This window comes from Belliella baltica DSM 15883 (genome assembly GCF_000265405.1).
GTDB classification, from domain to species: domain Bacteria; phylum Bacteroidota; class Bacteroidia; order Cytophagales; family Cyclobacteriaceae; genus Belliella; species Belliella baltica.
Genome location: NC_018010.1, coordinates 3,451,453 through 3,566,795, shown reverse-complemented (window position 1 = coordinate 3,566,795; position 115,343 = coordinate 3,451,453). Strand labels below are relative to the sequence as shown.

The 115,343-nt window shown below is 38.4% G+C and carries 91 protein-coding genes and 2 tRNA genes (1 of these 93 running past the window's edge); 61 read left to right on the top strand and 32 right to left on the bottom strand.

Going from position 1 to position 115,343, the window contains the following annotated elements; translation table 11 throughout:
• Window positions 1-78: 78 nt before the first annotated feature.
• From BELBA_RS16130 to BELBA_RS16110, 5 genes are all read right to left on the bottom strand, one after another.
• A complete protein-coding gene (locus BELBA_RS16130; protein ID WP_014773744.1) occupies window positions 79-849 on the bottom strand; it encodes a hypothetical protein in 771 nt (256 codons plus the stop codon).
• Window positions 850-974: 125 nt separating this feature from the next.
• Entirely contained in the window at window positions 975-2,210 is a 1,236-nt protein-coding gene (locus tag BELBA_RS16125; protein WP_014773743.1) for a site-specific integrase, read from the bottom strand.
• A gap of 311 nt (window positions 2,211-2,521) precedes the next feature.
• Window positions 2,522-2,595 (bottom strand) — tRNA-Pro (locus BELBA_RS16120).
• A gap of 265 nt (window positions 2,596-2,860) precedes the next feature.
• Entirely contained in the window at window positions 2,861-4,027 is a 1,167-nt protein-coding gene (locus tag BELBA_RS16115) for a sialidase family protein (RefSeq protein WP_014773742.1), read from the bottom strand.
• A 193-nt stretch (window positions 4,028-4,220) separates the two neighbouring features.
• A complete protein-coding gene (locus BELBA_RS16110; RefSeq protein WP_014773741.1) occupies window positions 4,221-8,216 on the bottom strand; it encodes a hybrid sensor histidine kinase/response regulator transcription factor in 3,996 nt (1,331 codons plus the stop codon).
• Between the two features lie 263 nt (window positions 8,217-8,479).
• On the opposite strand from BELBA_RS16110, the gene BELBA_RS16105 reads away from it, so the two are divergent.
• The 12 genes from BELBA_RS16105 (at window position 8,480) to BELBA_RS20525 (ending at window position 26,054) form a co-directional block, all read left to right on the top strand.
• Window positions 8,480-11,563: a SusC/RagA family TonB-linked outer membrane protein gene (locus tag BELBA_RS16105; protein ID WP_211208397.1), complete on the top strand. Its 3,084-nt coding sequence runs from the start codon at window positions 8,480-8,482 to the stop codon at window positions 11,561-11,563.
• An 18-nt stretch (window positions 11,564-11,581) separates the two neighbouring features.
• Window positions 11,582-13,111 carry a RagB/SusD family nutrient uptake outer membrane protein gene (locus BELBA_RS16100; RefSeq protein WP_014773739.1) on the top strand — a complete coding sequence of 510 codons (1,530 nt, stop codon included), beginning with the start codon at window positions 11,582-11,584 and terminating at the stop codon, window positions 13,109-13,111.
• 177 nt (window positions 13,112-13,288) lie between these two features.
• Window positions 13,289-14,314 carry a glycoside hydrolase family 43 protein gene (locus BELBA_RS16095; RefSeq protein WP_014773738.1) on the top strand — a complete coding sequence of 342 codons (1,026 nt, stop codon included), beginning with the start codon at window positions 13,289-13,291 and terminating at the stop codon, window positions 14,312-14,314.
• Window positions 14,315-14,384: 70 nt separating this feature from the next.
• Window positions 14,385-15,542, top strand: a complete 1,158-nt coding sequence (locus BELBA_RS16090; RefSeq protein ID WP_014773737.1) for a cellulase family glycosylhydrolase — start codon at window positions 14,385-14,387, stop codon at window positions 15,540-15,542.
• An 18-nt stretch (window positions 15,543-15,560) separates the two neighbouring features.
• The gene (locus BELBA_RS16085; protein WP_014773736.1) at window positions 15,561-18,410 is read left to right on the top strand and encodes a glycoside hydrolase family 43 protein; all 2,850 of its coding nucleotides are present in this window, start codon (window positions 15,561-15,563) and stop codon (window positions 18,408-18,410) included.
• Between the two features lie 57 nt (window positions 18,411-18,467).
• Window positions 18,468-20,333, top strand: coding sequence for a glycoside hydrolase family 2 protein (locus BELBA_RS16080; RefSeq protein ID WP_014773735.1), 1,866 nt, complete (start codon window positions 18,468-18,470; stop codon window positions 20,331-20,333).
• Between the two features lie 178 nt (window positions 20,334-20,511).
• Entirely contained in the window at window positions 20,512-21,519 is a 1,008-nt protein-coding gene (locus BELBA_RS16075; protein ID WP_014773734.1) for a glycoside hydrolase family 43 protein, read from the top strand.
• A 218-nt stretch (window positions 21,520-21,737) separates the two neighbouring features.
• Window positions 21,738-23,294: an IS21 family transposase gene (gene istA, locus BELBA_RS16070; RefSeq protein ID WP_014773733.1), complete on the top strand. Its 1,557-nt coding sequence runs from the start codon at window positions 21,738-21,740 to the stop codon at window positions 23,292-23,294.
• A 15-nt stretch (window positions 23,295-23,309) separates the two neighbouring features.
• Window positions 23,310-24,053: an IS21-like element helper ATPase IstB gene (gene istB / locus BELBA_RS16065; RefSeq protein WP_014770947.1), complete on the top strand. Its 744-nt coding sequence runs from the start codon at window positions 23,310-23,312 to the stop codon at window positions 24,051-24,053.
• 334 nt (window positions 24,054-24,387) lie between these two features.
• Window positions 24,388-25,287 (top strand): nitrilase-related carbon-nitrogen hydrolase, encoded by a 900-nt coding sequence (locus BELBA_RS16060; protein ID WP_157466109.1) that lies wholly within the window; start codon window positions 24,388-24,390, stop codon window positions 25,285-25,287.
• A 15-nt stretch (window positions 25,288-25,302) separates the two neighbouring features.
• Window positions 25,303-25,767: a hypothetical protein gene (locus BELBA_RS20000; protein WP_211208396.1), complete on the top strand. Its 465-nt coding sequence runs from the start codon at window positions 25,303-25,305 to the stop codon at window positions 25,765-25,767.
• Complete coding sequence (locus tag BELBA_RS20525) at window positions 25,767-26,054, top strand: CPBP family glutamic-type intramembrane protease (protein WP_211208395.1); 288 nt, start codon at window positions 25,767-25,769, stop codon at window positions 26,052-26,054. The genes BELBA_RS20000 and BELBA_RS20525 overlap by 1 nt, the downstream gene beginning before the upstream one ends.
• Window positions 26,055-26,341: 287 nt before the next feature.
• Here the strand turns inward: BELBA_RS20525 and BELBA_RS16050 are convergent, their stop codons facing one another.
• A complete protein-coding gene (locus BELBA_RS16050; RefSeq protein ID WP_014773731.1) occupies window positions 26,342-27,559 on the bottom strand; it encodes a site-specific integrase in 1,218 nt (405 codons plus the stop codon).
• Window positions 27,560-27,929: 370 nt separating this feature from the next.
• A tRNA-Ser gene (locus BELBA_RS16045) sits at window positions 27,930-28,018 on the bottom strand.
• A gap of 686 nt (window positions 28,019-28,704) precedes the next feature.
• Here BELBA_RS16045 and BELBA_RS16040 point away from each other — a divergent pair.
• The 8 genes from BELBA_RS16040 (at window position 28,705) to fahA (ending at window position 33,190) form a co-directional block, all read left to right on the top strand.
• Entirely contained in the window at window positions 28,705-28,983 is a 279-nt protein-coding gene (locus tag BELBA_RS16040) for a hypothetical protein (protein WP_014773730.1), read from the top strand.
• Window positions 28,984-29,089: 106 nt separating this feature from the next.
• Window positions 29,090-29,611, top strand: a complete 522-nt coding sequence (locus BELBA_RS16035) for a DUF7935 family protein (RefSeq protein ID WP_014773729.1) — start codon at window positions 29,090-29,092, stop codon at window positions 29,609-29,611.
• Window positions 29,612-29,619: 8 nt separating this feature from the next.
• Window positions 29,620-30,051, top strand: coding sequence for a YkvA family protein (locus BELBA_RS16030; RefSeq protein WP_014773728.1), 432 nt, complete (start codon window positions 29,620-29,622; stop codon window positions 30,049-30,051).
• Window positions 30,052-30,069: 18 nt separating this feature from the next.
• Window positions 30,070-30,786, top strand: coding sequence for a Rossmann-fold NAD(P)-binding domain-containing protein (locus BELBA_RS16025; RefSeq protein ID WP_014773727.1), 717 nt, complete (start codon window positions 30,070-30,072; stop codon window positions 30,784-30,786).
• A 3-nt stretch (window positions 30,787-30,789) separates the two neighbouring features.
• Window positions 30,790-31,242, top strand: a complete 453-nt coding sequence (gene dtd, locus BELBA_RS16020) for a D-aminoacyl-tRNA deacylase (protein ID WP_014773726.1) — start codon at window positions 30,790-30,792, stop codon at window positions 31,240-31,242.
• An 18-nt stretch (window positions 31,243-31,260) separates the two neighbouring features.
• Window positions 31,261-31,608: a nucleotide pyrophosphohydrolase gene (locus BELBA_RS16015; RefSeq protein WP_014773725.1), complete on the top strand. Its 348-nt coding sequence runs from the start codon at window positions 31,261-31,263 to the stop codon at window positions 31,606-31,608.
• 30 nt (window positions 31,609-31,638) lie between these two features.
• Window positions 31,639-31,779 (top strand): DUF2256 domain-containing protein, encoded by a 141-nt coding sequence (locus tag BELBA_RS19405; protein WP_014773724.1) that lies wholly within the window; start codon window positions 31,639-31,641, stop codon window positions 31,777-31,779.
• Window positions 31,780-31,942: 163 nt separating this feature from the next.
• Window positions 31,943-33,190: a fumarylacetoacetase gene (fahA, locus tag BELBA_RS16010; protein ID WP_014773723.1), complete on the top strand. Its 1,248-nt coding sequence runs from the start codon at window positions 31,943-31,945 to the stop codon at window positions 33,188-33,190.
• Between the two features lie 214 nt (window positions 33,191-33,404).
• On the opposite strand, the gene BELBA_RS16005 is transcribed toward fahA, so the two are convergent.
• The 4 genes from BELBA_RS16005 to BELBA_RS15990 form a co-directional block, all read right to left on the bottom strand.
• A complete protein-coding gene (locus BELBA_RS16005; RefSeq protein WP_014771756.1) occupies window positions 33,405-34,952 on the bottom strand; it encodes an IS1182 family transposase in 1,548 nt (515 codons plus the stop codon).
• Between the two features lie 104 nt (window positions 34,953-35,056).
• Complete coding sequence (locus tag BELBA_RS16000; protein ID WP_014773722.1) at window positions 35,057-35,446, bottom strand: DUF302 domain-containing protein; 390 nt, start codon at window positions 35,444-35,446, stop codon at window positions 35,057-35,059.
• 79 nt (window positions 35,447-35,525) lie between these two features.
• Window positions 35,526-36,848 carry a DEAD/DEAH box helicase gene (locus BELBA_RS15995; protein WP_014773721.1) on the bottom strand — a complete coding sequence of 441 codons (1,323 nt, stop codon included), beginning with the start codon at window positions 36,846-36,848 and terminating at the stop codon, window positions 35,526-35,528.
• Between the two features lie 27 nt (window positions 36,849-36,875).
• Window positions 36,876-37,229: a septal ring lytic transglycosylase RlpA family protein gene (locus BELBA_RS15990; protein WP_014773720.1), complete on the bottom strand. Its 354-nt coding sequence runs from the start codon at window positions 37,227-37,229 to the stop codon at window positions 36,876-36,878.
• 201 nt (window positions 37,230-37,430) lie between these two features.
• Between BELBA_RS15990 and BELBA_RS15985 the strand changes: the two genes are divergently transcribed.
• The 12 genes from BELBA_RS15985 (at window position 37,431) to BELBA_RS15930 (ending at window position 52,655) form a co-directional block, all read left to right on the top strand.
• On the top strand, window positions 37,431-38,843 hold the full coding sequence (locus BELBA_RS15985; protein WP_014773719.1) for an arylsulfatase: 1,413 nt from the start codon (window positions 37,431-37,433) through the stop codon (window positions 38,841-38,843).
• 235 nt (window positions 38,844-39,078) lie between these two features.
• Window positions 39,079-40,068, top strand: coding sequence for a formylglycine-generating enzyme family protein (locus BELBA_RS15980; RefSeq protein ID WP_014773718.1), 990 nt, complete (start codon window positions 39,079-39,081; stop codon window positions 40,066-40,068).
• A gap of 30 nt (window positions 40,069-40,098) precedes the next feature.
• Complete coding sequence (locus BELBA_RS15975; RefSeq protein WP_014773717.1) at window positions 40,099-41,403, top strand: Gfo/Idh/MocA family protein; 1,305 nt, start codon at window positions 40,099-40,101, stop codon at window positions 41,401-41,403.
• A 3-nt stretch (window positions 41,404-41,406) separates the two neighbouring features.
• Window positions 41,407-42,315, top strand: a complete 909-nt coding sequence (locus BELBA_RS15970) for a hydroxypyruvate isomerase family protein (protein ID WP_014773716.1) — start codon at window positions 41,407-41,409, stop codon at window positions 42,313-42,315.
• Window positions 42,316-42,329: 14 nt separating this feature from the next.
• Window positions 42,330-44,237 carry a beta-N-acetylhexosaminidase gene (locus BELBA_RS15965; RefSeq protein WP_014773715.1) on the top strand — a complete coding sequence of 636 codons (1,908 nt, stop codon included), beginning with the start codon at window positions 42,330-42,332 and terminating at the stop codon, window positions 44,235-44,237.
• 382 nt (window positions 44,238-44,619) lie between these two features.
• Window positions 44,620-46,398: a sodium:solute symporter family protein gene (locus BELBA_RS15960; RefSeq protein WP_014773714.1), complete on the top strand. Its 1,779-nt coding sequence runs from the start codon at window positions 44,620-44,622 to the stop codon at window positions 46,396-46,398.
• A gap of 4 nt (window positions 46,399-46,402) precedes the next feature.
• Entirely contained in the window at window positions 46,403-47,578 is a 1,176-nt protein-coding gene (locus tag BELBA_RS15955) for an SIS domain-containing protein (RefSeq protein WP_014773713.1), read from the top strand.
• Window positions 47,578-48,486, top strand: coding sequence for a 1-phosphofructokinase family hexose kinase (locus BELBA_RS15950; RefSeq protein WP_014773712.1), 909 nt, complete (start codon window positions 47,578-47,580; stop codon window positions 48,484-48,486). Before BELBA_RS15955 ends, BELBA_RS15950 begins: the two co-directional genes overlap by 1 nt.
• The gene (locus tag BELBA_RS15945) at window positions 48,476-49,420 is read left to right on the top strand and encodes a carbohydrate kinase family protein (RefSeq protein WP_014773711.1); all 945 of its coding nucleotides are present in this window, start codon (window positions 48,476-48,478) and stop codon (window positions 49,418-49,420) included. Before BELBA_RS15950 ends, BELBA_RS15945 begins: the two co-directional genes overlap by 11 nt.
• Window positions 49,421-49,427: 7 nt before the next feature.
• Window positions 49,428-50,252 carry a class II fructose-bisphosphate aldolase gene (locus tag BELBA_RS15940; protein WP_014773710.1) on the top strand — a complete coding sequence of 275 codons (825 nt, stop codon included), beginning with the start codon at window positions 49,428-49,430 and terminating at the stop codon, window positions 50,250-50,252.
• Between the two features lies 1 nt (window position 50,253).
• Window positions 50,254-51,228: an amidohydrolase family protein gene (locus BELBA_RS15935; protein ID WP_014773709.1), complete on the top strand. Its 975-nt coding sequence runs from the start codon at window positions 50,254-50,256 to the stop codon at window positions 51,226-51,228.
• Window positions 51,229-51,245: 17 nt separating this feature from the next.
• Window positions 51,246-52,655, top strand: a complete 1,410-nt coding sequence (locus BELBA_RS15930; protein WP_014773708.1) for a Gfo/Idh/MocA family protein — start codon at window positions 51,246-51,248, stop codon at window positions 52,653-52,655.
• A gap of 361 nt (window positions 52,656-53,016) precedes the next feature.
• Here the strand turns inward: BELBA_RS15930 and BELBA_RS15925 are convergent, their stop codons facing one another.
• From BELBA_RS15925 to BELBA_RS15895, 7 genes are all read right to left on the bottom strand, one after another.
• Window positions 53,017-54,771 (bottom strand): DUF3472 domain-containing protein, encoded by a 1,755-nt coding sequence (locus BELBA_RS15925; RefSeq protein ID WP_169315110.1) that lies wholly within the window; start codon window positions 54,769-54,771, stop codon window positions 53,017-53,019.
• 216 nt (window positions 54,772-54,987) lie between these two features.
• Window positions 54,988-56,625 (bottom strand): RagB/SusD family nutrient uptake outer membrane protein, encoded by a 1,638-nt coding sequence (locus BELBA_RS15920; RefSeq protein WP_014773706.1) that lies wholly within the window; start codon window positions 56,623-56,625, stop codon window positions 54,988-54,990.
• Window positions 56,626-56,638: 13 nt separating this feature from the next.
• Entirely contained in the window at window positions 56,639-59,563 is a 2,925-nt protein-coding gene (locus BELBA_RS15915; RefSeq protein WP_014773705.1) for a SusC/RagA family TonB-linked outer membrane protein, read from the bottom strand.
• Between the two features lie 573 nt (window positions 59,564-60,136).
• Window positions 60,137-60,985: an ROK family protein gene (locus BELBA_RS15910; protein ID WP_014773703.1), complete on the bottom strand. Its 849-nt coding sequence runs from the start codon at window positions 60,983-60,985 to the stop codon at window positions 60,137-60,139.
• Between the two features lie 82 nt (window positions 60,986-61,067).
• Entirely contained in the window at window positions 61,068-63,395 is a 2,328-nt protein-coding gene (locus tag BELBA_RS15905) for a PIG-L family deacetylase (RefSeq protein ID WP_014773702.1), read from the bottom strand.
• A 55-nt stretch (window positions 63,396-63,450) separates the two neighbouring features.
• The gene (locus BELBA_RS15900) at window positions 63,451-64,215 is read right to left on the bottom strand and encodes a creatininase family protein (protein ID WP_014773701.1); all 765 of its coding nucleotides are present in this window, start codon (window positions 64,213-64,215) and stop codon (window positions 63,451-63,453) included.
• 29 nt (window positions 64,216-64,244) lie between these two features.
• Window positions 64,245-68,486, bottom strand: a complete 4,242-nt coding sequence (locus BELBA_RS15895) for a hybrid sensor histidine kinase/response regulator transcription factor (RefSeq protein ID WP_245531087.1) — start codon at window positions 68,484-68,486, stop codon at window positions 64,245-64,247.
• Window positions 68,487-68,756: 270 nt separating this feature from the next.
• On the opposite strand from BELBA_RS15895, the gene BELBA_RS15890 reads away from it, so the two are divergent.
• The 16 genes from BELBA_RS15890 (at window position 68,757) to BELBA_RS15810 (ending at window position 93,863) form a co-directional block, all read left to right on the top strand.
• Window positions 68,757-71,933, top strand: coding sequence for a SusC/RagA family TonB-linked outer membrane protein (locus BELBA_RS15890; protein ID WP_014773698.1), 3,177 nt, complete (start codon window positions 68,757-68,759; stop codon window positions 71,931-71,933).
• A gap of 21 nt (window positions 71,934-71,954) precedes the next feature.
• Window positions 71,955-73,451 (top strand): RagB/SusD family nutrient uptake outer membrane protein, encoded by a 1,497-nt coding sequence (locus BELBA_RS15885; RefSeq protein ID WP_014773697.1) that lies wholly within the window; start codon window positions 71,955-71,957, stop codon window positions 73,449-73,451.
• A 230-nt stretch (window positions 73,452-73,681) separates the two neighbouring features.
• The gene (locus BELBA_RS15880) at window positions 73,682-74,608 is read left to right on the top strand and encodes a dihydrodipicolinate synthase family protein (RefSeq protein WP_014773696.1); all 927 of its coding nucleotides are present in this window, start codon (window positions 73,682-73,684) and stop codon (window positions 74,606-74,608) included.
• 11 nt (window positions 74,609-74,619) lie between these two features.
• Window positions 74,620-77,331 carry a sodium:solute symporter family protein gene (locus tag BELBA_RS15875; protein WP_014773695.1) on the top strand — a complete coding sequence of 904 codons (2,712 nt, stop codon included), beginning with the start codon at window positions 74,620-74,622 and terminating at the stop codon, window positions 77,329-77,331.
• Window positions 77,332-77,376: 45 nt separating this feature from the next.
• Window positions 77,377-78,915 carry a sialidase family protein gene (locus tag BELBA_RS15870; protein ID WP_014773694.1) on the top strand — a complete coding sequence of 513 codons (1,539 nt, stop codon included), beginning with the start codon at window positions 77,377-77,379 and terminating at the stop codon, window positions 78,913-78,915.
• Window positions 78,916-79,223: 308 nt separating this feature from the next.
• A complete protein-coding gene (locus BELBA_RS15865; protein WP_014773691.1) occupies window positions 79,224-80,189 on the top strand; it encodes a helix-turn-helix domain-containing protein in 966 nt (321 codons plus the stop codon).
• A 195-nt stretch (window positions 80,190-80,384) separates the two neighbouring features.
• Window positions 80,385-80,648: a hypothetical protein gene (locus BELBA_RS19755; protein ID WP_014773690.1), complete on the top strand. Its 264-nt coding sequence runs from the start codon at window positions 80,385-80,387 to the stop codon at window positions 80,646-80,648.
• Entirely contained in the window at window positions 80,588-81,808 is a 1,221-nt protein-coding gene (locus BELBA_RS15855; RefSeq protein WP_083833714.1) for a 6-bladed beta-propeller, read from the top strand. The genes BELBA_RS19755 and BELBA_RS15855 overlap by 61 nt, the downstream gene beginning before the upstream one ends.
• A gap of 172 nt (window positions 81,809-81,980) precedes the next feature.
• Window positions 81,981-82,673 (top strand): acylneuraminate cytidylyltransferase family protein, encoded by a 693-nt coding sequence (locus BELBA_RS15845; RefSeq protein ID WP_014773688.1) that lies wholly within the window; start codon window positions 81,981-81,983, stop codon window positions 82,671-82,673.
• Window positions 82,674-82,731: 58 nt separating this feature from the next.
• Complete coding sequence (locus BELBA_RS15840; RefSeq protein WP_014773687.1) at window positions 82,732-84,165, top strand: hypothetical protein; 1,434 nt, start codon at window positions 82,732-82,734, stop codon at window positions 84,163-84,165.
• Between the two features lie 61 nt (window positions 84,166-84,226).
• Window positions 84,227-85,381, top strand: a complete 1,155-nt coding sequence (locus tag BELBA_RS15835) for a n-acyl-d-glucosamine 2-epimerase (RefSeq protein ID WP_014773686.1) — start codon at window positions 84,227-84,229, stop codon at window positions 85,379-85,381.
• A 157-nt stretch (window positions 85,382-85,538) separates the two neighbouring features.
• Window positions 85,539-86,648, top strand: coding sequence for an SGNH/GDSL hydrolase family protein (locus tag BELBA_RS15830; protein ID WP_014773685.1), 1,110 nt, complete (start codon window positions 85,539-85,541; stop codon window positions 86,646-86,648).
• Window positions 86,645-88,726 (top strand): GDSL-type esterase/lipase family protein, encoded by a 2,082-nt coding sequence (locus tag BELBA_RS15825; protein WP_014773684.1) that lies wholly within the window; start codon window positions 86,645-86,647, stop codon window positions 88,724-88,726. Before BELBA_RS15830 ends, BELBA_RS15825 begins: the two co-directional genes overlap by 4 nt.
• Window positions 88,727-88,729: 3 nt before the next feature.
• Window positions 88,730-90,262 (top strand): alpha-L-fucosidase, encoded by a 1,533-nt coding sequence (locus BELBA_RS15820; RefSeq protein WP_211208394.1) that lies wholly within the window; start codon window positions 88,730-88,732, stop codon window positions 90,260-90,262.
• A complete protein-coding gene (locus BELBA_RS15815) occupies window positions 90,249-91,817 on the top strand; it encodes a sulfatase family protein (protein ID WP_014773682.1) in 1,569 nt (522 codons plus the stop codon). The genes BELBA_RS15820 and BELBA_RS15815 overlap by 14 nt, the downstream gene beginning before the upstream one ends.
• 33 nt (window positions 91,818-91,850) lie before the next feature.
• Window positions 91,851-93,863: a family 20 glycosylhydrolase gene (locus BELBA_RS15810; protein WP_014773681.1), complete on the top strand. Its 2,013-nt coding sequence runs from the start codon at window positions 91,851-91,853 to the stop codon at window positions 93,861-93,863.
• A gap of 222 nt (window positions 93,864-94,085) precedes the next feature.
• On the opposite strand, the gene BELBA_RS15805 is transcribed toward BELBA_RS15810, so the two are convergent.
• From BELBA_RS15805 to BELBA_RS15790, 4 genes are all read right to left on the bottom strand, one after another.
• A complete protein-coding gene (locus BELBA_RS15805; protein ID WP_014773680.1) occupies window positions 94,086-94,478 on the bottom strand; it encodes a GreA/GreB family elongation factor in 393 nt (130 codons plus the stop codon).
• A 334-nt stretch (window positions 94,479-94,812) separates the two neighbouring features.
• Window positions 94,813-95,421, bottom strand: coding sequence for a MarR family winged helix-turn-helix transcriptional regulator (locus tag BELBA_RS15800; protein ID WP_041779414.1), 609 nt, complete (start codon window positions 95,419-95,421; stop codon window positions 94,813-94,815).
• On the bottom strand, window positions 95,418-95,681 hold the full coding sequence (locus BELBA_RS15795) for a DUF2024 family protein (RefSeq protein WP_014773678.1): 264 nt from the start codon (window positions 95,679-95,681) through the stop codon (window positions 95,418-95,420). Before BELBA_RS15795 ends, BELBA_RS15800 begins: the two co-directional genes overlap by 4 nt.
• Before the next feature lie 10 nt (window positions 95,682-95,691).
• Entirely contained in the window at window positions 95,692-96,273 is a 582-nt protein-coding gene (locus BELBA_RS15790; RefSeq protein ID WP_014773677.1) for a protoglobin domain-containing protein, read from the bottom strand.
• Between the two features lie 150 nt (window positions 96,274-96,423).
• On the opposite strand from BELBA_RS15790, the gene BELBA_RS15785 reads away from it, so the two are divergent.
• The 8 genes from BELBA_RS15785 to BELBA_RS15750 are packed head-to-tail and all read left to right on the top strand — an operon-like array spanning window position 96,424 to window position 101,558.
• Complete coding sequence (locus tag BELBA_RS15785) at window positions 96,424-96,858, top strand: RrF2 family transcriptional regulator (RefSeq protein ID WP_014773676.1); 435 nt, start codon at window positions 96,424-96,426, stop codon at window positions 96,856-96,858.
• Window positions 96,859-96,901: 43 nt separating this feature from the next.
• Window positions 96,902-98,728 (top strand): cbb3-type cytochrome c oxidase subunit I, encoded by a 1,827-nt coding sequence (locus tag BELBA_RS15780; protein WP_014773675.1) that lies wholly within the window; start codon window positions 96,902-96,904, stop codon window positions 98,726-98,728.
• Between the two features lie 11 nt (window positions 98,729-98,739).
• Window positions 98,740-99,738, top strand: a complete 999-nt coding sequence (locus BELBA_RS15775; RefSeq protein WP_014773674.1) for a cbb3-type cytochrome c oxidase subunit II — start codon at window positions 98,740-98,742, stop codon at window positions 99,736-99,738.
• Between the two features lie 3 nt (window positions 99,739-99,741).
• Window positions 99,742-99,975, top strand: a complete 234-nt coding sequence (locus BELBA_RS15770; RefSeq protein ID WP_014773673.1) for a hexameric tyrosine-coordinated heme protein — start codon at window positions 99,742-99,744, stop codon at window positions 99,973-99,975.
• 37 nt (window positions 99,976-100,012) lie between these two features.
• Complete coding sequence (locus BELBA_RS15765; protein ID WP_014773672.1) at window positions 100,013-100,255, top strand: hypothetical protein; 243 nt, start codon at window positions 100,013-100,015, stop codon at window positions 100,253-100,255.
• Window position 100,256: 1 nt separating this feature from the next.
• Window positions 100,257-100,679, top strand: coding sequence for a hypothetical protein (locus tag BELBA_RS15760; protein WP_010609125.1), 423 nt, complete (start codon window positions 100,257-100,259; stop codon window positions 100,677-100,679).
• A gap of 2 nt (window positions 100,680-100,681) precedes the next feature.
• On the top strand, window positions 100,682-101,071 hold the full coding sequence (locus BELBA_RS15755) for a group III truncated hemoglobin (protein ID WP_014773671.1): 390 nt from the start codon (window positions 100,682-100,684) through the stop codon (window positions 101,069-101,071).
• Window positions 101,072-101,084: 13 nt separating this feature from the next.
• On the top strand, window positions 101,085-101,558 hold the full coding sequence (locus tag BELBA_RS15750; protein WP_014773670.1) for a hemerythrin domain-containing protein: 474 nt from the start codon (window positions 101,085-101,087) through the stop codon (window positions 101,556-101,558).
• 176 nt (window positions 101,559-101,734) lie between these two features.
• Here the strand turns inward: BELBA_RS15750 and BELBA_RS15745 are convergent, their stop codons facing one another.
• From BELBA_RS15745 to BELBA_RS15735, 3 genes are all read right to left on the bottom strand, one after another.
• Window positions 101,735-102,127, bottom strand: coding sequence for a GreA/GreB family elongation factor (locus BELBA_RS15745; protein ID WP_014773669.1), 393 nt, complete (start codon window positions 102,125-102,127; stop codon window positions 101,735-101,737).
• 675 nt (window positions 102,128-102,802) lie between these two features.
• Window positions 102,803-103,117, bottom strand: a complete 315-nt coding sequence (locus BELBA_RS15740) for a hypothetical protein (RefSeq protein ID WP_014773668.1) — start codon at window positions 103,115-103,117, stop codon at window positions 102,803-102,805.
• A gap of 4 nt (window positions 103,118-103,121) precedes the next feature.
• Window positions 103,122-103,757, bottom strand: coding sequence for an HPP family protein (locus tag BELBA_RS15735; protein WP_041779412.1), 636 nt, complete (start codon window positions 103,755-103,757; stop codon window positions 103,122-103,124).
• Between the two features lie 155 nt (window positions 103,758-103,912).
• Here BELBA_RS15735 and BELBA_RS15730 point away from each other — a divergent pair, with 155 nt between their 5' ends.
• From BELBA_RS15730 to BELBA_RS15710, 5 genes are all read left to right on the top strand, one after another.
• The gene (locus tag BELBA_RS15730; protein WP_014773666.1) at window positions 103,913-104,497 is read left to right on the top strand and encodes a Crp/Fnr family transcriptional regulator; all 585 of its coding nucleotides are present in this window, start codon (window positions 103,913-103,915) and stop codon (window positions 104,495-104,497) included.
• Between the two features lie 100 nt (window positions 104,498-104,597).
• Window positions 104,598-105,524 (top strand): DsbA family protein, encoded by a 927-nt coding sequence (locus BELBA_RS15725; RefSeq protein ID WP_014773665.1) that lies wholly within the window; start codon window positions 104,598-104,600, stop codon window positions 105,522-105,524.
• 73 nt (window positions 105,525-105,597) lie between these two features.
• Window positions 105,598-106,422: a 4,5-DOPA-extradiol-dioxygenase gene (gene ygiD / locus BELBA_RS15720; protein WP_041779411.1), complete on the top strand. Its 825-nt coding sequence runs from the start codon at window positions 105,598-105,600 to the stop codon at window positions 106,420-106,422.
• A 289-nt stretch (window positions 106,423-106,711) separates the two neighbouring features.
• Window positions 106,712-107,473, top strand: coding sequence for a transcriptional repressor AgaR (gene agaR / locus BELBA_RS15715; protein WP_041779722.1), 762 nt, complete (start codon window positions 106,712-106,714; stop codon window positions 107,471-107,473).
• Between the two features lie 41 nt (window positions 107,474-107,514).
• Entirely contained in the window at window positions 107,515-108,234 is a 720-nt protein-coding gene (locus tag BELBA_RS15710) for an SDR family oxidoreductase (RefSeq protein WP_014773662.1), read from the top strand.
• Window positions 108,235-108,500: 266 nt separating this feature from the next.
• Here BELBA_RS15710 and BELBA_RS15705 read toward each other — a convergent pair whose 3' ends face one another.
• The 7 genes from BELBA_RS15705 to BELBA_RS15675 all read right to left on the bottom strand — a co-directional run.
• The gene (locus BELBA_RS15705) at window positions 108,501-109,307 is read right to left on the bottom strand and encodes a queuosine precursor transporter (RefSeq protein WP_014773661.1); all 807 of its coding nucleotides are present in this window, start codon (window positions 109,305-109,307) and stop codon (window positions 108,501-108,503) included.
• 26 nt (window positions 109,308-109,333) lie between these two features.
• On the bottom strand, window positions 109,334-110,254 hold the full coding sequence (locus tag BELBA_RS15700; RefSeq protein WP_014773660.1) for a ribonuclease Z: 921 nt from the start codon (window positions 110,252-110,254) through the stop codon (window positions 109,334-109,336).
• A 2-nt stretch (window positions 110,255-110,256) separates the two neighbouring features.
• Entirely contained in the window at window positions 110,257-110,640 is a 384-nt protein-coding gene (locus BELBA_RS15695) for an STAS domain-containing protein (protein WP_014773659.1), read from the bottom strand.
• A gap of 218 nt (window positions 110,641-110,858) precedes the next feature.
• The gene (locus tag BELBA_RS15690) at window positions 110,859-111,815 is read right to left on the bottom strand and encodes a phosphoribosylaminoimidazolesuccinocarboxamide synthase (protein ID WP_014773658.1); all 957 of its coding nucleotides are present in this window, start codon (window positions 111,813-111,815) and stop codon (window positions 110,859-110,861) included.
• 57 nt (window positions 111,816-111,872) lie between these two features.
• Complete coding sequence (locus tag BELBA_RS15685; protein ID WP_014773657.1) at window positions 111,873-113,000, bottom strand: toxin-antitoxin system YwqK family antitoxin; 1,128 nt, start codon at window positions 112,998-113,000, stop codon at window positions 111,873-111,875.
• Between the two features lie 137 nt (window positions 113,001-113,137).
• Window positions 113,138-114,316, bottom strand: coding sequence for an acetyl-CoA C-acyltransferase (locus BELBA_RS15680; RefSeq protein WP_014773656.1), 1,179 nt, complete (start codon window positions 114,314-114,316; stop codon window positions 113,138-113,140).
• A 241-nt stretch (window positions 114,317-114,557) separates the two neighbouring features.
• Window positions 114,558-115,343, bottom strand: partial view of a hypothetical protein gene (locus tag BELBA_RS15675; RefSeq protein WP_041779410.1) — the 3' portion only. It continues 69 nt past the right edge of the window; the window shows 786 of its 855 coding nt (coding positions 70-855); its start codon lies off the right edge, out of view; its stop codon occupies window positions 114,558-114,560.

Here is a 115,343-nt window from a genome sequence, read left to right as displayed (position 1 = left end):
TTTGACATGCTTCTGTATTGGCTTACAGAAGATTAAGAAATCGGTTAGGTTTAGGTTGATTTTTTAAGTATATCGGTATCACCGCCTTTTTTTCGCAGGAACAATATCGAAAAGCTTATTTTTTGACGGGATTTCGGCGTATTTTTCTTTCAGATCTTTTAGGTCTGCGGGAAAATACCGCCGTATGGTATCTATACTGATAGGTTGCTTATCTTCTCGGAAATATCGGCATATCATCTTTACCCATACTATACCGAATTGGGCGAAAGCGAGTTCACGCCCGTCTTTCAGTTCCTGTTTCCTTAGTTTTACAAAAAGGTCAACTACCGTTAAAACGTAACTCTCGGGGATATTGATAAATCCCTCCGTTTCGAGTTTTTGAGCTTCTTTAAGTTCTTGGGTGAGTTGTTCCACGACCCCCTTTAATTCTTTAATCTCGCTTTCCTTTTCCGCTATAATTTCGTCTTTCGTCTTGGTGGTGTTCCATTGGTCTATCAAAACGAGATAATCAAGGAATGCCCTTAGCATTTTTTTCTGTTGTACGATGCTCTTGTGCTTTGACTTGGATTCCCGTTTATCGTCCGCTATGAGCTTGTTAAGTTCATCGCTCGCAATATCGTTCACGTGTCTGAAAAATTCGATTTCGGTCGCTTCTTCATTCTCCTGCAAAAAGAATTGCAGATGGTGGTCATAATATGCGCCAAATTCATCCTGTGTGCGCTCGTAAAGCCTTTTTAGAAAATGCAGGTCATAATGTCCTTTCCACCAAAAGAAAGGCATACCGATATCAAACGGATTCTGTGCTTTCCCAAATCGGGGGCGAATCTTAAAATATGCTCTCTCTTTCATAATCCTATCTGTTTTACCGTGACCAACATTCCTACCTTACCGGTATCAATGGAAAGAGGTAGCACCTTTGTACTACCTCTAACAAATATACTGAATTTGAACTGTTTAGGGGAATGGCGGTCTTTTTAGCTTCCCGATGCCATGCGCTCCTGCAACCTGCCCATGTCCTCGCTCAACTTGCTTTCCACTACTTTGGCATAAATCTGTGTGGTTCGGATGCTCGTGTGTCCGAGCATCTTGCTCACCGATTCAATGGGTACGCCGTTGCTCAATGTGACCGTAGTGGCAAACGTGTGCCGTGCGATATGGAACGTAAGGTCTTTGTTTATTTCGCATATCTCCGCTATTTCCTTTAGGTAGCCGTTCATCCGTTGGTTGGAGATGACAGGGAATACCGTTCCGTTACTGACCGCTCTTGGGTCATCGCTATATTTTTCCATCAGTTCCCTTGCCTTTGGCAATAGGGGGATACGGACACTCGTGTCGGTCTTTGCCCTGCTTGTAAATATCCAGAGGTTACCATCGATGCCTGTAATGATGTTATCGGGCGTAAGTTCGGCAAGGTCAATATAGGCAAGCCCCGTGTAGCAACTGAAAACGAACATATCCAATACCTGTTGCAAACGCTCAACCCTAAACCGTTTCTTTTCGAGCTTGGCAAGTTCCTGCTTTGTTAGGCTTTCACGTTCCACTTTGTCAAAATGTTTCCTAAACTTCGCAAATGGGTCTTTTGCAAGCCAATCCATCGTGACCGCCATGTTTACCATCTTGCGGAGACGCTCGATGTGCTTCATGATACCGTTGTTGTTCAACGGTCGGTGGTGGTCTTTCGGTTTATAGGTACGCAGGTAATGTTCAAAATCGGAGATAAACGTATAGCTTAGTTCCGAAAGTGCCATATCTGTACGGCGGTACTTTTCTTTCAGAAAGCATTTGATATAGCTTTGCGTGGTATAATAGTTCTTCATCGTACCGTGTGCAAGTTTGCTCCCCTGCTCATTATTATGGTACTCCATCAGACCGCCGAGCGTTGGCTCTGATTTTGAAGCCCCCGTTACACGTTCACGGATGACCGTACCATCTACCGTATTTCCCGATAATACCAATTCTTGGTAGGCATCAATGATTTTTGCCTTGAAGCGGTCAAGGAAGCGGTTAAGTTCTGCCGTCTCTTGACGGCTTCCCTTTGCCAAGCCCTTTTTTGCATCCCATCCCGAAACGGCTACGGAACGTTTGATGGATATTTCCGTGCGTTTTCCGTTCACCGTTACCCTTGCATAGATGGGAGTCGTTCCCTGCGCTGTTGTTTTCTGTTTCTTGAGGTAAAAGACAACCCCGAATGTGCAATTTTGTGCTTTCATATCAACTTACTTTAATGGTTGCATATCCGTGTTCTGGCACTATTTGCTCGGATTTGATATAAAAAGGGGTCACCAATCGGTAAAATCCTTGTATCAAACAGCTACAAAAAGCATCAAAACAAACAACTACAACAAACTGATTTTTAGATATTGAACCATTTCTGGTGACCCAAAATTAGGAATAGAAAATGGGTAACCGAATAGGTCACCTTTTCTTTGGTTTTACTTGAACAATTTGGGGTAATAAAAAATAAATAACCCCTCTAATCATACAATTAGAGGGGTTTTGACCGCCTTTGTAGGCTTCTCGGTCGGGGTGGCAGGATTCGAACCTACGACCTCCTCGTCCCAAACGAGGCGCGATACCGGGCTACGCTACACCCCGATTTTGGTACCAGTGCAGAGAGTGGGGGATTCGAACCCTGTCCACAACTGTCTATTTTCCAATTAATTACATTATTGTATTTTTGCCTACGCCACGATTGACGCTTTGGGTCTGAACCTGCTTTTCAAATTCTAGAGTAAATTTAAGGTATTTGATGATAATTTAAAATTAAGTTAAGAATTATTAACCCATTTTAACCACCAATCAGCAATTTAATCATATAGATTTTAATTTGGCTATCGATTTTTTTATCAGAAATACCCTTTCAATTTCTCTCAATTTTCCCTTTTATCATCCAGATCTCGACTTGGTTTGATTGAAAATTTGTAGTAGAAAGAGCTGCAACTTCGTCATTGCCTAAATCGGTTATCGAATTCCATTTTGCTTCTTTGGAGAAAGGAACGTTAAACGGCCTAGTTGGATTTAAGAAATTTGAAGGGGTTTCACTGATGACTACTTCCATTGTGGATAATTCCCAATTATTGGATCTGTTTTCTGTTGTTTGGTACGAAAGGATAAATAATCCTGTTTGGGTTCTGATCAAATATGGAGCACCTGCATACACACTGTTTGGCAATTGGTCAGCTAATGCATTATACCGATTAAGTGAATTACCATTCACTGGAAACTGCCAATTATCTTGGAGAGAATTTTTAATTATATAGGGTTTAAATTGACCACTTATATTGTCTTCAATCGAGACATAAATATTTTCTCCGTCATGTACGGGAACAGGCATCCCATCCCGATGTCCTTCCCGATAGCTGGCCCTAAGGAAATCTTCTGTCCAAGTGTGTCCGTTGTCTTTAGAGGTTATAATTGAAATTTCTTGGTCATTGTTATTGGGAAATGGAGTTTCATTTGCAAAATAGATTTGAATATCACCATTGGGCAAAGCCAAAAATGCAGGTTCCCAACATCCGTTGTCAAACCTGTTACCTCCTTTATATACAATGTCATCATTTGTCCAATTTACACCATTGTCAAGGCTCCTTTTGATTGCGATAGAAAACGGATAAATGCCATCGGCTGTAGGGCGTAAATTTGTTGCCAATAAAATATCACCATTTTCCAGTTGAATTATTTCTGGATTTGTGGCCCTGACCAAGACGGAATTCCCATTTTCCGGATGATTGAATAAAAAACTTCGAAAAGCCACACCTAAATCTTCCCATTGGATTCCGTCAGTACTTCTTTTAACTTTAATGTCCCCATTGAAATTTTCATATACCAGGAGCAGGGATTTATCCTTCAAAACCCTCATTCTGGGATAATATCCTTCTGAGGAAATTCTTCTAAGGGAAGTTTGGTCCCAAATGATTCTTAATCCTTTTTCTTTTTCTTCCTCTTGGAATGGGTCACTTGTTTCAGACTGACAGGAAATAGAAAATATCAGGAATAAGAATGGTAAAAAAAGGATTGAATTTTTCATGGAATTTCGGAGTTTATTTACAGTTCGATTGGATTATATGTCCCGTGAAAATTCCGGGAATAATTAGACCAAACTTAACCTAATAGCCTAAAACTAATTATTCGAATTTTATCGAAATTGTTTCAATTCGTATCATTCAAAAAAATATTGACTGATGTACTTAAATTAATTATAATGGTGCGATAGGTAATGGTTACGAATTGACTCGGGTATGGGGCTGTTTTCTTGAATTTAGATACTCAGTAGGGGTTGAGCCAAATTGTTTTTGGAAATTCCTGCTGAAACTGTTCTGGGAATTATACCCGACCAAAGTTGCTATTTCATAGATTTTTAAATTACCCTCAGACAATAACTCTGCTGCTTTTTTCAACCTTGCCAAGTTAATCAGTTCATTGGGAGTAAGGTCAGAAACTGCTTTGATTTTCCTGTAAAGGGTAGGCCGGCTCATGTTCATTTTGTCGGCAAGGTAATCTACATTGAGTTCGGGATCAGCGATTTTATTGATGATAATTTCATTTAATGTTTCAAGAAATTCCTCATCAGCTTTGGAATATGCAATTGTTTTGATGTGAGCCAATGGAGAACTGGCATAAAATTCTTTGATCTTGGTTTTGTTCAAAAGCAGGTTTGCAATCTGAACTCTTAAATGATCAGGAGAAAATGGTTTTTCCATATAGGCATCTGCTCCGGATTCCAGTCCTTCTATCCTTGATTGGAGGGTTGATTTTGCTGTCAGCAGAATTATGGGGATGTGGCTGTAATCAATATTTGATTTAAGAAATCTGCAGAGACTTATTCCATCCATTGCAGGCATGGTTATATCACTCACTACAAGTTGGATGGAAGACGATTTCAATATACTGAGGGCTGATTCTCCATCCAAAGCTTTGTAGATTTGGTAATCATTTGAGAGCTCCTCAGCTATAAAATCCAATAATTCCCGATTGTCTTCAACCAGAAGTATGGCCGGTTTTCCGGTCTCCATTAGCTCAGGGATATGTATTTCTACTTCCTCATTATCCAATGGTGAAGCTTCTTCCAGAAGCTCAAATTTCCGGTCTTGGTTCAAGGGCATTTTTACCATAAATACGTTCAGGTTTTCTTCTGGTTTTTCCAATGTAAGAATGCCCGAATGGAGTTCTACCAAACTTTTTGCCAAAGGCAATCCTATACCTGTTCCCGAAACATTCTCAGTCTGGGTCGCCCTGTAAAATGGTGTGAAGATTTTTTCCCTGTCCCCTTCCTCAATCAGGTGTCCGTCATTTTTGACGGTGATGCAAAAGCTTCCGTTTTCCGGATTGCTTTCCAAATGGATTTCAACACGGTCCTCCGAAAATTTCAGGGCATTATTGAATAGATTGCTGAGGACTTTTGTAAATGCTTCGTGGTCTATATAGGCAAACAAAGGTACTTCGGGCAATACTATTTTGACAAATAATTTTTTCTGTTCCGCAATGGGGCCAAACCTGAAATATGTACCCTTGACCAATTCCACCAGATTGACTTTTACAAAACTGAGGCTGAAATCTTTGTTTTCGGTTTTGCGGAAGTCCATCAATTGGTTGACCAAATCCAAGAGTCTGGAAGTGTTTTTTTCCATGACCAGTAAATAGTCCTTCATTTGAGGGACTCCAGGTGCCATATCTATTACTTTTTCCAAGGGACCTTTAATCAGAGTCAGTGGGGTTCTGATTTCATGTGCTATATTGGTGAAAAACTTGATTTTTGCATTATAAATTTCCTTTTCTTTCTCCCTTTCAAGCATGTTGATTTTTTCCCTGTTCTTCTTCTCAGAACTTTTATGGTAAGAATACACTAAATAGCAAGTGAGTGAAAGTCCCAGCAAAAAGTAAAATATGTAAGCCCATACCGTTGCCCAGAATGGAGGAGAAATGATGATTTCCAGCTTTCTGGTATCCTCATTCCAGATACCGCTACTGTTTGAGGCTTTTACCAAAAATGTGTAATTCCCAGGACGTAGTTTGGTGAAAAACACCTTCCTGTTGGTTTTGATATAGGTCCAGTCCTTGTCAAATCCATCCAATTTAAATGCATATTCGGCAATTTCCGGAGCTGTATAACTCAATGCAGCAAAGTCGATGCTGAAAGAAGACTCATCATGCCTGAGTTTTATTTTGTCCATGAATGAAATTGAGTTGTACAGGGGAGAATTCTTTACACCTATTGGCATTTCTTCATTGTGGACTTGAAAACCTGTCAAAAATACAGGAGGGACATAATTGTTTTGGATGAACTCGGCATGATCAAAACTAACAAGACCTTTGACGGAACCAAAATACATTTTGCCGTTTTCGTCCATAAATGATGAACTGTAATTTAATTGGTCACTGAGTAAGCCATGGTCTTTGGTAAATATTTCGGTTTCCATTGTTTCAGGATCAAATCGAACAAGGCCTTTGGAGGTGCTTACCCATAATTTATGATTACTGTCCTCTTCAACTCTATAGATCACATTACTGGGAAAACCATGTTCCATTGAAAATCTTACGACAGATTTATTTTTGGAATCCAACTTGTTAAGTCCATCAGAAGTAGATATCCATAGGTTTTTTTTACTGTCTTCAAAAATCCCGTTGATGGCATCACTGCTAATGTTCGGTTGGTGGTCAGAATCTTTTTTGTAAAAACCCTTACTGTCAGTGATTGGGTCATAAAAATAGAGCCCATCTCTGTAACTGCCCGCCCAAAAAATACCATTACTGTCTTCCTTTAAGCAGGTGTAATGAAGGTTTTCCGGAAAGGAACTCAGGATAGCGAAATTGTCCATGTCCGCTATGTATTCCAGTATTCCTGAATTGGTTGCAAGGTAAATTTTGCGGTCACTGCTTTGGTGCAGGGCATAGATGAAATCGTGCTTCAATGATCCGGGCTTATTGTCGGCAGTGTATTTCCTGATTACTTTTCCGGATTTTACATCCAAAACATTCAGTCCATGAAAAAATGTACCGACCCACAACTCGTCTCCTACCAGCATCAATCCATGTATGTTGTAATGTGAAAGTTTTCCGTTTTCCCCGGTAAAAGGGTAATTGATAAATTCATTCCGGACCGGATCATATTTGTTCAGCCCGGCATCTTCTGTTCCGATCCAAAGGTTGCCATAACGGTCTTTCCGAATTTCCCTGACAGCATTTCCACTGATTGAATTCTCACCGGTCTTTGGAAAAAATCTTTTGAAGGGCGTATACTGCTTTGGGAAGTAATTGACCCCACCAAAATAGCTGCCTGCCCAAACTCCGCCTTCATTGTCCTTGAGCAATGCATAAAGGGCATTGTCAGAAAGAGAAAATGGATCATTGTTGTTTTTGCGGAGATTTTTTATGGATTCTTTTTCCAGGTCAAGTATGTATAACCCTGACTCGGTTGCTGCCCAAAATTCTGTGTCCGAAACCTTGATAAAATCCCTGACAAAAAGGCCCGAGTTGTCACCGCTCTGCGAAATGTAATCTTTATACTCACCATTGATGGGATTGAATACCTTGATTCCCTGGCTTTGTGTTCCGATTAGAATCTTGGTTATATCACCATAGTACAGTTTTTCAATTGCTTTATTGCTTACTTGTTCTGAGTTTGCGAAGACATCTACTCCCACAAAGCTGTCAGTTTCGGGGTCATATCTATTGATCAATCCATTGGTAGAAGCAGCCCAGATGTTTCCGGTTTTGTCCATGCACAGTGACATGGCCTCAAAATGTGATTTTGGATCATAAGCTTTGATTTTGTTGCTTACTTTTTCTTTTCTGTGTAAAGTAAACCCAGCAATAAACCATAAATTTCCATTGATATCTTCTTTGATCTCCCTGATATAGCTGTTGGTACTGACAGGGACAATTTCAAAATTTTCTTTTCTTTTATCATATATGTACAAACCCCTATCTGTACCTACCCAAATATAATCTTTACCCACATACAGGGAAATAATAAAATTACTTCCCAGGCTGTTGGGGTCATTTTCAGTGTACCTGAATGTCTTGAACTGATAACCGTCAAACCTGTTGAGACCATCCTTGGTGCCAAACCACATAAAGCCTTCTTTGTCCTGGACAATAGAAGTGACCGTGTTGTGTGACAGTCCCTGTTCGACCTGGTAGTGTTTAAAATAATAAGGATCGCCCAGTGCCAGTTTCCAGCCAATGGTTACAAGAAGCAAGGTAAGGTAAAAGCGCATTTTGGGTCTTGTTGTTTCGGCTACCAAATTACAAAGTAAATCCTAACAAATCGACCCACCCACATTGAGATTGTCTCACAATTTGCCCTAAATGAGGATTGTTGAGGGAAATTGAGAAGGATTGAAGGTAAAATGATAAAAGTTGAAAGTTCAAAAAGAGGCTTATACACTAAGTTTGATTTGCTGTATTTGGGTAGGGAGGATTGATCTTAATAGATTCTCCAAAACCAAATCCGCAATTAACAACCCTAAATAATCATATTATGAAAAGAAGCATTACAATGTTATTTGTAAGGAGGAAAGCTGTCCTTGCAATTGGTTTTCTTTACTTTTCTTCATTGGGTATCGCCCGGGCTTCAAATACAGTCCATGTCCACACACCTTTGAACCTAGAACCCAAAAGTCTAATTGAAGCAGTGTTTGACCTGACTTTAAGAGGCAAGGTAATAGATGAGGAAGGTGTCGGGATTCCTGGTGCTACTGTACTCCTAAAAGGCAGCAGTATTGGAGTCGCCACAGATATTGATGGCAATTACAGTTTGACGGTTCCTGATGGAAACGAAAGTGGAACCATCGTTTTTTCATTTATTGGCTATACTACAAAAGAAATTCCAATCCAAAACAGAACAGAGATCAACATCACCTTGGAAATGGATACCAAATCCATGGAAGAGGTGGTTGTCATAGGTTATGGTACACAGCAGAAAAAAGACCTGACTGGTGCCGTGGCAGTGGTCAACAGAGATGAATTGCAAAAACGACAGGCCACCACCGTGGGTGAAGCACTTCAAGGACTAGCAACAGGCGTAAACGTAAGGGGGGGAGGCCGCCCGGGATCTGAAGCCAATGTGGTCATTAGGGGATTGAACAATTTCAGCAATGCCAGCCCACTGTATGTAATAGATGGTATGATTACCACTGCCAACAGGGATTTTAATCCCAATGATATTGAGTCGATTCAGATTTTGAAAGATGCATCCGCAGCTGCCATATATGGCTCCCGGGCGGCCAATGGTGTGATCATCATCACGACCAAAAGAGGCAAGGATGGCCCCATGAATGTAGAGCTTTCATCAAGCAACAGTATCCAGATGCTTCCAAGATTTGACCTGGCAGAAACAGATGAATTTATCCGGCTCAACAATATGGCCTATGACAATGCCGGACTTCCAAGGCAGAACCTGGATCCGACCATCAATACGGATTGGCAGGATGCGGCATTCCTGAATGGAAGTATGAATGACTTCAATGCCACGATTTCGGGAGGAGGTCAAAGTGGCAGCTACCTGATTTCAGGTAATTACTTCGGCAACAAAGGCGCTGTGATAGGGACTGGATTTGACCGGTATAGCTTAAGAGTAAATACCCAGGGAAATAAAGGGATTTTTAGCATTGGTCAGAATTTGGCCATCAGTCATTCCTCTACGGATGAAATCGCTGGCAATCCGATAGCGGATGTGACCAGAATGCTTCCGACTATTCCAGTTTACGATGAAAACAATCCCGGAGGTTTTGGATATGGAAGTCCTGCCAGGGGCAATACATTTGGATCCAACCCTGTGGCCACTGCCAACCTTCAGGATAGGCAAAACCGTAATTTGAGGATCAGGGGCAATCTTTGGTCTGAAGTCAAAATCCATCCTTCATTGACTTATAGGCTAAACCTTGGATTGGATACAAGCCATGATAATTTCAGGTTTTTGAGAAAAGAAGGAAACTGGACTCAAAACCAGCCCTATGATCCGGCCATATATGAAGAAAACAGAGCTGAATACTTTGATGGACTGGTGGAGAACACACTGGCCTTTGACAGGACTTTTGGCAATCATACCTTCAAAGCTCTTGCAGGACATACTTACCAGCATATTCAGTATTCGCAGATTTGGGGCAACAAGAGAAATATACCAAGAAACTCCTTGGGTGATTATTACACTGTATTGGATCAAGGTGATACTCCTGCATTGGGTGGATTTAGACAAGAGGCTGCACTGCTTTCCTACTTGGGAAGAATCGAATACAGCTATGCTGACAAATACCTCATCAATGCCGTCATCCGTAGAGATGGTACTTCCAGACTATCCAGAGACAATAGGTGGGGGACTTTTCCATCGATATCGGGTGCGTGGAGGATCAGTGAAGAAGGATTTTATTCCTCCGAAATTGTGGAGGATCTGAAAATCAGGGCAAGTTATGGAAAGCTGGGTAGCAGCAATATAGGATATTGGGACTATTTGAACCTTGTAAATATCTTTCCTACCATAGCCATGGGAATGGATCAGAATATTATTCCCGGTGCCACCCAGGTCAGATTGGCAAACCAAAACCTGAGATGGGAAATCCTGACACAACAGAATTATGGTGTAGATGCAGGATTCTTCAGAAATAAACTGACCGTATCGGCTGAGTATTTTATCTCAGTGACTGAGGATGTATTGACAAATATGCCGATTCCAAGGACTACCGGAAATGATGGAGTGGATCCATTTGTAAACGCAGCATCTTTGAGAAACAAGGGCTTTGAATTTACAGCCACATTTAGGGAAGCAGCCAAGCCGCTCAACTACTATGTGACAGCAAATTTGACAACACTCAACAATGAGGTTTTGTCTTTGGGATATGGCAGAAACGACATTTACTCGGGCAATACCGTCACTGAAATCGGTCAGCCGATCGGGATGTGGTTTGTATTGGAAACGGATGGGATTTTTCAGAGTGCCGAAGAAGTTCAAAACCATACCAACTCACAGGGACAGGTCATCCAACCCAATGCCCAGCCCGGGGATATCAGGTTCAAAGACAACAATGATGACGGACAGATTACCAATGAAGACAAAGCAGTAGTGGGGAGTCCTTGGCCCAATTATGAGTTGGGTCTGAACATGGGAGCTTCTTACAAGGGTTTTGATTTCAGCATGCAATGGTTCGGATCTTTTGGAGCGACAGTTTATAATGGTTACAGAAGTTTGGTAGACCGGTTTGACGACAATAGTAATTACAGAAGGGGGGTGCAGCCATGGACCCCTGAAAATCCCACCAATGATTTCCCAAGGGTAATTGCAGCATCCACACTCAATTCAAGAGGAGATACAGACCGATGGTTGGAGGATGGTAGCTTTTTCAGACTGAAGCTGATCCGACTGGGATATAATGTTCCCGTTTCAATTGTTGAGAAAATTGGATTTTCGAATGCCCAGGTTTCCATTTCAGGACAAAATCTTATCACCTTCACTAGGTACACCGGATTGGATCCGGAATTTCAAAACAACAATATTTTCCAGAGGGGAGTTGACAATTACGCTTTTCCAAACCTGAAAATGTACACTGTTGGCCTACAATTAGGATTTTAATTTAATACCCAGAATATCATGAAAAAGATCATATATAAAATTCTCATTCTTGTTGTTACTTTCCAATTTGTTTCGTGTAACGATGACTTATTGGATATTCCAAACCCCAATACATTGACCCAAGCTGAATTTTGGCAAACAGAGGAGGATGCCAGATTGGGGGTCAATGCCATTTATGCCATGTTTTATAAGCCGGGGTTGTGGTCCAGGTGGATATATTTCAGACTTGACCTGACATCTGATGAAGGCTTTAGCTCTAGTCCATGGTTGGAATTGGGAGATTGGACAAGGTTCCAATACATCAATTTCAATTTCTGGGAGGGAAATGTCCAAACCTGGCGGGATACCTATAAAGCCATATGGAGATGTAATCAAGTTTTGGCCAATCTTCCAAATATAGAATTTCAAAATCAACAGGAAAAAAACCGCCTTTTGGCAGAGGCACATTTTATGAGGGCCTTGCATTATTATTATGCGGCATTGTTATGGGAAAATATCCCCATTGTTCTTGATCCTTCCCAGCCTGAGGACTTGCCAGAACAAAAACCGCTTCAGGAAGTGTGGATGCAGATTGAGGATGATTTGAACATTGCCATGCAATCTTTACCAGTATCCTTTGATGCATCCAATATCGGAAGACCTACAAAGGGTGCTGTCAAGGCATTTCAGGCTAGGGCATTTATGCAGCAACAAAAATGGCAACAAGCAAAGGAGGCTTTGGATTATTTCTTTGTTGGCGAAGGGGCTGGAAAATATTCTTTAGTTGATAATTATCAGGATAATTTTACGCACTTAAATGAAAACAACTCCGAATCTGTTTTTGAAATTCAATTTTCAGATGTAAACAGAGGTGGGGATGGCGAAGGACCAAATGCGACTATGAGCACCAATAGACCTCAGTTTTTTGCGCCTAATGGAATTGGTTGGTCAGATGGAGAGGCTAGACCATGGATTGTAGATGCATTTAAAAGTGAGTTGACAATTGACGGGGAGCTGGATATTAGGCTTAGGCATACACTTTTTTATCCAAATCTTGAAGCAGACTTTGGAGACAAAGTCTATGGAAGGGATTGGCAATGGGGTGAAAGGGTTTATTTCAGAAAATATGCAAGGGATTATTATAGGGAGAATGAAGACTATTTTGCCCAGAACAATTTTAGGATGGTGAGATACGCAGATATCTTACTGTTGTATGCAGAAGTGTTAAATGAACTGGGACAAACTTCAAATGCTTATCAATATGTAAACCAAGTAAGGGCTAGAGTAAAAATGAGACCTTTGGAAACCGCTTACCCTGAAATCGGGAATGATCCCCAACTTTTCCTTGACAGGCTCAAAATGGAAAGAGCATTGGAATTGTTCAGTGAATCTGTTAGATGGGCAGACCTAAAGCGTTGGGGAGATTTAAGTGATCCCCAGAAATTGGCCTTGGTGGCTGCGAGGGATCCGGACTTTAACAATTTTGTGATTGGTAGAAGTATAAGACTGCCTATTCCCCAACAGGAAGTTGAAAACAATCCCAACCTAAATCAAAACCCACAATATTGATTTTCCAAAAAAAGGGGACGAGAAGATCGGTCTACTTGTCCCCCTTTTTCACATTATTTCACTTGATGCATTCTTTCAAAGAAATTCTAAATTCTTAAATCTTGGAATTTTTGTATTGGGTTTGAAAGGGTGTAGGTCAATAATAGGTTTAAAATTAACACACTTACCAAATTTATTATGAAAGTATTGAAAATAGCCCAATCAGGTTTCTACTTACTTGGGATCCTTTTTATGGTTACAGGATGTTTTTCATCCAACTCCAAAAATGAAATTGCAGATAGAGATGAATTGGTGCCTTCCCAACAACAATTATTTTATGCTGACCCTACAATTTTTTTTCATCAGGGGATTTATTACTTGTATGGTACGGTAGAAAATAAGCCTAACAAGGGTTTTGAAGTGTATACATCGTATGACCTGGTGAATTGGGATGGACCATCTGGAGCCAATGATGGATTTGCCTTGAGAAGAGAAGATGTTTTTGGAAACAAAGGTTTCTGGGCTCCACAGGTGTTTGAACACAATGGAAAATTCCATATGGCCTATACTGCCAATGAGAATATTGCTATTGCGACTTCTTCCAGTCCCTTGGGTCCTTTTGTGCAAGAAAACAAAGTAGCCATAGAGGCACCTGTGAAACAAATTGACCCATTTGTGTTTTTTGACGATGACGGCAAGGTTTATATGTATTTTGTAAGACTCACCGATGGAAACAGACTGTTTGTAGCAGAAATGAAACCGGATTTAAGTGGTATTCTGGAACATACTGCCAAAGAATGTATTTCAGCTGAGGAGGAATGGGAAAATACCCAGCAAGTTAATTGGCCAGTAGCTGAAGGGCCAACTATCATCAAGCACAATGGTCTTTACTATTTCATTTATTCCACGAATGACTTTAGAAACCCGGATTATGCAGTAGGTTATGCAGTTAGTGACAATCCGATTGGGCCATGGGAAAAAGTCCCCCAGAACCCTATTTTGAATAGAATGCATGTGGGGGAAAATGGCACAGGTCATGGAGATTTGTTTAAAGATGGGAACGGTGATTGGCATTATGTATTGCATACGCATTATTCTTCCACAACCCCCAATCCGAGAAAGACAGCGATTATCAAAGTAGCATTTAAAGAAAGCGAACAAATGAACACTTATGATGAAATAGTTTTTGATTACAAGTCTTTTCGTTTTCTCTTTGAGGATTAACCAATAGTAGTATTTAAAAATTTAACCAGGGTCCAAAAAGTTGAGTAGAGGCCCTAAATTACAAATTGATATGAAAAAATTTAATTTCATTTTATTCATTATAATAGGTCTAATTGCTTTTATTTCCTGCGATCTAAAAAGCAAACAGGAACATGTAAAGGAACCGTCATCTTCAAGCCTTTGGACCAAAGAACAAGCAAACTCATGGTATTTAAAGCAGGGTTGGCTTGTTGGAAGCAATTACAACCCAGCCTCTGCAATCAACCAACTGGAAATGTGGCAGGCTGACGATTTTGATGGGGAAAGCATAGAAAAAGAATTGGGATGGGCCAGGGAATTGGGAATGAATACAATGCGGGTTTATCTTCATGACCTGCTATGGGAACAGGATTCTACAGGGTTATTGGAAAGGATGGACACATTTCTCGACATTGCCTCCTCCCATGATATCCGACCTTTGTTTGTATTTTTTGATTCTTGTTGGGATCCTTTTCCCAGTACTGGAAAACAAAGAGACCCACGACCCCATGTGCACAATTCAGGTTGGGTTCAGAGTCCTGGATATTATGCACTGGAAGACAAATCACAATATCCCCGATTGGAAAAGTATGTGAAAGGAGTTGTAAAGAGATTTGCAAAGGATGAAAGAATTCTAGGTTGGGACATTTGGAACGAGCCTGACAACGATACCGGGAATTCATACAGAGCTGTGGATTTACCTCAAAAAGAAAAATATGTGCTTCCACTTTTGGATAAAGCTTTTGGTTGGGCAAGATCACAAAACCCAATCCAACCACTCACATCCGGGTTATGGGTAGGGGATTGGTCTTCCCATGAAAGCCTCACCGACCTTCAAAGGCTTCAGGTGGAACAATCTGATATAATAACTTTCCATAATTATGATGATCCGCTGGAATTTGAAAAAAGAATAAAGTGGTTGCTTCGATACGAAAGGCCTCTCCTATGTACAGAATACATGGCACGGCCTAACGGAAGCACATTTGAGGGATTTTTGAAAATAGCCAAAAAATACAATATCGGTATGTACAATTGGGGGTTTGTGGATGGAAAAACCCAGACCAAATATCCTTGGGACAGTTGGGTAAAGGAATATACCGATGAACCTGAGCTCTGGTTTCATGAAATATTAAGAGAGGATGGCAGTCCTTACAAACAAGAAGAGGTAGAACTTATCAAAAAAATGACAGCCTCTGAAAGCGCATTGTAAGACTTTAAAATCCAAAATATGAAAGATTTGAAAAATGTATTTTTGATAAAAAAGTATAATGTGCTATTGGTATTTATTTTGTTGGGCTTATGTAAAAATACTTTTGGATTTCAAGATGACAAAATACCTAATCCGGTTCTTCCCGGGGTAGCAGATGCGGGTGTTATCAGGTTCAATGGTGAATATTACATTGGGGGTGTTTTTACCAACGGAGGGGTTTATCGCTCTTCGGACCTGGTGAATTGGAAAGGTCCGACCCATGTTTTTTCTATGGACAATGCATGGACATTTGGACCAGCTTCAGCAGACCGAGAGATCCATGCCAATGATTTCAATTATGTCAATGGTGTTTTTCACCTTTATTGGTCTGTCAATTATTGGGGCAAGGATCAGCATGCAGTCCATGTTGGCCATGCCACTTCTAAGAATATTTTAGGACCCTATGTAGAACCGGTAAAAGATAGTTGGTTTGAAAACAGGATAGATCCCGCGCTTTTTATTGATGATGACGGGGTCCCATATTTCTATTTAGTAAAATTCACAGATGGAAACACCATATGGGGAAGAAAGATGTCAGATCCATGGACTTTTGATGGAGAGCCTGTCTATATGTTTTCTTCTCTTCAAAATACGTGGGAGACTATGGACAACAGAGTGGCTGAAGGTCCTTGGGTACTGAAATACAGGGATAACTACTATATGGTCTATAATACCAACCATACTGCCACTAGGTGGGGCAATTATATGTTTGGAGTATCCCAGGCCAATGGACCATTGGGATTTCACCATGGAAACAAATATCCCCATCCTGTAATGACTTCCAATCAGTTTGATATCGAGGATAAGTATGTGGACTTGCTCAGATATAATAGTAATACCTCAAATGATTTCAAATTTACAGAAAACAAACCTGCCCAAGGATGGCAGAACAATGGAAGCGTTTCTCAAAATTGGAAGGTTGGAAAATTGGGTTTAGGTTCGGAGAGGACCATAAATTCATCAACCAGAAATACCAGAACATCTTGGGATTCGGGTGAAGTTTGGGTACATAAAGATTTCGAGCACAAAACAGTTCAAGGTAATCTGGCACTTCGTATCCATCATGATGGGGAGACTACAGTATTTCTGAACGGCAGGGAAATTTACAGTCAAGAGCAGCCGGACTTTATCATAGTGAATTTAGATTCCCGCGCTATGGGATCACTGGTGGAGGGTCAAAATCTTTTGGCAGTCCATAGCAAAAAAGGGGCTCGTTCGGGTTTTCTAGACTTTTCTTTATTTGCAATGCAGGAAGATAGGGCGGATGATATTTTGTTTTCACCGGGACAGCCAAATGTACTGAAAGGGCCAAACGGCTTTGAATGGTGGATGATTTACATGGCCAATAAAAATAGAGAAAGAAGAGGGCAGTATATCACCAGGATAAACTTCTTCGACAAAAAACTCAATATCCAACCCATAAGTAGCTCAAATACCCCAGGGCATCATCCACTTCCTTCGCAACCAACTTTTCAGGATTTGTTTGACTATAATGAGGTTTCCATATTTCATAACAATTGGGCCACAGTTGGAGGAAAATGGGATCTTGAGGGCGAAGCCATTCGTCAGTCCACTGTTACTGATGCTTCTGCTTGGATAAAGAGCAAAAAAGCCAAGAATTATTTTTTTGAAGCCAATGTGAAAATAAATGACATTGCAGCAAGTGAAGCGGGTATTTATCCATGGTATAGGGATGAGAAAAATTGGGTTAAATTTTCTTTGAGACCGAAACAAAAACTTTTGGCTTTAGAAGCCATGATGGATGGAAGGTCGGTTTTGGAAACAGTTCCAGTGGCTAAAGACTTCGACTTTCAGGCATACAACAAACTATCTGTTTATAAGAATGACCATGAAGTTCAATTCTTGGTTAACGATCTCCCCACCCAAATGAAGTATAACCATAACGGTTTAGGCCTTGAGGGGATTCCCGGAATCTTTACCTCGGGTGCTCAAGTCACCTTTGATGGGGTGGTTTATACAATAGGTTGGGATGAATATGACCATCAAATCAAAGGTTGGGTTTCTGAGTCCCTTTCCTCAAACAAGACTTTGGAATGGAAAGTGGATGAAAATGGTATTTCCTCTCCATATGACAAGGGAAATCATGTGGTTGTTAAAGGAGATGCTTTGGAAGCTTATGAACTCAGTGCACAGATGACTTTTGTCGAAGGACACGGGAAGGCTGGAATTATGCCTGTCTATATCAATGATAAAAATTACTTGAAAGCTGGAATTGACCCTAAATCACAAAGTATTGAAATTGAAGGTCTAGTTGATGGGGCCGTAATACAGTCCATAAAAATCCCCCTTGAAAAAGAGCAAAGTTATTTTGTTGACATGAGTTATTCAGATTTTATGGAAAAACAATTCAATTTTGACCATGCTACAATGATTGATGCCATTAGGGTCAATAAGCTTCCTGTAGATCAAGATGAGGCTCCGATCGAAGATATTTTAGACAGGGTTAATATTTCCTATAAAAAAGGAAATGATTGGATTCTATTGGATGCTTATCAAAAAGTGGATTCAGATCATCCTGGTTTTTCCAAAATTTCATTTACACCTGTAATGGCTGAGGGCCTAAGAATGGTCAATAAAGTTCCTGAAGACCAAAATCGGTATATATATAAAATCTGGGTAAATGAACTGTACCGAAAATCCCACCATCTCAAAGCTGAAAAGCAAATGGATAAAATTCACTTTTGGGTGGATGGGAATGAGGTAATGCAAATGCCAATTAAATACCCATCCTCAAAAGTTGGATTGTATTCCGAAAATAGTAGAGTGATTTTTAATGGAATCACGGTCTTTGACAAAGAAAAACAATGATATGGCATAATAATCAACACATTTGATAGAATTTATTAACAGTAAACCTAAAACCTTATGAAATCAACATTTAAACTCTTATTCGGACTTCTTTTGTCGTTTTTGATCTTTGTAGAAGCCTGGTCTCAAGAAGATTTCCCTACGCCTGTGATCACCAGTCCTTGGGCAAGCCAGGTGGATAAATCTGCTCCCCACCCTGAATACCCTAGGCCCCATATGAAACGGGACAGTTGGGTAAACCTCAACGGACAGTGGGACTATGCCATCCTTAGCAGGGGAAATTCTGTACCTGAAGCTTTTCAGGGAAAGATAACGGTCCCTTTTCCTGTCGAATCTGCCCTTTCGGGAGTTGGCAAAAAGGTGGGCAGGAATAATGAGCTGTGGTATTCTAGGGCATTTGACCTGAAATCCAACCAGCGGAAGGGTAAGGTATTCCTTCACTTTGGAGCAGTAGACTGGGAAGCGGAGGTGTTTGTGAACGGCAAGTCTGTGGGTGTACATCAGGGCGGTTATGACCCGTTTTATTTTGATATAAGCAGCGCCCTGAACAGAGGGAACAGCCAGGAGATCAAAGTACGAGTCTGGGATCCTTCAGATGATGGATCACAGCCCCGTGGAAAGCAGGTTAATAACCCCAAAGGCATTTGGTACACACCTGTTACGGGAATATGGCAGACGGTATGGTTGGAGACCGTGCCGGAATCGCATATAATAAAGGTCAAAAATTCATCGGATTTTGCGAACGGATCTATAAAAGTAAATGCGGAAGTATCAGGGGATGGGAAGGCTGATGGTATCAGGGTGATTGCTTTTGCCAAAGGTGAGAAAGTTGCGGAGCGGTCAGGGACGCTTGGCAGTGAGGTGGAACTCAGTATCCCTGACCCAAAGCATTGGTCATCTGGTTCCCCTTTTTTATATGAACTGGAGATTAGTCTGCTGTCTGGCAACCGTGTGCTGGACAAAGTGGAGAGCTATGCCGCTATCAGGGAGATCAGCATGGGCTATGACAGTGAAGGAATAAGCAGGATGTTGCTGAACGGGGAGTTTTTGTTTCAGTATGGCCCACTTGATCAAGGGTGGTGGCCTGACGGACTTTATACGGCCCCTAATGAGGAGGCATTGGTCTTTGATATAATAAAGACACAGGAGATGGGCTTCAATATGATCAGAAAGCATGTGAAGGTAGAACCTGCAAGGTGGTACTACCACTGTGACAGGCTCGGGCTGCTGGTTTGGCAGGACATGCCCAACGGAGACCACGGCAATCAATGGGAGCAGCGACCTGGTATTATTGGAAAAGGAACTGACAGGGAGAGGACTGCGGAGTCCGAGTCCATTTACAAAAAGGAATGGAAGGCCATCATAGATGCCAACTACAATTTTCCCTCGATCGTAGTCTGGGTTCCGTTCAACGAGGCCTGGGGACAATTTAAAACAAAAGAAATAACGGAATGGACTAAGGCATATGATCCAAGCAGACTTGTGAACTCGGCGAGTGGCGGAAACTTTGAAATGGATGGTTCAAGGATCACAGGAGACATTCTGGATCTACATAACTATCCAGCGGCAGTGATGCCTGACCCTGGGCTCTATGGCAGGGACAACATCATTGTACTGGGTGAATTCGGGGGGCTCGGCCTGCCAATAGAGGGGCATACATGGCAGGAAAAGGACAACTGGGGCTACCAGAGTTTCAAGGACAAAGAGGCACTTGCCAAGCGGTATGAGGAGCTTGTTGTGTCGATGGATGCCCTGATCAAGGCTGGGCTGTCGGCTGCGGTTTACACCCAGACCACTGATGTGGAGGTGGAGACTAATGGCCTGATGACCTATGATCGGAGGATCGTGAAATTCAATGAGGATTGGCTGAAAAACCTTCACCAAAAGCTGTATGATATTAAAATTAATCTGAAGAAAAGATGAGGAATATTTTTTTTCAAAGACGGTCCTTCAGGGTTTCTTAAATATTGGATCTACCAAACCTAAATTATAGATAAAACATCAGTAGTTGAATAAACTGAACTTTCTCGGAGTTTAATTTAGGAATTAATTGATTAGTGAAAAAGGTATGGTTGGTTCCTAAACAACAAAAAACAATGCCATGCAAATAATTATTAAAATCATGTTAAAAAGTTTAAGCTGCACAATTTTTTTGTTAGCGTGCAATTCTAAACATCAAGAAGTTACTAAGGAGAAGGAATACATCAATCCTGTGCTTAACATAAATTTTGCAGACCCGGCAGTTCTAAAGGCTCCTGACGGGTATTATTATGTTTATGGAACCAATTCCGAAATTGAAGGAAATGTGGTTAACATACAAGTGGCGAGGTCTCCTGATCTAATGGTTTGGGAACATGTTGGAGATGCACTTCCTGATCAAACTTTATGGGCAGACAAGCATTTCTGGGCTCCGCACGTGTTCTTTGATGAAGAAACCAAAACATACTTCATGTATTTTTCAGGCGAATCAAATGAAGTTGCTAACAGTAAATGTTTAGGGGTTGCAACCTCAAATTCACCTGTTGGTCCATTTATTGATAAAGGTGAACCCCTTATCTGTGGAAAAAGCTTTGAACATATTGACCCAATGGCTTTTGATGATCCTGAATCCGGAAAACGGCTATTATACTGGGGTTCAGCACATCTCCCATTATATGTGCAGGAATTGTCTGATGATAGGTTGGGTTTTAGGAAAGGAAGTTCGCCATTGAAAGTTTTGGATATTAACCCTGACAAAAACGATCCAAATAATTATGAAAAATTAATTGAAGGTCCATGGATTACTAAAGAAGGAGAATTCTATTATCTATTTTATTCTGGAGATAATTGTTGTGGTAATAGTGCACATTATGCTGTTGGGGTAAGTCGGTCAAAGAATGCAATGGGACCATTTACCAAAATGGGTGAAGAGCGAGGGGATGGTGTAAATACCATCCTCACAGAAAATCAAAAATGGTTAGCTCCTGGGCATAACTCTATTATTAAAGATGAAGATGGTCAATATTGGATCCTTTATCACGCTATTGAGAGAGAAAAACCAAATGAAGGGAGAAAAATGCTGATTGATAGAGTAGAATTTAAAGACGGTTGGCCTGTGATTTTAAATTGATCTTTCACAAAATGAAATCAATTTAAAAATGAGATGGCATATTACTGCAAAAAATGATGAAGTTGACCCCCTTCTGACGATTTAAATTGACCCCCAGCTGGTGATTCAAATTGACCCCCGGCTGGTGATGGAAACTGACCCCCGTCAAAAGTTATTTTTCTGGAATGGAATAAGAGGCTTTTAAGACCTGTTAGGAGTGCAAACAATTTAGCATTCCCATGGCCAATCGCACTCTTACCATGAACAAGATCAAACAAATTTTACGAGGCCATTTTGAAGGCCATGGCTCCAAGCAGCTCAGCAAATTGACGGGAGTCTCCCGCAATACTGTCAAGTCCTATCTTAAAAGATTTCAGCAAACAGGCCTTTCCTTTGAAGAGCTTAATCAGCTTTCGGAAGAAGGTCTGGCTGAATTGATTTTAGGCCCACCGGCCCCTGTGCAGCAAAGTGACAGGCTAGAAGTATTACTTCCTTTACTGCCTGGGATCGTTAAGAAGTTGCGAATAAAAGGCATGACACGTCAGCGTCTCTGGGAAGAATACCGACAGAAGCATCCTGACGGTTTTCAGTCTAGCCAATTCCGTAAACATATCCGGCAATATGTGGGTAAGCAGGGGCTAACGATGCATTTTGAGCACCTAGCCGGAGATAAAGTATTCATCGACTATGCGGGCAAAAAGCTCTATGTCACTGATCCCGATACAGGGGAGCATTTTCCTGTAGAGGTCTTTGTGGCTACTCTGGGCTGTAGTCAATACACTTATGTGGAAGCCACTTACACCCAGAAGAAACCCGACTTCATCGGAAGCTGCACAAGGATGCTGGAGTTCTTCGGCGGGGTTCCAAGGGTAATCGTGCCTGACAACCTCCGGTCTGCAGTTACCAAAGGCAGCAAATACTCTCCAGTCCTGAACGAGACCTTTGAAACCTTTGCTGAGCATTACAACACCACTATCATTCCGGCAAGACCGCGTCAGCCAAGAGAAAAGTCTCTGGTCGAAGGTGCTGTAAGACTGGTATATCAGCGGATTTATGTAGCTCTTCAGGGAAAGGTGTTTTTATCCTTAGAAAGCCTTAATGAAGCACTTGTTCCTTTGGTATCCAACTACAATGACTATGCACTCAGAGGTGAGGAAAGTCGTAAGGAGCAGTTTGATACACTTGAACGAAGCAGTCTTCTGGCACTTCCCGAACTCCCTTATCAGATGATGACAGTCAAGGTATGCACAGTGATGAAAAACACCCATATCTGTCTGGGAGAAGATAAACATTATTATAGCGTACCCCATCAGTATATGGGGAAGAAAGTCAAAGTCCTTTTCAATGATGACCGGGTAGAGATCTTTTACAAGTATCATCCTATAGCCAAACACAAACGCGATAAAAGGAAGCATAAGTACACGACACTAAGGGATCATCTGGCCGGAAACCAGAAGTATGTATCCGATTGGAGTTATGAATTCTTTGTAAGTGAAGGCAATAAGATCAGCAAGGAGGTAGGGAAATTCCTATCCAGCCTGATGGAATCTATTCCCCATCCGGAGCAAGGTTATAGATCCTGCTCCGGAATCCTTCATCTTGCCCGTAAAGTGGGTTCACAGCGGATCACCGGAGCCTGCAAAAGAGCGTCAGAGTATGGTGTTTACACCTATCCTATGATTGAACAGATCCTTTCCAAAAATTTAGACGCAATCAGTTTTTCCGATGAACAGCTGGATGAGTCTTCCCAGATGCCCAAACACCACAACATCCGTGGCAACAGATACTTCAGTTAACAAACACCAATTCCAATGATACAAGAAACAATTGAAAAAATGAGAAAAATGAAGCTTTACGGCATGTCACGAAGCTTCAGTCATGCCACAGAATCCGGCTCTCTGTCATCCCTTACACCGGATGAACTGATTAGTCTGCTCGTGGAAAACGAATGGGATGACCGTCAAAACCGCAGGATGGATCGAAGCCTTCGTGGTGCACGTTTCCGATACAAAGCCACTGTCGAGGAACTGGATTTTCGTCCCGGGCGTGAACTGGACAAAAATCAACTATTGAGACTCGCAGACGGAGCATACATCCACAAAGGAGAAAACATTCTGATGACAGGAAGTACAGGCACAGGTAAGAGTTATCTTGCCTGTGCCTTGGGCAATCAGGCTTGTAGCAAGGGACACAAAGTCCTTTATGCGAATACGACTAAGTTGCTTACCCAACTGAAAATGGCTAAGGCTGATGGATCTTCTATCAAAGAGATGCTCAAACTCGAAAAACTTGATGTGTTGATACTCGATGACTTTGGGATACAACCCCTGGATGTTCAGAGCAGAATGTTGCTGATGGAGATTATAGAGGACCGACATGGTAAAAAGTCCACCATCATCACTTCGCAGTTACCGGTCAGTGCATGGTATGAAATAATCGGAGATCAAACTCTTGCAGATGCTATTTTGGACAGAATTGTGCACGATGCTCACCGGATAGAACTAAAGGGAGAATCCCTGAGAAGAAAACGTAATATTAATCCCGAAAAACAATAACTTTAACGCGATGTAAGTCCACTATTCCTGACCAAAAAAACTACTTAACTCCGGGGGGTCACTTTGCAGCGCTGATAGGGGGTCACTTTGACCGCTATATGCAGAATATGCCTATCATCAATATAATCAATAAGGCTCTTGGGGGCATTTTGCATACACCCAACAATCACAACATATTTTACTTCAATCTATCTCTGTTTTTGGGATGGGTTATATTACCTTTTTAATTGCCTGGTTTGCCTCTGTTAGCAATTGGGTTTATGAGCAAAGAAATGAAGGGAGAAATGTAAAAAAGGGAGTTCTCATTTATGGCCTTGTTTTGGGTTTGACATTAATGTATGGTGCTTATCGTGTGCAATTTCAAGATCCCAATTCTGAAACGATTCGGATAGCTTCTATTTCCGCATTGGATAGTCTTAAAGTTGGGATTGACCTTCACGGAATAAATAATAAAGAAACTGAAAATGACGCTATAATTGAAGCTAGAAGAAATACATCGAAATTAAATCAATATTTATTTGACAGAAGTATCAAAGAAGCAGAAGCTGGAGCAAAAATAGTTTTTTGGGCAGAAGGCAATGGCGTAATATTAAAAGATGACGAAAGTGAATTATATGATCAAGCCAGTGAAATAGCTTCTACCCAAAATATATATTTAGGCTTGGGTATAGCGGTAATAGACCCTACAAATAGCAGATTTCTTGAAAATAAATTTGTTTTATTTGACCGGAATGGTAAAAAGGTTATGGATTATTGGAAGGGTATTTCAGTACCTGGTGCCGAAGCTCCAATTAGCAATAATAAAACTACCGGAATCCAAAAAATAGAAACAGACTATGGTACCATTGCAGGAGCAATATGCTTTGATTTAGATTTTCCAAATTATTTAAAAGAGGCTAAAGGTTCAGACATTCTGTTGGCACCAAGTAATGATTATATAGAAATTGATCAATTACATACCAATATGGCTAAGTTTAGAGCCATAGAACAAGGGTTCAATATGGTTAGACAAGCTAGCTTAGGCCATTCTATAGGTACAGATTATACAGGAAAGGTGATTAGTGAAATGAATCATTTTACGGATACCAGTAAAGTACTGATCACGCAACTTCCGACAAAAGGGTCGAAGACAATATATTCTATCATTGGAGATAGTTTCATTGTATTTTGTATGCTCTTGCTTGTTATGATTGTTGTAGTTCTTAGAGGAAAAAAAACAGATAGGAAAAGCTAGTTGCCATTCGAAAGCATGGAGAATGATTTAAAACCCTTTTGGAATAAGATTTTGAGTTTTAACTGGAAATTTGGGCTTTTTTTAATTACTCTAATTTGTATTCCTCGTTTTATTTTAGTTCTGCACGGCAATGAAATATCCAATATGCATTTTGTAGGAATACTGATGCTTACTATGGCATTTACACCGTTCGTTTTTTTAAGCAAGAATGGCAGAAGAAAAATTGGAATTAAAAAGCCTACAAATAATAGCTGGCTAATTATTGCATTAATTATAGGTATAGTCTTTAGCATTTTACTATACTTCCTGGGTGATGTACTTTACGGTAACTCTCACAAAAATTGGTATAGCTATATTGGAAGATCTTATAATATTCCTCAAGAAATTGACGAGCAAAGTAAGCTTATCATGTTTACTATTTCATCTATGATTGGAATGACATTTAGCCCCATTGGAGAGGAACTTTTTTTAGAGGGATAGTGAATTCGAGTTTTGCAAATTCCATAGGAAATATCAAAGCATCTTTAATTGATAGTTCGGCATTTGCACTTGTTCATATTTCACATTTTGGACTGGTTATCCACAATCAACATTGGGAATTCCTCTTTGTACCAACTCTGATATGGGTGCTGAGTATGTTTACAATAAGTATTTTATTTTATGTTTGCAGAAAAAGTTCGGGCTCAATTTTAGGAGCAATTATTTTTCATTCAGCTTTCAATTTAGGAATGACTTATTGTATCTTTTTTCTAATTGGTGGAAATTAAAACTGTCACTTACACAGTGGAAATGCCCCCTTTGGGTGCAGTTTAGCATTGAACCTATGTGTTGTTTGCAAATATACCTTTTTATCCAAAGGAATTTTCAATTCCATTATATATAGTAAATAACACTAGATTTATTTTAGAATTGATTAAATTCAATTCTAATTACTTTATTGGATGACTGGGATAGGAGGGATGTATATATTTACAAACTCATAGCAGCCTCCGATGACAAATTCTACTTCTAAACGGATCTGACCCCCGATCAAAATTTCAATTTTGATCGGGGGTCAACCCTTTAATACAATCCTAAGTTTTTCCATATCCTTACTGATCTTGATATCGAGGATTTTTGCATAGTGCTGAGTCTGTTTGAGTGATTTGTGGCCGAGCATTTTTGAGACAGTTTCTATGGGTACACCGTTCCCCAAAGTAACCGTGGTCGCAAATGTGTGTCTTGCGATATGGAAGGTCAGGGGTTTATTGATTCCACAGACATCTGCGATTTCTTTCAGATAGGAATTCATTTTCTGGTTGCTCAAAACCGGTAATAAATATCCTTTGTTCTCACAATATGGATGGTTCTTATATTTTTGGATAATTGACATTGCCTGAGGAAGTAAAGGAAGTCTAGTTGGGGTTTCTGTTTTTTGCCTTTGGGTAAATATCCATTGTTCACCATCTATACCCAATTTGATCTGTTCTTTCTTTAGGTTTTTGACATCTATATAGGCAAGACCTGTATAGCAGCAAAAAAGAAATATATCTCTTACCTGTGATAATCTTTCTATACTAAATTCTTTTTTTCGGATACTGTTCAATTCTTCATTGCTTAATACCTCCCTGACAACTTCCTTTTTCACCATTTTGTATCCAAGAAAAGGATCCCTGATCAGCCATCCTTTTTTGACACAGGAGAGAACAATCTTTTTGAAATTTGAAAGATATTTCACAGTCGTATTGTGGCTGCAGTTCCTGACAGTTTTCAACCAGAATTCATAGTCAGAAATAAATTCATAATTGAGTTGGTGGATTTCAATGTCATCTTTTTGGAATTTCCATTGAATGAATGACCTGGTATGGTCCAAAGATGTCCTGTACCGCTGAAGGGTCCCCGCAGCAAAGCCTTTTCCTACGAGAGCTTCTAGCTGTTCATTGTGTGCCTGAAAGACCTCCAATATTTGTTTCCGATCCTCAGTTTTCCCAAGTAATACATTTTTGATGTTTTCTGCAGTCACATCTTTGTTGTTCTCCATCAGGACTATCTTGGCCTGTAGGATTTTCATTTGAAAAGAATCCAGAAAGGCATTTAGTTGCCTTACATCTTCTTTGTTTCCCATTGCCCTTCCCTGTCCTTGATTCCACTTGTGAGCTTCACAGACTCTTTTGGTGGAGATTTCCCTTGAATCACCGTCTACGGTCACCCTAGCGTAGATATATTTCTCCGATTTCTTACTGTTTTTGGTTGTTTTTAGAAAAAACATAAGACCAAAGCTTTTGTCCAGCATAATGTTGTTTTTTATTGGTTAAATAAATGTCGAAAAACAGGCTAACCAATACAAGATGTTCAGCTATTGAACATCTTGTTTTTCAGTAGTTTAAACCACCTAAAAAGCGTCTTTTTTTTGAAACCAAAGAACGCCACGAATGACGCTTTTGAATTTTGGGTATTTTTGAAAAATTTGGTGGTTTTAGCACCAAAAACAAAAAGCCCACAGTTTGTGGACTGTAGGCTTTTCATCAATAAAATGAATTAAAATTGGTTGAAAATGTGCTTAAATTCGCATTAAATCCACTTTTTCAATTTTTTGACTTATTTTGATCTAATCTGGAAAATGTTTGATTCTTCAAATTTGAACGTTTTTTAAGTCATTTTCGCAGAGAGTGGGGGATTCGAACCCCCGGTACGGAATTACCCGTACGACAGTTTAGCAAACTGCTGGTTTAAGCCACTCACCCAACTCTCTCTATCTTTTTTCTGTCCGTAAGACAGTTTTTTCTCTAAGGCGAATGATTTAAGTCACTCATCCAACTTGCTTCAATTACTTATTTTAGTAGAACCAATCGGTAGAATCAAATAGTCAAATAACTATTTTAGAATTCATGTGATTTCTTTATTAAAGCGATGCAAATATAAAGGAATATTATCCACATTAGCAAAGGAGGAACATGATAAAATATGCTAGAAAAATGAGATTATTTTGGACAAATGAGTAATTGACTGTTTATCAAGAACAAATTTTTAAAAATAATTTTCAAATCTTGATTTTTGTGATGAAAAGTCCTTAGATGAAGATGATTTACAAATATTTCTATTTGATTTTAAAAATTGAAATAATTGATAGGTAAAAAACAACAGAAATAGTACTTATCTTGGATAAAATATTTTTTTAAATCTCTGGTTTTTAATTTGTTGTTTCTATATTTGATTTCTGATGAAATTAAAAAACGCAATAAAAATACTTTCATTATTAGCAAAAAATACCCTGAACAGGGTATTTTTTAAAATACTTAAGTTGTCTAATTTTGAAAATTAAGGTTAGGGTGCATCATCAAAGTAAGGATCTAATAGAGTATTGCTCAGATGGTGATAATTTGAATTGGAATCGTAAGAACAGAAATTCGAAAATTTGATTGAAACAATTTTACAATTATGGTAATTACATCACTACACGGTATTTTTTCTATCGTGATCAATGAAAAGAATCAAGATCAGCTTTTGGTTCGAGCCAAGAAAAAGGACGAACTTATGAGGATTTTTGATGAAAAGAGAATAAGCAAATGCAGTGTTGATGGCTTTGAGTTTTGTGTAAAAATGTGTAAGCAAGAATTTGCACATACATTGATTATGATGATCAAGGAGATTGACTATTCTGATTTTGATAAGCTCTTGGCAGAAATAAATATTTCTACTGATAGAGCTTTTGCATAAGAAGATTTTAGATTTATAATTTTGAGACCATGGATGTATTCATGGTCTTTTTTTGTTTTAAATCTCTAATAAATTCAGATATTCACATTTAAATCAAAATAAATTTATGGATTTCGTAGCTGATCTTTTAAAAATTGTGTTGCCAGCAGGTTTGGTGATTTATGGAATGTATATCACCGTAGTTTCATTTCTAAGTAAAGAACGAGAAAAATTATTGATCGACCTTAAAACACAAAATACACAAATAATTCTCCCAATAAGACTCCAAGCAAGTGAGAGAATTTGTTTGTTATTGGAGCGAATTACTCCAAATAATCTTGTTAGAAGAGTTAATCAAGCTGAGTTTTCAGCGAGAGATTTGCATTCTCAATTGCTAATGGAAGTTAGAGAAGAATTTAATCATAACCTTTCTCAGCAAGTTTATTTCTCTGATGAAACTTGGGAAAGTGTCAAACGTGCAGTGGAAAGTGTCGTGACTTTAATCAATTCCTCTTTTCAAGACATGAATGATGAAGCTAGAGGAATAGATTTAGCAAAACGAATCTTTCAGCGTTCTTTGGATCAAAAGAATGATGGCATTCAAATTGCCCTAACACAAGTTAAATCTGAAATTCGTATTTACTTTTAGAAAACATTATGATTCCTTTCAAAGAAAAGTCAGTAAACTTCTACGAAAAAGCCAAGCAATTATATTTAGAAAAGGCAAAAGTGATCGCTGGTGAAGACAGTAAGTTGAAAGAACTCCTTGAAAAGGCATCTTCTAGAGTGAAATCGCTGAGGGACAATCGCAAATTGAATAAAGCAATTGAGCCAATTAAAATTTTCAAACGGATGATCTCAGCACATCGGTCAGGTAGCTACAAACTTTCTTCAAAAACGCTAGGTCTCTTGGTTCTTGGAATATTATACTTTGTAATTCCAATGGATATTATTCCAGATTTTATGCCTTTTTTGGGATTCACAGATGATATTTCCGTTTTAATAGCAATCTTCAATCTTCTTAAAAATGAGGTAGAAGATTTTTTGTCTTGGGAAAAATCACAAATCAAAACGAGTGAAAATAAGTAACTCAAAATATTAAGATTTATGAAAAAAATAGCAATACTTTCTGGTACTTCAGGATTGATAGGAATGCAGTTGTTACATCAGCTGCTGAAAAATACTTCTTATGATTTGATTATTTCACTTGGAAGGAGAACCTTGGCTTTGAAGCATGAAAAACTAATTCAATTGAAAGTTGATTTTGAAGATTTGAGTAATTTAGACTGGGAAGAACAATTACGAATGGCAGATTTGGGTGGGATATACTTTCCAATCGTACAAGCTATCAAAGAATCAAAAGCTGAAATTCATGCATTTTCATCCATAGGTACTACAATAAAATCAGCTGGATCTAAAGAGATGTTTTTTCAAGTTGATCATGATTTTGTTGTTGAGTTTGCAAAATGGAGTAAATCTTTAGGTGCTTCTAGAATGCTTTATGTAAGTGCGCTTGGTGCTGATCCTCAATCTTCCATATATTACAATAAAGTAAAAGGTGAAACTGAAGAAGATTTAAAAGTGCTTTCATTTGGTTATTTAGGTCTTTTTCAGCCATCCTTACTCTTGGGTTCCCGGTCTGAATTTCGATTAGGTGAAGAAATAGCAAAAGTTTTCATGAAACCTTTGAGCTGGCTAAAAATATTACCAAAGTATCGTCCAATTCATGATTTTCAAGTTGCCAAAACTATGATTTTTCATGCAAATGAACCTAAGCAGGTAAAAGTAGAAGTGATTACATCCAAAGAAATGCAGGATTTTTAGCATATGATTATAGTTATTCAAAGAGTTTCGGAAGCTACTGTCGAAATAGATAATATTATCAAAGGAAAAATTAAAAAGGGTCTTTTGATTTTATTAGGTATTGAAGATGCAGATAATCAAGAGGATATTGATTGGTTGACCAAAAAGGTGATTAACTTAAGAATATTTCCAGATGAAAATGCTGTGATGAATAAAAGTCTTCTTGATGTAGATGGTGACATTCTTTTGATTTCACAATTTACGCTTCATGCAAGTACAAGGAAAGGAAACCGGCCATCTTACATAAAAGCAGCAAAACCTGACATCGCTATTCCAATGTATGAGAAATTCATTCAAACTTTAGAGAAAGAACTTGGGAAAACCATTCAAACTGGTAAGTTTGGAGCAGATATGAAGGTGGCATTAGTCAATGATGGACCAGTCACAATCACGATAGATAGTAAAAATAGAGTTTAAAAAAAAATCCTGTACAAAATGAAAATTGAAAGAGAAGAAATAAGCCTCTCTCAAGCTCAAAAAGATGTCGATCATTGGATCAAAACTATAGGCGTAAGGTACTTTAGTGAGTTGACCAATATGACCATATTGATGGAAGAAGTGGGTGAGTTGGCTAGGATAATGTCTAGAAAATATGGCGAGCAATCTTTCAAAGAATCTGATAAAGGAAAAGACTTGGGTGATGAGATGGCAGATGTTCTTTGGGTTTTGATTTGCCTTGCCAATCAAACTGGAGTTGATTTGACGGAAGCTTTGCAAAAGAACTTTCAGAAAAAGAATATAAGGGATAAAGACAGGCATAAAAATAATGATAAACTCAAGTAAACTCTTTCTAGAAATTGATGTTTTTTGTGCATGAAAAAAGAAAATTTGCCAACCAAAATCTGTAGCGTATGCAATAGGCCATTTACTTGGAGAAAGAAGTGGGAAAAAAATTGGGAGGAGGTCAAATATTGCTCAAAGCGCTGTCAAGGAAATCGATCAAAAAACTTTTAGTAGTCGAATTTGACCTGTACTAAGTAAATTATGCCAAGCAGAAGATTGTGCTTATTTAGGTTATTTTGGCGAATATTGCTTTCATTTTTTAACTTGTGGTATTAAATCTTAACTTTGCGCGAGAAACAAATTTTTGATAATGATTCATCAGAATAATAAGCCCATGGTTAGTTGGGTTCCAGTATCTAAAAACTCAGATTTTACCATTTACAACCTCCCTTTTGGTATCTTCGAAACCAAAAGAATATCGGCGCGTGCAGGTATTGCGATAGGGGATAAGATTGTTGATCTTTCAGTCTTGCATGACGAGGGTTTTTTCTCTGACATTACCCAACTTCCGAATGATATTTTCTTGAGAGATTCTTTGAACGATTTTATCGCATTAGGAAAAGCTGTAACCAAGAAGGTAAGAGAGCGCGTCCAAGAGCTTCTAAACGATGAAAAAGAGGATTTGAAAGTCCATCAATGTAGAGGAAAGGCAATGGTCAATAGGAAAGAAGCGAACCTGCTACTTCCTGTTAAAATTGGTGATTATACAGATTTTTATAGCAGTAAGGAACATGCTACAAATGTCGGAACGATGTTTAGGGATCCGGACAATGCATTGCTTCCAAATTGGAAACATCTTCCAGTAGGTTATCATGGTAGGGCTTCGTCTATCATTCCTTCAGGCGTACCAATCAAAAGACCAAAGGGGCAATATAAGGATGCTAATATGGAAGCTCCAGAATTTGGGCCTAGTAGAAGACTTGATTTTGAAGTGGAATTGGCTTTTATTACGGGGAAGGCCACAAAAATGGGTGATTCTATCAGCACTGCTGATGCGGAAGATTATATTTTTGGCTTTGTTCTTTTTAATGACTGGTCAGCGAGAGACATTCAGGCTTGGGAGTACGTGCCTTTGGGGCCGTTCTTAGGAAAAAATTTCGCCTCAAGTATTTCTCCTTGGATTGTGACTTTGGAAGCTTTAGATGCTTTTAGAGTAGCAGGTCCAAAACAAGAACCGGAAGTATTGCCTTATTTGCAATGCGAAAAGGACCATGGATTTGATATTAATCTAGAAGCATATATTCAGCCAGAAGGTAAAAATTCAAATAAAGTATGTACTTCGAATTATAAGTACATGTACTGGAATATTGCACAGCAGCTAGCACACCACACTGTAAACGGATGTAATATCAATGTAGGTGATATGTATGCCTCAGGGACTATTTCAGGACCTACCGAAGATAGCTATGGTTCTATGCTTGAATTGGCTTGGAAAGGAACAAAACCTTTGACGCTTGAAGATGGTGAGGAGCGTAAGTTTATTGAAGACGGTGACACTGTTATTATGAAAGGATACTGCGAAAAGGAAGGGATTCGAGTAGGATTTGGTGAAGTAAGTGCAAAAGTTCTTCCTGCTACCTAATTTAAAAAAAAATATAGTTTAAAAGAGGCTGTCTCAAAAGTAAATTTGAATAAATTTAAATTTTAAAAACAGCCTACTTTAGCAATAGAGGCCGATTTTCAACAAATCGGCTTCTTATTTTTTGAACTCTAGTCAAAAAGCATGGTTTATTACTCTATCTGATTTGGTGATGTTTCTCTTATATTTTTGATTTAAATCTTCCCGAAAATGATAATTATGCTGCTTTTGCTGCCTTTCTGGAAAGGTTGTGGGCGATTGCATGAAGACCTGTTTCAATTTCCACCTTTTCCAGTCCCCTGAGCACATACCTCTTCATCCCCTTGTTTTGCTTAAGGTGTCCGAATACAGGTTCGACGTCTGTGGCCCGCTGCTTTCTTTTTTGGATTCCCTCGGGAGAGGTCAGCTTTTGTTTTGCTTCTGATTTATACCGTTCCAATGCCCTGTTGACTTCAATGGTTTTGTTTCCCTTTCCCGGCCTGCAGGAAGCAGCCAAAGGACATCCCACACATTTTGATGCCGTATATCTTGCGTATTCTTGTTTGTATCCTGTCGCTGTTGTCCTGGTTCTGGTACCGTTCCTTTCCATTGGCTGTCCCATCGGGCAGATATACCTGTCCTTTTGGCTGTCGTAATACAGGTTTTCAAGTAGTCTGTATTCCCTGTTTTTCCTGTTTTCTTCTCTGAGTTCCTTATGGAAGTAATTATACTTTACATAAGCTGATGTACCGTTCTGCTCGAGGGCGGCATAATTTTCCTCGCTTCCGTACCCCGCATCGGCAGTCAGTGTTTCGGGGTAAGCTCCGTACATCTGCCGATAGGCATTCATATGTGGGATAAGTGTGGTGGTATCGTTGGGTTTTTGGTGCAGGGTATAGTTGACCACAAAGTGTCCGTGGGTACTGAGCTGAAGGTTATAGCCGGGTTTAAGCTGCCCGTTTTTCATGTGATCTTCCTTCATCCGCATAAAAGTGGCATCTTCATCAGTTTTTGAATAGCTGTTGCGTTCCTGTAAGGTCTCCTCCTTCTGTTCATATTCGGCAAGCTTTCCTGGCCAGTTTTTCTCTGCATACCTGAGCTTCTGTCTCACTTTGGGATCAACTTCTTTGCCCTGTAGTGCCGTGTTGATCTTCTCAACGGTTTCAAGTACTTTTTGGGGACTGGGATTCTCAAACTTCTCTTCGGGCTGTCCGAGTTCTTCCTTTGCCGTTTCGGCAGCGTAATCCCAGAGCTCCTGAAGCTGCTTTGCAATCCTCTCCCTGCTCTTCTTGACAGCCTTTCCCCAGACAAAGGTGTACCTGTTGGCGTTGGCCTCTATTTTAGTCCCGTCTGTATAAACGTCTTTTATGTCCAGAAGCCCTTCGTCGTAAAGCATGAGCACTACCTGTGAAAAAATCTCCCGGATCACTTCACGGAGCTTTTCCCCCCGGAAACGGTTGATGGTATTATGGTCGGGTCGCTGCATGCCCGAGAGCCACATGAAACCGATATTTTCACGGACAGCTTTCTCAAGCTTACGGGAGGAATAGCAGTTTTCCAGATAACCGTATATTAGTACCTTCAACAGCATACGGGGATGGTAACTGCTCGCTCCCATATTGCTGTACTGCGAAAAGATCGGCTGGATGTTTATCTTGTCTACGACCGTGCTGACTACACGGACGGGATGCTCTGATGGAAGAAGGTCACCCAAATTGTGGGGAAGGAGCATCAACTGGTTGTGATCATAGTCTTTAAAGACTATATTTGAGTTTTGTTTTTGCATACCTCAAAATAACAATTTTGAGTTAAACAAGAAAAAGGCTACCCGAGAAATTTGGTAGCCTTTCATTTTTTTTAAAAAGAGACTTATGAGACAGCCTCTTTTTTTTAAAGTTTACTAAGCATCCTCGTTAGCATTTCTCCGACTTCACTAGCTAGTGGTTCAATATTTTTGTTTTTTACTGCTGACATTGCTGCTGCCGGATCCATAGCTGATACTTCATACTTTTTTTGACCTATTTCCCTGATGATTACATTACAAGGAAGTAAAACACCAATGTGCGGTTCTTCCTGAAGTACTTTATCAGCAAAAACAGGATTGCAGGCACCTAAAATCAAATATGGTGGATATTCTTTATCAAGCTTTTTTTTCATTGTGGCTTGAATGTCTATTTCAGTTAAGATTCCGAACCCTTCATCTTTTAAAGCGGCCTCAACTAGCTTTCTTACTTCATCGATGGCTTCAGCTTTTATAGTTTTTGAATTGTAGTAGGTCATAATTTTATGGTTTGGTTCCTTTCATAAAGTTATTTCATAGAAATCAGTAAAACTGTGAGTAAGGTTACAGTTCTAGAAATTAATTTGCAAGTGCAACTTTGACTTTTATTTTTTTCAATTTCTCTTGATGAACTTTCTTTAAGACTTTTGTTGCAAGATTTCTTTTGACAGCTACATAGGCTGAAAAGTCTAGGATACTGATGACCCCAATGTCAGAGCCTTCAAGTCCACCTTTTTTGGTTAAAAGCCCTACAATGTCTCCTTTGCTTATTTTGTCTTTTTTACCTGCACTGATGTACAAGCATTCGTATTCAGGTAGGTCAGGGCTGACAAATTTCTGCGATGGGTAGATTTCTTCCACATCTTTATCAATGTAATCAGGAAGCAGCTCATCATTAGCCAATATTAAATATCCTTGACCTTCAGCATGCATTCTTGCAGTACGACCATTTCTATGGGTAAAAGCCTCAACCTTTGGTGGAAGTTGATAGTGGACTACATGTTTGATTTCCGGAATATCGAGACCTCTAGAAGCCAAATCAGTTGCGATTAGCAAATTATGTGCTCCTGATCTGAATTTGATTAGGTTTTTTTCTCTATCGATTTGCTCCATTCCTCCATGAAGTATTCCATGGTGAAAGTCATAGTCATTCAAAAGAGTACTTATTCTGTCCACAGCATCACGATGATTACAAAAGACGATACAAGCTTCATTGTTAAATTCAGCTACTAATCGCATCAAAGTTTCGGCTTTTTCAATACTTGGAGTATTGACAAGTTTAAGTTTTAATTTAGAGTCTTTTTCGTCTTGTAGAAAATTAGCCGTTTCAGGGTTACTAAATGGAATAAATTCAGGAAGTCTATCCATTTTAGTTGCTGAGGTTAAAAAATATTTTAAATCTGAAGTTAAAGGTCTAAGAATATTTCTGATTTGATCATGAAATCCCAATTGCAAAGATTTATCAAATTCATCAAGGATGACTACTTGGATAGAACTCGGATCAAAAGATTCTTTTTCAATGTGATCCTTGAGTCTTCCAGGTGTGCCGATTACCAATGCAGGACCTTCTCCAAGACTATTTTGTTCGATTTTCATGGCATGCCCCCCATAGCAAGTACTCACTTTAAAAGGAGTCTTCATACTTTTGAAAACTTGCTCGATTTGTATTGCCAATTCTCTTGAAGGAACGATAATCAAAGCCTGTACGGCTCTCAGATCTGCTTGGAGGATTTCTAAAAGTGGAAAAAGATAGGCTAATGTTTTGCCTGAACCAGTTGGAGCAAGTAACATGAGGTTTTGGTGATGCTTGGCTTTTTCAATGAAGTCAATTTGCATTTCATTGAGAGCATCTATTTGTAGATGATTGAGTATTTCTTGGGTCGCTTCCGTGTCATTTATCATGCTGCAAAGATAATCAATCCATCTGCATTATTTTTTGTATTTGATTTTTACATGTACTACGCCATCATCAATCATATCAATTCTCCGGGCAGCTTTCTTTGAGAGGTCTATAATTCTACCTCCTACAAAGGGACCTCTGTCGTTGATGCGAACTTTTACTGCTTTGCCATTATTCTGATTAATCACTTTGACTTTTGTTCCGAAAGGTAGCGTTTTATGCGCTGCGGTTAGTTTATGTTTCCTGTATTTCTCTCCATTTGCAGTAGTTCTACCTTGAAATTTGTCATGATAATAAGAAGCTTGACCAGTTTGAGTGATTTTTGGGCTACATCCAATTATACTAAAAGAAATAGCTATAATAAGGGTGAAAATTTGACGCATTACTTTTTGGAAATGAAATTCAAAGATGATGCCGATTGTCAATTAATATCACGTTCATTCAGGGTTAAATTATTCAATGCTATTTTAAATATTTATTTTTGTTTCATTATCTTTCATTTGTAAGAAAAAAAAATTTCAATTCATTGTCATTGAATGATGTGTTTAATTATATTGGGATTTTATTTAAAAATTATCTTAAAAATGAAAAAATGTTTTCCTCAATACTTGTTAATGCCAACTTTGATTTTGCTTTTAGTCAATATTGAAACTAGGGTGTTTGGACAAAGTAAGAAACCCAATATTGTATTTATCATGGCAGATGACTTGGGTGTTGGAGATATTGAGCCCTATGGACAATCTATTTTTGAAACTCCAAACTTAAGCAGACTTGCTCAAGAAGGGATAATGTTTAAGGATTTTTATGCGGGGAGTACAGTTTGTGCACCTTCAAGAGCGAGTCTTATGACTGGCCAACATACGGGAAAAATTAGAATAAGAGGGAATGGGGAGTTTCCCTTGGATCCTGATGTGAAGATTTTACCAGAAATGTTGAAAGAAAATGGCTATACCAACCTTATGTTTGGAAAATGGGGATTAGGTCTTCAAGAATCTGAAAGCAGTCCAGAGAAAAGAGGTTGGGATTTTTTCTTGGGACATTTACATCATGTATCTGCTCATTTTCAAAAGCCCGATTCTCTTGACCTCTTTCTAAACAATACTTTGGGTAGAGTGAAAGTTCCTGAAGGTACTTATGCAAATGATTGGTTTACAGAAGGAGCAATCAATTACATTGAAACGTCAAGCAATGAAGAGCCATTTTTTATTTATTTGTCTTATACAATTCCGCATGCCGAGCTTTTGGTTCCAGATCGTTATTTCAAAGATTTTGTGAATGAAAATGGTCAAAGTGTTTTCCCAAATGAAATAGCATGGCCTGATGGCAAACATTATGGTCAGCAAAATTATCCTAAAGCCGCGTATGCAGCATTGGTTCATAGTCTAGATGATTATGTAGGTCAAGTTATGGATGCACTTGAAAGTAAAGGGATAGCTGATAACACTATTTTGATATTCACTTCTGATAACGGAACACATATAGAAGGTGGAAGAAGAATGGAGGATGTGGATTATTTTCAGAGCAGCGGTCAATATCGGGGGGTAAAACGTGATCTGTATGATGGAGGAATCAAAGTTCCCTTAATCATTAAATGGCCCGATAAAATAAAACAGAATAGTGTTACTGAACATAGAGCTTCATTTTGGGATGTTTATAATACTTTTGGAGATATTGTTGGAAATATAGATAGTACAAGAGATGGTATTTCTTTCTTACCGACCTTACTTGGAAAAAGTAAGCAAAAGCAACATGAATATTTATACTGGGAGTTCCATGAATTTGGTGGCAAACAAGCTTTGTTAAAAGGTGACTGGAAGATTATAAGATTAGAAGTTGGTAATAACCCTGCTAATAAAGTCGAATTGTACAATGTGAAAAAAGATCCAGCAGAGCAAATTGATTTAGCTGATAAATTCACAAAAAGAGCAGCAAGGTTAACTAGAATAATGGATAATGTAAGGACATCTAGTAGCTTGTTCAATTTTGGCAAGAAATAAATCTCTCAATCAGGCCTCAATTGAAATCTAAAATTAATCAGGAGTTATTTTGCAATTCTAAATTTGAAAAATGAATTCTACTTTCATTTAAATGGATAATATTACCCCTTTTATGGATTTTAAACTACCTTATATCAATGTTTAATTTGGGAAGTTTACAAAAAATATAAATTGAGTTTAGAGATATTTGATTTATAAATTAAACTCAATTTATAAATCTCTAATCAGAGAAATTATGGAAATATTAAATAAATATAAAACTGTGTTTGTGATTCCTGTTCTTTTTTTAATCATTCAGATTGACTCAAAAACACAGAATCAATCATTTGAATCTTATAAACAAGAGATACCAAACACAAATCTATCTTTTGAAATGGTGCCAATTCCTGCTGGAGAGTTTTTGATGGGTACATCAATGGAGGAGATTGGACATGATGGAGATGAGTCGCCACAAAGAAGGGTTTCTATAGATGCTTTTTGGATGGGTGCACATGAAGTTACATGGGATGTTTTTGAGCTCTTTTTAGACAAGGATTTTGAAAAAGCTATTAGTACCAAACCCATTACTCAGCAAGTTGATGGACTCAGTAGACCGAGTACACCTTATTTGGATATGACTTTTGGAATGGGTAAGGAAAATAAGCCTGCTATAGCCATGACCCAGTACGGAGCGATTCAATTTTGTAAGTGGCTTTATTTGAAAACTGGAAAATTTTATAGACTGCCAACAGAGGCGGAGTGGGAATATGCAGCACGTGCTGGTTCCAATACAGCTTATTTTTTTGGAGATAAAAAGGAAAGCCTTTCTGAATATGCGGTATATGATTCTAATAGTAAAGGTCAAACAATGCCTGTAGGCTCAAAAAAACCAAATCCTTGGGGTCTTTACGATATATTAGGAAATGTTATGGAATGGACTTATGACCATTATTCGCCTTATCGCACATCACAAAATACAATTAAAAATCCAGTAGAAACGTCTGAAGCACTTTATCCGAAAGTTTTAAGAGGTGGGCATTATGAAAGTAGTGAGAGTGAGTTGAGATCAGGAAAACGATTTGCTTCAGATCCAATTTGGAAGCAACTTGATCCTCAAATCCCCAAAAGTCAATGGTGGTTCCCTGAAGCGCCTTTTGTGGGATTAAGGTTGGTTAGACCTCTGATTTCTCCTTCTGAAGAAGAAATCAAAGCTTACTATAATCAAGAACCAATTGCAGATTACTAACAACATTCCATATAATAAATCAAAATAACAATGAACCGAAGAAGAAACTTTATCAAGACATCAGCATTGATTGCTGGTGGAGCTATTATTAGTCCCTTTTCGCTGCCAAAAGCATTTGCTCAAGGTGATGATACTATAAAAATAGCTCTGATTGGCTGTGGCGGCAGGGGTACTGGAGCTGTTTTTCAAGCTTTTGAAACAGGATATAATATTAAACTTGTGGCAATGGCAGATGCTTTTCGAGATCGCTTAGAAAGTAGCTATAAGCCAATATTCGAAAAATATGGAAAAGATAAAGTAGAAGTAAGCGAAGATAAAAAATTCGTAGGTTTTGATGCTTATAAGGATGCTATCAAAGAAGCAGATGTTGTCATTTTAGCTGCACCTCCTGGTTTTAGACCTGATCATTTTGAAGAAGCTATCAGACAAAATAAGCAGGTGTTTATGGAAAAACCAGTGGCAACAGATGCTGTTGGTATAAGAAAAGTACTCAATGCTGCAAAAGAAGCAAGAGAGAAAAAATTAAATGTAGTCGTAGGGCTTCAAAGAAGATATCAAGACAGCTATGTAGAAACCATCAAAAGGATTCATGATGGGGCTATAGGAGATATTGTTTCTGGTCAGGTTTATTGGAATGATGGAGGAGTATGGGTAAAACAAAGAGAAGCTGGCATGACTGAAATGGAGTATCAAATGAGAAATTGGTATTACTTCAATTGGCTATGTGGAGATCATATTGTGGAACAGCATGTTCATAATTTGGATGTGGTGAATTGGGTGAAAGGTGCTTACCCTATCAAAGCTGAAGGGACAGGAGGAAGGTTTATTCGGAATGGAAAAGAATATGGAGAAATATTTGATCATCATTCAGTAACCTATACCTATGCAGATGGAACAGTGATTTTAGGAGAGTGCAGGCATTTTCCAGGCGCACACAATAGGGTGGATGAAACTTTTCAAGGTACAGATGGAAGAGCCTATTTGAATGCTGGAAACAAAGGCCAACTTTGGGATAGAAAAGGGAATGAGCTTTTTAATCATGATGGAAAGGGAAATAAAAACCCGTATCAAAAAGAACATGATTTGCTTTTCAAGGCAATTGTTGACGGAGAGTTCAAATACCAAGATGCAGAACATGCAGCCAAAAGTACGATGACTGCGATTTTGGGAAGGAATGCTACTTACTCAGGAAAGGCGGTCACTTGGGAAGACGCTTTGCATTCTGAAATAAGTCTTATGCCAGAATCTTTGGATTGGTCTGCTAATCCTAAAGTATTGCCAAATGATGAAGGTTATTATCCATTTGCTGTACCGGGGAAAACTAAAGTGATTTAAGCTATGGAAAGAAGAAAGTTTATAGAAAAGGCGAGTTTAGCAACTGCATTCTCAGCTCTATTTCCATTTCTCAGCAATGCGAATGGTTATAGAAAAGACCATACTTTTAACCTAAACTATGCCCCGCATTTTGGAATGTTTAATCAATCCGCTGGCAAAGATCTTATTGCTCAGATTGAATATATGGCCGATCAGGGTTTCAAAGCCCTTGAGGACAATGGCATGATGGGAAGATCAATCGAGGATCAGAATAAAATAGCCAAAGCTTTAGAGCGCCGAGGTATGAAAATGGGGGTTTTTGTGATCGATGGAGGAGATAATTGGAAGAAATCTCTGACAACAGGAAAGCAGGAGTTTTCGGATAATTTTCTAAGTACTTGTGAAAAAGCTGTGGAAGTAGCTAAAAGAACTGGAGCTAAATGGATGACAGTAGTTCCCGGATTTTATGAAAGAAACCTTCCTCTTGGAATTCAAACCGCCAATGTTATTGAAACACTTAAAAAAGCCTCAGACATATTCGAGCCTCATGGTCTTACCATGGTTTTAGAGCCTTTGAGTGATACACCAGATTTGTTTCTAAGATTTTCTGATCAGACATATTCTATATGTAAGGCTGTCGGAAGCCCAGCTTGTAAAATCCTTTATGATGCCTATCATATGCAAAGAAACGAGGGAAATCTTTTGGCGAATATTGATAAATGTTGGAGTGAAATTGCCTACATCCAAGTGGGAGATAACCCCGGTAGAAAAGAGCCAGGAACTGGTGAAATCAATTACTTAAACTTATTTAAATTTCTTTATGAAAAAGGATATGATGGAATTGTAGGAATGGAACATGGTCTTTCTTTAGGAGGAATAGAAGGCGAAAAAAGACTTATTCAATCTTACATAGATTCAGATAAATTCAAATAATAACGTAGAAAACTATGAATTCAATTAAATTTATAAAGCTAATCTGCCTTACTTTAGTATTGCTAAGCAGTCATTTAGTTAATGCACAAATTCCCAAAGAACTTGCTTTAGTGCCTTATCCAAAAGAAGTAGAATTAGGTTCAGGTTCATTTATCTTACAAGATAAGGTGCAACTATTTGCCAAGAATGATTCGCAGAGAGGTTCTGCTATGCTATTCAATTCTTATATCAACAAGAGGTTTGGAATAAGGACCTATATTTCTGCTCAAGCTCAGGATTATACTAAAATAAAAGTTAGTCACGATTCTGACATGGAGGAAGAGGCCTATCATCTTTCTGTAAAAAATAATCAGATTGAGATTAAAGGGGGTGATGCTGGAATTTTTTATGCTTTTCAGACTCTGATTCAGCTTATTGAGCCAAAGGGAAATGAATTGCATATTCCTGTTGTAGAGATCAAAGATAAGCCAGAGTTTGGCTACAGAGGTTTGATGATTGATGTCAGCAGGCATTTTAGAACTTTGGAAGAAATGAAACAGGTAGTCGATTTGATGGCACATTTCAAATTAAATAAGCTTCATTGGCATCTTACTGACGATCAAGGTTGGAGATTAGAAATCAAAAAGTACCCCAAACTAACACAAGTAGCTGCCTGGAGGGATTCTACTATTATTGGTCAATATGGCAATTACAAGCCATTTATTTATGATGGCATTAAGCATGGTGGTTTTTATACTCAAGATGAAGCCAGAGAACTAGTACGCTATGCAGCTGAAAGAAAGATCACTGTCATTCCTGAAATCGAGCTTCCAGGACATAGTTCTGCGGTCTTAGCTGCATATCCAGAATTTGGAAGTTTTGATGTTGTCAATGGTGTTCCTATCAAAGGATTGATTGAGGCAAAGCGTGAAAATGGAAATTCATTAAATAATGAAATATCTACATTTGTTCCAGGATACTGGGGGATTCATTATAATATTTTCGGTCCCAAAGAAGAAACTTTTAAATTTCTTGAAGATGTTTTGACAGAGGTGATGGAGATTTTTCCAAGTGAATATATTCATATTGGTGGAGATGAAGTTCCTAAGGATCATTGGAAAACATCGGAGATAGCTCAAAGTGTGATCAAGAAAAATAAGCTTAAGGATGAACACGAGTTACAGAGTTACTTTATCAAAAGAATTGAAAAATTTCTGAATAAAAATGGAAGAAACTTAATCGGATGGGATGAAATTCTCGAAGGAGGTCTAGCACCAAATGCAACAGTGATGAGTTGGAGAGGTGAAGCAGGAGGGATTGCAGCGGCCAAGATGGGACATGATGTTATCATGACTCCTAATAGTCATATGTACATTGACCATGGTCAGGGAAAGCAAGCCGATGAACCTTTGTTTATTTGTTGCTATTTGCCATTGGAAAAGGTCTATAGCTATCATCCAAGACCAATGGATCTGACTCAAGATCAGCAAAAGCATATTTTAGGAGTACAAGCAAATATGTGGACAGAGTATGTTCCATCATTTGAAAAGATGCAATATATGATTTTCCCTAGGCTACTTGCTTTATCAGAAGTGGCCTGGATGCCTCAAGAGGAAAAAGATTTCAGCAACTTCGCTAAAGTTAGAATGCCAAAGCAGTTGGCCGAACTCGATCAGCAAAAAATCAACTTTAGAATTCCAGAAGCTCTTGTAGAAGTTACCCTTAAAGATGGAAAGAAAGAGGTCAAGCTCCATAGTAGTGTTGCTGGGAGTAAGATTTATTACACTTTCGATGGACATAAGGCTGATAGAACAGCCCATCTTTACAGAGGGCCTTTTTTCATGCCGGTGAATGGGGAAGGGCAAGAGCCATTGAAATTGAGGTATATTATTGTGACACCTTCAAATAGAGAAAGTGGTATGTATACTGTAGATGTTGAGTAAAAATTTGACTATTCAAGCCTTAAATACCATGATAAATTATGATTTATCATGGTATTTTTTTGTCTTAGTGTAGCTGATGCGTTCTGTTTGCTAAATTTTTTTAATACAAACGAATCAGAAATTCTGAAATCAAAGTGAGAAAATTTAAAAATAAAATGAAAATTAATTTATTTTCGTTTTATATAATAATGAAAGTTTTTATATTTCGAAATATTCCGATAGCTTACTAAAAAAGGTTAATAGTCTGGAAAAAATAGAATGGTAATTAGGAAATCAAAAAACCGAAACTCCTCTAAGCTAAGTCTCTTTAATTTAGCTATCTATTGAATTAATAGTGATTCGGAGTTCTGTTGAATTAAAAAAGTAAAAATTTCAAGATACAATGCTGCTACAAGAAATTGATTGGATTATACTCATAGGCTTTTTTGTAATATCTCTGGGAATAGGGCTCTATACAGCAAAGAAAGCATCTAAGAGCCAAGAGGAGTATTTCAATGCAGGAGGCAGTATGTCATGGTGGCTATTAGGGATATCGATGGTTGCAACTACTTTCTCTACAGACACTCCAAATTTGGTAACGGATATTGTAAGGACCAATGGGGTAGCCGGTAATTGGGTTTGGTGGAGTTTTTTGTTGACGGGGATGTTGACGGTATTTTTCTTTGCAAAGCTTTGGAAAAGGTCTGGTGTTCTTACCGATATAGAATTTTATGAAATGCGCTATAGCGGAAAGCTAGCTGCATTTTTGAGAGGATTTCGTGCGATTTATTTAGGTGTTTTTTTCAATGTAGTTATCATTGCTTCTGTTTCCCTTGCAGCGATTAAGATTGGAGGGGTTTTATTAGGAATTAGTCCATTGCAAACACTTTTGATTGCTGGCGTGGTTACAGTGATTTATAGTTCGCTAGGAGGTTTACGTGGAGTGGTGTTGACAGATTTTTTACAGTTTGGACTTTCTTTAGGAGGAGCTATTGCTGCTGCCTATGTGGCTGTATCCCATCCAGCGATTGGAAGTATGGATAAACTGTTAAGTCATCCTGAGGTAAGTTCTAAATTGAATATACTTCCTGATTTTGGGAATATGGAGGCTGCTGTCATTATATTTTTTATCCCCTTGTTTATTCAATGGTGGTCAGTTTGGTATCCTGGTGCAGAACCTGGTGGAGGGGGGTATGTAGTTCAAAGGATGCTGGCAGCTAAAAATGAAAAGCATGCATTTAGTTCTGTTCTACTTTTCAATATTGTGCATTATGCTATTCGTCCATGGCCTTGGATTATTGTGGCATTGGCTTCTATCGTAGTTTTTCCTACTTTAGATGATATTCAGATTGCATTTCCAAATACTTCCCCGCAAATAATTAAGGATGATATAGCATATCCTGCGATGCTTTCATTTCTACCTGTTGGTTTAATGGGCTTGGTTGTCACATCCTTGGTGGCTGCTTATATGTCAACCCTTTCTACCCATCTCAACTGGGGAGCATCTTATGTGGTCAATGATTTTTATAAAAGGTTTATCAACCCAGAAAGTTCTCAGAAGACTTTGGTTAATGTAGGTCGTTTAGCAACAGTTTTGATCATGCTATTGGGAGGTTTTATGGCTCTTAAGTTAGAGAATGCGTTGCAAAGTTTCAGCATTTTACTTCAAATAGGAGCAGGTACTGGTCTTTTATATATTTTGAGATGGTATTGGTGGAGAATCAATGCCGCCAGTGAGCTTACAGCGATGATTGTTTCTTTTGCAATTGCCTTATATTTTGCATTTGTACATCAGCATTACTTTGAAGCCTTACAGACTCATGAGGAGCTTGTGATTGGTGTTTTGATCACTACTGTTTCTTGGATAGTAGTGTCATATTTGACCAAGCCAACAGATACTGCGGTTCTGATTAAATTTCTAAATGTTACAAAAGTTCCTGGCAAAGGTTGGGAGAGTGTCAGAAGTCAAATGAAAAATAGTGAAACAGCGGAGAGTGATCAAAATTACTTTGGTTTTCAGAAAGCACTCTTATCATTTGGTCTTGGGGTGATTGCCATATTTGGCTTATTGATCGCAATAGGAAAGCTTGTTTTGAAAAGTTATGAAGCAGGTGGATGGATACTTTTTTGTTCGGTCATAGCCTTTGCCTTAATGTATAAATTGATAGATAATAAAGAATAAAAATATGATATTAACCACCTATTTGAACCTTGAAAAGCAGTCAGCTGTCAATGCAGGTGCGGAAAATACAGCACGAGAGATTGTGCAACAGCCAAGACTTTGGCTAGATGTGTTGGCACTGATCGCTTCTCAGAAAAATGATTTAGCAGCATTTCTCTATCCCTTAATTGAAAAGCCTGATTTAAGGATAATTTTGACAGGTGCTGGTTCTTCTGCCTTTATAGGAGAATCTGCACAGGGAATTGTACAAAGAAATACTGGAAGACTTACTCAAGCAATCGCCACTACCGATATTGTAACCCACCCTGAGCTCACTTTTCAGAAGCAAACACCAACTTTGATGGTGTCATTTGCACGGTCAGGCAATAGTCCTGAAAGTGTAGAAACTGTCTTGTTAGCAGATGAGAATGTATCGGAAATTTATCATCTCATTATAACCTGTAATGAAGAAGGGCAGCTAGCCGGCTATGCCAAACGGAATAAAAAGCGTTCTTATTGCTTGCAGTTGCCTGAAAATGCTAATGATAAAAGTCTTGCCATGACTGGAAGTTTTACTTCTATGCTTTTATCAGTATTGCTTGTTAGTAATCTAGCAAAATTGTCAGAAATTGGTGAACAGGTATTAAGTGTTTCCGAGATTGCAGATGCAATTATTGCAGAGCATCTTGATGACTTTATTTCGTTGAGTTCGAAGAATTTTGAGAGAGTAATTTTTTTAGGTTCTGGGCCTATGTTAGGCATTGCAAGAGAGTGTCATTTGAAACTTCAGGAGCTAACAGATGGGAAGGTAATCTGCAAGCATGATTCTTTCTTGGGTTTCCGGCATGGTCCAAGAGCGGTATTGAATGAGAAGTCCCTGATCGTATTTCTTTTCTCAAGTGAATCGCATGTTTATCAATATGAAAGAGATCTAGCTATTAGTATTGCTGATGATTTAAGAAAGATTCCGATCATTAGTTTTGGTGGCTGGTATGAAGATGATTTCAGACCTCTGATAAATATTGCTCCAAGATCTGAAAACTGTCCTGCTGGAGATTTTAGAATGTTGACAGGTACGTTGATTGGTCAACTGATGGGATTTTATAAAAGTCTTGAATTGGGTTTACAGCCAGATAACCCGTCTGTAAGTGGTGCAATTTCTAGAGTAGTCCAGGGGGTAAAAATTTATAAAAAAGTATAATGATACTAGCAGTCTGTCCCAATCCAGCTATTGATGTCTATGCACATTTATCAACTTTTAAGCCTGCTACAAGCAATAGGATTCAACATCTGACTGAATATCCTGGTGGCAAAGGGGTTCATGTTGCCTTAGCCTTGAAGGAGATGGGAATGGCTGTTGAGTTGATGGGTTTTTGGGCAGGAACACATGGGGAATGGGTTCAATCAGCTTGCAATAAATTAGGGGTAGAAACTTCAGGGGTAGATTTAAAGGGAAATACTCGAAAATGCTATACTTTCATCACTGAAGAAAAATCCTGGGATCATACCGAGTTATTGGAGCCAGGGCCAAGGATGGGCAGGGAAAGTTTTGAGGCTTTTAAAAAGATATTTGCTGATAAAATCAAGTCAGTATCACAGGTTATAATTTCCGGTTCTTGGCCAGCTGATAGTCCAGAAAATGCCTGTCAGGAACTTGTAAGGCTTTGCAATCAGCATCATGTAGATGTGATTTTGGACTGTACTGGTGTTCAGCTCAAAAATGCGCTACAAGAAAAAGTTACAGCCTTACACCTCAATGAATCAGAATTTCAAGAAACCAAAATGACGTTTCCAAAATTGTTGGAATCAGTTTCGATACTTGCATTGACTAAGGGAAAAGATGGTCTTGAATTGCTATCATCTGATAAAATTGTAGAAGGTAAAGTTGTCTTAAGTAAAGTAATAAGTACTGTTGGAAGTGGGGATTGCCTCACTGCTGGTTTAGGATATAGTTTGCTAAAGAATACTGATATGAAAGAGCACGCTCGATATGCTGTAGCTTTTGGTGCTGCCAACTGTCTTAGACATGAACTGGGAATGCTTTATAAAAAAGATGTGGATAACCTTTTATCCGAAATTGAAATCAAGGAAGTGAATTATGCAAAATAAAAAACTTTTGGTCGTTGGGGAGTTAAATGTGGATCTCATTCTTAATGATATCAGAGGCTTTCCGAAAGTTGGAACTGAAATCATAGCTTCTCAAATGAATCTTACACTTGGAAGTAGTTCTGCTATTTTCGCCTCTAATATTGCTGCATTAGGTGTTTCTACTAGTTTTTGTGGAAAGATTGGTCAAGATGATTTTGGGGATTTTGTTTTTGATAGGTTAAGGGAAAAAGGAGTTCATACTGATTTTTTGGTAAAAGATAAGATTTATCAGACGGGTTTAACCCTCGTACTTAATTATGGTCAAGATAGAGCCAATGTGACATATTGTGGGGCTATGGAACATTTGGGGATTGATGACATTCCTTGGGATCATATCGATCAATTTGATCATTTGCATTTCTCCAATCTTTTTTTGCAACCTAAGATCAGAAAAGATATTTCTTCTCTCTTTAAAAAGGCGAAAGCTGCTGGGTTGACTACTTCTTTGGACTTACAGACAGATCCTGAAGGGAGGTTTGATTTTGATTTTCAAGCTTGTCTTCCCTTTGTAGATATTTTTTTACCAAACGAAGCAGAAATTAAAGGGCTCACCGGTAAAAATAATGTGGAAGATGCATTAGAGGTACTTAGGCCATTTGCTCATGTGGTTGCGGTGAAGATGGGGCAAAAAGGAAGTATTTTGATCAATAAAAGTGAACGAATTCAGGCTGTTGGATTTAAGCATGAACATTTTGTCGACGCGATTGGTGCAGGAGATAGCTTTAATGCTGGTTTTATTCATTCTTTTCTTGAAGAAAAATCTTTAGAAGAATGCTTGCAGTTTGCTAACCTCACAGGAGCGCTTAATACCACGGCTGCAGGAGGGACAGGAGCCTTTGAAGATAGGAAAAATATATCCGAAAAAGCAATGAAAATATTTAATGTAAAGATTTGACAAACCTATGAAGCTAAAAGATAAATTAAGAGACTTGTCTGCTCATAAGACTGGGTTATTGGCCACTAATTATTATAATTTAGAGACTTTACATGGTGTATTGAGAGCTGCTCAGCAAACAGGAGATCCGATTATATTACAGTTGACACAGAGTTCCATAGATTATATGGGTCTGAATACTGCTGTAGCGATGGGAAGAGAAGGGTTGAAGCAATTTGGTGTAGAAGGTTGGATTCACTTGGATCACGGTGGTTCAGTGGAATTAGCTCAGCGTTGTTTGGATGCAGGTTTTGATTCTGTCATGATTGACGGATCTGAGCTGCCTTTTTCAGAGAATGTTAAGATTACACAAGAAGTAGTGCAGAGAGCAAAATCTTATGGAGCACATGTAGAAGCAGAATTAGGATTTGTAGCCAAATTAGGACAATCGCATGCCCATAACGGGTTTACCCAGCCCCATGAAGCAAAGCAGTTTGTAGAAGAAACAGGTGTAGATGCTTTGGCTATTTCCATTGGGACTGCCCATGGTTTTTACAAGGAAGAGCCCAAACTTCAAATCGATCTCCTCAAGTCAATCGAAGCGGAAGTTGCTTCTGCGACATTTGTGCTTCACGGGAGTTCAGGAGTACCAGAATCTCAATTAAGAGCCGCTATTCAATATGGAATCTGCAAGGTCAATTTGGCCACGGAGATTAAGAATATCTTTATGAAGACCCTTCAGGATATATTAACCCAAAACGAGGAAATAGATTTAAGAAAAGTATTTCCAAAAGCAACAAATGCTGTAACCGAACTGGTGAAAGGCAAACTTGATATTGTAAATAACAGGTAGGATGAATCTTATTGATGCACATTGTCATTTAAACACCCGCTCCAAGGCTAAGATGAAATTAGCTTTGGAGCGAGGTGCAGCATTTGTTTCTATTAATACGGATATTCCGTTTTTCGATTCTCTTGCTCAGCAGGAGGCGGTGGTGCTTGATTTGAAAAGAGAGTATCCTGATCAAGTCAGGTATATTGGTTCATTTGAGTCAGCGGGTTTTGGTTCAGGGATTTGGGTGACCAAAGCTTTAGATCAAATCAAAAGGACCTTAGACAAAGGAGCGGTAGCCATCAAAATTTGGAAGAATTTTGGGATGGAGATTCGAGATGATTCAGGAAGATTTGTAATGGTGGATGATGAAAGGCTAGATCCTATTTTTGATTACTTAGCTGCCCAAGGTGTGCCGCTACTTGGTCATATTGGAGAGCCCAGAAATTGCTGGCTACCACTAGAAGAGATGACTGTGGATTCAGATAGAGCATATTTTGCAGCTCATCCTGAGTATCATATGTATAAGTTGCCGGCTTTTCCAAGCTACCAAGATCAGCTTGATGCAAGGGATAATATGCTTGCAAAGCACCCAAACCTCATTTTTGTGGGAGCGCATTTGGGGAGTATGGAATGGAGCTTGGAAGAAGTAGGAAAGCGGTTAGAAAAGTTTCCAAATTTCCACACGGATTTAGCAGAACGAATCTGTCATGTTCAGCGACAAGGAATGTATGATAGAGATCAAGTTCGTCAGTTTTTCATCAAGTATCAGGACAGGATTATTTATGGTTCAGATGTAATTGATGATGGAGTAAGTACTGATATTCAATATGCTGATCGATTTCAAGAATTATGGGATTTTCACCTCAGCTATTTTGGTACTGATCAGAAGATGAATGCGCCTGAATTTGAAGGGGAATTTGAAGGACTAGATCTTCCGGATGAAGTGATTCGAAAGATTTTTGTTGAAAATGCAAAAAGTATGTATAAATTTTAAAACAACCATAAATAACCATGAGCAATAAAAGAAGAGAATTTCTCAAGCTTTCCGGATTGGCAGGCTTGGGCTTGATCGGTACCGGGATGAGTAGCTTTAAGTCTACTGAAGAAATGGAGCGGCTTCCCGAGCTGATTAAAAGAAAAAGGATCCAACATTTCAATATGAGCGGTTTTGCAGCTCCTAAATTAGATAAAGTAAGAATAGGCTTTATAGGTTTAGGAATGAGAGGGCCAGGTGCAGTGAATCGAATGAGCAAAATCCAAGGAGTTGAAATTGTCGCTATTTGTGATCTAGTGCCTGAAAAAGTCGATAAAATCGCCAAATCACTTGAAAAGACTTCTCACAAACCAGAGAAATATTCCGGTAGTGCGTATGCCTGGAAGAAAATGGTAGATCGTGATGATTTGGATTTGATTTATATCGCGACGCCTTGGGATTGGCATACGCCAATGGCTGTCTATGCTATGGAGGCCGGTAAGCATGCTGCCGTAGAAGTACCTGCTGCCAAAACATTAGAAGAATGCTGGCAACTCGTAGAGACTTCTGAAAGAACGCAGAAGCATTGTATGATGCTGGAGAATTGTTGCTATGATTTCTTTGAATTGATGACATTGAATATGGCTAGAGATGGATTCTTTGGTGATATTCTTCATGGAGAAGGTGCTTATATTCATGACCTTTTAGATCTGAATTTTGCGAAGAATGCTTATGAAGACATGTGGAGGCTGAAAGAAAATTATAGAGATGGTAATTTATATGCTACACATGGCCTAGGTCCAATATGTCAACTGATGGATATCAACAGGGGAGACCAAATGGATTATTTGACATCCTTATCTTCAGCTGATTTTCATATGGCAGACAAAGCAAAAGAATTGGCAGAGAGGGATAATTTTTATGCTTCATTCGTAGAAAAAAAGTTTGGTGGGAATATCAATACCACGATTATTAAAACCAAGCATGGCAAGTCGATGATGATGCAACATGATGTGACTTCGCCAAGACCTTATTCAAGGTTACATGCTTTGAGTGGTACCAAGGCATTTGCTCAAAAGTATCCTGTTCAGAGGATTTCAAGTGGTCATGGGTGGATTAAAGAAGAGGAAATGAAGGCTTTGCAGGAAAGATATAATCCAGAAATTGTGAAGAAAGTAGGGGAGTTGGCCAAGCAGATTGGAGGACATGGTGGTATGGACTTTATGATGGATTGGAGACTTATAGATTGTTTGAGAAATGGCCTTCCCTTAGATCAGGATGTTTATGATGCAGCATTATGGTCAGCCTTATCCCCATTGAGTGAGTGGTCTGTAGCCCATAGATCTAATTCCATTGATGTTCCTGATTTTACTGGTGGTTCATGGAAGACCAATAAGCCTTTGGATATTACTTTGAATGGTGGTGGAACCACAAAGGTAATTGTGTAAAAAAAATCTTATAAATAGGGTTAATTAGTTTAGTTAGAAAGACACCGAGGGATTCTTCGGTGTTTTTTTTGTTTGATTTTAACCTCAGTCAGTGTTTTTACAGTCCGAAACCTTAGTAGTTTATTTGAAGGTTCTGTGAGGACACAAAACATAGGTGGTTATTGAAAAATTGCTATGTTTTTAGCTAGTTATAAATACTTATTTTTTTGGAGCTATTTCCTGCTTTCAGTTACAGTCTTTTTTGATTGTTCTTTTCAAAAAAGGGATTTCCACCACAATTGGGGCTATAGGGTTTAGTGCTTAAAAAATAAAAGTAAGATTAAGGGGGTGGCAATAAATTGCTTTCCCCTTAATCTTACTTTTAAAATAACCCAATTTCGGCAAGAGCACCAAACTGCTGTCCATCATGTGCATTCAACCCTTCAAATTTGAAGTACCTGAAAGTTGTCTTTTCATCGAGATTCTTCACTTGCTTGGATGCATCATTGAGCAAATGGCTATCAACTAATGTTGTCCAATTTTCATTGTCTTGGCTTACATGAATTTTGAAATCTTTGATTTTCCTTGAGCCATTTCTCTGTGAGATCACAAATCCTTCAACTTCCTTGCTTTCTGACATGTCCACTGTAAAATGATGTGGATATGATTCTGCATCAGATGACCATCTGCTATGCCAATAAGTAGCCAAATCCCCGTCAATTACGTCAATTGCTCGTCCTGTATCTCCTTCACCTGAGGTCTCTTCAGAACTAAAATCCACAATTGTCCAATTGGTTTTATCCGCTTCTTCAATTTCTTCTGGTGCTGTTACTTCTACTCCAAGTGTCTCTAAGAATTCAAAGTCAATTTGTGGAGTCTGATTATTGGCGGATCGTAAGTGTATGCTGTTCAAGGTTGTGTTTTGGTCAAAGAACCCACAGTTCTGAAGGAAGAATTTCCCATCATTGGATCCGCCTGCATAATCCATCCTGAAACCAATAGTAGCAATGGCATCACCCGTAAACCTAGCTTCGGTCAACTCCGTCCATTCACCTTCTGTAGACCTAATCCATTGATTGTCATAATGAACTTTTCTACCAATATGGCCATAGTTTTGATTGAAATTCTCCAAAAACGAATGTGGTCTTTTATACCAGGTATTGGTTTTCGGTCTTTTGAAACTAGCGATAATTTGCCATTCACCTACCTCTGGTGCATAGAAATAACCTGTATAGATAGTATTTCCATTTCCATCAGGTTCCACGGAATTGATGAATTTATAAGTATTACCAGCTACCCAATTAAATCTCAAATAACTCTGACCTCCTGATCCTTCATTACCAAATTCACCAGTGTAAACTTCTTCACCTTTTTTGAGAACAATTATTCTTTCATCCTCAGGGATATCATTTGGATTGTCTGTGACAAATGGACTCCATACCGAAAAGAGTACTCTTCTTTCGTTGGTAGAATTAACTTGGATTCCAAAGTAACCTTCTGCAAATCCATTTGCCATGAAATATGAACCCAAAGGATCTTCACCTTCTGGAATTGTCATTTCATTGTAAAACCATTGGTAATCTTTGCCTTCAGGAACTTGATATCCCAAATGAACAGAAGGGCCACGTCTTCCCCAGTAAAAATTGTTGTCACCATTGTTTTTGACATATTCAGCATTGATATCCCCTGAATGTTCTAAAATAATATCTTTGATTTTAACGAAATTATCCCCGGTTTTTGAAACACCAGTCAATTCAATTTTTTCATATCCTTGCTTAAATTCAAAATCTCCAACTTTGATTTCTCCAGAGGTATTGTTTTCAATGGTTACCTCTTTTTCGGTTTCCCCAATTTTGACTTTGATGGTAGCTTGATCAGGTTGGTTTTCGATATTGAGAATCACACCTATAGATTGTGCACCGGTTGTTTTTACAAAAACATTGTAAACAGTATTGTTGTCAGTCCAGTTTGAAATCCCGTTTTGGCTGATAGGTTCGGAAACTAAACCCAATACTTGATAAGTGTTACCTCCTAGAGGAATCGTGACTTCATTGTCATAATTATTATCCACAGGTACATTGTCTTCTGGATCTTTGCAAGAAGAAAAAGCAAGGAGAAGCATTAAGAATAATTGCATATTTTTTTGCATGATTATAAAATTAATGTTGAGAAAATTATTTTATCACACTTGGTAAGTGTCCTTCATCACCTTGGTCAATGTCCTCACCGACCAATCCATCTAATTATTCCAAGGGTTGCGATTTTTAAAATCGATTTTTTTGGATATTTCCTCAAATTTTGATTTCTGGGTAAAAAAATGGTCTAGAGATTAATGTCTCTAGACCATTTTGATTTATGATGGATTTTGTGTCAATCCTTCATGGACAAGGAGTTGAGCTTCTGGTATAAACTCTATGATAGCATTCTCATTGGCAAGAATAGTTTGTCGTGGGTTGTTTCCAGCCAAATGGGTTCCAGGATATCGTCTATCCATCATTCTGCCATTTCTGAACACATCCATTTTTCTATGCCCTTCCCAAGAAAGCTCTAGTTGTCTTTCTTCCAATACGACGTCAAGAACTGTTTTGCCACCTAGATTACCCAGGTTGTAAAGACCAGTTTGAGGAATACCTGCTCTAGTTCTAATCACATTGACGAGTTCTAGCGCTTCTGCATTTTGTCCTTGTTTAGCAAGTGCTTCTGCTTTGTTAAGGTACATTTCTGCTAGCCTCGATACCACAGGAGACCATAAGTGAGCTTGATCTTCCTGTCCAGAACTTTTCAAAATGAAGTATTTAGGGAAGTTGTTTCTCAAATCAAGTCTCTTATCGATTAAGATTTGCTTTTTACCTTCGTCTGTGTCTATATGGTAACTTATACCACCTCTTTCATTAAATTCCTTTTCTACCAATTTTGTGGTTCCACCGTGAGTATATACAAAGTCTTCTCCTTGAGGCGTCAATTCAGTCCAACCATAAGTTAGGTTATTTCTTACGAATAAACCCCAAGTCACATTTTGGTCAACAACTACAGGTTGAATGAATTTATTTCTTTGATCTTCAGGAAATTCTCTTACTAGCTCCAAATATGGTCTTGATGCATACATTTCACCCCAGCCTGCACCTTGTATATTGGCATAAAGCGATCCAATTGTATACCAACCATTTGCCTCATAATCAACATCCCTCACAAACTTTACTGCAAAGATGGTTTCGGTATTACTTTCTGGTGATAGCTTAGGGTAATCTCCCAAGGTCTGAGTAGGAACCAAAGAAAATCTACCAGAATTCAATACCAAGTCAGCATATTCAATTGCCTTTTGATTATCTTCTTTGTATAAGTACAGTCTAGATAATAATGCCCAAGTAGCTTCTTTTGAAGCAAAAACATTCGATTTGGACTCTGTAAATAGGGATGCAGCCTTTAACAAATCTGCTTCAACTTGATCATAAACTTCACCTACAGAAGATCTCGTAGGATGATTCAAAGGTTCTGCATCAAGTTTTAACGGAACGCCTGGATTATTAACTCCTTGATTGTAAGGTCTTCCAAAGATATTTACCATCGTAAAGTGCATCAATGCTCTAATATAGTAGTTTTCAGCTAAGATTTGATCGTTGCTTTCTGAACTTCCTTCTGCCACATTGCTGATTACCTGATTCGCTGATACTGCAATTTGATACGAACTTCTCCAGAATCCAGCAGTTCTACTTCCATTAGGGATTCTTTGGTAATTATAAGTAAAAAACAAAGGATCTGAAGTAGTACCACTCAAAGCGACATTGTCTCCAGGGTATTCGAAAAGCCTGTGCCAGTTATCTGTCCAAGCTTTCATTCTGCTGTAAGTACCTAGAGTCACAATCATGGCACTCGTTTCTGATTGAGCAAGATCATCAGAAGTGATGGAATCATAAGGGGATTTGTCTATATCACAAGACGCTATAGCAAAGATTCCAAGGGAAATTATAAATATATAGCTTAATTTTTTCATGATTTTTTTTGATTTAGAAGTTCAAGTTCAAACCAACACTAATTCTTCTTGGAAGTGGATATTGAGATCCTGTATCTCCATATATTGCAGCCTCTGGATCAAGACCTGAGAAGTTTGTAAAAGTGAAAAGGTTGTCTCCGGAAACAAACACTTCCAATCCTGTGAGTTTTAATTTCTCAACTACACTTACTGGAAGCCTGTACCCAGCAGTGATGTTTCTAATCCTCAAGAAACTCACGTCTTCGATAAATCTTGATGAAGGTCTATTTGATTCATTGTTTCCACCAAAAATCGGCTGTGGGTGAGTAGCATTCGGATTTTCAGGAGACCATCTTGACCATCCTGATTGTAATTGCATATAATTATAAGTTGGGTAAGCTCCATCACTATCAAAAGTCTCTCTTGCACTGTGATAGACCATAGCTCCTTGAGTAAATGCCATGTTTGCATTTAGATAGAATCCTTTATAGTCAAATGATGAGGTCAAGCCACCAAAGAAGTTTGGAGTAGAAGTACCTACTTTTTGTAATGTTGCGTTGTTGTAGTTTCCTACTTGGGTCACTTCTCCTGTAGTTGGATCAACTCTTTCCCAAAGTGGTGTTCCATCTTCTGGATTTACTCCAACCCATTTTCTCATAAACCAAGTATCGATATCTTCGCCTACTTCAATGATTCTGTTACCTGATATTTGTCTTCTGTTTTCGAACAATTCGGTAATTTCATTTCTGTTCATACCAATATTGAAATCCAATCTCCAGTTGGCACCATTACTCTTGATAATATCAGCCCCTAAGGTTACTTCAAGTCCTCTATTGATCACGCTTCCGATATTATCGAAGTAGCCATCAAAGCCAGAGATATTTGGAAGTGGTACAAAGTGTAGTAAATCTGTGGTGTTTTTGATATAATATTCAGCTGCAAAATCAATTCTATTGAATAAACCTAACTCTATCCCAAAATTGGAAGCGGCAGTTTTTTCCCAAGTCAAATCAGGATTTCCTAGTGCAGAAGCTACAGCAGCTGGCATTCCATTATATTGTGCATTCAAAGAAAATAGTTCAAATTGGGGATACAAGCTGTCAGGTGTATTACCTACTTGCCCATACGCTGCTTTAGCTCTCAGATAGTTGATGGAAGAAACATTGAAAAACGCTTCATTGTGAATATTCCAGGCACCACTAAGAGAGAAGAAGTTACCATACTTATTGTTTGAACCAAATCTTGAAGCTCCATCGCGTCTGAAGGATGCCTGAGCACTATACCTGTTTTCGTAAGAGTAGTTAGCATTCAAAAGGTAAGACTGGAATGCATAGTCATTTTTAGTTCCTCCAATAGCTTGTGGTTCTGAAGCATTGTCGATTACCTGTGCACCAGCTGCAATTCCTCTACCTTGTGCTGAAACATTGTTAAATATGTAATCATTGAATTCATATCCAGCCAAAACATTCACAAAATGCTTGTCAAATGTTCTGGTATAAGATAGCATCTGATTGGTGAATCTTGTGATTCTTTTGTTCATTCCAACAGACATTCTACCATTGTCTGCTAAGCCTGAATTGGATCTTGGATCCGTATAGCTGAATGACTCATCATTAAAGTAAGTAAGGTTGTTTGTAGATGTAAAAGAAAGGTATTCATTGATATCATACTGGAAATCCAAATTACTCAGGATATTGAAAGTAGCTGAATTTCCATAATTCCACTGTAAGTCGTAGAGATAATTTCTGTTATCTCTTCCTCTCCAATTGGCACCTGGAGCTAGCGTATTGATTGGTTCACCGACTTCATTGAAAGGTTGATCCCAAGGAAGGTTTCTGTACATGTCGTAAATGCTGTGTCTGGCATTGTCATTTGTAGTATAAGTCGCTGCTAGTTTGGGTTTGAAAGTTAATTTTTCATTAATGTCATAATCATAATTTATCCTTGCCGATAGCCTTTCATAAGTATCACCTTTAACTGTACCAGTTTCATTGAAATAATTGAAAGCAGTGAATAATCTAGCCCTTTCTGTAGTTCCAGAATAAGAAAGGTTGTAGTCTCGAACTTGACCTGTTTGTGTTCCTATGTCCAACCAATCAGTATCTTTTTGCCTTAATGACTCGTCAAACCACCCCGGAATTGCATTTGTGTTTGGAAATTGATTCCAAAGGTCAGAAAGCTGTTCAGAGTTCATTACTTGAAAGCCACGTCTATTAAATAAACTGACCCCATTTTTGACATTGAGTGATAGTTTATTTGTTCCGGCTTTAGCACCTTTTGTAGTTACTACAATAACACCATTAGCACCTCTTGAACCATATAGTGCAGCTGCTGCTGCATCTTTCAGAACAGAAATGGATTCTACATCATTTGGATTCAAAATTGGTGTGTCATGCCAGATTACTCCATCAACAACCCATATTGGTGTTACCGAAGATCTGATAGAGGATCTACCTCGGATTCTGATCACAGGATTGGCACCTGGTGCACCTGTGCTTGCTACTACATCTACCCCCGCTATTTTCCCTTGGAGCATATTTCCAATGTTTGGTGATGTAATGTCAGTTAGCTTTTCACCACTTACAGTTGCAATAGAACCTGTTAAGTTTTCCCTTTTCTGTGTTCCGTATCCTGTTACAATCACCTCTTGTAAATCTTTCGTATCAGAAGAAAGTGAAACTGTAAGAGAAGATTGGCCAGTATATCGCACCTCTTGGGTACTATACCCAATAAATGAAAAAACCAAAGTGCTACCACTTTCAGCTTCTATGGTAAATTTTCCATCGATATCCGTTACTGCTCCGGAAGAACTGCCTTTTACCAATACATTTACGCCAGGAAGCGATTCTGATGATTGCGCGTCAAATACTTGCCCTGTGACTTGCACAGACTGTGCTTTTGCTTCCCAACTAAATAGAAGTAGCAAAAGAACCATGATGCTAGATAAATTTTTCTTCATAATTAAATAAGGTTTTGATAAAACGAGTGATCTTTCTCTTTTCGCCTGATTTATAAGGAAATGGAAAGAATTTCCTAAATCTAAATAATGTTTTTAAAATTCAAAAATAAAATAGAAAGAAATTGAAAGTTTTTAAAAAAATAAATAATAAATAGTGAAAAAATACTGTGTTATTAAGTTAATGGAAAATAATATTTTTTATAAATGAAATTAATTTAGATAATATGGTTTTGAAATCTTTCTTTTTAGATGATAATTAAATCTTATCATTACATTTAACATTGCAAATAAAGTTATAAGATTGATTAAAATGTTTAATCTTAAAGTTATAGTCATTTTATTTGTCTTTATTTAAATCTTTTGTATTTAAAAAGATTAGTTGTAAATGGTTTAGAGTTTTTCAAGTTAAAAATGAAAAAAAATATAAAAAACCGGTTGGATTATCTTCCAACCGGCTTTCTAATTCAATAACCCAATAATCTAAAATCTGAGGTCGTAAACATTTTGTTTATAAAACAAATATAATGAAAATAAAAAATCTAAAAAAGAAACTAAACGAAATATTTTATTTTTCTATTTGCAGTGATGTAAAGATGCAGCTCCTATAATTCCTGGTTCATTTATATCAGAAATATGAAGTGTCAAATTCTCAACCAAAGAAGGATAGAGACAATTTTTAAGGTTACATTTAAGACTATCTAAAAATAAATTATGTGATTTGCTGATTGACCCTCCAAGAATAATCCCTTCTGGAGAAAGGGTGTATAAGATATGTTTGATTAATTCTGCTAGGTGAATTCCAAATTGTTGAAATGCTTCAATGGCATTATTCTCTCCTTTAGTAGCTAGATGGGCGAGTTTGTCAGCAGTTTGGTTATATTCTTTGGAGAAAAATTTGCTGCTGCAGTAATCTTCAAAAGTTTTATCTAAATAGGGGATTGCACTCCATTCACCGGCAGCAGCGTTTAGACCGCTGTAAAGATTCTTATTGGTGATGATTCCCGCTCCGAGTCCTGTGCCTAAAGAGATTCCAACTACGTTGTTCAAATGTTTTAAATTCCCAAACCTGTAGGCCCCCATCACAAAACAATTTGCATCATTGTTAATTTTCACTGGTAAGTTGGTTTGAGTCTCCAGATAATTTTTCAGGTTAGAATTTATCAATGAAGGAATATTATTTATAGATAAAATTTTACCTGTAGATAGCTCTACTAATCCAGGTACTCCAATACCAATGCCATGAAATTCTTCTGAAGAATAAGTAGAGATTAAATCAAAAATTTTTTTGAAAATAGTTTCTGTATTCTCGAGAGCTGGTGTCGGGAAACTTTTAATGGAGGATAATTCACCTTTACGTAGTATTCCAGCTTTTATATTAGTTCCTCCTATGTCAATACCCAAAATGGGTTGATTTATATCCATTTATAATTGATCAGTTATATCGATGAATTGATTTAAGCCAACTCTTTCCGCATGAATAAGGAAAGAGTTGGTTTTTATTGGACTAGATAAAACCCTCTATGGATTTCTCTAACTCTCTAGCATGTGTTAAGAACTCTTGAACATTCATGTCTTTGGTATAGATTAACCCATGGCTTGATCTGACCTTGGCTGTTTCATGCAGGTAGAAGTAATTTTTCCCTAGAAGTAACTGTATATCTTGTAATTGATTTACCCAGATTCGTTTGGCAACAGTACTAAACTTCCCATTATGGGAGTAACTTGGGAAAGAAGCTTTTACCTGACTCAAGTAGCAATTTGCGAAGGAATCTTCCATTACAGACATGTCTCCAAGAGAAACTGGGGTGATTACATTAGCTTCGAAAGGCTCAAATTTGAACCATACATTCCTGTATCCAATGATTCTGAAATTTTCCAAATTTTCTTCTTCATTCCACTGTCTAACAGCCTCTGCCGTAGCTTGAAGTACTTTATAATGGGTATCAGGTCCGGAGCCTTCTGGGTCTAAAGTTAGACTAAGAATAGTAGGTTTAATTTTTCTCAATAAGTTTAAAATCGGCTCTACATCACGTTTTTTGTCTGGTTGCTCAGTGAAGATATCACCAGTATAAAAGCCTAACCTTAGGTGATGTACGTTTTTGACTTGAACACCAAAATGAGCCCAAACCAATTCTTCCTCAAACTCTCTTATCATTCCTTTAAGCTTTTGAATTTTGGATGGATTTTTCTCGCCATCATAAGAGTTTCTAAGGATGCTGATTAGGTCATTGATAGTTTCCCTAAGTCCGTTTTCATCTTTTATTTCATAAATGCCCACGATAGCCCTTATAAGCCTATGGCAAAGTCCTCTAACTCTTTGGTATTCATTTTCTGAAGCCACATTAGTAAGGAAGTGGTAAACATCTTTATCTGTCTTGAGTTTATATCCGACATCAAAGAAGTCCTCGTATTTCACCATTTGAATATCTCCGTTGTCAAGCAATTTTTTGGCTTGGAGTAGTGTGTCAATGATAAAGGTATTTGTAACAGCTGTAAAGCCGGAAGTAAGTACTGAGAAATGAACTTCATTGCTATTTTCCTGAAGTTGTGTAGTTATCTGAGGGAGAATGCCTAATGAGATATCATCGTGATGCGGACCTGTGTGAAGAATTACCTCGTTTTTTTGTTTTAAGGTTCCTTTTTGCAATTTAAGAACAGTACTTTCGATTACTTTTTCTACAGTATCTTCAGCAAGGTCAGGAATCATAGCAGTGTATTTGTCATTTTTCAGGTCCTCAAGTTTGAGTCGATCCCCATATTTCCCAAGTTTTTTGCAGAGTTCGATAACTGCCCTTTCAGTTTTATCCCATGTCCATGTTCCTTCTTTAAAATAGTTGTCTAAAGAATCTTTAAGTTTTATTGCAGCTCCTTTTGTGAGATAAAATCTCCCATAAGTTAGTTTCTGAAGACTTGAAGCAGGATATATATTGCTCATTGGGTTTTCCAATGAATCTTTGATGATCTGTGCTTTTGCTTCTCCAGCAGCGATGATGATTGCAACTGCATCTTCTTTGTAGGTGATTGTTTCCAAGCCAATGGTAATGACCAGTCTATTAGAAGAAACCTCTATTCCTCCCAAATCACCAGCAGCGACTGCTTGCGTTTCAAAGTTTGTTTCAGTGAGCCGAGTTGTAGAATAAAGTTGAGTACCTCTTGTATTGAATGCGATATGTCCATCTGGACCAATGCCACCCAGGAAAAAACCAATTCCACCTTTTTCTCTGATTTTTTGTTCATATTTTCCACACCATTCATCTATTAGATAAATAGACTCTTGTTGAATTTTCTCTAATTCGTTTATAGGATCTCTAAATCTCAAAGAAAGATCTACCTTTAAGTCTGGAAAAACTTCTTTGAAATGTCTTCCTCCTGATAGTGGTATTTCATCAGAATTGATTAAAATGGCATTTTCAGGACTCAAACCAAAGCCTTCTATATAGAACTTTTGGACATAATGAAAGAAGCTGTTTGCTTGTTTGGATGAAATAGGGTAAAATTCGTCAATCTGTACAAATGTGAGGTTACTCAGGTCAGGCTTATTACATTTCTCAAGTCCATATTTCTGTCTGACCTCTTTTCCTTTTTTGTTATCCCAGTTTTCCAATAAAAATTTCGTCCACTTGATAAAGTATTCAGGGGTTTTTCCTGTCGGTAGACTGATAACTCCATTTGGGTTTTCAGATACCCATTCTAGAAATCTACAAGCTGTAATTAAACCCAATTTCGGAAAATTGTCAACAGTGATATAAGGTATCAAAGTGCTTGTATGAATTTGATTTGACTCCTTATAAAAAGCCATTTCTACAGGAGAAAATGTTTGATTGTGATTCATTATAGGTTTTATTTTTTGGTTTGTGATATTTTTTGAGAAGACTGTATTTCCTTGTTTATTTCTCGTAATGATCTGTTCCCTCTAACTTGCAAATATCAAGATAGAGATGGGCAACTTTATTGGTGATTTCTTCAAAGTAGTTTTGACCTTTTTCAACTGTGGCTTTTGTTGGGTCACCTATACCAGTGTCCTCCGTGACTTTAGACCATTTCCTTTCGGACCAGGCCCATCCTTCTCTAATTCCTTTTATTTTGGAAAATTTTTCTTTTCCTTGTCCAGCTTTTTCCAATGGTAATACAAGGTCAGGCCTGAGATGCATTATCAGGCTAGTTTCGAGCTCATCAGCATGATCTCCAGAATGGTCAAAATACTTTGATTTTGGGATTGCCTTGAACCAGTCGCAACACATCAAAAGCATATCTGGAAACTCTAATCCTAGTTCTCTAAGGATAGTTTTGAAATCATTTCCTCCATGACTGTTTAGAATTAGGAATTTTTTAATTCCTTGGCGGTTGAGTACGGTCAGTAGGTCTTTGATGATATAGCGCTGCGTGCTAGGATTGATATTCAAGTCTAAATAGATGTCTGATTGACCTGTATTTACTCCGAAGGGGATTGTGGGTAGAATGACCACTTTCGCTCCTTTCTCCCAAGCTATTGCTCCTGACTTTTCCGCAATTTCGCTTGCTTCATAGTTGTCAGTTCCATAGGGTAGGTGGTAATTATGAGCTTCTGTAGCTCCCCAGGGTAATACTGCTAAATCATAACGAAATTCCTTTAGCATCAACCAATTCGTTTCTGATAATAGGTATGGTTTCATATTTATTTTCTTGATTCGTAATTGAATTTTTAAGATTCATTTTCAGTTGATTTATATTTTGATGGCGAGAAGCCAAAATGTTTCAAGAAACATTTACTAAAATATTTAGGGTTGTTGAAGCCAACCATGTATCCTATTTCTGAGATTTTATAATTGGTTTCTAGTAGCAGCTGAGCAGCTCTTTTCAATCGGATTGTTTGAATGAAATCGTTGGGTGTTTGACCGATTAGTGCTTTGAATTTTTCAAAAACCAATGTTCTACTCATTCCAAGATCTTTTACCAAATCATGGACTTGGAAATCAGGATTATCTATGTGCTTCTCAATACTAGAAATCGCTTGATTCAAGAATTTTTCATCTTCCGAAGTGACCTTAATTTTTGATGAATCAAGATTTGGTATTAATTGAAATTGTTTTTGAAACTTTTCTCGACCATCAAGGATATTTTTAATTTTTAGAATTAATAGATCAATAGGAAAAGGTTTGGTTATATAATCATCAGCTCCTGATTCATAACCTTCGAGCTGATTAATATGGGAACTTTTGGCTGTCAGTAAAATGACGGGGATATGACTTGTTTCAATGTTTTGTTTGAGCATTTTGCACATAGAAATACCGTCAAGCTTAGGCATCATGACATCAGAAATCACGAAATCAGGTTTGTTTTCAATTGCTGAGTTTAGCCCTTCCTCACCATCTTTGGCTTCTATAATTTCAAAATGCAAGCTTAAGGACCTTTTGAGTAAGAGCAATAAATCAATATTGTCCTCCACAATCAGAAGTTTTTTTCCAATAGTTAGTTCGTTTTCTTGTTCACTTTCGTGCGAGATTTTAAAATCATCAAAATAGATTTCTTTAGAATTCGTGTTATTGGATTGGTATTTTTCTTCGCTAAAGGTGATACCTTGAGCGAGTTGAGACTTGTCATAATGTTCGAATCCTGTTTTAAGTAAAATGGTAAATATAGTCTCTACTCCAGGTTTACTTTTTACTTTTATTCTTCCTTGATGTAAATCGATGATGTTTTTGGAAAGTGCCAAGCCTATTCCTGTACCAGCTTGATGAAAATCTCCTTTTTGATGAACTTGGAAAAACCTATCAAAAATTAAATCAATGTTTTCTGGTTCTATGCCTCTTCCATTATCAATTATTTTAAAACCTACTAAATTTAAATCTGTATCATTTTTGACCTGAATTTGAATTCTACCACCATCTGGTGTGAACTTTATGGCATTGTAAATTAAATTAAAGAATACTTTTTCCATTTGCTCTGGATCGAACCATAAGGCAAATGGGATATCATCATCAATTTGAATATTAAAATCAATATTTTTCTGTTCTACCAATGTAAAGAATGAATCAAAAATCTCTTTGATAAATGACCTTGTAGGGACTTGTCTAACTGTCAGGTTTAGGTTTCCTGTCTCCTGTTTTCTAAAATCCAAGAGTTGGTTAATTAATCTCAAAAGTCTATTGGTATTGGAATGAATTGATTCCAATTGCTTGGAGACCAATGGAGACAAGTATTTTTCCTTTTCTAATTGCTCTAATGGTGCTTTTATCAACATTAGAGGAGTTCGAAGTTCATGGGATATGTTTGTAAAGAATCGTAATTTTAGTTGATTTATCTCTTCTTGTTTTTCTTTTTCCAATCGTTCGAAGCGTAGGTCATTTTTAAGTTTAATTCGCCATGCAATTATATTTTTGATTCCATATGCTGCGAGGAAAATTAAGATTACATAGATAAAGTAGGCTAATTTACTTTTGTGCCAAGGAGGAGAGACAATAATTGAGATGGTTCTACTTGGACTAGTAGTTTGATTATTGTCTATAAAGGCTCTAACATGAAACAGATATTTTCCTGGCTTTAGGTTGGCATAAGTAGCGAATCTTCTTTGAGCATCTGTATTAATCCAATCTTGGTCGTAGCCTTCTAGATAATACTGATACTGAATTTTGCTTTGTAAATTGAATTGAAGTGATGCAAATTCCAGTTCAAGGCTATTATGCTGATAAGAAATTGAGATTTGGTCTTTGTAGCTGATTTGTGTTTCTAAAATAGTGCTTCCCAATACTTCTTCATTTACATTCACTTCATTATTGAGTATTTTCAGTTTTGTGAAAACAGGAGTTTCCGGAATTGGATAGATTGATATTTTCTCAGGAAAGAAAGCATTGAAGCCATTGGTACCACCAAAATATAAGCGACCTATATTATCTTTAAATGCTGTACCAAGATTGAATTCGTCAGATTGTAAGCCATCTTCCTCCTTATAATTTTTGAATACTTCAGACTTTTGATCAAAAGCTGAAAGTCCATTTAAAGTACTGATCCACAACTGCCCATCATTATCTTCCAAGATTCCTTTGATTACATCGCTTGGTAATCCATCCTTTACCCTGTACACGAGCACTTCATTCGAAAGAGGGTTTATTTTATTGAGACCACCGCCGAATGTTCCAACCCAAATGAAACCATTTTTATCTTCTAAGACGGATGTAATGATATCGTGACTTATTTTTGTGTTTTCATGATGGCTTTGGAAATATTCAAATTTACCTGAAGAGAGGTTTAATTTGTTTAGACCACCACCATAAGTACCTATCCAAAGATTATTTTTACTGTCAACAAGAAGAGATCGGATATCATTAAAGCTTGGAGATCTATTTTTGTTTAAGCCAGAATAGAAAGTTTCAAAAAGGCCAGTCGTAGGATCAAATTTATTTAAACCTCCACCATTTGCAGTACCTATCCAGAAATTACCACTATTATCTTCTGTAATTGCCCAAACCTCATTTTTACTCAAGCTATTTTTTCCAGGGATTTGTTTGAGGTATTTTACGGTTTTAGTTTTGGGGTTATAGATATTAATTCCACCTCCATCTGTTCCAATCCAAATTTCACCATTTTTTGCTTGATGAATAACTTGAACATTATCATGAGATAAAAAGCCATCTTTAGAATTAAAGTAGCGAAATAACTTTTCTCCAGATGGTAATAAATTTAATCCACCATTAAAAAGCCCAACCCAAAGATTATCATCTTTATCGACAAAGATAGATTTCACCATTCTGCTTGATAAGCCATGATTTTCTCGAGGGTCATATTTGTAATGTTCAAAATATTGCTGACTAAAATTTATTTTATTTAGGCCTTCACCAGAATACATTCCAAGCCATATTTGTTGTTTGTTGTCTTTATATATGGTATATACTGAATTGCCATTTAGGCTCTTAGATTTCATTGGATCGTCTTTGTAATGTTTTAAGGTTCCTTTGGATTGATTAAAACTGATTAAACCTTGGCCTAGCGTGCCAATTAAAATATTACCAAACTGATCCTCTTCAAATGAAGTTACATTAAGGTCTTGTTTATTATTTATGCCTCGAACTTTAGAAAGGTCAAAAAAAGAGAAGTAAGCTTTATCAGCTTCTTTTCTCCAAACTCCGTTTTTCTCTGTACCAATCCAAAAATCTCCGTTGGAGCTTTCGAAAAATGATTTGATAGAATTTAGGTTAAGTTCCTTAAAGAGTTCGATTTGTTTGATTTCATAAGAGCCATTAGGAATTTTAAAAGCTCCTTCGTCCAATGTGCCTATGTATATATTTCCTTCTTTATCTTCGGCAACAGTCCAGATTTTATTATCTAATAGCGGAGAGTTTCTTTTGTTGAAAAATTGCACTTCCAACTTAGAAGTGTATGTAGTTAGTTCATTAGAGAAGGTATTTTCAAATCCTGAAACTAAAATAATTCCATCTCCTTGTGTACCGATCCAGAGTCTTTGCTTTGAATCTAAGAAAATTGATGCGATTTTATTAGCAAATCTTCTTGGTTCATCCTGATTTTCAAGTGTGAATTCTATGAATTGTTCTGTTTTTGGATTTAATACATTGATGCCACCTCCCTCTGTACCTATCCATAATAATCCATTGGGGTCTTTTGAAATTGCTCTGATTACATTGTTACTGATACTAAAGCGATTTTCAGGAGAGTGTTTAAAAGTTTTGAAATTATATCCATCGAATCGGCTTAGTCCATCATCAGTACCCATCCAAAGGAAACCTAAATTGTCTTGTTGTATTGCTAAAACAGAGTTTTGTGGCAAACCATCATTTGAGCTATAATGATCAAAATTTGGGATAACTTCATCATTGTTATCTTGTGCAAAGGTAAAATGACCTAAACTGGCAAATAGAGCCAAACATATCCATTTGAACAATGGTACTTTTAACAGTCTTTTGTTTTGCTTGATCCAATCCAAATTTTTCACGGTTGATTTCTTTGAGTTCAAAATTAACATATCCTCCTCATTGACATAAATAAAATATCTATCAAAACAAGATTTGGATGTATTTCACCCAATTTACGGACAATATTACACCTACTGGATAATTCTATCCCTCAATTTGGATTTTTGTTTCCGTACTGTAAAAACTTGTTTATGGAAATTTGGATCATAGACTTTGAGCCGAAATCAGACTGTTTCTGGAAGGCTTTCAAGTCAAAGAAAATGAATCAATTAACATAACCAAAAACTAACATGAAGAAATTCGACCTAAAAGCCTGGTTGATCTTTACTTTATTGATGGGCATGTCCTATGTGGTGACTGCACAAGAATCTAGAACGATCACAGGAAAAGTAATTGACGAGAACACTGGGGAGAGTATTCCTGGAGTAAATGTACTTGTAATGGGTACTACAAATGGTACAGCAACAGATATTGATGGAAATTTCACCTTATCTGTAAGTCAAGGAGAGCGATTGAGATTTACTTTCATAGGCTACACTGCCTATGAAATTGTAATTAATAATCAATCACGATTAGATGTTTCATTGAAACTGGACTCTCAAAGTTTAGATGAAGTGGTTGTTATAGGGTTTGGAGAACAGTCTAGAGAAACACTTACATCTGCAGTGTCTAAAGTAGATCGAAAAGTTTTGGATAATGTTCCATTTGCTAATGCAGCTTCAGCACTTCAAGGCACTGTTTCTGGTGTTAGGGTTCAAACTACGAGTGGACAGCCGGGTGCAGCACCAAGGGTAATTGTTAGGGGTGGAACATCTATCAATAATCCAGATGGAGCACAGCCACTTTATATTATTGACGGTGTAATTAGAAATAATATGAATGATCTAAACCCTGATGATATTGAAACCTTTCAGGTATTAAAGGATGCAGCAGCAACAGCGATTTATGGTGCTAGGGGATCAAATGGTGTTGTAATTATTACAACAAAGACTGGTAAAGTTGGAAAAACTTCAGTTCAATATAGGTACACTGTAGGTATGTCAGAGCAGTGGAACCAATATGAGATGGCATCCGCAAGAGATTATATTTACTTTAATAGAATGGGTATTCTTCGGTTGGCAGAAAAAAGTCCAGGACAATTATTTAGGTTAAATCAAGCCAATGGTTTTGGAATAGGTAATAATTTAACGAATACCACCGCATTCACTCCTCAATATCTGACACCCGAAAATGAATATAAGTTGAATGAGGGTTGGCAGTCAATGATAGATCCAGCTGATCCTACAAAGACGATTATTTTTGATGAAGTTGACTGGCAATCCATCTTATTTAGGCAAGCAATTACTCAAAATCATAATATTCAAATTTCAGGAGGTTCTGAGAAAGCAAGATTTGACATGGGTATTGGTTATCTTGATAACCAAGGTGTAGCCATCAATACAGACTTCAAAAGATTTACTGTCCGTATGAACGGTGATATAGAAGTCAATAAGAAGCTGTCAGTTTATGGAAGATTAAATTTCACCAATTCATCCAATACCCAGGTATTCAACGAAAATGAAATCTTTCAAAGGGCTTTGGGCTTACCGCCAACCGCTAAATTCAGGTATGAAGATGGCAGCTTAGCTCCGGGCCAAAACCGTTCAATGGGTAATCCAGTGTACCATTTGGGCAGGTCTGATGCCCTGAATGCAACCAACAGGATTACCTTATCAGCTGGGGCCAATTGGGAAATTCTTCCAGGGCTTACTTTTGAACCTATAGGATCACTTTATATGGTGCAGTCAACAAGCAATTCTTTTCTCAAATCCTATTTCAATACACCTACACAATTTGTAGATAACAGGGCCGCTTCAGCTTCCAATTCACTTTTCTGGCAAAAGCAATTTGACGGAGTCTTTACTTACAATAAATCAGTAGGATTGCACAACATTCAAGGAAAAGTTGGCGGGGCTTATTTTGACAGACAAATTTATAGTGCGTCAGCATCAGGAAGAGGTGCAGCTTCAGATTTGATTCCTACTCTCAATGCATCTGCAGAACCAACAGCTGTATCTTCATCACTTACACAATTACGAATTCTAGGATATTTTGGTAGAGTCACTTATGATTATGATCAAAAATATCTTTTTTCTGCTTCCGCAAGAGTTGATGGAGCATCAAACTTAGGTAGAAATAATTATTGGGGTGTTTTTCCTGGTGTATCAGCAGGCTGGAATATTCATAAAGAGGATTTTTGGACCAATGTTCCCCAATCAATATCTTCTTTAAAGTTAAGAGCTAGTTATGGTGTAAATGGTAATGTTGGGAATTTATCAGATTTTCATGCTCAAGGGTTGTATTCTGTTGGAGCGAGATATAATGATTTAGCAGCTATTCAAAACAATAGAATGGCAAATCAGGATTTAAGATGGGAAAGATCAAAAACTGTCAATCTTGGAATTGATATGGGTTTGTTTGACAATAAAGTTAATGTAACTGCAGAATATTATAATAGAGTCACGGATGATTTGTTGACTGACTTGCAATTACCACAATCTACAGGGTTTTCATCGATACTGACTAATTTAGGTTCTTTGAGAAATGAAGGTTTTGAGATCGAAATCGGGGCGACTATAGTTCAAAAAAACAATTTTAGCTGGAATTTAGCAGCAAATGCAGCCTACAATATTAATACTATTGTAAGACTTCCTGATAATGATAATGAAAAGAACAGGATCGGAGGGGTATTTGTATTCAATCCACGTTCCGGTAAGTATGAATGGTTAGGCGGACTTCAGGAAGGAGAAAGACTGGGTGAGATGTTTGCTTACCAGCATCTAGGAGTATACCCAACAGATGAAGCTGCGGCCAATGCTCCACTGGATTTACTGGTTCCGGGAAGTAACAAATCAAAATTTGGAGGAGATGTCAATTGGGCTGATCTGGACAAAAATGATACGATTGATAGCCGCGATAGGGTTAGGGTCGGCAATATGTTCCCTAAATGGACCGGAGGATTTACCAATACCTTTAATTACAAAAGACTGAGTCTGACAGTAAGAACTGACTTTGCTTTAGGACATACCATATACCATGAGACCAGGGCAAGATTCAATGGCCAGTACCAAGGGGATATCGGGATCCTGAAAGAAACTACAAAGTCCTGGCAGGAACAGGGAGATATAACAGACTTCCCAAGGTTTATGTGGGCGGATCAGCTGGCCCAGAACAACTCTTCCCGTGGCAGTTCATTCTTCTATGAAAGAGGGGATTACCTGGCTATCAGGGAAGTCACGCTTAGCTATAATTTCCCTCAAAGTATATTAAGGCCGCTGAGGCTGCCAGCGGTAAGGGCACATTTTACCGGCTCCAACCTACATTATTTCACCAAATATACTGGTTTAAACCCTGAATTGGGAGGTACCGATTCAGGCAGATATCCAATTCCAAGAAGCTATTTGTTGGGTATCAATGTGTCATTTTAATTCAATTAAAGCGCGAAAATCATGAAAAATATAAAATTCAGAATATACTTCAATTTTATTCTGGCATTGGGATTACTGGCAGGTAATTCCTGCACAGATATGCTGGAGGTAGAGCCTATCAGTACCATTACAGCTGCGGGGTTCTGGGTCAATGAAGACAATGCAAACGGAGCATTAAGTGGTATGTATGTAAGATTTAGAGATCAAGCCTCTAGTAATCTATTTGTTTGGGGAGAAGGAAGAAGTGAAACTTTGAGTTATGGGCTTCAAGCATCAGAGGGACTTGAGCGTTATTTCCTAAACGATGTAGATCCAAATTTTTCTGGCCCAAATTGGCTGAGGATGTACACTGTAGTTCATGATGCTAATTTGATCATCAAGTATGTCCCTGGTATTACTTTTAATAATGTGGCAAATAAAAATAGAATGCTTGCTGAAGCTTATACCATGAGAGCATTCTTGTATTTTACAATGGTTAGAACCTGGGGAGGTGTTCCATTAGTTGTAGACCCTACAGAAGGTTATGATGCAGAAATGACTTTTAGACCAAGAGCATCAGTTGAGGAGATTTTTACACAAATCAAAGCTGATTTAGATAGGGCATTGGAATTATATCCAAATAATAACGTAGGGACAGGAAGGGCATATTGGTCAAAACCATCCGCCAATGTCTTGAAAGCAGAGGTTTTCTTGTGGACAGGGAAGGTCTTGAATGGGGGACAAGCGGATTTTACAACTGCATTGAGTGCATTAAATGATGCTCAAGGCGCAGGTGGACTTGGCTTATTGCCTAACTATGATAATATCTTTAGATATAGTAATAAAGGGAATTCTGAAGTTTTATTTGGTGTGAGATACTTAGACCTTGAAGCCGGGGCTAACTATAATGCCAATATGTATATCAGAGATGATGAAATTCCACCATCTGCATCAGATGAGGTTAAAGCCAAACTTGGTCAAGGTGGTGGCCTGAATAGATGGGCTCCATCGCAGACTATAAGAGCTCAATTTGATGAAAGAGACAGTAGAAGAGATGCATCTTTTGTAGAGATTTTTGTTCCAAATAATGAAGGTGGGCAAAACTACTATGGATCTGCTGTAAGGAAATACAGAGGCTATGTGGATCCTTCTGGTAGAAGATTTATTGACGATATCATCATTTACCGGTATGCTGATCTTCTTCTTTTGAAAGCAGAAGCTAAAAATGCACTGGGTCAGGACCCAAGTCCTGAAATGAATGAAATCAGGCAAAGAGCATATGGGGCTAATTTTGATGATTTTAGGTTTGTCAATGGATCACGTGAAGCTAATGATGAAGCAATCCTTCAAGAAAGGTTATTTGAATTTGCATTTGAAGGAAAAAGATGGTGGGACTTAGTAAGGTTTGATAAAGCATTTGATAAAGTGCCTTCTCTTCAGGCAAGAGCTACACAAAGACATTTATTACTTTGGCCAATATCCTTAGGAACAATAAGCCTTAATTCAAGAATAGTTCAGAATCCTGGCTACGGAAATTAAACTCATAGGGTTATTAAGTTTGGGAAAAGGGACGGAGATTTCCGTCCCCCTTTCTATCAATTTTTACTCAGTTTTTCTATACAGATGATCTTTTCATGATATTGAGAATTGACTTGTATTTGTCCAGGTTATTCAAGACAGCTTGAGAAATCAATTAACTTAAAAAGGTGTTTCAGGCTCTAATTTGAAAACACAATAAAATTAAACCTAAATAATTAAAATATTAAGATATGCAATTTCAAAAAATTTCGGGGCTTATCGCAGCAACTTTTAGCCCTTTTGATAAAGGTGATAAACTCAATCTTGATCTTATTCCAAAATACAAAAAGATGTTGGTCTCCAATCAGGTGAAAGGTGCATTTATATGTGGAACAACTGGTGAAAGTTCTTCTACGAGTGTGGAAGAAAAGACTCAATTAATTCAAAAATGGGCACTTCAACAAGAAGATGATTTTAAAGTTATTGCTATGGTATCCGGAACGAATCAGTCAGAAGGGATTTTTTTAGCAAAAGAAGCTAATAAGGCAGGAATATATGGTATTTCAGTCAATGCCCCATATTACTTTAAGACAGCAACGGTAAGACAGCTAGTCGATTTTATAAAACCTATCGCCGCTGCAGCTCCAAATCAGGCCTTATATTTTTACCATATCCCTGTATTGACAAATGTCAACTTAGATATGCTTGAGTTTTTAGAAATAGCAGGTAATGAAATTGAGAATTTTGCTGGAATAAAATACACTCATAATGATTTGATGGAGTTCAATCGTTGCCTACGATTTAAAGATGGGAAGTATGATGTTCTTTGGGGTTGGGATGAAACTTGTTTAGCAGGATTAGCTATGGGAGCAAAAGGAGCTGTTGGGAGTACATACAATTTTGCTGCACCGCTATACAATAGAATTTTTGAAGAATTTGAAAGAGGTGATTTTGAAAATGCGAGAGCGTTACAAGAATTATCAATAGACTTTATAAGTCTTTATGCAAAATTTGGGGGTGCTGCTACTGGAAAAGCCATTATGAACATAATTGGCTTTGACTGTGGATCTTTTAGAGCTCCAATCAAGCGATTAGATGTGTCGGAAATTCATTCTCTGAAGATTTTGCTTGAGGAGTTGGGGGTTTTTGAATATACAGCAAAGGTTCCTCAAGGTTAAGAAATAAAGGTATGAGAAAAATATTACTCTTTCTATTTTTGTTTCAGTTTTGGGTTGATTCTATTGCTTCACAAGATGAAATGACTCAATTCAGTTGGTCTACAGTTGCCGACTTGGCCGATTTGGATTCAGAAATCGCGAAATTGGGCTTCGCTGGGATGTTTGCAGGAGAGCATCGCGGTGCAATAATCTTGGCTGGTGGTGCAAACTTTCCAAATGGAATGCCTTGGTATGGGGGTGAAAAGCACTGGTGGAACCAGATTTATATTTTAGAATCGGGTAAAGAAGGATTTTCTTGGATTAAAAACAAGGAATATACACTCAATCAAAATCTTGCTTATGGAGCGTCAGTTTCCACACCCAAAGGATTAATCCTGATAGGAGGGGAGAATGAATCAGGTCCACAAAAGTCCGTTACTATCTTAAGTTGGAATCCAGAAACTAGGCAGTTGAATCAGAATCAACTGCCATCTTTGCCTGTGGCACTCTCCTATACAACAGCGACTTATAGTGGTGGGAAAATATATGTAGCAGGTGGAGAAGAGCAAGATTTAACTTCAGATGCTTTTTTTGTTTTAGATATTAGTGTTGAGAATCCTGAGTGGGAAAGTCTTAAATCTTGGCCAGGTTCTCCTAGATCAAATGCGGTATTGATTAGTCAATTGTCAGGAGACTATGAAAAGCTTTATTTGTTTGGTGGAAGGAAAAAAGTGCCGAATGACATCAGTGAACTTTATGCTGATGTTTTTGAGTATGATCCAAAGTTGGATGAATGGAGTATCTTGGAACCAATTAAAGATGGAAATGGGGCTATTGTTCCACTTTCTGCGATGTCAGCCGCACCATATGGATCTGGTCATATTCTTTTATTTGGGGGAGTTACCGGTTCTTATTTTTCAAAACTTGAAGCTTTGGCTTTAAATATCAATAATTCTGATAATGATGAAGAAAAAGCAGATTTGGAGGAAGAAAGGAAAAAACTAATAGCAGAACATCCTGGATTCATCAATCAAATATTTTCATTTCATGCTGTCACTAAGTCTTGGACTGTTATAGACGATATGCCTTTTTCCAGTCCTGTGAATACTACTGCAGTGACAAGTGGAAACTATATTCTAGTTCCATCAGGGGAAATCTCTCCAGGTATAAGAACACCAGAAATAAAGGGATTAATCATTAAAAATAACCAGCAATTTGGAACGCTCAATTACATTGTACTTGGAGGATATTTGGGTATTTTAGTAATTATGGGCTTTTTTATTTCCAAAAAACAGCACAATTTAGCAGACTTCTTTAAAGCAGGGGGAAGAGTACCTTGGTGGGCAGCTGGAATTAGTGTTTTTGGCACCCAATTAAGCGCCATTACCTTTATGGCCATACCTGCCAAAACTTTTTCTACGGATTGGACGCTGTTTTTTTTGCTGATGACAATCATTATGATCTCACCAGTGATCATTGCGTTGTTTTTGCCTTTCTTCAGAAGGCTTAACCTGACTACAGCCTACGAATACCTTGAGCTTCGATTCAATAGAACAGTCCGCAATTTGGGCAGTATTATATATGTTACGCTCCAGTTTGGGAGGTTGGGTATTGTCCTGCTTTTGCCTTCACTTGCACTTTCCGTGGTTACAGGTATGAGTGTTGAGTTGTGTATTTTAATCATGGGAGTATTGAGCATATTATATACTGTACTTGGTGGAATAGAAGCAGTAATCTGGACTGATGTGATTCAAGTGTTGGTACTCTTGGGAGGGGCATTGATTTCACTTGTCATGATGGTATACCATATGGATATGGAATGGGGGACCATTAAAGAATTGGCATTGGATTCTGGTAAAATGAAGATTTTTGACACTTCATTTGACTTTACCGGAACTGCGATTTGGGTGGTATTGATTGGTGGGTTAGCTTCCAATCTGGTACAGTATGGGAGTGATCAGACCGTTATCCAAAGATACCTCACTACCAAAGATGAAAAGACTGCTGCCAGAGGTATCTTAACAGGTGCTTGGATGGCATTGCCATCTGCTTTGATTTTCTTTGCCATTGGTACTGCTTTGTACCTTTTCTATCTACAGCACCCACAAGCCCTTTCACCTGTCATTCAAAATACAGACAGCATTTTCCCTTGGTACATTGTTACTCAACTGCCACAGGGAGTTTCGGGCCTTTTGATTGCAGCTGTTTTTGCGGCAGCCATGTCGAGCTTGGACAGTAGCATGAATTCAGTCGCCACGGTGATCACCACTGATTTTTATAATCGTTGGTTTCCATTACAAAAAGATGAAGGCAAACAGCTTACTTTTGCTAGATGGGTTACTATAGTCATAGGTGTCGGCGGTACCCTTCTTGCCTTGGTGATGGCAAACATGGGTATTCCTTCCTTATGGGATCAGTTCAATATGCTGATCGGATTATTTGCGGGAGGATTGGGAGGAATATTCCTGATTGGGATACTTTCCCGCTCAGTCAACGGGCAAGGTGCAGTTTTTGGTTTGTCGGCGAGTGCCCTAGTGCAGATCTTAGTCAAATACCAAACCGATCTCAGCATTCACTTATATGCCTTTACTGGATTGGTAAGTGCGATATTGTTTACTTATCTCTTTAGCCTTCTATTCCAAAAGCCTAGCAGTAAAAGTATAGAAGGTTTAACCATACATTCTTTGAAGAAAGAAAAGGAAGAAAAGCAGTATGAAGGGGTAATGGCTTATAGAGGTAAATGATCAATACAATTGAAATAAGTAGAAATATATAGAAATAAAGGAAATATGAAAAAGTATAAGGTATTTGGATTATTGACGATGATCATTGGGGTGATGGCTAGCGTCTCTTGTCAGTCTCAGAAACTGGAAAGTGGAAAGGCTCTCTCTTTCGAACCCCGCTATGTACCGCTTCTTCAGGGAGGTTTTAGTCACGTGGGAAGTATTCTTTTGGATGGGAATACCCAAGCTGAAAATGGCCAGTTGACTTTGATAATCAATGGGAATCAGGAGATGGACAGCGTAAAGCTTGTAGCGAGAATTGGAGAAAAAGAAACCCAAGTGCTGGCCAAAACGGCTAAGGTCAAAGGCAAGACTACTTTAAAGCTTGCCGCTTTACCCTCTGGGGCACAATCCTTGGAAGTTCATGTCATGGCCAATGATACCCATGATTTGAAAGACAAGGTCAATATTTCGGTAGGAAATATAATGCTGGATAAAAAGAAGATTGCTTTAAACAGCACCAAAGAAGTTTCTGCATACAGGCTGGCTACAGCCTTGAGAAGTTATGGTTTTGAAGGGGTGCATTCTTACAGGATACCTGGACTGGTTACTACCCCAAAGGGAACAGTACTGGCAGTATATGATATCAGGAGAAATAGCTCTGTGGACTTGCAGGGGGATATCGATGTAGGCCTGAGTAGAAGTACGGATGGCGGAAGAACCTGGGAACCCATGAAAGTGATCATGGATATTGGCGAATGGGGAGACCTTCCTGAAGATCAGAACGGTATTGGAGACCCGGCTATTTTGGTAGACCATGAAACCGGCCATATCTGGGTGGCTGCCCTATGGCAGCATGGCAAGCCCGGGAAAATGGCCTGGAATTCTTCCGAACAGGGTATGAAGCCTGAAGAGACCGGACAGTTTATGTTGGTGAAGTCGGAGGATGATGGTCTTACATGGTCTGAACCCATCAATATCACACAACAAATGAAAGACCCCAAATGGCACCTTTTCTTCAACGGTCCTGGTAAAGGTATTACCATGCAGGATGGTACTTTGGTTTTCTCGGCTCAATACAAGGACGAAAATAATATGCCTCACAGTACCATTATTTACAGCAAAGATAAAGGCAAGAACTGGTCTGTAGGTACGGGAGCTAGATCCAATACCACCGAAGCTCAAGTCGTAGAGCTTGCTGATGGTACTTTAATGCTTAATATGCGGGACAACCGTGGAGGTTCAAGGGCAGTGGCAGTGACCAAAGATTTTGGAAAAACTTGGACAGAACATTCGACTTCCAGAAAAGATTTGATAGAGCCTGTATGTATGGCAAGTATCATTGATAATCCATACATAGACCAAATGCTGCTATTTTCCAATCCTGCACATGAAAAAAGAAGAGTCAATATGACCATCAAAGCAAGTAAGGATGACGGCAATACCTGGCCGGAAGACATGCAGCTGCTGCTGGATGAAGGGCAGGGCTGGGGCTATTCCTGCCTGACCATGATCAATGAAAAAGAGGTGGGGATACTTTACGAAAGCAGTGTGGCCAATATTACTTTTCAGATTATTCCATTGGAGGATGTTCTGAGGAAATAAGAAATAAAAAGGCTAAGGCTTTAATTATGGGTATTAGACGTTTGGAGACCGATGGAGTTTTTACAAGGGGCTATTTACAATTGGCCTTATTTATAATAGTGAAGCAGAGCTGGGGAAATATTGATGTATATGGCAAATGAAAAAACTGAAATTTTATCTAGAAATGATTTTGTGTAAATCTGAGGGTGCCATTACCAATATCGCATTTTACTACTTTATCTCATTAAAAACTCCTGAAACTAAAGTGTAACCTTAAAATTCATAAAAGTAAAAAAATCTTAATTGTTTCTTTTTTTAATTAATTCAATATGAAAGATTTACTTTCAAAAGAAAAATATGATGGGCAGATTGAAGATGGTGTATTCATATCCCCATTTCCGGTTCCAAAGTACCAATTACTTAAAACTAAATGGCAGGTATCCCCAAAGGGAAAAACAGTGATATGCCGATATTCAGGGGATGGCTTCAAAATAGCGTATGTTCATTGCAAAAATGCTGAAGCCGTTCATATATGTTACGGGCATGACAGAGAATTCCTTAATTCAAAATTTACTTTAAAAGGGCATTCCACATTAGTATCAGATACCCTTAAAAGTAACCAAAGAACCGAGAATTTCCAATTATTAAAAGGTAAATATTGTTCTGAAACAGTACTAGAGCAAAAGGAATTTGAATCCATTTTCTTGGCCTTAAGTCCTGACTGGTTGGACCGGTACCAAAAAGAACTTGAAAACACAGGTAGGTTTTGTGGTTCCCTACATAAAACTTTACTGAATAAGCTAGCGAAACCAATTAGGTATAGTTCGCGAGTAGGGGATTTGGTTGGTAATCTAAAAAAAATCATGTCACCATACTTTTTTGACGAAACCTATCTGGTACTTAAGATCAAGGAAGTACTTTTTCTTCTACACTCAGAAATTCGCGAATCATTTACAATTGCTAATGGAATACATGGAGATATTAGGCTGCTGGAGACATTTGTTGATTATATTGAAGAGAATTTTTTCTTTAATTCCAATATAAGCACTGTTTATGAGGAATTGGGGTGTTCAGCAACTGCTATGAACCGTATAGTGAAATCCCATATAGGAATTACGCCTAAAGAACTGCTCACGCAAACTAGAATGGATTATGCGAAGGAGCAGCTTGAAAGTGGAGCTATGAATGTAAGTGAGTTGGGCCATGCATTACACTATTCCACCCAAAATCATTTTTCCAGGGCATTCAGAAACTGGTTCGGTTATAGTCCTAGCCAAATAAAAAAGGAAAGTTAAAAATGAAATCAGTCTTTAAATGGTCTGACTGATTTATAATTGGGTTTAAAATATCAGAATGCAAATGATTTTTTATTCTTATTTGGAATAAGGTTAAACCAATTAAAAAAATGGTATAAACTAGAGTGTATTTGGTACTAATTAATAGGAGTAAGGAAGGTAAATTTGAGAATGTTCAACTTAAAATACACAATTATGAAAACGAAATTCAAAAAAACCTTAAAAGTCATCACAGCAGGAATTTTCTGCATGGGATTCTTATTCAGTGCAAAGGGGAATTTGGAGAATCAGTTGATTGAAATTGACGAACAAGTTCCGGTACAACCTACTTCTGGTGAAAGTAATCCCTGGAAAGTTGTCTGGGAGTGGTGCGTTCCAAAAAATGAATATTTGATAAAATGCAGACTGGAAGGTGGGGAAACATGCTATGCAAATTGGCAAGTACCTTGTACATGTTAATGTTCAAATTCGACATGCAAGTTCTAGGTTTAAGGATAAATAAGGGAGGGAAATGGTTCTTCATAACCTTATTTTATTGCCTACTGGCTTTAGGTACCTCATGTTCCTCACCCCGGGAAAATGCGCATAGAGAGTTTCGCTTGGTGACATCACCGGAAACATTGAACTTGTCGGGGTATTTCAAAAACATATCGATACAAACATTAATAAGTGAAAACCCGATAGGAACGGTTGATAAAGTCCTGCTCACCGAGTCAAACATTCTTATTTCAGACTTTCATATCATGAAATCGTTGAAGGTATTTGATAAAAAAGGGGACTTGCAGGCTTCCAGGGACGACATTGGTGAAGGGCCATTGGGATTGAGCGAGATAACGGATTTTGGTGTATATCTGGATACCGTCTATGTACTTGATGCCCACAGGAGAAAAATAATGCGCTTTACTTTGGGACTGGAGCCTTTGGATGAATTTTATGTCCCAATTCCATGCAGCAATTTTGTGATCAACAAAGAAGGGATCTTTATTTTGAGGCAAGGATCAGAGGCAAATAGTGGAAGAATTGTACAATTTTCCCATGAGATGAAAATGATCCATTCTGTCTTGCCGATGGAAGAAGCAAATACAACATTGGTAATCTCCGACCCGAATTTATTTACCGAGATCAATGATTCGGTGTTCGTGTTTTCCCATCCCTTCTACCCAAATCTTTGGATCTGCAAAAATGGTGGGATTGAGAAAATAGAACTGAACTTCAAAGGGGAATTTTTGGATGTGAACATACTGTCAAAAAAGCATCCCCTGGATGGCCTGAAATTCGTAAATGAGTTTGATGGATTCTATAACCTAACAAATGGCACCAGACTGTCAGATAGTGAAATATTGTTTTCTATCCGATATCGGAAAAAAAATGGTTATTTATTGGTCAACCTGAAAACTAGGGAAATGACCTTCATTGAAAACATAAAGAATGACCTTGGGAAAGTCCCATCTGCGATTCAGTTTTCGGGAAACTCATCCAGAGAAGCATGGTATTGGATGGATCAGAACGATATCCAAAAATTCTACAACATCAACAGCCGCAAAATCCCTGGTTCGGACCGGATTCAGATGTCTGACGATAAAGAATCAAAAATAATATTCCATCTGGAATATAAATAGGAGATAAATGTTGAGATTTATTTAGTAGGAAGGTTTTTTACCAATCCTTCCGATGAAAATATCCACGACCGAACCGGATTCTTTAGTTCGATATTTGGTATATTTTCTCAATTTATATTTGGATGCCTCTGTAGTGATATAATAAAATTTTGCCCAAGAATATGAAGAAGCGATGGATATAAACCTCAAAGACAAAATTATAGCTTTCATCCCGGCGCGGGGCGGTTCGGAAGGGTGCAAAGACAAAAACATCAAACTCTTTAACGGTAAGCCCTTAATCTATTACAGCATTGAATTTGCCAGAAAGTGCGGACTGGGAGACAGCACGTACGTCTCTACGGATGATTTGAAGATTGAAGAAATTGCTTCAGGATACGGAGTCAAAGTAATCAAAAGGCCTGATGAATTGGCTACCGCAAAGTCAACGGTAAGTGAGGCTGCATTGCATTTTCTGGAAAATATCGGTGACACAGCTACAGACGCTGAATATCTTTTGGTACTTCAACCGACTAATCCTCTAAGAACGCTTGCGCATTTTGAAGATGCTTTACGGCTAATTATAGAGAGGGATGCTGATTGTGTTTTCACAGTTACTCCACTTAAGGTTAAGTTGGGGGAATTGGTCAATGGTTTTTTTAAACCCACATTCTTTGAATTTCACCAGCAAAGACAGGATTTGAATAATTATCTCAGCATGAACGGATTGATCTTCCTGTCAAAGATCAGCTCCCTGCTTAAATATAGGTCTATCTTTGGCGAAAAGTCAGTACCCATAATAGTAGGTGAAATGTACACACTCGCTGATATTGACACTCCTTTGGATTTTGAGGTTACGGAATTTTTATATAAAAAATTCAACTCCTAAATTCCGCACAACCCCATGTTTATTTGGATAATTGCCAGTCTCGATCGCCTTTAATGCTATGAAAAGCGAAAATAAAATCCTATTCCTTGTATCAGTAAACTCCGAATATCCAGTGCAAGCAGCTTTGGCAAAACTTTTAAGGGAAAGGACAAAACTTTACCCAATATTTTGTTTTGACTCGGTCGCCCATAATCTATATAAAGAAGTTCAGTTGTGTAAAGCCGAAGGATTTACGGTAATTGAGCTCAATAAGTCCCACGACACAAAAGGAATCAATGACAAGTCATTAATGACCAGTTATCAGCAAAAATATCAAGCTGACAACTGTAATAATTTTTGGAAGTCTTTTCAAGGTCTGGGACAATCCTTTAAAAAAGTCGGAAAACTTGTCCGAAATTATTCTAAGTTGATTCTAGATTTTAGGCAATATTTCCGGGCCAATGGCATATTATTGCTTGTCGTTTCAAACAACAAGCATTCATTCAATAACCCCTATATTATCAAAGCTGCCCATCTGGAGGGAGTTAATGTAGTTTCACTGCCATTTGGGATGCACAGCCCACACTCGCTTGCTACAAAAGCGGCAAAAGAAGATATACTATACCTACATAGACCGGTCAATAAACTTGCGGGGTTTGTATTTCCAAAGTGGAAATATCAAAAAGAGCAGCTCAATGTTTTGGCATTGCCCGGGGAATTTTTATTCGCCATGGAATTGTTGGATGCAGGACCTGAAATACCCTGGGCGGGCAACGGAGGTCGTGCCGGTTATATTCTTACTGAGAGCGAATACATGCGGGATTTTTACTTACAGCAGGGAATCAAAGAAGAAAAGCTTGTACCTACAGGAGCTTTGTATAATGATGTGATGGCAGAAGTATTGAATAAAAGTAAAATTAATTATCAAGAATTATGTCGGAAATATAGATTAGATGTGGGAAAGCCAATGATTTTAACCTCCTTTCCCCAATATTTACCGACTTTTATGGACAATGTTTCCGAGTTTGATTCCTTTGGGGAATTTGTAAAATTTTATGCGGATGCTTTAATAGCGTTATACAGGGATTTTAATGTTGTTATTAGTATTCATCCACGGATGTATGCCGGGAATTTTCTAGAACTGGACGTCACAGGGATAACAATAGCAGAGGAAAGTATAGAGCAACTAATTCCCTTGTGTAATTTTTATATCAACTGTGAATCATCCACTACCAGGTGGGCAATTGCCTGTGCTAAACCCACAATTAATTACGATTTCTACAGGCTGAATTTTAAAATATTCACCCTGGATGAAGGCGTAGTCACCGTCAATACACCTGATGAATTTCAAAAAACATTGTACCAAATGTCCTACGACAATAAATATTTTCAGGGTTTGAAGCAAAGACAGGAAAACCTGAAGCCCCGCTATGGATTATTGGACGGTCGGGCAAGCGAAAGGATGCTGGATTTTTTTGGGAGGATCGTTCCCGAAGGACATTTGCGTGCATAAGATAATGATTCTCTAGTTTCAATTAATGGTAATAGAATATTAAAATTCATTTGATATAATTATGAACCAATACGTAAGAATATACAGAGATGCCCTTTTGAATGACGTGGTACCTTTTTGGGAAAAGCATTCGCTGGACAGGGAATATGGAGGGTACTTTACCTGTTTGGATAGGGAAGGGAAAGTCTTCGATACGGATAAGTTTGTGTGGCTGCAGGGCAGACAGGCCTGGACATTTGCCATGTTGTACAACAAAGTGGAAAAGAATCCTGCCTGGTTGGAAGCGTCCCGATTGGGAATAGATTTTCTGAAAAAGCATGGGATGGATGCGGAGGGAAATTTCTATTTCTCTCTGGATAGAAAAGGATCCCCTCTGGTACAGCCTTATAATATTTTCTCGGATTGCTTTGCGGCTATGGCATTCAGCCAATATGGTCAAGCTTCCGGAGATCAGGAAAGTTTGGATTTGGCAGTAAGCACATTCAACAATATCCTCAAAAGACAACACAACCCCAAAGGGAAGTATTCCAAGATTATCCCTGATACCCGCCCTTTGAAAGGCTTTAGCCTTCCGATGATATTGAGCAATCTTTGTCTGGAACTCGAGCCCCTGCTGGATAAAAACTTGGTAGAAGAAACCATAAATGCCTGTGTCAGGGAAGTAATGGATGTGTTTTTGGACAGGAAAAGCCTGATGGTCTATGAAAACTTACTGGAAGATGGCAGTTTGAGTGACTGTTTTGAAGGCAGGCTGATCAATCCCGGACATGGGATAGAAGCCATGTGGTTTATGATGGATATTGCCAAGAGGCGTGATGACAAAGCTTTAGCTACTTTGGCTAAGGATGTTACCCTGAATTTATTGGATTACGGATGGGACAAAGAGTTTGGAGGGATTTTCTATTTCCTCGACAGAAAAGGCCATCCGCCGCAACAGTTGGAATGGGATCAGAAACTCTGGTGGGTACACTTAGAAACCCTTGTTGCCCTAGCCAAAGCGTATCAGATGACAGGGGATACTGCCTGTATGGATTGGTTTGACAAAGTCCATGAATACAGCTGGAAGCATTTTGCAGATCCTGAATTTGGGGAGTGGTTTGGCTACCTGAATAGAAGGGGAGAGGTCCTGCTTCCGCTCAAAGGTGGGAAGTGGAAAGGATGTTTTCATGTGCCAAGAGGGATGTATCAGGTGTGGAAGACATTAGAAAATGAATAAACTTTACTATGGATTCCACATCTCTACTAGTATCAATTAGAAATGAAGTTTATAAATTCAGATACTTATTTGATATTCGATATTCGTGGATATTAGTTCCAGTATTCAAATTGTTGCTGTAAAATCAAGTAAGTGCTTTCGTCCATTAATTCCAATCATGATAACTTCAATTACAAGGCTAATGCTTTTCTTTTTCCCTATGTTGCTGCTCAATAACCCGACTTCTGGGCAAACGGATTGGTATGATCCCCTAAGAGTTGATTTCCCTGTTATTGAAGGTAGGTTCATGGATAAAAATGATTATTTTAGGTTGCCCTCAGAATTGCAGCTTGTGGTGAGGAAGGAGGTTTGGGAACTTTCAAAAAATTCAGCTGGGCTTTCATTGGGATTTCTTACGGATGCTACTGAAATACAGGTAAAATACACAGTCAAAGGCAATCACCAAATGCCGCACATGCCTGCTACAGGAGTTAGCGGTGTGGATCTTTTTTTCAGGAAATCAGAGGAAGAGTGGAATTGGTCCCGTGGTGTGTACAATTTTGGTGATACAATTCAATACATTTTCAAAATAGATCCAAATCCTAATTTTGAAAAAGAATTTAAACTTTATTTGCCCCTTTACAATGAAGTAGAACACCTGAGCATAGGTGTGAGGAAAGGACATACGTTTGAGTTTATTGAAAAAAACAGCGAAGCCCCCATTGTGGTCTATGGAACATCTATCGCACAGGGAGCCTGTGCTTCAAGGCCAGCCATGGCCTGGACGACGATTTTTCAGCAAGCTTTGGGTATGCCTTTGGTTAATCTTGGATTTTCGGGCAATGGATTGTTGGAAAAGGAACTTATTGATTGGATCAGTAAAAAGGAATCTTCTTTAATCATTTTAGACTGCTTGCCCAATTTTGTGCCTGGTAAAGGAATTTCAGATGATGAAATCAGGGCAAGGATTCAATACGCCGCAAGGAAACTCCGAGCAGATAATCCCGAAGTGCCGGTGCTGTTTACGGCCCATGCCGGATATTCCGATCAGTATGTAGATCATAGTCGGAGGGACCTGGTAACCAAACTGAACACTATTCTTCTCGAAGAATTGGACAAACTATGGGAACAAGGAGTACATGGAATCCATCATTTATCTTCGCAAGCTATAGGACTGGATCAGTTCGATTTTGTCGATGGAACTCACCCTACTGATGGGGGTATGTTAAAATATGCCAAAGCATACCAGAATAAAATATTGGAAATAAATCAGGAGGAGAGAAAATGAAAGTACAATGTTTACTGATATTGATCCTGGCAGTTATTTCATTTAAAATAAATCAAGCTTTTGCTCAAAAAACTAAAGTTGCATGCATAGGTGATTCAGTCACTTTTGGATATGGTATTTCAGAAAGAGACAGCCTTAGTTATCCAAGTCAGTTGCAAAGGATGTTAGGTGATTTTTATGAGGTGGGCAATTTTGGGCACAGTGGGGCAACTTTACTTCAGAAAGGCCATAATCCCTATGTCCAAACAGCTGCTTATAAAAATGCATTGACATTCAGGGCTGATATTGCGATCATTCATTTAGGACTTAATGACACTGATCCAAGAAACTGGCCCTATTACAAGGGTGAGTTTGAAGTTGATTATGCATCTTTGATTGCTGATTTGAAGCAGGCAAATCCCGATGTGCGGATTCTGATTGCAGAATTGAGTCCGATTTTTAGTGGACATCCAAGGTTCAAAAGTGGTACACGTGATTGGCATCGAGAAATCAGGAATAAAATCCGAAAGATCGCCAAAGACAATGAAGTGGAGTTGATAGATTTTTTTAAGCCACTACATCAGCATCCCGATTTATTTCCAGACAATTTGCACCCAACTGCTCAAGGAGCTGAGATTTTAGCCAGCTTGGTTTATTCTAAGTTAAGTAATGAAGCCTATGTTTTTCAACTAGGTGAAATCTTCCAAAATGGGGCCCTCCTGCAAAGAGGGGAAAGGGTTAGTGTTTTTGGCAGGGGAATTCCTGGAGAAGAGGTTGTAGTCAGGCTGGGAAATTCAATTGGGAAAGACCAGGTTGATGTAGATGGAAATTGGCTTATTGAGTTGGGGCAGGTACCAACAGGAGGGCCATTTAATTTGGAAGCCAATCATGCAAAAGAAACTCTAAAATTAGATTCCATCTGGGTCGGAGACCTTTGGCTAGCGATGGGGCAATCCAATATGGACTGGCCGCTTTCACTAAGTAACGGGGGTAAGTCCTTGGAGGAAATTAGTCAGGAGAACCTGTTTCCTAGAATCTATAAATATGATCCTGTTGGTACAATGAACGATCAGGCCTGGGACAAAATGACCTTAGAAGCAGTTCAGGATTTAAGATTTTTTGAGGGACAATGGTTGTCAGGGCAGAAGCTGAAGGATGCTTCCGGGTTGGTATATTATTTTGCAAAGCAGTTGGGTTCCCATTTGGAAATTCCCATAGGAATTGTACAACTAAGTTTGGGTGGGGCACCTATGGAATCCTTTGTGTCTAGAGAAAGTCTTGAAGAAGACAATCTATTAGTCGATATACTATCAGGCTGGAAGCAATCGGATTTTATGATGCCATGGGTTAGGCAGCGGATTAAGGAAAATTTAGGGAATTCCTATGAAACACTTCAAAGACATCCTTTCGAGCCTGCCTATTTGCATGAAGCAGGTATCAAGCAGTTAGAAGGGCTTGTATTCAAAGGTCTGATTTGGTATCAGGGTGAAAGTAATACCCATAATCCAGAACTATATAGTAACTTATTCCAGCTTTTTGCAGAGGATATGCGGGGAGTATTTGGAGAAAGTTTACCAATTTATACTGTGCAATTACCCAGAATGTCAAGGGAAGAATGGCCCTATTTCAGGGAGATTCAGGCTCAACTGGCTCAAGAACTTCCTGACGTATATCTGGCTACCACTATTGACTTGGGAGACAGTCTTGATGTTCACCCAAGAGATAAAGAAAGTTTAGGCAAAAGGTTGGCAGCGTTGACATTGAACTATTCCTATGACATGTCCTTTGAAGACCCAAGTAAGATCAAGGTGAAAGAAGTGTATTTTGAGAAAGATATCTTGAATTTGGTTTTTAACGTGAATGATGCACTTAAAGTGAAAAGTGGTCTTTTGGTTCATGGTTTTGAATTGATTGGTCCAAAAGGACTTCGAAAGAAAGTGAGAGCTGAGATATCTAAGAATACTGTATTGATAGAAGTACCTAAGAGCTTTATACCGGAAGCTGTATGGTATGGATTTGAAACCTTTCCACAAACCAACTTATTAAGTCCCGCTGGTAATCCGATAGGGCCTTTCCGTTTACCTTTAAATTTAAATTGAAATATGATGAAAGCTATAAAAATCATTGCTTATGTAATTTTTTATATCTTCCTTTTCACTTCCTGTGACAAGAAAAACATTGAAGAAATCCCATATGCTAACTTTTACCCCATCGATCCTGATGATTCAGAAGAGCTTATTATACAAAAGGCTGCGCATGTAGTACCTACTCCAAGACAATTAAGGTGGCAGGAACTTGAACTTACTGGGTTTTTTCATTTTGGGATCAATACATATACCGGAAAGGAATGGGGTGATGGAAAGGAAGATCCAGCATTATTTAATCCAACGGATTTGGATGTGGAGCAGTGGGTACTCACTGCCAAAAAGGGAGGTATCAGACAGGTGATCCTCACTGCCAAGCATCATGATGGTTTTTGCCTTTGGCCAACGGCTACTACTACACATTCTGTGGAAAGCAGTCCATGGAAGGAAGGAAATGGAGATGTGGTGAAAGAAGTAGCTGAGGCCTGTGAAAAGCATGATATGGGATTTGGGGTATATCTTTCTCCATGGGATATGAACGCTCCAATGTATGGTACAGAGGAGTACAATGATTTTTTTGTTGCCCAGCTTACTGAATTGCTTACCCAATATGGAAAAGTTGACGAAGTGTGGTTTGATGGAGCCAACGGTGAAGGTCCAAATGGTAAAAAGCAGGAGTATGATTTCGACCGATGGTATTCATTGATCAGAGAATTACAGCCAGAAGCAGTTATTGCCATTATGGGTCCTGATGTGAGATGGGTAGGAACAGAGACAGGATACGGTAAAGAAACAGAGTGGAGTGTAATTCCTGTGAATAACCTCAGTCAGGATCAAATTGCAGAAAGTTCTCAGAAAGATGTGAACATCAAACCTACTTGGGATAAAAGCGATGAAGTATTGGGAGGGAGAGAAAGCCTTCAAGATGCAAAAGGCTTAGTCTGGTATCCCGCAGAAACAGATGTTTCTATTCGTCCAGGATGGTTTTTTCATGAAAGCCAAAACAATCAGGTCAAGAGTGTAGAAAAGCTTTTGGATATATATTTTCACTCTGTTGGTAAAAATGGTGTTTTGCTCCTCAACATCCCCCCGGACAAATCAGGTAGAATCCATTCCAAAGACTCTCTGAATCTTGTTGAGTGGAAATCTCAGATAGACAAAATCTTTTCTGAAAATATCGCTAAGTCAGGAAAAATACATTCCAGTGATGGAACTGATGCCTCTAATTTGATTGATGGAGCACAGCAAACATTTTGGACGCCAAAAGACAAAAGTTCTATTGCTGAATTGGTTTTGGAGTTTACAGAACCAAAGCTTTTCAATGTGCTGAACTTACAGGAATATATTCAAAGAGGGCAGCGTGTAGAAGAGTTTGTATTGGAAGTGGAGCAGGAAGGTAATTGGAATGAAATTGTCAATGGGACAACTATAGGTTACAAGCGGCTCTTAAAGTTCCCTGAGATAGAAGCTAAAAAAGTTAGGCTTCGTATTTTATCATCAAGGCTCAATCCGCAGCTTTCAGAAATTGGACTTTATTATGATGGAAATTGATATGAAACATTTATGGATTTTACTGCTATTGGTTTTAGGGCTCTTTTCTTGTCAAAATGAAAGTCAGGAAATAGCGAAGCCCAACATCATCATCATCATTTCTGATGACCATACCCAGCAGGCTATCTCGGCGTATGGAAGTAAACTGACTCAAACTCCGAATATTGACAGGATTGCAAATGAAGGAGTATTGTTCAACAAGGCCTATGTCAACAATTCCATTTGTGGACCGAGTAGGGCTGCTTTGCTGACAGGTAAATACAGCCATAAAAATGGCTACCGTGACAATGAGAATTCCTTCTATGATTCTTCGCAGGAACAGTTTGTCAATCATTTGCAAAAAGCCGGATACCAGACTGCTTGGATTGGGAAATACCATTTGGGAGAAGACCCAAAAGGATTTGATTATTGGGAGATTTTGCCCGGGCAGGGACACTATTATAATCCTGACTTTATCCAGATGGATGGTTCAATAATCAGGAAAGAAGGGTATGTCAGTAACCTGATAGAAGATGCAGCAGAAAGTTGGTTGGATTCACGTGACCAAAACAAACCTTTCTGCCTGATATTGGGCCATAAGGCTACACATCGTACATGGATGCCGGATTTGGATGATCTAGATATGTTTGACGATGTGGAGTTTCCCATTCCTGACAATTTTTATGATGATTACAAAAACCGGGAAGCTGCCCGAGTCCAGGATATGAGTATAGCACACACCATGCAAATGGCCTATGACCTCAAAATGTATCCTGAAGATACCAAAGATGGGAATGTCACCAGAATGACAGCTGATCAAAGAAAAATATTTGATGCATATTATAATCCTATCTATAAAGCACTCAATGAAGCAGGACTGGAAGGTGATGCTTTGACAGAATGGAAATTTCAGCGCTACATGAGAGATTATTTGGCTACAGCAGCTTCCATGGACCGGAATATCGGTCGTTTATTGGATTATTTGGATAATCACGCTTTGAGTGAAAACACCATCGTCATTTACTTGTCTGACCAGGGCTTTTACTTGGGCGAACATGGATGGTTTGACAAGCGCTTTATGTATGAGGAGTCTTTTAGAACACCCATGATGATGCGTTATCCCGGGGTTATTGCCCCAGGGACTGTTTCTGAGGATTTTGTCATAAATCTGGATATTGGTCCTACCATGTTGCAGGCTGCTGGTCTGGAGATCCCAAAGGATATGGATGGGAAGTCATTTTTGCCGGTACTGACTGACCCAAAAGCAGAAGGAAGGGAAGCAGTCTATTACCACTATTATGAAAATGGCGAACATGCCGTGTCCCCGCATTTTGGTGTCCGGACTGATCGCTATAAACTTATCCGCTTTTATAAGCGGGTTGAAGAATGGGAATTGTATGATCTAGGAAATGACCCACAAGAGCACAATAATCTATTTGGAAATGAAGAATATGCAGAGGTTCACAAAGAAATGTATGCCAAATTGATGAGAGTGATTGAAAAATATGGAGATGAGGAGGCAAATGCAATTGTGGAACAGCCTATGAATGGAGATCTCCATCTAAGAAAAAAGTAAAATGAATAGGTTCTAAAATTGAAAAATAAAAAAATGGATAGCATAAAATCTCCGATATGGGCATTTCTGATTTTACTTTTAATTGCTCACTTTAAGGCGTTTGGTCAATCAGAAAAACTCCTTCCTCAACCATATCAAGCATCATTCGGAAATACTGAATTGATAATCAAAGGGGACAAAGAGGATTTTAAAAGTAAATTGACTGAATGGATTTCGGTGCCGCGAGATGGGTCTTATAATTTTGAAGATGTTCAGGTCAGCGTCCAATGGGTGGAGAAACTTAACGGCATTGATTTCAACAAAGATGAATCGTATCTTTTAGAAGTGACTGCTGAACAGATTGCCATTCAAGCAGTAAAAGAACAAGGGGCTTTTTATGCCCTTCAGACCCTGCTTCAATTGGCAGATGAAAAAGAAGGTAACCTGGTAATCCCTGAGTCCAGGATACTTGACCGTCCTGCTTTCCGTATAAGGGGATTTATGCATGACGTGGGAAGGAGTTTTATCCCTGTGGAAGAATTGATGAAGCAGATTGAAATCCTTTCCTCCTATAAGATCAATGTTTTTCATTGGCATTTTACAGAAGACCTTGCCTGGCGATTGGAATCCAGGCTTTTTCCTGAATTGACTGCCGATGAAAATTTTGAAAGATTTCCGGGAGAATATTATACCCAAGAGGATGTCAGAAAACTGATCGATTTTGCCAAAAGACACCATGTCACTGTCATTCCGGAAATCGATATGCCTGGGCACAGCGCGGCTTTCCAAAGGGCTATCGGCTATGATATGCAATCCAAAGAGGGTAAGGAGATTCTGAAAGCACTACTGACAGAGGCTGGGGATTTGTTTGCAGGCCTCCCATATTTCCATATTGGTACTGATGAAGTGAGATTTACAGCCCCGGACTTTGTCCCTGAAATGGTGGCTTTTGTAAGAGCTATGGGTTTTAAGGTTGTATCCTGGAACCCTGGCTGGGATTACAAAGCTGGGGAAATAGATCTGCTTCAACTCTGGTCATACCGTGGAAAAGCCCCTGAAGGAATACCTTTTGTCGACAGCAGATTTCATTATATCAATCATTTTGATGCTTTTGCCGATTTGGTAAGCTTATTCAGAAGTAATGTGGCGGGCTATGAAATTGGTTCGGAAACAGTTGCAGGTTCAATTTTGGCCGTTTGGAATGATCGAAAATTGAATGACTGGAAGCAGATCATCAGAGAAAATAACTTTTATCCTGCCATGCTGACTTTTGCCGAAAGACTTTGGCAAGGCGGAGGAGAGGGCTATTTTGATGAAATAGGTGTTTTATTACCTCAACCGGGCACACCTGCTTGGGAGAGTTTCGCAGACTTTGAGGATAGGCTATTGTGGCAAAGAGATCATCAATTTGAAAACTCTGATTTCCCATACTATAAACAAAGAGACATGGAGTGGCTGGTCTTACCCCCATTGGCCAACCAAGGAAATTTGGACTTGGAATTTGACTTTGAAGCTGATCTTAAAAAAGGTCAGGTACCAACTGAGATGCTTGCGGAAGCAATTCATGTAAAAGGCGGAGGAACATACTTGAGGCACGTTTGGGGTAACCTGGTCCCTGCTGCCATCAAAGACCCCAAGCCCAATCATACCGCTTTTGTAATTGGAAAAGTTTATGCTACTGAAGACAAGGAAGTCAAAGCAGTGATTGTCTTTCAGGATTATAGCCGATCAGAAAAGGATCTTCCGCCCCCTCAGGGCGCATGGGATTGGAAAGGAAGTAAAGCTTGGATCAACGGTGAACCGATCCTGGCGCCAATTTGGGAAAATAGCCATACAGACAAAACTAATGAAATCCCCCTTCAAAATGAAAACTGGCAGAGTAGACCAGCACAAAGGTTGACCTTGAAAAAAGGATGGAACATGATTTTACTTAAATTGCCAGTAGGCCAATTTCAAACCAAGGAATTACGCTTGGTCAAGTGGATGTGGAATTTTGTGATACTAGATGAGGACGGTCAAGAGGCGGAAAGTTTGAAGTGGGATAACTCAAAAATTGAATCCAAATAGATAGTTGAGCTGTTTGGGATTTGTAATCCCGAACCCTGATTATAAGGATTTGCTATCTATTTACCCAATCTAGGTTTAGCGTTGGAATTGGAAATTCTATCTATCTGACCCGTGGAATTTCAAATTCCGAGGAGCGAGTATAACACAAAAATTGAATCTAAATAATTGCGTGGGCATTCTGCTAACAAAAAATCCTTCCCCTCGGTGTAGGGGAAGGATTTTTTAGAGCGATAGGATACTTTCTGATTGAGATACTTTTTCAATTTTGAATTTACGTGTTCCTGCAGGCAGGTTCCATTCTATTACTTTTCCCTCCTGAAACCCGATCAAGGCTACACCCAATGGTGAAAGGATAGAAAGCTTCTGCTCTGCTAAATTGGCATTTTTGGGAAAGGTAAGCGTAAACTGTAGTCTTCTCCCACTTGCGATGTCGATAATTTCAAAGCTGGAACCAAGCTGTATGACTTTCTCGGAAATTTTATTGTCAGCCACTATTTTGGCTCTTCTGAGTTCCGATTGTAAAACTCCCAGTTCTTTGGTTCTTCCGCTTGAAGGGATACTTTCCATAAGTTCGGAAAGCGCTTTTTCGTCTGATTTTTTGATGATAGGTACCATGATTGATTACGTTTGATTTTTGTGAAATATAGATAGCCGAACAAATACAGCAGACCTAAAAGGTGCTTGGCTATATTAGTCGGAAATTGATAGAATTTACCCTAGAAGTGAAAGGGAATGGTTCCCCTGCTAAAGCACGTTTTTAAAGAGATAGCAGGGGCTTAGTTACAAAGGCCTTGCTGTGTGCTGATTTCAAAAATTGCATAGAATTCCCTTGCATAAGAGCAATCGAAGTGGTCGATATTTTTGCTTTGGGATTCATTTCGCGAAAGATACGATCATTTAAACTAAAAGAAGAGATTTCTATCGGATTTTTATATAGAAAAGTATGAAACTAAGGAAGATAGACTTGATGATCGTTACAGTCTAATCTTAGTTCAGAATCTTCCATTGATTTTTTAAGTAGATTACAGTAATGTTCACCGCTTTTGTTCTGATAATTGGCACAACTAAAACACATTCTTTGCATGGGAACCAGACCGTTTGCTTGTAGGTCTTTGATGGTGTTGAACAAAATCCCATAAAAGATTTCCTTTTGATCCCTAGTGTATTTTCCGATTACCTTTGTCATAGGGTTGGCCATTTGGGCAGCATCTTGTGCTTGGTCTTTGCCTTTAGAAGTAAGATTTAGAGAAAAACTTCTTGAATCATTGGGGTCGGATACCTTTTTGATTAAACCTTTTTGGATCAAAGCTTTAACTGAATCACTGATGGTTGCCTTGGTGAGGTTGAATTCCTGTGCAAGATAACTTACTCGGTGCATCTCAGGAGAATGATACAGCAGGAAAACCAAAATCTGAAGCTGGATAGGACTAAGATTGGTCTGCTTGCCCTGTTCGAGAAGCAGTGATTTAAATACAAGTGATATTCTTTCCAGGGCAAAGGTTATTCTTGCATCCAGACTGTTTTCCTGTTGTAAAGGATCAAAAGGGGAGGACATCATTTACAGTTTTCCATTTCATAAATATAATAACCTTTTTCCATGATGGCGGTTTCCCAATCCGGTTTGATGGTTTCAATATGACAAAACCGACATTCTTTGGAAGTGATTTCCAAATGCTTCAAGTTCTTGCCTTGTAGATACTCTTTTCCAAAACCATAAATAGTTTCCTGATTATCGGTTTCCTGGGGAACGATGATGTCAAAGTGCATCAATTTACCGTCTTTTCGCTTAACATAGGTGTCCCAAACTGCTACTTTCATAGTTTAAGATTTAAAATTCGCCTTCATTGATATAGGGATATGTCCAGGTGATGACGGTCAGTGTCACCGCCTTGAACCAGGCGTTGTACATGTTCTCCACCTCTTCTTGACTATTTCCTTTTTTTGCCAGAAATGACTTGATCGTCATCGTGATGGGAACTATAAAGGCTACCATATAACGATAGTGAATATTTGGTACAGCATCCACACCATCTGTTTGGTTCTTTTTGGATTTGTGGTGACGTTTGGCAATTTCATGTTGGTAATCCAGCCAGGATTGGTCATAAGGTTTTTGGCAAATATCCAAAATCCACTGCCCAAACCTTGCTCTGACAGCAGACAAGTACTCCATGTTTGGATTGTCATTTTTTCCAAAATAACGGACCAGGTGTGCATGTCCTCCTACAAATCCATACCGTAAATCCAAGATGTCATTGACCTGATCTTTGAGTATTTCTCCGGCCTTTTGGAGATTGGCCTGATCTTCCTCCGACCAAAGTACGGTCTGCTTTAATAAACTCAAGTCTTCCATACTGATGGGAGAAGACTCCAATCCTGACTTTCCGTAGTCGTATCCTTTGATGTGTTCCATGATTGTTTTGTTTTAGTGATTTCTAAATATAGGTAGGATTCCTAATCAAAAAAAATAAATTAGATTTTTAATTCCGATAAAATTGTCGGAAAATAAATATTTCTTACATTTGTCATATAATCATGTGACCAAAGTTAGTAAAATCAGCGGATGTTTTCAAAAGCATGTGAATACGGAATCAAGGCAATGCTTTATGTGGCAATACAATCACAGCAGGGGAAACGTGTAAAAACGGGTGAGATCGCTGAGAAAATCGGCACACCTGAAGCTTTTACTGCCAAAATACTTGGGGAGCTGGTAAAGCATGAAGTGGTAGAATCTCTCAAAGGACCTTACGGTGGATTTTACCTGGAGCCTTCCAAACAGGCTAAAGTTAAGATCAGCGAAATTGTCAATGCCATTGATGGAGATAGTATTTACAAGGGTTGTGGTCTTGGACTTTCGGCATGCAATGCCTCAGAACCTTGTCCCATGCATGATAAGTTTGTTCTGATCCGATCGCAGTTAAAGTCCATGTTGGAGACTACCAGTATCAAAGATTTGGCTGAGGGTCTTGTGTCAGGCAAGGCTATTTTATTGAGATAAAAAAAATTTGAATTTATTTCCGATAAAATTATCGGAAATAAAAATGTTATACTACAGAATAGGTATGGAATTGATATTACAACATCTATGCGTCTTAGGGCAGGTAAAAGCATTCATGCTTCAGTTTATCATTTTGAATTCTTCCAGAGATCAGCTTTGGAGTAGTCCGGGAGTAATTGGTACGTTGTTTTTGATTGCCATAGTGCTGTTTATTGCAGTTGTCATTGTGGTTTTTCGGCTTTCTTCATTTTTTGACAGACTACAGAAAAGGTCAGAAAGGAGTACCCAACGTGAACTCAAGCAGCAAATCATCAATCTGGAGGATGCAGATGTTGATGATATTCTGGTAAGTAGGAAAGCAGCTCGCCGGTACCAATTGAAAGGGGATGAATTGGGGAGTGGAGGTGAAATCAGAGACGAGAAAGGATTGGTGGACTACCTCACTGAGGACCCTGAAAATCCCATTGTGGATGAAAAGAAAAAATCACCCTTGAAAATGGAGGTGGACCCTGCGCTGAAACAAATCGTTGTTTGGTATTTGGCTGCCGGGGTATTCTGGCTGGTTTTCGGAACTCTTATAGGGCAATATCTCGGGATGAAGTTTATCTGGCCTGAAATGGATTCAGCAAGGTTTTTATCCTTTGGGAGGTTGAGGCCTGTACATACTAATGTGGTTTTTTGGGGATGGGCTTCGATGGCAATGATTGGCTTGGGCTATTTCGTCGTAGTCAGGACATCTAACAATAAAATCTTTCGTCCCAATTTGGCGAAGATTGCCTGGGTACTGATGAACATGGCAGTATTATGCGGAACGGTTTGCCTCATGTCCGGGATCAACAATGGAGGAGGAGAATACCGTGAATTTATTTGGCCGGTTGCAGCGCTTTTTGCAGGAGGTCTGATTTTGACTTTCTATAATTTTTACCGAACAGTAGCTACCCGTAAGATTTCGGAAATCTATATCTCCAATTGGTATCTTTTGGGCGGATTGGTTTGGACGATAGTCCTGGTCGTAATAGGATATTTGCCTCAATTTCAAGATGGCCTTGGCGAGACGGTAATTCAGGGATATTACATGCACCAAGGTGTAGGGATGTGGTTCATGACTTTTACCCTTGGTTTGATTTATTATTACCTTCCGGCATCTCTCAATAAACCCATTTACTCTTATTCTTTGGGCGTATTGGCATTTTGGACGCAGATGTTGTTCTATACGCTTATTGGCACCCATCACTTTGTATTCAGTCCATTACCGTGGTGGCTACAGACTGTGGCAATAGTATTCAGTGCAGGAATGTTTATCCCCGTAGTAGCCGGTACCACAAACTTTCTTTTGACTATGCGTGGTAGCTGGAGTGATATCAACAAGAGCTATGTGCTTCCTTTTTTTCTGGTGGGTGTGGTCTTTTATTTTGTGGGGTCAACCCAAGGGAGTTTCCAGGCCTTCCGGTTCACCAATTTTATCTGGCACTTTACAGACTTCAATGTGGCCCACTCTCACATGACGATGTATGGCATCATCACTTTTATCCTTTGGGCATGCTTCTATGCTATTCTTCCCAAGTTGACCGGGCACGAACCTCCCCAGCTTAATGTTGGAATTCATTTCTGGCTCGCATTTGTTGGGCTCTTTGCCTATATGATTTCACTGATGGCAGGAGGAACACTCAGGGGGCTCAGCTGGATGGATAATAATCCATTTATCGATTCGGTGATTTTAATGCGTCCTTACTGGGTTTGGCGGGCTATCGGGGGTTCTCTGATGTTCGTGTCCCATCTGATGTTTGCTTATAATTTTTGGGTTATGGTAAAATCTTATCCGAACACGAAAGCCAAGCATACCCAATCTCTGGAAATTGTACAGTCCTAATTTTATAGACGATGAACTTTCATAAAGACCATAAGCTTCTGGTAGGCACTTCATTTTTGGGATTTCTTTTTTTAAGTATCCTGATAGCTGTGCTGCCTGCCATTCAATTGCAACAGGTAGAACCTTTACCCGCCATGCAGCCACTTTCGGCATTGGAAAGAGAAGGTCTGCGTATTTATGTGGAGGAAAACTGTATGGCTTGCCATACCCAGCAAGTGCGCAATATTGAGATGGACAAAGCTTGGGGCAGTCGTCCTTCCCTGGCTTCCGATTATTATTTCAGCAAAGTGAGGATGGATGTTTGGCGGCAATCTCCTTCATTACTTGGTAGTGAACGGACCGGGCCAGATCTTACCAACGCAGGTCTCAGGCAGCCTGGTAAGGAATGGCACCTGCTCCACCTCTTTAATCCCCGTACCGTAGTCAAGGAGTCCATCATGCCTTCTTATCCCTGGCTATTTGAAATTAAAAAAACAGAAGCTGTACTTAGCTCGGATACCAAGGTAGCGGTGCCCGAGAAATACCTGCCCAATCCGGGACACACAGTAGTGGCCTCAGAAAAGGCCTTGGCCTTGGTGGCCTATCTGCAATCTTTGAAGCAAGCTGAGTTGCCAGGACCTGCAGACCGGGAGTTTATTCCTTCCTCAAGGAAAACCAAAACTTCAGAAGACAGTGGGGACTTGGGCTTGGATGGGCAGACGCTCTACATGCAAAATTGTGCAGCATGTCATCAATCAGATGGAAGTGGGTTGACAGGGGCCTTCCCGCCTTTGGCAGGTAGCGCAATAGTGAAAAATGATGATCCATCCCTTTTAATCCAGATCATCTTGGAAGGGTTTGATGCACGGACCGAATATGGGGTAATGCAGGGATTCGGGGATATTCTTTCTGACGAAGAAATCGCCGCCATTGCCAATCACGAGCGGAAAAGCTGGGGAAATAATGCAAAACCTGTCAGTATTGAAGAAGTTCGGAATATCAGAGAATATGTAAAACAATTAAATCAATAAGACATGACAAATGCAGGAAATGAATTGACAAGCTTAATCACCAGTACTCCACAAGAGGGGAGAGATTTGGCGGTCAAATTGGCACGGAAATCTATTGCTGAAATACAAACTGATCCAGAAATCCGGAAGTCTCTGAGGAAGTCCTATGCAGAGGATACTGCCCAGTTGATTGCATCTGCTCAGGTGGTAGCTGTAGAATTTCAAACCATCGCCATGGCCAACAATTATTGGAGGTAAGAATATGAAGAGATTTGCTTTTAAAATTATAATCTACTTGCCTTTGACTCTCTTTTTCCTACAGGGGAGTGTATTGGCCTGTGAAGTATGTAGAAGAAATCAGCCTGAAATTTTACAGGATATTTCTCACGGTGTGGGGCCGCTTCAGTTTTGGGACAATATGGTAGTAGGGGGAGCTACCATTTTGGTAGTGATTGTGCTCTTTTACAGTGCCAAGCTTTTGTGGAAACCCGGAGAGCAGCATTCTTCCCATATCAAAAACCTAGTAAAAGATTTTTAATATGGAAGACAATAGAATAATTAAGGTTTACCTAGATGATGATCCTCAGCCATTTGTGGAGTTTGCTCCGCCTACCAAGTTTGTCTTGGATACAAGCAAGATTCCCGATGGCAAGCATGAATTGAAAATTGTTGCGCGATCATCTTCTGGAAAAGAAGGGATCAGGACACTCCCTTTTGAAGTCAGGAATGGACCTTCCATTGCTGTGGTAGGACTAAAAGATGGCGAAGTGGTGAATGAAAAAGTTCCCATTACCATCAATTCCTATGGAAGCGAAAAGAATGATTTCTTTTTGATACGTGGATCAGAGACACCTAAAGGTATTCCGGCGTGGGTTTGGGCATTGGTGATCGGATTTGTGGGGTTTGCGATGTTTTATTTGATCATGTATTGGGATCCCCAGTTTTATAAATCATTCTTTTAAAGATGCGAGTTAAGATAGAAAGCAGAAAAGAAATCGAACAATTGGTGGACAGCTTCTACAGCAAAGTTCGCAAGGACGAATTGTTAGGAGAGATATTTGAACAAATTATTCAGAACAAATGGCCAGAGCATCTGGATAAGATGTACAGATTTTGGGAAACCGTGCTGTTAGAAGACCACACCTATTTCGGAAGTCCATTTACACCTCATGCCCATATGCCTGTGGAAGAAAGACATTTTAAAAGGTGGGTATCATTATTCAATGAAACTGTGGATGAACTTTTTGAGGGAGAAAAAGCTGAAAGAGCCAAATGGCAGGGTGGGAGAATGGCAGAGATGTTTCTTATAAAGATCAATTATTTTCGGGAGAGTGGGAGTAGTCCCATAACTTAATTATCAACGCAAAATGGAAAAGCCAAAACCTATCAAACGACATAAATCCTTACAGCCATTAAGTAGAGATCATCACTATGGTCTCTTGGTTTGTTGGAAAATAAGACAGGGATTGAAGAAAGGGATAGAACTTTACAGGATCAAATCTTATACGGATTGGTTTTGGAACAGCCACCTTGAGGAGCATTTCAGGGTAGAGGAAGATTTTTTGTTTCCAATTTTGGGAAATGAACATGAAATGGTGAAAAAGGCTCTGGCTGAGCACAGGAGAATTAAGCGGTTGTTTTTGGATGAAGATAACATATATAAGACTCTTAGCTTGTTGGAAGAGGAGCTTGAAAAACATATCCGATTTGAAGAAAGAGGATTGTTCAATATGATTCAAATCGTAGCTGATAGTTCAGTGTTTTCAACTTTGGAAAATAGTCTTGAGCATGAAAATTATACTGAAGATTGGAATGATAAATTCTGGGAAAGGGAATCTTAATATCATTTTATACAATTCAGGATTTGCAATCCATTTACCCAAGTCACCTTTGAGCTGGTTTTGAAAATTCCAGATATCTGAGTCTTGGAATTTCAAATTCCGAGGAGTTACCCCTATTTAGATATAGGTATTCCTCCAACAAAAAATCCTTCCCCTCGGTGTAGGGGAAGGATTTTTTAGAGCGATAGGATACTTTCTGATTGAGATACTTTTTCAATTTTGAATTTACGTGTTCCTGCAGGCAGGTTCCATTCTATTACTTTTCCCTCCTGAAACCCGATCAAGGCTACACCCAATGGTGAAAGGATAGAAAGCTTCTGCTCTGCTAAATTGGCATTTTTGGGAAAGGTAAGCGTAAACTGTAGTCTTCTCCCACTTGCGATGTCGATAATTTCAAAGCTGGAACCAAGCTGTATGACTTTCTCGGAAATTTTATTGTCAGCCACTATTTTGGCTCTTCTGAGTTCCGATTGTAAAACTCCCAATTCTTTGGTTCTTCCGCTTGAAGGGATACTTCCCATAAGTTCGGAAAGCGCTTTTTCGTCTGATTTTTTGATGATAGGTACCATGATTGATTACGTTTGATTTTTGTGAAATATAGATAGCCGAACAAATACAGCAGACCTAAAAGGAGCTTGGCTATATTAGTCGGAAATTGATAGAATTTACCCTAGAAGTGAAAGGGAATGGTTCCCCTGCTAAAGCACGTTTTTAAAGAGATAGCAGGGGCTTAGTTACAAAGGCCTTGCTGTGTGCTGATTTCAAAAATTGCATAGAATTCCCTTGCATAAGAGCAATCGAAGTGGTCGATATTTTTGCTTTGGGATTCATTTCGCGAAAGATACGATCATTTAAACTAAAAGAAGAGATTTCTATCGGATTTTTATATAGAAAAGTATGAAACTAAGGAAGATAGACTTGATGATCGACTGTGGATGAACTTTTTGAGGGAGAAAAAGCTGAAAGAGCCAAATGGCAGGGTGGGAGAATGGCAGAGATGTTTCTTATAAAGATCAATTATTTTCGGGAGAGTGGGAGAAGTCCCATAACTTAATTATCAACGCAATATGGAAAAGCCAAAACCGATTAAATGGGCTTTCCGGGATTTGCAATACCGAACTAAAGATAAACAGGAATTGCAATCCAACTTATTTCATATCAGGTTTAATCGTTCGTATGCGGGATTAAAAATTCCTTTGTTCAGTACCCCGGATTTACAATTTTCGAGGAGCTAGGATGTTGGTTCAGACTTTCCCAAAACCAATGCTGACACCTAGCCAAAACATTTCAGTTGACTTTGGATTAGCGGCATTAGAATTATTCTTGAACCTTTCTTCAAAATCAATTCCTACAAGATAGTATGCGAGATCAAGGCTTGAGAAATGGGTTCTGTATTCATCCCGAACTTCTTCGGATTCTCGAAGACAAAGATTGCCAGTGGGCTTGTTGTCAGGCAGGTAAACTAGGTCTAGTTTTTGTTGTATAGAATTGATCATCTCCTGAAATTTCCCAGCCTGAATTTTTTGAAGTACTTTTTGAAGTTCTGAGGAACCAGTCATTTGCTTAAAGTTCAGTCAGGTTGGATTTCTTTTTCCAAAAATAGACTTTCTCCCCATATTTTAAAGGCCTGATTTCAACTTCTTTGTATGGATAAATCCTGTTTTTTGAAAAATTATTGAATAAAATGGCCATTACAAAAAGAATGATAATGCCCGTCAGAACTGGGTTGATGATATAAAAGTAGCCCATGGATTTAATTTCATCTGAACCGATGTTGGCAATTAAGGCAATAGCACCTCCTGGAGGATGTAAGGTTTTGGTGTATTGCATGGCAAGAATGGCCAATGAAACAGACAATGCAGGTGAAAACCAGATCATAGATTCAATGTAAAAAAACCTATAAACTGTAACACCAATAGCTGCTGAGATTAAGCTCCCTAAAAATAAATTTCTAGGCTGAGCAAAAGGACCGTGAGGATTACCAAATAAAATAACTGTGGTTGCTCCAAATGCTCCAATTAAAAATAGAATATCTGAATTGTCATCAGTGTGGAAGAGCCCTTGAAGTATGCCTATTGTACTTAAACCCAAAAAGCCTCCAAAAAAAGACCATGCATTATCCTTTGGGTTGTGCCTAGTCTCCCTATATACAATGTATCGGGCTTTTTGTAGTGACTTCTTCAACTTTTTCTTTTTCATGGCTGCAAAAATAGCCAAATTGCCTTAGGTCATCATTTGAACCATTTCAGATTTTCCAAAAAGTTCAATAACAAACCTATAAAATGTCACTAAAGCATGAACGGACTTAGTAAAGACCATCATCAGAGACTATCGCTTTGTTAATTTTACGTTCTATGGCTCTATACGATTTCTATTTTCAACAATTCAATGAGAAGGTTCCACTCACAAAAGAGGAACAAGAGCAGATTCAATCCTATCTTACACTCAGGAAAATCAGGAAAAAACAATCCTTTCTCCAGGAAGGAGAGGTTTGCAAAAGTTATGCTTTTGTGAATAAGGGCTCCTTGAGAAAGTATTCTATTGAAAATGGGAATGAGCACATCATACAGTTTGCCATTGAAGGTTGGACAGTCGGAGATCTGTTGAGTTTTCTTAGCGAGGAACCTGCCACTTACCATATTGACACCCTTGAAGACAGTGAATTGGTACTTATGAGTAAGGCTGCCCATGATGAGTTGCTCAGGACACAACCTAAATATGAAACCTATTTCCGTCTTCTTATCACAGGGGCCTATATCGCTCTTCAACGACGCCATTCTTTTACCTTAAGTCTGCCTGTTGAGCAGCGGTACACAGACTTTGTAAAAAAATATCCGGAAATCGTACAAAGGGTGCCCCAACACATGATTGCTTCCTACTTGGGCCTTACTCCCGAAACCCTCAGTCGGGTGAGGAAGAAGTTGGCCAAGCGTAAATAATCTATAGATTTTTTTCTTGATTTAAATCAATGGAAAGGGCTTTGGTATGGGGTAATTTTGTAGCTAAAGTTTAGCAAATACTCAATCAAAATTAATCAAGATGATAGAACAGAATAACCCCTTATTATGCGACCTGGAAACAGGTTTGTGCGAGATTCCTGATTCCTCAACAAAAGTAATAAAAAATGAGGAGGTGCATTCACCTGACAAGCCTATTAAGGTAATCTACTATACAGACCCAATCTGTTCTTCCTGCTGGGGGATTGAGCCTCAACTCAGGAAACTGAAACTGGAATACGGAAGCCACCTTGCTATCGAATACAGAATGGGTGGATTGTTGCCTGATTGGAGCTACAGTAGTGGAGGAATTAGTAAGGCTTCGGATGTGGCGCACCATTGGGACGAGGTAAGTTTGCATTATGACATGCCCATTGATGGGGATGTATGGTTGGAAGATCCATTGGATTCCTCTTACCCGCCATCCATTGCCTTCAAAGCTGCCGAAATGCAGAATGAGGACCTTGCAATTGCTTTTCTTAGAGAAATTAGAGAAATGGTTTTTCTACAAAAAAAGAATATTTCAAAATGGGAAAACCTTAAAGCTGCGGCTGAAAAAGTCGGCTTGGATCTACTACAGTTCAGGAGTGACTTTGAAGGAACGGCGAAAAGGTTGTTTGAAGAGGATTTGATGCTTGGTAGGAAGTTGGGCGTAAGGGGTTTTCCCTCACTTTATTTCTCTGATGATCAGGGAAACACTGAATTCGTGTATGGCACCAAAGCCTATGCTTTCTATGAAATTGCCGTGCTCAAATTGGCTCCAGAAGCAAAGAAATCTGATTACAAGAAAAATTGGGAGGCATTATTTGCCAAATATCCATCTCTTACCGCAAGAGAATTCTCGGAGCTTTCAAGTTATGGCAGGGTAGAAGCAGAGGAAGTATTAGATGCTCTAACAACTCAAGAAAAGTTGGTTAAGGAAACTACTAAAAACGGATCTCTTTGGAAAATAAATAAGGTAGTGGAATAAATGTAATGGATAGGAAAAATTTCTTAAGACCTTGGTCCCGCTAGCAATAGCGGGACCTTTAGCCATATCAACTATGAAACTGAAAGAACTCAACAAGATGACAGATTCTTTGGGTAAGACCCAAAAAATGCCTGTATTATTCCTTGGGCATGGAAGTCCCATGAATGGTATTGAAGAAAATGAATTTGTGGCAGGATTCAGGAATATTGCTAAAGAAATCCCGAAGCCAAATGCCATTTTGTGTATTTCCGCCCATTGGGAAACGAAAGGCACCTTGGTTACAGCTATGCAGCATCCGCCTACCATCCATGATTTTGGCGGATTTCCTCAGGCACTTTTTGATGTACAGTACCCAGCACCTGGTAGCCCAGATCTTGCGAGGGAAACTCAGGGATTGATTACAAAAACCAATGTTGAAATGGATGATAAATGGGGACTTGATCATGGAGCTTGGTCTGTGATCAAGCATTTATATCCAAATGCGGATATTCCAGTGGTACAGATGAGCTTGGATCATTACCAAACTCCGCAATACCACTATGAACTTGCGGCGGAGTTGAAGTCCCTTCGGGAAAAAGGAGTACTGATCATTGGGAGTGGAAATATGGTACACAACCTCAGGATGTTGGCATGGGGCAAGATGAATGAAAATTATGGGTTTGATTGGGCTATAGAAGCCAATGAGACTATGAAAAACTTCATCCACAGTGGTGATCACCGCTCCCTGATTAACTTTCGTTCACAGGGAAAAGCTTTTGATTTAGCCATTCCCACACCGGAACATTATCTGCCTTTACTTTACACCTTAGGCTTGCAGGAGAAAGGGGAGGAGTTATCTCTTTTCAATGACCAAGCTGTGGCAGGTTCGTTGACCATGACATCGGTTAAAGTTGGATGATTTTGAACATTTGGGAATAAATTAGAATTTATAGTTTTATTAAATGATTATTCAATTTTAATTTGTTTAAATCGAAAGGTTAAATTATTTATTAAATCTTTCGATTTTTTAAATAATGAAAGTTTTTTTACATATATTTCAATCACAATTCTTATTTATTAGGTTTAATAGGAAAGTATATGATACCTAATTGATAGTTGTGTCTTTTGAAAAACAATAAGTAGTTGAAATATTTGAATTTAATGAGTGTATAAACTAGATGCACTTAAAAGTATTAACGGAATATAAAATGAAAAAAACAGCCTTAAGACGTTCTAGAATACTGGAAGCACTTGATAATTTTGGACAAGTCAATGTGAGTGAATTAAGTAAAGAGTTTAATGTTAGTGAAGTTACGATTAGAAATGACTTGGCAAATCTCGAAAGAAATAAACTTTTGGTTAGAGCTCATGGTGGAGCATTCAAAACAAATACCTTAGCAATTCCAGTAACTGAAAAGAAAAAGATCAATCTAGATGCTAAAAAAGCAATTGGCAAAGCAGCAGCAAAAATCATTCAAGAGAATGATTCTATCATTTTAGATTCTGGAACTACAACCTTCGAAATCTCCAATAATCTTGGGAAATTCGAAAGACTTTCTGTTATCAGTAATGCCTTAGATATTATAAACAATCTGGCAAACTTCGATAATCTTGACGTAATGGTTCCAGGTGGCTTTTTGAAGGAATTTTCAATGTCTCTTGTAGGTCCTATGGCAGAAAGAAATTTTAAGCAATTGCATTGCAACAAACTTTTTTTGGGAGTGGATGGTTTTAAATCTGATGTAGGAGTATATACCTACCATATGGAAGAAGCTTATTTGAATCAATTGATGATTGACATTGCTGAAGAAGTGATTGTAGTAGCAGATTCCTCAAAGTTCAAAAAAATCGGTTTTGCTTTTATTGCTGGATTCAACAAAATCCACAAAGTAATCACGGATAAAGATATTGAGCCTGAATTTGTGAAAATGCTTGAGCGCAACAATGTCGAGGTAATCATTGCAAATTAAGCTTGTTTTTTACACACGTTTTTCAAAAATAAAAACAAAACATGCAAAACTTAACCAACAAAATCGCATTAATCACAGGAGGAAGTAAGGGGATAGGTTATGGAATAGCTGCATCATTGCTTGCGGAAGGAATGAAGGTAGCAATTACGAGCCGAAGCCAAGAAGCAGCCGAAAAAGCGGCATCTGAATTGGCAAAAATAGGAAAAGGTGAAGTCATCGGCATTGAGGCAGACGTAAGAAATTTTGATTCTCAGCAAAATGCCGTAAATGTAGTCATCCAAAAATGGGGACAGTTAGATCTTTTGGTAGCCAATGCCGGAATAGGGCATTTTGCCTCTGTAGAGGAAATTACACTAGAGCAATGGCATGAAACCATTGACACCAACCTTACAGGAGTATTTTATAGTATCAAGGCTGGGTTAGAAGGTTTGAAAAAATCCAAAGGTTATTTTATTTCTATATCAAGCTTGGCAGGAACAAACTTCTTTGCAAATGGATCTGCATACAATGCAAGTAAATTTGGTGTAACAGGCTTTTCTCAGGCGGCAATGTTAGATGTGAGAAAACATGGAATTCGTGTTACGACTATCATGCCAGGATCTGTTGCTACTTATTTTAATGACCATCAACCGAATGATAAAGATGGTTGGAAGATCCAGATTGAGGATTTGGGTCAAATGGTCGTAGACTTGATGCAAATGAATTCTAGAACACTTCCAAGCAAAATCGAAGTGAGGCCCACAATGCCTCCTGGAGCATAAGTATAAATCAATAAAGCCTGATCTGTTTGGTCAGGCTTTATTGATTTATAGCTTATCAGTTTGATGCTTTCAATTTTTTCAACCTTAAAACACGATCTTTGATAGGTCAAATCATGGGAATTGTAATTTGGGACAAGGAATTGGCACGATGTTCATAATGATTGGAGCAGTGCTGAAAATAATTCCTGGCAAAAGGCCTATTCACAAAAAATATGTGTTAGTTGTCTAAAACCTGAATATTCAGAATTTATTTTACTTGAAAAGCATCATAAAAATAAAGTGTCTTCCATTGCTTCTTCCGTCATTTTTTTAGCAATATCTTTTCCTAAATAGAGATCAATCCAATGATGTCCCACATATAATAATGGAGTCAATAGAACAGCTACTCCAAACTTGTAGATGTAATTGATGATACCTACCGAGACAACTTGAGCCCAGCTCCAATTTCCAAAGATGTAAAATGCTATGCCCAAAACCACAAAAGAGTCAATAAATTGAGAAACTAAAGTAGAGCCTGTCGCTCTGAGCCATATCATTTTAGAACCTGTAATTTTTCTTAGCTTTTGAAATACAAAGACATCAATCAATTGTCCCAGTAGAAATGCGATCAAAGAACCAATTATGATTCCTAAACCTTGTCTAAAAATGGTATTAAAAGCATAATCTATATTGAAGTAGTTGCCACTAGAATCGGGAGTATTTACCTCCAACCAAAACGGTGCCGGATGAAGTTTTGTGACTATAGTAATGATAATGAAAATGTAAGCTATGAAAAAGGCGGTCAAAAAGCTAATTTTTCTTACACCCTTTTTACCAAAATATTCATTGATGATATCTGTGGTGATAAATACTATTGGCCAGATTACGGCTCCTGCTGTCAAATTAAAATCAAGAATATAGTCACCAAAAAAACTCCAACCAACAGGTTCAAACCCCAGAGTCAATTCTCCTGAAAATATCTTCACACCAATGATTTCTGCAAGAATAGCATTGGTCAAAAAGATCCCACAAAGAATGATGAAAAGATTTGTTTTCTTAGTTTGAAAATCTTTTTCTTTGATTTCGATATGCATATCAGAGTCCTAGGTTGATAAATGTGTTAATCAATAGGGTAAGTAATTCCTTCTTCACTCAAAAAGCTGTTTTTAAATTTGGACTTGGCTTGTTGAAGAAGTAGGTCAAGATCAATATAGCGGGTGGAAAAATGCCCTAAAAGTAGTTTTTTTACTTTTAGCTTTGACGCAATGTCACCTGCTTGTGTTGCTGTGCTATGGAAGGTCTCTTTCGCTCTCAACATTTCATCATCTGCAAAGGTAGATTCGTGGTATAGGGTAGTAACTCCTTGTAAATTTTCAATCAAATCAATTGGATCATAAATTGTATCCGAACAAAAGGCATAGGAGCGAAGCGGTTTAGGAGGAAGTGTAAAATCTTTTGCCAAATAGGTGATGCCCTCATCTTCATTTACGAAATCAATTCCTTTACGAAGCGTATTGATTGCCTCAACGCTTATTCTATTTTCTAAAAGCACTTCTTTATTCATCCTTAAAAGACCGGGTTTTTCTTGAATCAAAAAACCAGTGCAAGGCAGTCGATGTTTGAGAGGAATTGAAAAAACTTTAAAGTTCTTTTCTTCTAAGATCAATTCTTTTTCGGATGGGTTGGTTTGTATAAATCTCAGTGGAAAGTTTAATCTTGTGTTGCTGTATTTGAGTTGGGTTGTGATGATTTCATCCAAGCCTTGAGGTCCGTAAATAGTCAAAAGCTTAGACCTCTTGTGTAGATGAAAAGTAGAAATCATGCCCATCAGTCCAAAATAATGATCGCCATGGAGGTGGGAGATAAAAATATAATCTATTCGACTGTATTTGAGTTTAAATCTGCGCAATTGTATTTGCGTGCCTTCCCCACAGTCTATCAACATGTAGGTAAGACCAACATTTACCAATTGCGCAGTTTGATTGCGGCCATGAGCCGGAATCGCTGAATTGGATCCTAGAATGGTAACATCGAATTCCAAAATTAACTTTCTTCCTCTTCTTCGGAATTACCATTTTCAATTTCATGCATGAAAATTGCTTCAGCAGCTTCTTCAAGAGTTTCTACTAAGTTAAAAACCTTATCGAGCATGGATATTTTTATCAATTTAATAACATGCTCTTGAGCTCCAGAGATAACAAATATGCCTCCTTCTCTACTAAATTCTCTATTTCCAACTAATAATGCACTTAATCCACTCGAATCTACATATTTTACTTGACTCATGTCAATGACAAGATTTTGATAACCTTCTGCATGAACTGTTAATAGTTCTGATTTTAACTTCGGAGAGAGTGCTGAATCTAATTTTTCTTCAAGTGGTGTAAATACCACGTACTGTTCTTTTTTATCTACTGTATATTTCATGTTTTTTGAGATTTGAGACTTGAGACAAGAGGTATGAGACTTTGATCATTTTAAATATGAAACTCTCTAGTCAAATAATCTTTCTCTTTTGTCTTCAATTATTTATTTATTTGAAATTTAAATTTTACGAGTTAAGTATCAAGTACTGAAGAATATTTTGAATGCCATGATAATATCACAATCAAAACCCAATCTCTAAGCATACTGTTAATTAACATTCAATTCTTAAACCCTTCCTCCTTCATCCTTCCAAGTACCGCTTCCTCAATCCTTTTTTCTAAATTAGCTGTATCAGCTTTTATAAATTTTTCACCTGTGATTTTTTCAAACAGCTCAATATACCTGTCTGATATTTCTTCTACAAAGGAATTTGGCATATCGGGTACTTGCTGACCGTCTTTTCCTTGAAATCCTTGACTGATCAACCATTGTCTTACAAATTCTTTTGATAATTGTTTTTGTGGATTACCTACTCTTTGATTTGCTTCATATCCTTCGGCATAAAAGTACCTGGAAGAATCTGGAGTATGAATTTCATCTATCAGAAAGATTTCACCATCATATTTTCCAAATTCATATTTAGTATCAACCAAAATCAAACCCATTTCAGCTGCCATTTCAGTACCTTTTTGAAACAAGTCATGCGTATATTTCTCCAAGACTTCATAGTCTTTTAGACTTACTATTCCTTTATTAAGTATTTCTTCTTTGGAAATATCTTCATCATGACCTTCATCAGCTTTGGTCGTTGGAGTAATGATTGGGTGGGGGAGTTTATCATTTTCTTTGAGCCCGTCAGGTAGAGCAACTCCACAAATAGAACGTTTGCCAGCGGCATATTCTCTAGCAGCATGTCCTGCAAGATATCCTCTTATGACCATTTCAACCTTGAATGGTTCGCATCGTTTTCCAATAGTTACATTTGGATCAGGTGTTGAGGTAACCCAATTCGGTACTATGTCACTTGTAGCTTTAAGAAACTTCGCAGCAATTTGATTCAAAACTTGCCCTTTGTAAGGAATTGGTTTAGGTAAAACTACATCAAATGCTGAGATTCTGTCTGTAGCAACTACTGCAATGGTTTTATCAAAAATATAGACATCGCGTACTTTACCCTTATAAAATCCCTGCTGATTGGGGAATTGAAAGTTTGTTTCTTTGATAGCGCTATTCATAATGAAAATCTTTGGACAAAAATAGAAAAAGCATTTGTGATTGGAGTCAGAAAAGAACTAATTATTGTCATTTTCTTTTTTTCTGCGGTCAGTTACTCCTGTTACTTTGCCTTCATTGAAAAACCTTTCTAGCACGATCTCCCCATTTTCTGTGTAAATCTTTTGAATGCCATGGATTTTTCCTCTTCGATAAGGAAGTTCTTCTCTGAGTTTTCCATTTTGATAAAATATCAAAGTCATTCCATGTTCTCTTCCTTGCTCGAAATTCACTTCTTTAAAAACTTCACCTGTTTCGAAATAGCTTATTGTTTTTATTACTTCGTTGTATCTATCGTGAAAAGTTTTCTCTTGAATCTGTCCTGATTCATAATAAATGACAAATATTCCTTCAGCTAATCCTTTTTTATATTGGGCAATTTCTTGGGTTTGCCCATTGGGGTAGAAGCTTTTGAATTCTCCTTCAGGGTCGCCATTTCTATATTTTCCAGTCTTAGCAATTTGACCATCAGGATGAAAATACTTAAAGTCTCCGTGCTGATAACCTTTTTTAAAATTAATTTGTGACTTGATCTGCCCATTTTCATGATATGCTATTTGCTCACCATGAAATTGACCTTTTTTATAATAGGTTTTGGACTCTAACTGTTCATTTGAATAAAAATGTTCTTGATACCCTTCTAAAACTCCATTTTCATAAGTTTTCTTTTCTATGAGATTTTCAAATTCGTCATAGACTAAAGTCAATCCATCAGGTTTATTGTTGATAAATGTAGCTTTCTGCCTCACTTTACCGGAAGGAAAATAGGAAATCAATTCTCCATTAATCTGATTATTGGAATAGTTGACCATTTGGGAAATGTTTCCATCTTCAAAATAGGAGATTGAAGGACCTTCTTTTCTGTCATTTTTATAATTAGTGGTACGCAATGTGTCTTTTGTATCAGGGAAATAATCTACAAAAATCCCTTCTCGTTTTCCATTCGAAAAGGTTCCTTCTAAGGCCAAACTACCGCTTTCATAATACAATTGATACAGACCATTTTTAATACCATTGATCTGTGAGATGATTTCTTTCACCTTGAGCTGCTGAGCGTCGTAATAGGTCTTAGATATTTGATCTTGAGCAAATAAGTTGGTTGATATAAAAATGATTGCTATGAAATACAGACCGATATAGATGCGCATTGCTAGTGATTTTTGAAAATATTTAGAATGTAATAATAAGCAAAAAAGACAAAGAGTTCATTATTTTGAACGCTTTGTCTTTTTGAAATGAATTGAAAATTTAATGAATAAAGATTTATGAATCTTGCAATCTTGACTTATAATTTCTCTATTACGATTGCAGAAGCACCACCACCTCCGTTACAAATGCCAGCAACGCCGATTTTTCCTTTTTTCTGGGTCAAAACACTGTTCAAGGTAGCAATGATTCTAGCTCCTGATGCTCCAAGTGGATGCCCTAGTGAAACAGCACCGCCAAAAACATTCAATTTATCATTATCGAGATTTAATTGCTTTTGGTTTGCAATCGCTACAGCTGAGAAGGCTTCGTTGATTTCGTAAAAATCAACATCATTTTCGGTTAATCCAGCATTTTTGATTGCCTTTGGTATGGCTAGGGCCGGGGCTGTGGTAAACCAAAGTGGATCTTGAGCAGCATCTGCAAAGCCTCTAATTTTTGCAATTGGAGTCAAGTCTAGCTCCTGAACTTTCTCTTTGCTCATCAAAAGAATGGCAGAAGCTCCATCATTCATGGTTGAAGCATTAGCAGCAGTTACAGTTCCCTCTTTATCAAAAACAGGTCTTAAAGAAGGAATCTTATCAAACATTACATTTTTGAATTCTTCATCCTCGTCGATTACGATTTTCTCACCTTTTCGTCCTGTCAATTCCACAGGAACAACTTCTTCTTTGAATGAGCCATTTTTCCACGCTTCAGCAGATCGAGTGTAAGATTGTATGGCATAGGCATCTTGCTCCTCTCGTGATATCTTCATTTCTTTGGCTGTGTTATCAGCACAATTTCCCATCGGAAATTTATAATAAACTTCAAAAAGACCATCTTTTACCAATCCATCTACAAATTCCGCATTACCATACTTGTATCCAAATCGAGCTTTAGGAACATAAAATGGCACGTTAGACATGCTTTCCATCCCGCCAGCTACCACAACGTCATTTTGTCCTGTCATGATAGATTGTGCAGCGAACATTACTGCTTTCATCCCCGAGGAGCAAACTTTATTCACAGTTGTACAAGGTACGTTATACCCAATGCCTGCACCGATTGCTGCTTGACGGGCAGGGGCTTGCCCAAGATTGGCGGAGATGACATTCCCCATAATTACCTCTTCCACTTCTTTCGGGTCAAGACCAGCTTTTGTCAAGGCACCTTTAATTGCAATACTTCCTAGTTCCGTTGCTGATAGTCCTGATAATTTCCCTCCAAAACTTCCTAGCGGTGTCCTTACTGCTGATACGATATATACTTCTTTCATTTGGGTTTATATTTTATGATTTAAATTAAAGAAATTGTCCGCCTTGGCGGATTGTAATATTATTTAATTAGGTTGATGATTAGAGAGTTGGGATGTTGTGAAGATCATCATATAGAATTTACCTTCTACTTTTGGGAGGCTTATTTCCATATTTTAAGAAGCAAAGTAAGATGATTTTTAAGAATGAAGAAGGCCACTTTTTTCTTGGCTCTTGTTTCTTAACTCTTTCATCTTCCCAAGTCTACCAATCTGGCAATCCTCTTTCAGGTCTTTTGGTTGCTTTTTTTCGATTTTGTTGGATATAACGTAACTCAGCAGCATTCATCGCATCTAGAATCTGTGCTGCCTGCTCAGGAGTAAGATTCATTTCTTTGAGTTTTTCCTTTAATTGCTCCATTGCCTTTTCCCTTTCACTTAGGTCACTATCCATTTCACTTGGTTCCTGGGAATCTTTTTCATTTTGAGATTTTTCTCCTTCTTTATCTTCTTTTTTCTCAGATTCAGCATTTTCATCGTTTTCGGTTTCCTCTTCGCCTTCTCCGTTTTTCTTATTTTCGTCTTTCTTCTCTTCTTGCTCTTGATTTTCTTGCTCCTCTTGCTCTTGGTCATCCTGATTTTCATCATTTTCACCTTCGTCTTCTTGATCTTTTTGATCTTGATTTTCCTCCAGCCATCTAGCCAAGAGCTCATAGTTATATCTTGCAGCTTCGTTTTTAGAATCTTTGATCAAAGCATATTTGAAAGCTTCTAAGGCCTCTTCGTATTTCTCTCCTTTGGCCAAAATCAACCCATTATGATTAGAAGCAAAAGAAGCTATCATGGGATTGGGACTGCTGAGTAAAGACATAAATGTGCGTTGTGCCTCTTCGGATTCTTCAGCAAACTGATAACTTAATCCCAAATTGTAAGTTGCTTCAGGGCCGTTGATGCCAAATTCTGAAGTTAAAAAAAGATGATCATCAACTGATTTCTCATAATTGGTTTCAGCATAACTTTTAGCCGCGGCTTTTATAGCTGCATTTTTCTT

Bases quoted from the DNA above. Each gene is read 5' to 3' on its own strand.
- ygiD (WP_041779411.1), top strand. From the start codon at position 105,598: ATGAAACTGAAAGAACTCAACAAGATGACAGATTCTTTGGGTAAGACC.
- BELBA_RS15985 (WP_014773719.1), top strand. From the start codon at position 37,431: ATGAAAAAATGTTTTCCTCAATACTTGTTAATGCCAACTTTGATTTTG.
- BELBA_RS15785 (WP_014773676.1), top strand. From the start codon at position 96,424: ATGTTTTCAAAAGCATGTGAATACGGAATCAAGGCAATGCTTTATGTG.
- BELBA_RS16090 (WP_014773737.1), top strand. From the start codon at position 14,385: ATGAAAAAATTTAATTTCATTTTATTCATTATAATAGGTCTAATTGCT.
- BELBA_RS19405 (WP_014773724.1), top strand. From the start codon at position 31,639: ATGAAAAAAGAAAATTTGCCAACCAAAATCTGTAGCGTATGCAATAGG.
- BELBA_RS15885 (WP_014773697.1), top strand. From the start codon at position 71,955: ATGAAAAATATAAAATTCAGAATATACTTCAATTTTATTCTGGCATTG.
- BELBA_RS16005 (WP_014771756.1), bottom strand. From the start codon at position 34,952: ATGCAAAAACAAAACTCAAATATAGTCTTTAAAGACTATGATCACAAC.
- BELBA_RS16125 (WP_014773743.1), bottom strand. From the start codon at position 2,210: ATGAAAGCACAAAATTGCACATTCGGGGTTGTCTTTTACCTCAAGAAA.
- BELBA_RS15940 (WP_014773710.1), top strand. From the start codon at position 49,428: ATGAAGCTAAAAGATAAATTAAGAGACTTGTCTGCTCATAAGACTGGG.
- BELBA_RS15690 (WP_014773658.1), bottom strand. From the start codon at position 111,815: ATGAATAGCGCTATCAAAGAAACAAACTTTCAATTCCCCAATCAGCAG.
- BELBA_RS15825 (WP_014773684.1), top strand. From the start codon at position 86,645: ATGAAAGTACAATGTTTACTGATATTGATCCTGGCAGTTATTTCATTT.
- BELBA_RS15730 (WP_014773666.1), top strand. From the start codon at position 103,913: ATGGCTCTATACGATTTCTATTTTCAACAATTCAATGAGAAGGTTCCA.
- BELBA_RS15910 (WP_014773703.1), bottom strand. From the start codon at position 60,985: ATGGATATAAATCAACCCATTTTGGGTATTGACATAGGAGGAACTAAT.
- BELBA_RS15920 (WP_014773706.1), bottom strand. From the start codon at position 56,625: ATGAAAAAATTAAGCTATATATTTATAATTTCCCTTGGAATCTTTGCT.
- BELBA_RS16115 (WP_014773742.1), bottom strand. From the start codon at position 4,027: ATGAAAAATTCAATCCTTTTTTTACCATTCTTATTCCTGATATTTTCT.
- BELBA_RS15945 (WP_014773711.1), top strand. From the start codon at position 48,476: ATGCAAAATAAAAAACTTTTGGTCGTTGGGGAGTTAAATGTGGATCTC.
- BELBA_RS15880 (WP_014773696.1), top strand. From the start codon at position 73,682: ATGCAATTTCAAAAAATTTCGGGGCTTATCGCAGCAACTTTTAGCCCT.
- BELBA_RS15930 (WP_014773708.1), top strand. From the start codon at position 51,246: ATGAGCAATAAAAGAAGAGAATTTCTCAAGCTTTCCGGATTGGCAGGC.
- BELBA_RS16130 (WP_014773744.1), bottom strand. From the start codon at position 849: ATGAAAGAGAGAGCATATTTTAAGATTCGCCCCCGATTTGGGAAAGCA.
- BELBA_RS20000 (WP_211208396.1), top strand. From the start codon at position 25,303: ATGGAGAATGATTTAAAACCCTTTTGGAATAAGATTTTGAGTTTTAAC.
- fahA (WP_014773723.1), top strand. From the start codon at position 31,943: ATGGTTAGTTGGGTTCCAGTATCTAAAAACTCAGATTTTACCATTTAC.
- BELBA_RS15830 (WP_014773685.1), top strand. From the start codon at position 85,539: ATGATAACTTCAATTACAAGGCTAATGCTTTTCTTTTTCCCTATGTTG.
- BELBA_RS16060 (WP_157466109.1), top strand. From the start codon at position 24,388: ATGTATGGTGCTTATCGTGTGCAATTTCAAGATCCCAATTCTGAAACG.
- BELBA_RS15745 (WP_014773669.1), bottom strand. From the start codon at position 102,127: ATGGTACCTATCATCAAAAAATCAGACGAAAAAGCGCTTTCCGAACTT.
- BELBA_RS15805 (WP_014773680.1), bottom strand. From the start codon at position 94,478: ATGGTACCTATCATCAAAAAATCAGACGAAAAAGCGCTTTCCGAACTT.
- agaR (WP_041779722.1), top strand. From the start codon at position 106,712: ATGAAAAAAACAGCCTTAAGACGTTCTAGAATACTGGAAGCACTTGAT.
- BELBA_RS15870 (WP_014773694.1), top strand. From the start codon at position 77,377: ATGAAAAAGTATAAGGTATTTGGATTATTGACGATGATCATTGGGGTG.
- BELBA_RS15820 (WP_211208394.1), top strand. From the start codon at position 88,730: ATGATGAAAGCTATAAAAATCATTGCTTATGTAATTTTTTATATCTTC.
- BELBA_RS15915 (WP_014773705.1), bottom strand. From the start codon at position 59,563: ATGAAGAAAAATTTATCTAGCATCATGGTTCTTTTGCTACTTCTATTT.
- BELBA_RS15810 (WP_014773681.1), top strand. From the start codon at position 91,851: ATGGATAGCATAAAATCTCCGATATGGGCATTTCTGATTTTACTTTTA.
- BELBA_RS15995 (WP_014773721.1), bottom strand. From the start codon at position 36,848: ATGATAAATGACACGGAAGCGACCCAAGAAATACTCAATCATCTACAA.
- BELBA_RS15695 (WP_014773659.1), bottom strand. From the start codon at position 110,640: ATGAAATATACAGTAGATAAAAAAGAACAGTACGTGGTATTTACACCA.
- BELBA_RS15925 (WP_169315110.1), bottom strand. From the start codon at position 54,771: ATGCAATTATTCTTAATGCTTCTCCTTGCTTTTTCTTCTTGCAAAGAT.
- BELBA_RS16085 (WP_014773736.1), top strand. From the start codon at position 15,561: ATGAAAGATTTGAAAAATGTATTTTTGATAAAAAAGTATAATGTGCTA.
- BELBA_RS15750 (WP_014773670.1), top strand. From the start codon at position 101,085: ATGGAAAAGCCAAAACCTATCAAACGACATAAATCCTTACAGCCATTA.
- BELBA_RS16095 (WP_014773738.1), top strand. From the start codon at position 13,289: ATGAAAGTATTGAAAATAGCCCAATCAGGTTTCTACTTACTTGGGATC.
- BELBA_RS15855 (WP_083833714.1), top strand. From the start codon at position 80,588: ATGCAGACTGGAAGGTGGGGAAACATGCTATGCAAATTGGCAAGTACC.
- BELBA_RS16100 (WP_014773739.1), top strand. From the start codon at position 11,582: ATGAAAAAGATCATATATAAAATTCTCATTCTTGTTGTTACTTTCCAA.
- BELBA_RS15800 (WP_041779414.1), bottom strand. From the start codon at position 95,421: ATGATGTCCTCCCCTTTTGATCCTTTACAACAGGAAAACAGTCTGGAT.
- BELBA_RS16050 (WP_014773731.1), bottom strand. From the start codon at position 27,559: ATGCTGGACAAAAGCTTTGGTCTTATGTTTTTTCTAAAAACAACCAAA.
- BELBA_RS15935 (WP_014773709.1), top strand. From the start codon at position 50,254: ATGAATCTTATTGATGCACATTGTCATTTAAACACCCGCTCCAAGGCT.
- BELBA_RS15710 (WP_014773662.1), top strand. From the start codon at position 107,515: ATGCAAAACTTAACCAACAAAATCGCATTAATCACAGGAGGAAGTAAG.
- istB (WP_014770947.1), top strand. From the start codon at position 23,310: ATGATACAAGAAACAATTGAAAAAATGAGAAAAATGAAGCTTTACGGC.
- BELBA_RS15970 (WP_014773716.1), top strand. From the start codon at position 41,407: ATGGAAAGAAGAAAGTTTATAGAAAAGGCGAGTTTAGCAACTGCATTC.
- BELBA_RS15725 (WP_014773665.1), top strand. From the start codon at position 104,598: ATGATAGAACAGAATAACCCCTTATTATGCGACCTGGAAACAGGTTTG.
- BELBA_RS15840 (WP_014773687.1), top strand. From the start codon at position 82,732: ATGAAAAGCGAAAATAAAATCCTATTCCTTGTATCAGTAAACTCCGAA.
- BELBA_RS15760 (WP_010609125.1), top strand. From the start codon at position 100,257: ATGGAAGACAATAGAATAATTAAGGTTTACCTAGATGATGATCCTCAG.
- BELBA_RS15865 (WP_014773691.1), top strand. From the start codon at position 79,224: ATGAAAGATTTACTTTCAAAAGAAAAATATGATGGGCAGATTGAAGAT.
- BELBA_RS15735 (WP_041779412.1), bottom strand. From the start codon at position 103,757: ATGAAAAAGAAAAAGTTGAAGAAGTCACTACAAAAAGCCCGATACATT.
- BELBA_RS15795 (WP_014773678.1), bottom strand. From the start codon at position 95,681: ATGAAAGTAGCAGTTTGGGACACCTATGTTAAGCGAAAAGACGGTAAA.
- BELBA_RS15975 (WP_014773717.1), top strand. From the start codon at position 40,099: ATGAACCGAAGAAGAAACTTTATCAAGACATCAGCATTGATTGCTGGT.
- BELBA_RS16080 (WP_014773735.1), top strand. From the start codon at position 18,468: ATGAAATCAACATTTAAACTCTTATTCGGACTTCTTTTGTCGTTTTTG.
- BELBA_RS15685 (WP_014773657.1), bottom strand. From the start codon at position 113,000: ATGCGCATCTATATCGGTCTGTATTTCATAGCAATCATTTTTATATCA.
- BELBA_RS16035 (WP_014773729.1), top strand. From the start codon at position 29,090: ATGGATTTCGTAGCTGATCTTTTAAAAATTGTGTTGCCAGCAGGTTTG.
- BELBA_RS15955 (WP_014773713.1), top strand. From the start codon at position 46,403: ATGATATTAACCACCTATTTGAACCTTGAAAAGCAGTCAGCTGTCAAT.
- BELBA_RS15770 (WP_014773673.1), top strand. From the start codon at position 99,742: ATGACAAATGCAGGAAATGAATTGACAAGCTTAATCACCAGTACTCCA.
- BELBA_RS16105 (WP_211208397.1), top strand. From the start codon at position 8,480: ATGAAAAGAAGCATTACAATGTTATTTGTAAGGAGGAAAGCTGTCCTT.
- BELBA_RS15775 (WP_014773674.1), top strand. From the start codon at position 98,740: ATGAACTTTCATAAAGACCATAAGCTTCTGGTAGGCACTTCATTTTTG.
- dtd (WP_014773726.1), top strand. From the start codon at position 30,790: ATGATTATAGTTATTCAAAGAGTTTCGGAAGCTACTGTCGAAATAGAT.
- BELBA_RS15960 (WP_014773714.1), top strand. From the start codon at position 44,620: ATGCTGCTACAAGAAATTGATTGGATTATACTCATAGGCTTTTTTGTA.
- BELBA_RS16030 (WP_014773728.1), top strand. From the start codon at position 29,620: ATGATTCCTTTCAAAGAAAAGTCAGTAAACTTCTACGAAAAAGCCAAG.
- BELBA_RS16110 (WP_014773741.1), bottom strand. From the start codon at position 8,216: ATGCGCTTTTACCTTACCTTGCTTCTTGTAACCATTGGCTGGAAACTG.
- BELBA_RS15875 (WP_014773695.1), top strand. From the start codon at position 74,620: ATGAGAAAAATATTACTCTTTCTATTTTTGTTTCAGTTTTGGGTTGAT.
- BELBA_RS15890 (WP_014773698.1), top strand. From the start codon at position 68,757: ATGAAGAAATTCGACCTAAAAGCCTGGTTGATCTTTACTTTATTGATG.
- BELBA_RS15815 (WP_014773682.1), top strand. From the start codon at position 90,249: ATGATGGAAATTGATATGAAACATTTATGGATTTTACTGCTATTGGTT.
- BELBA_RS15755 (WP_014773671.1), top strand. From the start codon at position 100,682: ATGCGAGTTAAGATAGAAAGCAGAAAAGAAATCGAACAATTGGTGGAC.
- BELBA_RS16000 (WP_014773722.1), bottom strand. From the start codon at position 35,446: ATGACCTACTACAATTCAAAAACTATAAAAGCTGAAGCCATCGATGAA.
- istA (WP_014773733.1), top strand. From the start codon at position 21,738: ATGGCCAATCGCACTCTTACCATGAACAAGATCAAACAAATTTTACGA.
- BELBA_RS15835 (WP_014773686.1), top strand. From the start codon at position 84,227: ATGAACCAATACGTAAGAATATACAGAGATGCCCTTTTGAATGACGTG.
- BELBA_RS15780 (WP_014773675.1), top strand. From the start codon at position 96,902: ATGTTATACTACAGAATAGGTATGGAATTGATATTACAACATCTATGC.
- BELBA_RS15900 (WP_014773701.1), bottom strand. From the start codon at position 64,215: ATGAAACCATACCTATTATCAGAAACGAATTGGTTGATGCTAAAGGAA.
- BELBA_RS15990 (WP_014773720.1), bottom strand. From the start codon at position 37,229: ATGCGTCAAATTTTCACCCTTATTATAGCTATTTCTTTTAGTATAATT.
- BELBA_RS15980 (WP_014773718.1), top strand. From the start codon at position 39,079: ATGGAAATATTAAATAAATATAAAACTGTGTTTGTGATTCCTGTTCTT.
- BELBA_RS15705 (WP_014773661.1), bottom strand. From the start codon at position 109,307: ATGCATATCGAAATCAAAGAAAAAGATTTTCAAACTAAGAAAACAAAT.
- BELBA_RS16075 (WP_014773734.1), top strand. From the start codon at position 20,512: ATGCAAATAATTATTAAAATCATGTTAAAAAGTTTAAGCTGCACAATT.
- BELBA_RS16025 (WP_014773727.1), top strand. From the start codon at position 30,070: ATGAAAAAAATAGCAATACTTTCTGGTACTTCAGGATTGATAGGAATG.
- BELBA_RS15790 (WP_014773677.1), bottom strand. From the start codon at position 96,273: ATGGAACACATCAAAGGATACGACTACGGAAAGTCAGGATTGGAGTCT.
- BELBA_RS15845 (WP_014773688.1), top strand. From the start codon at position 81,981: ATGGATATAAACCTCAAAGACAAAATTATAGCTTTCATCCCGGCGCGG.
- BELBA_RS15950 (WP_014773712.1), top strand. From the start codon at position 47,578: ATGATACTAGCAGTCTGTCCCAATCCAGCTATTGATGTCTATGCACAT.
- BELBA_RS16040 (WP_014773730.1), top strand. From the start codon at position 28,705: ATGGTAATTACATCACTACACGGTATTTTTTCTATCGTGATCAATGAA.
- BELBA_RS15905 (WP_014773702.1), bottom strand. From the start codon at position 63,395: ATGAATCACAATCAAACATTTTCTCCTGTAGAAATGGCTTTTTATAAG.
- BELBA_RS15740 (WP_014773668.1), bottom strand. From the start codon at position 103,117: ATGACTGGTTCCTCAGAACTTCAAAAAGTACTTCAAAAAATTCAGGCT.
- BELBA_RS19755 (WP_014773690.1), top strand. From the start codon at position 80,385: ATGAAAACGAAATTCAAAAAAACCTTAAAAGTCATCACAGCAGGAATT.
- BELBA_RS15965 (WP_014773715.1), top strand. From the start codon at position 42,330: ATGAATTCAATTAAATTTATAAAGCTAATCTGCCTTACTTTAGTATTG.
- BELBA_RS16015 (WP_014773725.1), top strand. From the start codon at position 31,261: ATGAAAATTGAAAGAGAAGAAATAAGCCTCTCTCAAGCTCAAAAAGAT.
- BELBA_RS15680 (WP_014773656.1), bottom strand. From the start codon at position 114,316: ATGAAAGAAGTATATATCGTATCAGCAGTAAGGACACCGCTAGGAAGT.